This window comes from Sphingobacterium bambusae (assembly GCF_033955345.1).
Classification (GTDB): Bacteria; Bacteroidota; Bacteroidia; order Sphingobacteriales; family Sphingobacteriaceae; genus Sphingobacterium; species Sphingobacterium bambusae.
Window position 1 is genome coordinate 5362400 of the sequence record NZ_CP138332.1, and the last position, 115343, is coordinate 5477742.

Here is a 115343-nt window from a genome sequence, read left to right on the forward strand (position 1 = left end):
GTTTTCCCGAATTTTACCTAAGCTACATGGGCGATAGCGACGGTCTTGATGCCAAACCCTATAAACAGATTGTTTACTACAACGATGTTGTCGACAAAACAGTAGCTTGGAAGAAGGCAAAGGCGACGGCATATTATCCATCCGGTAATGAAGAAGATGTATATCACGTTGATTATGATGATGTTTGGAAAGCTATGCCGCCGAAGATACGTGAACGTAGCACGGATGTTCTAAAGCAACATGCAAAAGTGTGGGAGGAATAATCGTAAGATAGCTTCATTTTACCTATAGAAAATTCACTTATTTATAAGAACTTTGTATAGATAAGCGTATTGACTATGGATGTTTTAATGGAGCCTTGGCCGTGGTATATTGCTGGACCGTTAGTGGGTTTGATCATGCTTGCACTACTGATCTTAGGAAGGAGCTTTGGCTTTTCTTCAAACTTTAGAACGATGTGTGCCGCACTCGGGGCGGGAAAACGTGTCGCATTTTTTAGATTCGACTGGCGTTCGCAAAGCTGGAATTTACTGTTTTTAGTGGGGGCCGTTGCTGGTGGTTTTCTAGCAGCTCATTTTTTGGATAATAGCGAAGCTCCTCGAATTTCGACCGCCACCTTAAATAAGTTAGCTTCTTTGGGAATAGAAACGCCTGTTGTAAGCTACTATCCTGAAGAAATTTTTGATTCCCTGACTGTACAAAATGTGCTAATATGGGCGTTTGGTGGTCTATTGATCGGATTTGGTAGCCGTTATGCTGGTGGTTGTACTTCCGGCCATGCCATCTCAGGACTTAGCAACCTCGAAATCCCTTCGCTGATTGCCGTTGTTGGTTTTTTCATTGGCGGTCTTCTCATGGTACATCTTGTTTTTCCAATAATTTTTTAATCATGAAAAGAGCAATTTATGTGCTGTTGGGCCTACTCTTTGGTATGGCAATGTATAAAGGAGAAGCTGCTTCTTGGTTTCGAATATTCGAGATGTTCAATTTCCATTCGTTTCATATGTATGGCTTTATAGCGAGCGCTTTGTTCGTTGGTGTGGTAGGTGTTTATATGTTAAAACGTATAGGCAGGCAGGCCGATGGCAAACCGATCGTGATTGTGCCGAAAGAGAAAACCGTATACCGATATCTGTTAGGAGGCATTATATTTGGTTTAGGCTGGGCACTCGTGGGGGCCTGTCCCGGGCCAATTTTTGTGCTTATCGGTGCGGGTGTATGGTCTATGGTCGTTGTCGCTGCTTTCGCTTTATTGGGCACCTATCTATATGCCTTGCTCAGAGATAAACTCCCACACTAATGGAGCGCTGTTCATTGATTTCACAAACCCGTCCTTCGTGATATGCAGATAGGCTTTGCATTTGCCATTTTGGTAGGTATGACCTTAGGTTTGGTTGGTAGCGGTGGGACAATATTAACGGTGCCTATTTTGGTATATATCATGGGGGTAGATCCAGTATTGGCAACAACGTATTCGCTATTTGCGGTAGGTACCACAGCTTTTATCGGCGGGCTGCGTGGATTGCGAAAAGGAGAGGTTGATCTCGCGCACGTTTGTCATTTTGGTATACCTTCCTTGCTATCGGTCTTTTTGACGAGAACATTTTTGCTTCCGCTGGTACCCGAAGTCATTTATATAGGCTCATTTAGTATTCATCAAGCGGTAGTTTTGATGTTACTTTTCGCTGTGGTGATGTTGGCGTCCGCCATATCCATGATTCGTTCAGCTACAAGCCTTTCAATATTGCCCAGTGTACCCTCGGGTAACAATAGAATGACTGTCGGCATTGCCGGTATGTTGGTGGGTTTTGTTACAGGAGTTGTGGGGGCCGGAGGAGGTTTTCTAATTATTCCCGTATTGGTTAATTTCTTTCATCTATCGATTCGGCGAGCCGTAGCAACCTCGTTGCTGATCATTGCGATCAACTCTTTCTTTGGGTTGATGGGCGACTTGGAAAAATTTAGGGACTTTGATTGGTATTTACTTTTGGGGTATACGTTGTTTACAATTGGAGGCATATTTGCTGGGTTTTCCTTATCAAAGAAGATCAGCAGTAGTTTACTGAAGAAAATTTTTGGCTATTTTATACTTGCTGTGGCCTTAGCCATCTTGATAACAGAGGTATCGGGTAATCATAATATATAGTTCGGCAATAGGTATTGCCTATTAATTCATAACATAATAGAAGCGTAATGTTTTTCCAACAAATCTATGATAAGAGTTTGTCTCAGGCCAGTTATTTTATTGGCTGTCAGGCAACGAAAGAAGCGATTGTTATTGATGCAAAGCGTGACGTAGATACTTATATAGCAATTGCTAAGCAGCAACAGATGCGTATAACGCACGTTACGGAGACGCATATTCATGCGGATTTCTTATCCGGTACACGAGAGTTGGCTGCTTTAACAGGAGCAGCAATTTATCTATCCGACGAAGGAGGAATGGACTGGCAATATAACTTCCCACATACTGGTCTTCTGGAAGGGGATTTTATCAAAGTAGGTAATCTTTCTCTGGAAGTTATGGCTACGCCAGGACACACACCGGAAAGCATCAGTTTGCTCTTACGTGATCATCCTGCTACAGATGAGCCGGTCATGATTTTTACGGGCGATTTTGTGTTTGTTGGGGATATTGGGCGCCCTGATCTGTTGGAAGAGGCCGTAGGGTTGCTGGGGGCAAAGGAAGCAGGAGCGGCGCAAATGTTTTCATCCCTCAAAAAATTCACAGCATTGCCCGATTTTGTGCAGGTATGGCCGGGGCATGGTGCAGGTTCTGCATGTGGAAAGGCATTGGGGGCGGTACCTAGCACTACGGTGGGCTATGAGCGTATTCGAAATTGGGCCTTTCAGTTTGGCGACGATTTCGATGCATTTCAACGAGAGTTGCTCAGCAACCAACCGGAAGCACCTTATTACTTTGCCAAGATGAAACAGCTTAACCGTAATGAACGTCCGCTGTTGACGACTATACCGACACATCCTATCGTCGAGATAAGTTCCATCAACTTGGAAGATGAGGGTATGGCATTAATCGACGCACGCCCTCGGGCGGCCTTTGTTGCAGGCCACCTGAAAGGAGCACTGCATATGCAACACAATAATGCTATGGCGACATGGGCAGGATGGTTTTTGTCTTATTCAGATAAGCTATTTATTATAGCGGAAGAATCCGAGCAAGAAGAAATTACAAGAAAACTTATGCGTATCGGTCTAGATAACATTGCTGGATTTATCACAGACTTGCCCTCGTCGGATCTGCTGCCGACTGCTTTAATCGATTTTAAAGAGGTAGCCTCGTCCAAAGATCAAAACGATGTGATACTGATCGACGTGCGCAGTAAAAGTGAGTTTAATCTGTCACATATTCCTGGCGCCAAACATCTGTTTGTCGGTCAATTGCCCAAAATTGATTTGTCACTTTTGGGCAACAAGAAGCTGATCATACAATGTCAATCCGGCGACCGCGCCAGCCTTGCTTATTCCTTTTTAGAAAAGGAAGGTTTCACAAATCTATCGCTATACCAAGGCAGCTTCAATCAGTGGTTGGCAAACGGTGGAAACAGTATTTCCGGGAACGAGGCGACGGTGTGAAGTTATGCTAGCTATTTAGTAAAAGGTGTTTGACATCCACCCGTAGCACTTATTCCACCGGATCGAAAGCTTCATACTGGTTTTTGGGCTCAAAGTAGTTCCAAAGTAAAGCTGCAATCTTCCGTGTGAGTACTTCTGCCTCATTGGCTGATGTCCACTGCGTATCTTCATTGTTTTTGGTCAAAACAGAAAAGGCAAAATCGCCAGATGGCGCATGTACGAAAACAACTTCGCCGCGGGCTTTGTCGATGGATCCTGTTTTCGAGGCTGTAGCAATATCTGCTGGAAACTGGGCTAAGGAGCGTCCATTGTAGTATTGATTTTTGAGGTATCTATACATTTTTTCGGATAGACGCTCATCGAAAACCTTACCCTGTCGTATAAGGCTGATCAAGTTAACCATATCGCGTGGCGTCGTCTCGCCCCATCCGTATTGTTGCCAAGCGGCTTCCCTTCCAACCGTTCGAGAGTTAACCTTCGTATTCATCAAACCTAGTTTTTCCATCAAGGGATTGATGGCTAGGCCGCCGCCGGCTAATTCTTGGCACCAAATTGATGCCACGTTGTCGCTGTAGCTTAACATGAGGGAAATCATGGTTGATAGATCCACATCAACACTATCTTTGAAAAATTGCATCAACCCGGATCCACTGTAAGTTCGCTCGGTGCGATAAACATAATTTGTTTTCAACATCAATTGGCCTTGGTCGATCTTTTGAAAAACACCTACCAAAAGGGGCAACTTAACGAGGCTAGCCGTGGGAAAGATACTGTCTGCTTGTATAGATGCTGTTTTATTCTTCTTAAAATGCTGTACATGTATCCCGATATCGCCTCGAAAGTCTTTCACGGCATCTTTAAGTATATTTTCTAGTTTCTGATCACGTTTTTGTGCACTTAGGTCAAACAAAGTTGTACAACATAGTATCATTATCAAAAGACGTTTTGTCATATTCAGGGTTTTAGATCGACCTAAAGCTACTAAAAACTTGGTATTTATTGGTTTTTGTCCCATGATCGTTACTCGAAAGCTTGGGAGTAGGATTTTTCTATTGCTCGTCATAGCACATACGAGACTCGAGTGTGCTTCGCTTGCGTCAAGTCTTGTTTTGAGCAGTTCAAAATATAAAGAAAAAAATGTTTAATATTTTTTCTTTAATGCAGGAATAAAATTTTTTTTGAATCGATAGGTTTTTTAGTTTTACAGCATCACACACACAATTCTACATGCTACGTTGTTTAGCGACAACAAAGCGCCCTACTCGCCAGAGTAGGGCGCTATTTTTTGTCCCAAAGTTTGCTCAGGCATTGATCAAAGCCTTGTTCCTGCTTTGTAATACAGCTCGGCTAATGCTTTTTGGTAGTTCACGATAAGTCCTTCGCGTTTGATCTGCATATCAATGAGTTTGCTTTCTCGGCTATTAATGATAAAAAGGGTAGTCTCACCGAGATCAAATTTTTGCAGCTCGCCACGTAGTAAAGTTTCCTGACTAATAATGTTTTCTATCTGCAAGGTGATCTGCCTGCTGTAAGCGGTCAGGTCATTGTATTTTAACGTCACATCGTTTCGAATGTTTCGCCCGAGGATAGTTTGGTCGTAGATCAGTTCTTGCTGCTTTAAACGGACTTCTTTTAATTTACCCCGTTCATTTCGTAAAAACAATGGAAAAGCAAACTCCACACCTAGTTTATAATTTCCCCAATTGAAATCGTAATCGGGGGGAAGCTGCTCGTTAAAGTTACGCCGACTAGACAGCAACGTTCCGGAAAGATTTAGCTTTGGCTTCAAGAGCTCTCTTCGGTAGCGTTCTTCGATCGATAGTTGTAGCTCTTTACTTCCTAATTGTAAAATTTCAGGGTGATTGGTTTCCGCTTGTTCTAATAACTCTGCCAAAAGGTTTCCATTGGGAGAGAGCGCATTTCTATCAATACTGTCAGGCACGGCATCTTCAGGCAATTCCAGTGGTTGTTGCTGCTCGTTCCACAGATGGTTTGACAGGACTAGCCTGGCATTTTTCAGTTCGATATCATATTTAGCAAGTTCCATTTTTCGCTCCTGCACGGTGATTGCGGCTTCAACCGAGTCGATTGTGGGCTTATCGCCTAAAAGCGTTTGTTCACTTATCGCGCGAAAGCGCGTCTCTGCAAGCTTCACACCCTCCACGAGCAATATATATTGCTTGTAGGCATAGTACCAGTTCCAGTAGTCCGATACCGCCTGAAACCAAATGCCGTTTATCTCCTTAACTTGTTGTGCTTCTGCATAGCCCAACATGGCTTCTGCCTGCCAAAGGGTATTGCGGCGTCCATCGATAAACAGACCCTGCCCCAGCGGAACACTGATGCCCAATGCAGATAGTCCTGCCCGGTCGGTGCGGCTCTGCGGATTAGTATATGCACCAACGTTACGATCGTAGCCGACCTTTAAATCTGCACCTGCCAACCACAGGGGAACTTTTAGCTCGCTTGACCATTGGTTGTAATATGCGGTATTTCCGAAATGCTTGTTGTTGAACGATGTGTACAACGCAGGATCGAACTTTCCGAGAGCTTGTAGTACTTGCGCTTTGGCAGTTTCACTAAGCAGAAGTGTTTGTTTCACGACGGGATGATTGGTCATAAGAAAATCTTCCAAATCAGACACCGTGAACGTACGATGGAAACTTACGTCTTCTATTTGTTGCGCGTGGCCTTGTGGAGCTAAAAAGCACAAACACAGCAAAAATCCTATACAAAATCTGATCATGTGTATCTTTATTTTGCTGTTTCGTCCTTCGGCTCTCTTTCCAAGCTTGGTGGAAATCCGTTTAATTGCCGCCATATTTCATACCATAGTGGCACCGCATTTAAGATGACGCGACCGTATACGCCGGATCCTAGGCGCAATTGTTCAGGCCATGGTTCATCGCCTTGCGGCAGGGGATCGGCCGGACGTATAAGCAACCTGTATTGCCCATTTGTACTGCTCACCTTATCGATAACCGTAACTGTCCCTGCAAACGTACCCACCGCAACCGAAGGCCAACCCGAGAACTGTACCGAAGGCCAGCCTTCGAACTGTAAGCGGGTGTCACTTTCCTTCAAGATCAGCGGAACATCCATCGCATGTACATAAATCTCTGCTGCTAAAAGAGGGGTTTTGGGTTGAAGCGTTGCCACGGATTCGCCTTCTTTAATATTTTCACCAATACCAGCCTTAAATGTTTTTACGATGAAGCCGTCTTGCGGGGCTCGCAAAACGTACAAACCACGACGTATATCGATATTGGTAATCTCATTCCGTAATTTAGCGATGTCTCCCTGCGCGGTAGCTTTTGTAGATAGTGCCGAACCAAAATCAGACTGTGCTTTGGCTAAGGACTCGTTGTACTTCGCCCGAATGTTGTCGAGCTCAATAACCGCGTTGGTTAACGATTGTCGCGAATTGGTCAGTTTATTCTCTGCACTTACCACCTTGGCACGGTCATTTTGTAGATTCAGCCGACGGGTTTCAATGTCGGTCAAAGAAAAAAGTCCGTCTTTATAACCTTGTTCGTATCGTTCCAAACGTGATACACTCGTGCTGTACATCGTTTCAGTAGCTATTAAATCGGCGCTGTCGATCTTGACTAAGTTCTCTGCCTGCGAAACTTTATTCTGTGCAGCTTCTAGTTGGTAACGTAAACCGGCCCCCAGAGCGTCAATTTGGGCTTCTGTGGCACGCATTTTCTGTATGGCAGCGTCCTCGCTACTGCGTTTTGCAGTGAGCTGCTCTTCCAAGCGTAGTGGTAACTCGGGATCAAAGTACGACTGTGAGGTCTCCGAGATAACAAGGATCGTATCGCCTTTACGTACTTCCTGTCCCTCTTTCACTGCCCAGCGTTCAATACGTCCACCAATTTGGTTTTGGATAGTCTGCGGTCTATCTTGCGGTCTTAGCGCTGTAACCGTCCCTCTGCCCGGAATGGTTTGTCGCCAGGGTAAAAATAGAACGAAGACAAAGATAATCGCTGCGACCAGCAGCAAACGTCCGAGGTAGATAGAGCCTTTTTCTTTCAAAAGATTTTCGCGGCCATATTGAGAAAGTTCTTCCCAACGGATGATTTCATCGATACCAAATTTTTTACTCGCCATAGGGTGTTGCGCCCTCCTCCAACGCTAAATCTGTGACAGCACCAAGCTTCACACTTCCAGTCAACATGTCAAAAATGGTGTTTAAATTGGTAAATAGTTTTTCAATAGCATATCCTATTTGAACGATAACAACTTCCGCCGCAACAAATTGACCGAAGGTCATCTGCCGTTCCACAACAAAATAAGAACCCAGCAATAGCATAGCACCAAATAGCAGCGTACGTATAATTACGGAACTCGCGAAGAAACGTTTCAATACCCTGAAATGTTCATTTCTTGAACTCAAGTATTTGCTACTGATATAATCCGTATTAGAAATCACCTCTTGCATTTTCGCAGGATTGCCACGATAATTGTCGATTTCGGATGCGACACTCTCCAAATAAGCTACAGTCTCATACTTATGTTCAGATTCTTGGATACTCGTATTTAACCCTCGCTTGTAGTATATTACAAGAATCAATGCGATGGCGATGATAACGACGAGTCCAAAAGTTAAGAAGACGGGATGATAGAAGGACAGCAGAACGACACTGAAGAAGATGGTCACGATAGCCGCAACAATGTCTATTAAAAGCTTAATAATTCCCTTTTGGATGATCATGACATCAAAAAAACGATTGACGAGTTCCACCAAATTTTCTCCTTCCAACTCTGAACGTTTAATGCGTGGCAGCCGGTAGGCAAATTCGACGGCAGATTTCAAAAAAATCTTTTGTTCTAAATATTCGACCAAACTCATCTGTCCGATTAACAGCAGACCTGCAATAACCACCCCGACGATAACAAAGGCGATGAGGATGTAAGTCGAGCTGTACATAGCGCCATTGTTCAATAAGTTGAAAATTGCCGTTATCCCTACAGGGATTGTTAAACTGAAAGCTCCAATAACTATAGCATAGAGGAAGATGTAGTTTATCGTTCTTCGCTCAGGATGCAGTAATCTAAGTAGGCGTTGCAAAGGTGTAAGACTACCTTGTTTATGCGTCATAAATAAAATTTAATATTTTTAGGTAATACAGCCGCCTACTCTGCGAGGAGGCGGCAGCTTGAATGCAATAACTAAACTGTAGCGGCGTCCGGAGGCGGGGAGGGGATCACATTAAAATGTTCGGCAATAAATAATATTCGCCGACTGCCTTTAGGAGCTTCTACCTTACGTTCAATGGCTAAAAGGGATAACTGTTGATCAGTCAACAAACATACGAGCTTGCCGGAAGCGTTTTTAATCTCTTGGCTTTCGTCGCATTCTGAGCTGTCCATGTCGATAGGAACACTGGAATACATGCTACTTCGGTCTGGAAATACGCTAAACAGCAAACCGGCAGTCTTTAGTGCTAGCAAGGCTAACAAAAAGGAACTGATAAGCTGAATAAGAAATGTATTTCTTAATGAAGTGAGCATCTTTTTACAATTAACGCTACAATGATACAAAATAATCGAAATATAATTAAATGAATTTCAGTCATAATAACTTAAAAATTCATTTGTAACGAACTATTTTCAAAGGAAAAATGCTAATAAACAAAATATCTCTGGAGGTTAGAACTTCACTGTGTACCTTTTCTTCTGTTAACGCTATTTTAATTTGCTCCAACTTGATTTGTTGATTCCTCATGGATAACAATTAAAGCTATTATGATCGTAATTCACGATATACTTCGTTAAATTGGTTGAGTTTTTGCTTAACTCAAAGATGCGTTGTAAATAGAGATAAATCCTTCTCTTTAATTTAGATAAACAATCCTATGTTACCTTTAAAATTAAGTACTGTATTAATGTTGTTGGGAATGTTGCTTTGTGGCATCGTCTGCTCCGCGCAGGATTCCTGCCATTGCCCTGAAAACAAGTTCGCTTCGACGGAAGCGGATACCGTGTTTCGCTTCTCGTCACATGAAGGTATCGCACTTTGCGGATACCGCCTGCAGGATGAAGGACAAATGCTGTTTTCGGAGTTCGTTCTAACAGTCTGTGGCACTGATACCATCATAGATTTTTGGGATGCACTTGAACTGTGTGATGTATCTTTAGAAGATGACACGCTGTATGTCAACCATATCACCTCGTTGCCGACAGGCGACAACTTTGCCTTAGTGCCCCAAATATTTCTTATTGAACGTATGTATTTCCTTAATGGTAAGCTTTTACGGACGAAAGATGTAAATCGCACAGTCAGTACCTATGAGCCTGCACAAATTGAACAGGTATTGACGGCCTATCGGCAGATTGATTCAAGACTTGATGACAAAACGATGTTGTTAGCAAACATGTTGTATGTGGCCACCATTTCAGGAAGTGAAGAGGCACGACGCTATTTTTCGGAATTCGACAATCGTTTTGAAGAATTGGACGGGGCCTATGCCGAAGAATACCATTTCTTGCAACGGCTCCTGCAAGCTTGGGACAGTGATTCCCAAGCTTCGGATTGACGAATAATCGACTCTTATGATCCGTCAATGAATTTGAAATAGGGGCGATATCGTAAAGGACTACTTAATTTTTCGGGAGCACCATTTGTTTTCCTGCTTCCAATATAGGGATATTCGCTTCCGTAGGTACATAGATAATCTGGCTGATTGTTCCCGCTTTTAATGCTTCTCCAAAAGCGCCGATAAATTCTTGTTTACGATATTTTGGATACTTTTGAGCTGCTTCCCCCATAATCTTAATGGCTTCTGCCTGCAATATAGCCGCTTCTTTTTCGGCTCTCGCCTGTTCTATTAAGATTTGACGGGATTGGGTTGCTTCTGCCAATCGAGCTTTTCCGGCCATTTTCTGTTGCCATACTGAATATTGTGGCAAGCCAAACATTAGACCAAAGATAAGGGCGATTGCTACTACAGCGACGATTAATATGGATGATGGTTTCATATGTTAGTTATTGAACCGTGAAAATAAACGATCGTGGGCAAGAAAGCAAGAAACCAACAGTCTTTACTAACGGCATTGGCTCCTGTTTTTATGTCTTACCACTTAAGGCTACGCAAACAGGAGCCAATTATTGTATTTCGTTTTATACTAGCGCTCGATATCTTTTAAGCTATTCATCTTTTTGTATTCCAAGAACCCTTTAATATCTTCGAAGTGTTCGCGCACCCGCTTATTGCCAAATTCGAATACTTTCTTCGCTAAACCATCCAAGAAATCCCTATCGTGAGAAACGAGGATTAAAGTGCCATCAAAATCTTGGAGTGCATCTTTAATAATATCTTTGGTTTTCATATCCAGATGGTTGGTAGGCTCATCCAATATCAGAACATTCACGGGCTCCAAAAGTAGCTTTATCATGGCAAGTCTAGTTTTCTCGCCTCCAGAAAGAACCTTCACCTTCTTCGTGGTATCATCACCGCTGAACATAAATGCGCCCAAGAGATCTTTAATTTTTACGCGCACATCACCAATGGCAATTTGATCAATAGTTTCAAATACTGTTAGCTCTTCATCAAGGAGAGCCGCTTGGTTTTGTGCAAAGTAGCCAATCTTGGCATTGTGTCCGATTTTTAAAGAACCTTCGAAATCAATTTCACCCATGATCGCTTTGATCATGGTCGATTTTCCCTCGCCATTTTTTCCAACAAAGGCCACCTTTTCGCCGCGCTCAATCACCATGGAAGCCTTGGCAAATACGATGTGCTCGCCATAAACCTTCGTCAGCTCTTCAACGATTACCGGATACTGTCCGGAACGCGGTGAAGGCGGGAATTTTAGCCGTAGGGCAGAAGTATCTACCTCATCGATTTCGATAATTTCCAGCTTCTCCAGCATCTTCACCCGAGACTGCACTTGCAAAGTCTTGGAGTAAGTACCACGAAAACGATCGATAAATTCCTGGTTGTCAGCAATAAATCGTTGTTGTTCTTCATAGGCCTTCAGTTGATGTTGGCGACGATCTTTGCGGAGTTCCAGATAGTGACTGTATGTCGCTTTGTAGTCGTAAATTCGACCCATCGTTACTTCGATTGTTCGGTTGGTGATGTTATCAACAAATGCCCGGTCATGAGAGATGACGATAACAGCTTTAGCAGAATTCAGTAAAAAATCTTCTAACCATTGTATACTTTCGATATCCATATGGTTAGTAGGCTCATCCAGCAAGATCAGATCAGGTTTTTTTAACAGAATCTTGGCCAGTTCAATACGCATACGCCAGCCGCCGGAAAACTCTGATGTCTGACGATTGAAGTCCGATCGCTCAAAGCCTAGGCCTTTCAGTACTTTTTCAACTTCCGCATCATAGTTGGTTTCCTCGATGGAATAGAATTTCTCGCTTAATTCTGACACACGTTCGATAAGCTTCATGTAGTCGTCGCTCTCATAATCGGTGCGCACATTGAGTTGTTCATTGAGCGCTTCCAATTCGTCGCGCATCTTATACACTTCTTCGAAAGCACGAGAAGTTTCTTCAAACACGGAAACGTTGTCTTGGGTTAATAGGTGCTGTGGCAGGTAGGCGATAACAGCTTCTTTGGGACCACTTACGCTGCCGGAAGTAGGCTTGCCAACTCCCGCAATAATCTTCAGCAGTGTAGATTTACCTGCGCCATTTTTCCCCATAAGCGCAATTTTATCGTTCTCGTTGATGGAGAATGATACGTCGCTGAATAAGGTTGTTCCACCAAAGGAAACGGAAATATTATTTACATTAATCACGTTTTGGCTCTTTTAAAATTCGATGCAAAGATAGTGTATTATCCCTACTTTGAAGATTATAATAAGCACTCGCTTGGGCTAAATTAAAGATCGTCTGTTAATAATATTGGTGCAGGTAATATTGGTATGGAGAACCAAAAGGTGGTACCTCGTCCTTCTTCACTTTGCAGGTTTATAGTGCCTTCATGCAAATGGATAATTTCTTTGGAAATAAATAATCCAATCCCAAAACCGTTGACATGCTCATTTCTTGGGCTATCGACACGATAAAAACGATCGAATATTCGGGCTTGATCGGCAGGGGATATGCCCGGCCCTTCGTCGATCACCCGCACCTCAAGCTGATCATTATCGCTTGTGGCAACGACCTGTATGACGGTTTTTGACGGTGTATATTTAATGGCATTGTTGATAAAATTGATCACCACCTGTTCGAGCTTATCACGATCGGCATAAAGCATCAATCCGCTGGTTTCGTCACTGAATACGAATTTATGTGAAGTTGTCGTTTCGGCAAGCGTCTTCTCCATGTCCGAAAGAAAGTTGTCGACTGGAAAAATCTGCCGTTGCAGCTGAAGCTTTCCTTCGTTAACGCGCGCTATATCCAAAAAGCTGTCAATGAGCACACGCATACGTTCTGACTGCCTACTGGCATTGCGGATCATGGTCTCCATACGTTGCTCATCCATCTGTGTACGCTTCAAGGTTAATATCTGTAGATATCCTGAAAGGGAGGTTAAGGGAGAGCGTAACTCATGACTGGCAATACTCAGGAAGTCTATCTTCCGCTGCTCTTCCTCTTTCTGTGCCGTGATATCGATGATCACGCCATAAAACATAGTGATCGATCCGTCGGAGTTTTCCGCCCCGTTGCCCACCGATCGCAACCACCTCACTTTGCCTGTTTTCTTGTGCGTAATTTGGTAACTGTAATCGTAAGGCTGACCAAGCATGACCGCCTCAGCCATGGCCTGTTCAGCAACCTCCATGTAGGCCTGTAGGGTTTCGTCGGTGCCCGAAGGATGCAATGCGTCATCCTCTTCGGCTAGGCCAAACATAGATCGCGCGTGCGCATTAAGTTCCATGTCCTTCGTCATCAGGTCGAAGGTGAATGTTCCGATCTGTGCCGAATCAACGATGAGTTGTAAAATTTTCTCCTTCTCCGAGATTAGGTTGTGGTACCGGCTTATTTTTTCGTTCGATATCACTGCTTCCGTGATATCCCGTGCTGTACCAGAGAAAAGTATGGGCTGGTTCAGTTCGTCGAAATAGGCGCGACCCTTACAGTGTAACCACCGCAATCTACCATCAGTGGCACCGATAGTCCTAAATTGTATATCATAAAGTCCGCCTGATTTCGGGTTGATAGCACGCTGTACCGCTTGATGCACCAGCTCTCGGTCATCTTTGTGCATATACCGCAAAACTTCCTCGTAGTCGATGAGATCGCCAGGAGGGTAGCCATAGAGCTCCTTCGCGCGGGCATCCATAAATACCTTGTTCTCTGTGACGTCCAAGGTCCAAGTGCCCAATTCTGCAGATTGGATGGCTAGGTTCATCCTATCCTCATTAAGCTTAAGCTTATCGAAAGCTGACTGCAGCTCGTCGTTTAATGACTGTGTAATTTGTTCTGCCTGTACAAGATTTTCGTTCGACGATTCGAGCTCTTGATTGAGGCTCATTAACTCTGTATTCAGCGTTGCTAAGGCTCGATTAACTTCCTGCAGTTCGAGATCGCGCTTGCGCAGCGCATCCATCGTATTGCTTGTTTCCGTAACATCTCTAACTGTTCCGAGAAGACGGTTCGGCTTCTTCTCATCATCGAAATGTACCAAGCCGAGTATGTGTACCTGTCTTATTTCCGGCTTACTGCTTACCGCAGATCGTACAATAATGTCGAGATTTCCTTTTGTTATTCCTGCATCATATGCATCAGCCAATGCTTTTATAAGGCGTAATTTATCGGTATGATGAACCGCGTTGACCAAATCTAAAGGCGTGTAATGTACTTTCTCGGGTACAGTACCAAATAAGTTGCGGGAATATTTATCCCATATGAGTTTGTTGGTTTGTATATTGATGTCGAACACCCCAAGTTGGGCTACATCCTTGATTAATTGAGCGCGAAGGATGGCTGTCTCCACCTGCTCCATGTTGTATAAGGCTCCGGGATGAACTTCAGGTAATTTTTCTGCAGCGTCATTTTTTGACGAGACGTTTTCTAAACGGTTACCTTCAATGCGTTTATCTATATCAACGAGGTGGTTTTGAAAAAGAAAACTGGAGGCTGTTGAGGGGGCTCCTGACACCTCTTTGCCGGTATGCAAAATAGCAAACACCTCGCTATTGGAATTAAGCAATACTTTTAACTCCATATCAAAATAACGGGGCTCCCAATGATCATCGACAAACGTGCCTACTTCCACGTGGTAGAGCGTGCGGCTTTCGCCTGTTTCCCAAACCTGTCGTAACACTGTGGAAATGTGCTTTTGCTGTGGATTGCTAAAAAGTTCGTCGTAGAGCTTGCCCTTATAATCATCTGATAGTGCCCATAGCGAGCACATGCGCTTATTGGCGTAGGCTATTCTAAGGTCTGCGCTATCATATACAGCGGTAGCATCTGGAGAAAAACGGAGTACCTCAAAGAGTACTTGATCCGAATTAAGCATAGTGGCGAATTTTATCTAAATATAGTGAAATTATATCAACTATACGAAAACAACTGTAATTAAACGTCGGTTACAGCAACGGTTAGTTTTCTGCATGCACAATCGCTTGTTGAACCACATCTAATAAGTCATCCATATCAAATGGTTTTCCCAAAAAGACGTCGGCACCAGCTTCCATGGCTACTTCTTCACCATTGCGACTTGCGGAAATACATAGGATAAACATATGCTTTAAGCCGTCATGTTGACGTATAAATTTAATGATTTCATCACCGGTAACGACAGGCATCCAAAGGTCAACTATCAACAGGTCCGGTTGCTCTTGGATTAGCCTTTCGCCCACTTTTGTACTGTTGGTTTCTGAAATGACTTGCGCATCCAAGTCTTCTAGCATGAGCTCAAGCATATTGACGATACCATAATCGTCGTCACAAATCAAAATTTTTTTCTGCTCCATTTATTAGGCGGTGTAGATGCGTGGTACAGTCGGAATACCGCTTTACCACTAGCTTTGCAATCTATGTTTTTCAACGGGTTTCATCACAAAAGTAGCATCCCGATATGATTTTTGGAAATTTAAAGATAAAAAAAGAGATAGGGAACACTTGTTTTTGTTACACAAGTAAGATTCATGGGTAAAAACACAATGGTCGCGATGTATAGATTAAAGCCGCCCATTCTTGCGATACACCTTTAACGAAGACATAACTGTATATTGTATGGGAAAAATATGTTTCAGTTTGATTTTTTATTTCTCTATATTTAAGGTGTGATTACTTTTTGTAATAAGTATAGATTTTTTAACATTTAAAACAACGTTGTACGACATGACTTACATCCCAAAGAAAGAAGAGGTTAAACAAGAAGTTTTTGATCTCTACGATGATTACGCACACCAACGCCTTTCCAGAAAAGAATTTATGCAGCGATTGTCTCTTTTTGCGGTGGGGTCGCTTACGGTGCCGGCCTTGATGAGTTTCTTGATGCCGAATTACAGGGATAATGTACAAGTGGAAGAAGGCGACCCGCGTATCGCGGAGTCTTTCGTAACTTACCCTTCGCCGAAAGGAGCTGGTGAAATGAAAGGATTACTCTGTTATCCACATAATAACACTGAAGCTTTAGGCGCTGTGGTCGTCGTACATGAAAATAGAGGGCTGAATCCGCATATTGCAGATGTGGCACGAAGAGCGGCTCTCGCCGGATTTCTTGTGTTGGCGCCCGACGCGCTCAGTCCACTGGGAGGATATCCAGGGAATGATGATGAAGGTCGTGAAATGCAAAGTAAACGTGGCCGCGAAGAGATGTTAGAAGATTTCATCGCTGCTGCAACATTCTTAGGCGAGCACCCGATGTCAAATGGCAAAGTAGGGGTGGTCGGTTTTTGTTTTGGCGGTTGGATTGCCAACATGATAGCTGCTAGACTTCCACAACTTGTCGCTGCAGTCCTTTTTTACGGAGGTCAAGCGCCCGTTGCCGATGTACCGAACATCAAAGCTAAGCTGCAGCTACATTTCGCCGAATTGGACACGCGTGTTAACGAGGGATGGCCAGCCTATGAAGAAGCGTTGCAGCAAAACGGAAAACAGTTTAGCGTATTCTTTTACCCGAAAGCAAACCATGGTTTTCATAATGACAGCACACCGCGTTATGATAAGGAAGCCGCAACATTGGCTTGGACGAGAACCATTAATTTCTTTAAAGAAACTTTGCTTTAGCGTAGGATAATGACAGTATGCACTATTTAAGATACATGGCTTCCTTATGCTCAAGCACGGTTTTGATGCTGGGCGTTCCATCTCTTAGGATCGATTCGTGGTGGGGCGCAGCAACAATAACTTTGTAGCTTTTACCTTCTAGCGATAAAAAAAACAAGACGCCATTCGTTACCTGATTCTCATCGATGAGCAAGGTATATTTTTCTGCGGGTTTAGCAAGCATCTGATGCTTGCTAAACAACTTTATTAATTGTTCCATGAATAGTTAAAAAGTACCCGGATCATCACCTTCTTGTAGCACCAGAGTTGCTGTTATTGCGTGCGTTCGCAACCTGTTGCTGATACTTGAGCTGAAAATACGTTCTAGAAAATTTCGGTTTCTTTTCAACACACAAAGCAAATCGACGCGATGTTGACCAATATAGGTATTGACGGTGTGCTCAATAGACTCATTGAAGTCAAGGAATACAAAATCAAGATTATCCTTTTCAAATTTCTGCTTCCATCGCTGAGAAAGCCCGATGATAGCTGGATTATACTCCTTGTGCACGTATACGCATTTGACATTAACGGCGAATGGCCGTACCAACTGGAGAATCTCTGCAAGAGCAATCTCGTCGCTTTCGCGAAACAGTGTCGTAAATATAATCTCTTTAATTTGCTGGTAATTTGATTCCTTGGGCACCGACAGCACCGGAATTCGTACACCGCGGATCATCCCAAGCGTATTTGATCCGAATATCTTGTCGATAAAGCCTTGCGCGCGGTTCGTGCCCATCACAACCAAGTTGATGTGCTCGCGTTGGATGATCTCCTGCGCATTAGATACTACCGTGCCCTCCTCAAACAAAAAAGTAAGTGGAACAGTATCTAGCTGTTTCTCTTTGGCCAAGTTGTGCAAGAAAGCGCTATGCTTTTTATAGCTCTCGAATTGCTGTAATTCGTAGCTTTCGTACACCTCCGGGACAATCTCGGGCTGCCCCACATGGGAAGCCGATAGCACTGGCTGCATATAGGTGTGTAAGATGTAAACGGTAGCACCTAAGTCATGCGCTAGGTGTAGGGCATAGACAAAGGCATTATTCGCCGCGTCCGAAAAATCTGTTGGAAATAAAATGCGCATGGTTTCAATTCTTTTTTTCCTACAAGCAATTTACGTTATTTATCAATTTCATACAATCAAATAAGATTAATTTTTTTTGTCACTACCTGTAGCGAAATGATTCGAAAGCGCGTTTCCACCGTAGTTTTATGAATGAAGTGCATGAGAGAATTTTAATCCGCTGTTCGGGTATTGAAATATTAATTCGCTAAATTGGCTTATCGGAACAGACGATTAAATGAAGAGTATTCGGCAATACTGGAGAAAAGATAACCCTTTTTCGCTCAGAGAAGCGCTAGAGGACTGTGTTTTGGGGAAAACCGAACGAGGAAAATCGTTTGTATATAAAAAATATTACGGTTATGTCATGGCAGTTGTACTCCGATATATGACGGTAGAAATGGAAGCTGAAGAGGCGACGAACGAAACCTTCGTCAAGGTGTTTCGCAAGATGGATCGTTTTGAAATGCACGAGGACGATGAAGTGTTGGAAAAAACCTTTCGTTCTTGGTTGGCGCGTATTGCCGTAAATACGTCTATCGACATGTTACGCAGTAAGAAGCCCTTGGATTTTTTTGAGGACACAGCGATGGAAGATGTTAAGCAGCATGCGGTAGTTATTGATGATCGACTTGCTGTAGATGACATCTTAAAATTGCTGGATAAACTTCCGGATGTACAACGCTCTATATTCAATTTATTTGAGATCGAAGGATATTCGCATGAAGAAATCGGTGCTATGTTGGGTATTCCAGAGAGCACCTCACGGACTTACTTGACGCGTGCCAAACAACGGTTGCGTAAGTTGTACGTAGAACAATTTACTGTTTCGCAAAACATACCGCTATAATGTTGGGGAAAGATGGAAGATAGCAAGAAAAAGGAACTGATAGAAGTAATTAAGGAGCGCCTAAAAAACGCGGATCCTATCCCTTACAAAGAAGGGGCTTGGGAAGCGTATAGGGCAAAATATGAACCGGTCAAAACAGCTCGGTTGCCGGCTGCATTTTGGTCGGCAGCGGCGGCATTGGCCGTGGCCGCATTTGCTTCATTGTTTTTTCTTAAAGAAAATACATCGGAATCACTTGTTTCCGAAAAAAACAATCCTGTTATTGTACAAACGAATCCGAATACGGCACTTCAATCCCCACAAAGGGATGATGCTACTGTACAAGGACCCGTATCAGCGCTTACAACACAAAATTCGACAAATATTAGCGGATTTGTGGCGCCAAAATCCCCTGCTGATGCGATGCTGCGTCAGCATAGTTTTCTGCAAGTCAGCTTAGCAAAAAGTAACGCATCTGCCATTTATTCGGGAAAAGGGATAAATGTAGGAAAACTGGATGCAGATAGGACTTTCGCGACTGGAACAGCACACATGGATCTGGGCGATGTGCCACTGGAGGAATCTATGTTGGGGCATGAGTTCACCTTGGCTCAACAATCAGGTGCACATATAGCACGACGGCAAGAGTCTGATATGCAGCTTTCTCCGAAGAAATTTAAGGTAAGTCAAAAGTTTGAATTTGGAGCATTCTTAAGCCCATCAACGACCAATCAAAGTTTCGACGTAGGAGGAGGGCTGATGTTGGCCTATCAATTATCAGATAAGGTTGCTGTGCGGACAGGAGCATCATTCAATCAATATGAAGTTGGGATTTTAGGTTCGGATCTAGCGCGGAGCAGCATGCAGCATGATCTCCAACAGAGCGCGCCTGAGGTAGGGCCTAGCGGAGCAGCTCTTGTTTCTAAAGAAGTGCCCTATCGAGCCAACAATTTACTACTGCCTGATCTAAATTCTGTTTCTGGAAAAGTGCAAACCTTGGATATCCCGTTAGAATTTAAGTACAATGTAGGGAAGCAATTCTATGCGACCGGTGGTGTTTCCTATGCAGTGGTACTTTCGCAAGAACGGTTTAACCACATTACGGAATATACGGGGGTGCCCACATATTCCAGCGCTTCGGACTCCGATCAACCTACGAACCAGCCTGCTGCATCTTCCGTGGAGCGCACGTTGCAGTCTAGCGACAATAACGTTAGTACAAATGGATTTGGAGGTTTTATCAATTTCTCTATTGGGAGGAAAACGAAGTTGACGAAATCGGTTAAGTTGTCTATTGAGCCTTACGTGAAAATGCCTGTTGGGCAATTTAAACGTGCAGATATGGATTATACCAATGGCGGTTTACGCGTCATTACAAATTTTTAGTCTTCCATCTGCATCGTTTTACTTAAGCAGATGAAAGACTAAAAATGACAACGACCTGCTATAGCTGGTCTACTCTTATCCAACCCATTCCGGTAGCTATTGCACCCTGCACGCCTGGATCACCGTCCTCGAAGACAAGGCAAGCAGATGGAGCAACCTGTAGATGTGCGGCAGCAAGTAAAAATGGTTGAGGCGAGGGTTTTCCTTCGGCCGTATCTCCGGCACACACTAATGTTTCAAATTTTCCGGTCAGTCCAATGACGTCTAAAGTGATTTCTAGTGTCGATCGCGATCCGCCTGATACCAGTCCGATTTTCTTTTTACCAATATTCGCCAGCAAATGTTCCATGACATAATCGATTGCTACCGTTTGACGAATAAAGCGCTCAATAAAGATTGCTGATTTTCGTTGCGCAAACGCATGCTCGTCGATGGAAACGTTGTAACGTAATCCAATCTCTTTTGCTACTGCCACTGTCGGCCATCCGGCAAGTTCATCCACAATACGGTCGTCGAGCACAATGCCAAATTCTTCAGACGTAGCTACATATGCAGCTTTATGAGCATGCATATTGTCGGCTAGTGTGCCGTCTACGTCGTAAAGCAAGGCTTCAAAAGGCTCGGATTTCTGTTGTAACTGTTCAAATTTTTTTTGAGATAGGGAATTCATGCGGTAAAAATAAAAAATCCCAAGCATTGCTTGGGATCAATTTCTATTTTTGTCTTTTTCGGCGTTGTTTCTCCTTGATGATCAAGTTTAGTTCCCGTCCCGTTTGTCCGCCAACCGAGGTGTTTTCCTGCGCACGTCGAAACAAGTAGGGCATTACAGCTTTTACCGGACCGTAGGGCATATACTTGGCTACGTTAAAGCCTGCAGCAGACAGGTTGAAAGAAAGGTTGTCTGACATCCCTAGTAATTGCGCAAAATAGACATGCTCATTTTTTGGCGAAATACCTCGGTTTAGCATTTCTTCGGCTACGATGCGCGAACTCTCTTCGTTATGGGTGCCCGCCATTAATCCGATTCTATTGATGTTGTCCAAACAAAAGTGTATAGCCGCATTATAATCAGCGTCTGACGCCTCTTTGTTCGGCTGAATAGGAGAGCTATAGCCTTTTTCGTTTGCGCGGGCACGCTCTATTTCCATGTAGGCTCCGCGCACGATCTTAGCGCCTAGGTAAAAATTTTGGGTTTGCGCGTAGGCATAATCCGCTTTTAGCGACGCCAATTTGTCACTTCGGTACAATTGATAGGTGTTGTAGACGATCGCACTATCCTTGTTGTATTTTTCCATCATTTGTCGTGCGAAATCATCTATAGTATCCTGAATCCACGAATGTTCGGCATCAACTAACACTTTGACATTTGCTTCATAACAAGCTTTGCATATGCGGTCTATACGATCATATACTTTATCAAACTCCAACCGCTCGTCGGCAGTTAATGGCTGTTTGGCATCCAGTTTCTCAAAAAGATCAAATCGCCCTAAGCCCGTTGGCTTAAATACACAGAATGATATGTTTGAATTCTGTTTAGCAAAAGCTACGGTGCGTAAAATTTCGGCGCAGGTATCGTCAAAGCTTTTTTCGGACTCTTCGCCTTCGACGGAATAATCCAATATCGTGGTGACGTTACCATTTCCCAATTCTGAAATAGCTTTGCTACATCCTTCGATAGATTCACCTCCACAAAATTGTTTGTATATGGTGTTGCGAATAATACCTTGGATAGGCAAACCAACGCGTAATGCAAATGTAGTGACGGGGGTGCCTACCTTTATTAATGCATTGCTTGCCACCATTTTGAAAAGCCAATACGCTTTATCCAAGTCCTTATCACTCTTATTGCGAAATGCGATTTCCGTGTTGTTGAAATCCAATTTTACCTCGCTGTGGGCAGATATCATACATATAAAAATTAGTGCCCAAAATTAAATATTTATTTTGAATAGCCTTATATTTACAAGCCGCTAAAAGCGGATTTATTTAAAATTATGCAAACGTTTTCATTGAAAGGAGAGTACATCCAGCTCATTCAGCTTTTGAAGGTGATGAATTGGGTAGAACATGGTGCTATGGCGCAATTTGTCGTTGAAGAAGGACTTGTAAAATACAATGGTGAAGTAGATTACAGAAAGAGGTTGAAAGTTCGGAAAGATGATGTGGTAGAGTTTGACGGCCAGCAAGTAAAAATTATTTAATACCTTTATTATATGACAAAACAGATAGCTAGCTTAGGCTATAATGTATATTTTGAGCGAGACCTTGATTCATTAGCCTCTTTTATAGACGAACAGCAGTATTCGCAGATTCTTGTGCTTGTTGATCGTAACACCAACGACCATTGCCTTCCGATTCTGCAGCATGCCATCCCAAACATGAACGATTACGATATTATCGAGGTAGATCCCGGTGAAGAAAATAAAAATATCGATTTTTGTATTGGGGTTTGGAAGACTATGCTCGATTTTGGGGCCGATCGCAAGGCATTGATGATTAACCTTGGTGGCGGTGTAGTGACTGATATGGGAGGCTTCGCAGCTTCTACCTATAAAAGAGGTATTGATTTTATCCAAATCCCGACAACCTTGCTCTCGCAAGTTGACGCATCTGTCGGCGGTAAAACTGGTATAGACTTGGATAACTTGAAAAATATCATCGGAACGTTTACACAGCCTCGAGCGGTATTCATCAGCGCTCAGTTTCTAAAGACCTTAGATGAAAGACAGATGCGATCCGGATTTGCAGAGGTAATCAAGCATGGCCTTATCTTCGACGAAGCATTATTCGAACAAACAAAGGCTACTGATTTAGCAAACGATCCGTTGGATGATATCGTATTTCGATCCGTCAGCATAAAAAATGAAGTGATCACGCAGGATCCAACCGAAATGGGCTTACGGAAGATCCTTAATTTCGGACATACGATTGGCCACGCTGTTGAAGGCTACTCTATGCTGCATGATGAGAACCCATTACTTCACGGCGAAGCTATTGCCATCGGAATGATCTGCGAAGCTTATTTATCAACTAAGTTAAATGGCCTTAGTCAAGATGCGCTGATGGATATCGTTAAAAGTTTCGATGCAATCTTCACGCGATATACTATGCAGTCCGATTGGTATGCCGAACTGATCTCGCTCATGCGAAATGACAAGAAGAACGAAGGAAAACAAATAGGCTTTGCGCTATTGGCATCCATAGGAAAATGTGACTACAATATTTATGTAGACGAAGATGCCATTATAGAAAGTCTTGATTTTTACAAAAATTTAGCCTGATGAAGATAGCTAGCCTGTTTATGCTTTTTTGTTTTTTCAGTGTTTGTACGGTTGTACACGCTCAAAAAAAAGTGTTGATTTTTTCTAAGACTGCGGGATTTCGACATAAGAGCATCCCGAAAGGCGTAGCTACGGTTACCGATTTGTTGAAGCAAGCTGGGATAGGCAGTTTGCACAGTGAGGACCCTGCATACTTCTGTGCAGACAGTTTGGCTAAATTTGACGCCGTTATCTTTCTCAGTACAACAGGGGATATTTTCGATGATCAACAAAAGGAAGCTTTTCAGGCATTTATTCGCGCTGGCAAAGGCTTTGTGGGTATACATGCCGCAACAGACACCGAACATGATTGGCCTTGGTATGGGCAGCTTGTGGGTGCGTATTTTGCTAGTCATCCCGCTGTTCAAGATGCGAAAATAACCGTCCTAGACCGAGAGCATGCGTCCACTAAACATTTGCAACAGGTGTGGTGGCACAAAGACGAATGGTATGACTTTAAAAACCTGCAGCCCGGGCTTCATATTTTAATGAGCCTGGATGAAGAGTCCTACAACGATGGGAAGATGGGTAAGTTTCATCCTATCGCTTGGTTTCAAGAATTTGAAGGGGCGCGCATATTCTATACCGGCCTTGGGCATACAGATGAAGCTTTCGATAGTCTGCAATTTCGGATTCATTTGCTTGGCGGGATACAATATGTGTTACAAGTACACTAAGCGGTAATTTTTCCTGCTGTGTTAAAAGCTAAACCCAAACGGTTTAGCTTTTTTATTTTAAAAAAAAGTGTACAAATATTTGTTTTTCGTAAACGTTTGCGTAGATTAGATGTAACAACACAGTTGCTAACTTTATAAACATTATAAACTAAATACACTCGAAATCGATAATATAAATGTGGCTTTGAACATATTTATGTATATTAATCTAGATTTCGGAAATTAAACAAAATCATTTTTCATGCTAAACAATGGACCAACTAAATAATAAATCTATGATGTAAAACAATTACACAACATCCAGCACGTCGTGCATTAATTCTAATCAATAAACTTTAATTGTAAACCTTTTTTTAAATAACCATGAAAAAAACGACCAATTTTTCTGGAAGGGTATCCTTTTATCCTAAAAATCCGCTAAAACATGCGCTATGGATCTCCGGTGCGTTGCTTTTAATCGGGAATTATGCGTTGGCAGCTAGTCATCCAACTACCATAGCTGCTAACCATAGTAAAAATACCAATGTTTTTCAGCAAAAAACCATTCGCGGTAGCGTGATAGATGCCGGATCTAAGACCCCGCTTGCCGGTGTAACGTTGAAGGTAGTTGGGAAAGCTACTGCTACTTCTACGGATGAAAATGGCGTCTTTGAACTGAATGTAGCGGTAAATGACGTTATTGAAGTAAACTATATCGGTTACCAAACAAATCGGGTGACTGTGTTGGCCAATACGACAAGCCTGAATATAGAATTGACTGCCGATAACAGCAATTTAGAAGAGGTATTGGTAACGGGATATGGCACGCAGCGTAAGAAAGATTTGACCGGTGCCGTGGCGGTGGTTAACGTAGAGCAACTAAAAACACAACCTGCTGCAACAGCCGTAGAAGCCTTGCAAGGACGTGCTACCGGTGTGCAGATCGTGAATGATGGTGCTCCAGGATCTACTCCTCAAATTAAAATTCGCGGTTATAGTACGATCAATAACAATGAGCCATTGTATATTATCGATGGTGTGCCTTTTGAAGGTAAGCTAAGCTGGCTCAACCAGAATGATATTGAGACCATGCAGGTATTGAAAGATGCTTCTGCGGCTTCCATCTATGGTTCTCGGGCGAACAACGGCGTTGTGATCATCACCACGAAAACAGGAAAAGAAGGTAAACCGCAAATTGCCTTTGATTCTTACGTCGGACTACAAACACCGCGCTTCAATACTTTTCCAAAAATGATGACACCACAACAGGTGTACGATCTGAACAACCGCTTGTCGGGCACCAACCTGAGCTTGCCGGATTACTTGCTTGCGGGCGAGCTAGGTAGGGAGGATGTCGCCACGATGACGCCTGCAGATTACGATATGTCGCGATACAACTACTCGCGAAATCCAAGCACTTTCTACCAAATCACGAAAGCAAATAAAGAAGGAACCAATTGGTTTCGTGAACTCTCCCAAAACGCGCCCACACAAAGTTATCAGCTAAGCGCTAACGGAGGTGGAGAAAATGCGACTTATGCCGTATCCGTGGGGCATTTAAAACAGAAGGGAGCGATCATCCATAGCGGATTCGAACGCTTCAACGTACGCTCCAACACCGTGTTTAAGGCATTTAATGGTAAGTTGCGTATTGGTGAAAACATGCAATATAGCTTTACCCGCGGCTTTGGTGTAGGGGTTAATCCTAATACGGCCGGGGGATACATGGAAGAAGGAAGTATCCTTGGTTTCGCTTTCCGGATTCAGAACATTATTCCGGTTTATGATGAAGGTGGAAATTTTGCTGGATCGAAGGGCGGATGGGGTAATGGACAAAACCCTGTTGCTATGGCCTATCGTGGAAAAGATGATGTCAATAAAACGAATATGTTTTTCGGAAATGCCTACACCGAATATGATATTTTGGATGGACTGACCTTCCGTAGCAGTTTTGGTATGAAGTATGAAAACTATACCGGTATTGATCTTACTTATCCTAACCCAGAGTTTTCCGAAGGCTCATTCAATAACGGGATGCGCGAGTATGCTGGATTCAACACGGAGTGGACGTGGACAAATACCCTAAACTATCGCAAGATCATCGATAAGCACAACATCAATATCTTGGCCGGTACGGAAGCTATCGACAACCGTACACGTGATCTGTCTGCTAACAGAAATGGTTTCTTCTTACTGAGCAGTTTAGATTACTTCTATCTTGATGCAGGAACGACCAATTTTGGAAATACGGGATCGGGAACGTTAGGAGCACTTTTCTCTATTTTTGGAAAGGTAGACTATAGCTTTGACGATCGATATATCTTAAGTGCTACGGTGCGTCGAGATGGATCGTCTAACTTCGGACAGGCTAACCAATATGGTGTGTTTCCGGGCGTAAGTGGTGCATGGAGGCTATCGAGTGAAGAGTTTTTGAAACCCGTCACTTGGATAACCGATCTTAAACTCCGCGCAGGTTACGGTATTACGGGTAACCAACGTATCCCGCCCTTACAGTTTATGAATCGCTACACGTCCATTATAAATGAATCTTCTTATCCGATCAATGGTACCGTAGCTACTGGTATCTGGCAGAGTGATTATGCAAATCCAGATGTTAAATGGGAACAAGTGAATGCCTTAAACCTTGGTATCGACTTCACCCTATTTAATGGAGATTTCGATGGAGCATTTGACTATTACGACAAGCGCACGAAAGATATGTTGTTTCGTGTTCCTTTGCCAGCCGCGGCAGTTGGACGAGCAAGAGCTCCTTACGTAAATGTCGGTAACATGAGTAATAAAGGGGTGGAATTGGCGCTAGGCTACCACTACGGCTATCGCCAAGAAAGTGATTTCAAGCTTGATCTTGCCGGTACCATTTCACGCAACGTCAATCGCGTGGAATCCTTAGCTCCGTCAATTTCCTCACAGATCTATGGTAATTTCCGTAGTATGGAAACAACCATTCTTCGTGCAGGTGAACAATTCGGTGCTTTTTACGGCTATCAAGTGGCTGGAATCTACCAAAGTGACAATGATGTCTCTACCTCGCCATCTTACGCTGGTGCACGCCCTGGAGGACTCAAGTTTGCTGACGTAAACGGAGATGGTGTTATCAATGATGCCGATCGGACCATCATCGGATCACCGCACCCTGATTTCATCTATTCTTTGGCGATTAACACGGCGTACAAGAACTTTGATTTCTCTATGTTTTTCTACGGATCTCAAGGCAATGATGTGTATGATGCAACACGTTACTATACCGACTTTAGCGTATTTTCCGGACAGAAAAGTGCGCGATTGATCGATTCTTGGAGCCCAGAGAACCCAGGCAGTTCAGTGCCTTCGCCGACCTTGAATGCTTCAACCTTTGAGTATGCATCCTCTTCGTATTATGTGCAAGATGCTAGTTTCTTAAAGCTTAGAACGATGCAGTTGGGTTACAACCTACCTGTAAAGAACCTTTTTGGTCAAGACACTTCGGTGAGTAGATTGCGGGTGTACTTGGGCGTGAACAACGTGTTCACCATTACCAAATATGATGGATTGGATCCAGAAGTTACAGCGACACCTAGTGACTATCCAGCACTCGGTGTGGATTTCGGAAGTTATCCGCAAGCTCGTCAGTATACGTTTGGTGTCAGTTTAGGTTTTTAACATTAAATAAGAGTTTGATCATGAAAAAGAATATATTATATACGACGTTACTTTGTTCAGCACTGTTGGCAACAGGTTGCGGAAAAGATTTCTTAAATAAAAATCCGCAAGGTGCACTAAGTGAGGAACAGGTAACCAACAGTGATGGGGTAGAAGCTAATCTCTTGGGCGCTTACGGTATACTTAATGGAAACGTTAGCGGTACTTGGGGTAATTATGCGTCAGCACCCAGCCAGTGGCTTTTTGGTGAGGTTGCAGCAGATAACGCACACAAAGGTTCGGAAGAAACCGATCAGCCAAATATGAACCTCATCGAGTTGTTACGCCCCAACCCGGCCAATGACAACCTATCTCAAATGTGGCAAGTCTATTATGAGGGCGTGCTCCGTTGTAACAGGACGATGCAGCTATTAGAGGCAGACCAAGCAGGACCTAAGACTGTTTCAGCCGCGCGCGCCGTGGAAATCCAGGCGGAATCGCGCATGCTCCGCGGACATTATTACTTCTTCTTATGGCGGGTTTTCAAGAACATACCTTGGGTAGATGAAGCAACAACATTGGATGAAGCGAAGTTAAAACCTAATAATGAGGACGTATTTCCTAATATCATTGCCGATGTACAATTTGCAATCGATAATCTCCCTGCCGCAAAGATCAATGGCGAGCGTGGGCGTATGGATAAGGTAATCGCACAAGCCTATTTGGGTAAGCTATATCTTTACCAAGGGAGACATGAGTTGGCGTTGCCGTTGTTTAAAGAAGTTATCGGCGCTAAGGATATTACCAGCATGCCCTTCGAAAACAATTTCAATGTAGAGACCGAGGACGGTCCAGAAGCATTGATGGTGTCTAAACACGCTATTAATCCAAACGGTACCGGCGACAATGCCAATATCGGCGACATGTTGTCCGGCTTGTATGGTACTTCGCCGGTTGGATGTTGTGGATTCTTTCAACCATCAATCGACCTCGTGAATGCCTATCGCGTAGATGCCAATGGTTTACCTTACTTGAATGGCCAGTATAGGGATAACGCGTATGTGTCCGATATGGGGCTTTCAGGAGCAGCTAAAGCGAATTATCAAGTTAGCAGAACGTTGCGTGTAGATCCGCGTTTGGATTATACTGTAGGGCGCCGTGGGATTCCTTACCTTGACTATGGCGTGATGCCTGGCGATGCATGGATCCGGATGGCTACTTACGCTGGTCCTTTTGTTGGTATTAAAACGATGATCAATCGCAGTCAATTTGCTTCACATGCTGTGCCCGGCGAGCCTTATATCACGGGTCTCGACGTTAACATCATGCGCCTAGCCGATGTGATCTTGATGGCGGCAGAGTGCGAAGTAGAATTGGGTAACTTGCCGGGGGCGTTAGCTTATGTCAATTCCATCCGTCTACGCGCGGCCACCGTGCCTCACAAGCAAATTGGAGGCGACGATATGGCAAATTACATGGTGATGCCATATCCTTCCTTTCCCAATGCCGAGTATGCTAGAAATGCGGTGCGTATGGAGCGTCGTCTAGAATTGGCTTTGGAAGGCCATCGCTTCTTCGATTTGGTAAGATGGGGTGTCGCTAAACAGACGTTGGAAAGTTACTCTACTTTTGAGGGCGGACACTTACCAGCATTTAGTGGTGTTATCTATAACACGCATAATGCATATTTCCCTATTCCACAAATTGAAATAGACCGTAGTGGCGGGGCGTTGACCCAAAACACAGGCTACAACTAGATATTGTCAGATATCCATCCCCCTTATCGACTACTTTGTTTAATAGGCAGTCGGTGAGGGGGTGTTTTTTTCTTCAGGGCATTTCCGTAAAATCCTTTTACGCAACAACGATATTCTCCTGCTGTTTTTTGTATGTTTACGCTATGAAAAGCATCTTCCTGATTTATGCGATACTCTTTGTCAGTTTCTCACTTAAAGGCCAATCGCTGGATGTCACCTCCATACGAAAGGAATTAGATTATTCCAATGTGTTAAAGGCGCATTTTTTTGGTTTTTGTCTGTATGATTTGGATAGCAACCGCTTTGTAATGGGGGTCAATGAAAATAAATTGTTTACACCAGCGTCAAACGCGAAAACCTTTACATTGTTTGCATCGCTTAAAAACCTTGGTGATTCCATACCTGGTTTGCATTATGTTGAGCGCGGGGATTCACTTATTTTTTGGGGAACAGGAGATCCGACTTTTTTGCATAATCGATTGGACTCACGGAAGGTTTTCGATTTCTTGAAGACGAGCAAAAAACGTCTATACTATGCCGCAGAACAACAAGCCGAAGAAACATTTTTTAGAAAGGGCTGGGCCATGGAAGATTATGAAGAATACTATCAACCCGAAATTAGCAGTTTTCCAATTTTTGGTAACGTGGTCACCTTTCGGGAGAAAAAAGGAGTACTCACCTGTAGTCCGGCACGCTTCCAGTCGGCCATTGAGTACCGAGCTGATGCTAACGCGAATTACGCGCTCAGCCGTAGATTCACGGAGAATGTGTATGAGCAGAACCGGACAAGCCCTCCGCATAAATACGTCAATGAAAAGCCTTTTCGATATTCACCGCAACTGTTTGTACAGCTGTTGACGGATACGTTGAAACGTGATGTTAAGCTCATAGCATATAATCGACCCACAGACTTCAAGACCATCTATTCGCAGGCAACCGCCTATTTACTGCGCGAAATGATGTTGCCGAGCGACAATTTCATTGCCGAGCAATTGAACATGTTGATTGCACAAGAAAAATATGCTTCCTTTCAAACTGCTCGGCTGCGCAACGATATGCAAAAAGAGTATTACGATTATTTTACGGATAAAATTGAACTGTATGATGGAAGTGGATTGTCCAGCTACAATAAAGTCACGCCTCGGAGTATGGTCGAGTTGCTTTCGTTGATTCATAATAGTATTAAGGACTCCACAGCGCTTCATCGTTTGTTTCCGACTGGAGGGGTCGATGGCACATTGAAGCGTGCTTATGCGTTGGACAAAGGGGAGCCATTCGTGTGGGCAAAGACAGGAACGGTGCATGCCGTACATAACCAAAGCGGATTTATCCGCACCCGTAAAGGTAGGAATTTTGCGTTTTCCTTTCTTAATACGAATTTCTGGGGTGAAGCAACAGCTGTACGTCGCGAGATGGTACGGATCATGACTTTCATCCGCGAAAATTATTAATGAAATTAACGGCTATTGTGGCCTATTTTCATATTTCAGTTGCTTATATTTAGCTAACATTATTATATTCGCTTTAATTTATGCGCGTCATCACAAAAAACGACAAACGCTTAATTCGATCTTGGTCGATGTACGATTGGGCGAATTCAGCTTATAACTTGGTCATCACCTCTACTATATTCCCGGCTTATTACACGGCGATCACGCAAACGGAAGAACACGGTGATGTCGTTTCTTTTTTCGGATTCAAGATTATCAATACCGCCCTCTCAAACTTTAGTTTAGCGATCGCCTATTTGTTAATGGCCGTCACCTTGCCTTTTATATCTTCTTATGCCGATGTGCAGGGCAAGAAAAAACAGATCATGATGTTTTTTACCTATTTTGGTGCTATATCGTGTATGGGGCTGTTCTTTTTTAAGATAGAAACACTAGAATTGAGCATTATTTTATTTGCGATGGCTGCCATGGGGTATATTGGCGGGGTGCTGTTTAACAATTCTTACCTACCCGAGATTGCCACCGCAGATCAGCAAGATAGAGTAAGTGCGCAAGGTTTCGCCTACGGTTATGTCGGCTGTGTCGTTCTGCAATTAATATGTTTGGTTTTCATCCTTTCTCCAGATACCTTTGGTATCACCGATTCTACATTTGGACCACGTTTATCCTTCTTATTGGTCGGGGTTTGGTGGGCTGCTTTTGCGACGATTCCGTTCAAGGCGCTTCCAAATAATCAACGCTCTGCTGTGCGCGCTTCGAAGCGTATTTTCCGTACAGTGGTCATCGAGTTTAGGATTGTGTTGCGTAAAATTGGAAAAATGGAACGCATAAAACGTTTTTTACCAGCCTATTTCTTTTATGCAGCAGGGGTGCAGACCGTTATGATTGTCGCAGCAGCCTTTGGGGCCAAGGAATTGCATATGGAAAACAGCAAGCTGATCATTACCATTCTGCTCATTCAGTTGGTCGCTATTTTAGGTGCCTTAATGATGTCGAAGCTGTCAGAAAAATATGGTAATATCAAAATCTTGATAGTTGTGGTTGTGCTGTGGATAGGTATTTGCGTATCTGCATTTTTTGTCAACTCGGAAACCGCTTTCTATGTCCTTGCCTGTGTGGTTGGTTTAGTTATGGGAGGCATCCAGTCGCTCTCTCGCTCGACCTATTCCAAGTTTTTACCGCAAAACACTAAGGATACGACTTCTTTTTTTAGTTTTTACGACGTTACCGAGAAATTGGCTATCGTGATGGGCCTTTTTGCCTTTGCGGTGATTGAGCAGTTGACACATAATATCCGATATTCAGCCCTGGCTTTGTCCATATTCTTTGTTATCGGGGTCATTCTTCTACTACGGGTTTTACGATTTAATAAAGTGATGACGGCATGAAGGTAGAGATTTTTATTCCTTGCTATATTGATCAGGTTTATCCTGAAACGGCTTTTAATAGCATTAAGTTGCTGCAGAAAGCAGGATGCGAAGTGGTTTACAATCCCGCACAAACCTGTTGTGGCGAACCCGCCTATTCCGCTGGATTTTGGGATGAAGCCAAGCAAATGGGACTAAAATTTTTAGAAGATTTTTCTGAAGATTGTTATATCGTGACACCGTCCGCTTCCTGTAGTGGTATGATAAAAAATGGCTATAACGATCTATTTACCAACTCTACAGCGCATAACCGTTGCCGGAATATCCAAGGGAACATCTTTGAATTAAGTGATTTTTTGGTCAATGTGCTGAAGAAGGATTATTTTGGAGCCGAGCTCGTTGGTACGGCGGTCTATCATGAAGCCTGTAGCACGGTTGGTGAAGCTCGCTTAAAAGAAGAACCTCGGCAGCTCCTTTCGCAAGTTGGTGGTCTAGAATTGGTTACTGTGGACGACGAAGACAGTTCTTGCGGATTTGGAAGTTCGTTTGCCTTCAAATTTGCGGGAATGTCGGCGGCTTTGTCGGAACAAAGGGTGCAATCAGCTTTGACAGCCAAGGCTGACTATATTATATCGACCGATAGTGGTTGCCTCATGCAACTGCAATCCTATATTGATAAACATCAACTTCCTATAAAAACAAAACACCTAGCGGATGTGCTTACATCTGGCTGGGCAAATATTTAACATACAAAAGCTAACAATATGAACTCAAGAAGAACCTTTTTAAAAAATGTCGGATTAGCAACGGCTGGTCTTGCATTAGCACCATCACTCGATGTATTTGCCGCAAAGAAATCCTGGTTTGAGATTTCTTTAGCAGAATGGTCTTTGCATAAGACTTTGTTCAAAGGAGATCTGAAAAATATTGATTTTCCAGAACTTGCTGCCAAGAAGTTTGGTATCTACGGTGTAGAATATGTAAATCAGTTCTTTAAGGATAAAGCGCAAGACATGAGCTACTTAAAGGATTTAAATAACCGTGCAAAAGATAATGGCGTAACTAATGTACTCATTATGATTGATGGAGAAGGAAACCTTGGCGATGAAGACGACAACAAGAGAAAAACAGCCGTGGACAACCACCACAAATGGATCGATGCAGCGGCTTTCTTAGGTTGCAAGGCTATTCGCGTCAACGCAGCTGGAAAGGGAACGCCTGAAGAAGTAAAAGGGCGTGTCATCGAAAGTTTATCATCACTTGCTGATTACGGCAAGAAGGCAAAGATCAACGTTATTGTGGAAAATCATGGCGGTATATCTTCCCATGGCGATTGGTTGTCTGACGTGTTAAAATCTGTGGGAAAGAAAAATTGTGGTAGTTTGCCTGATTTTGGAAATTTCTACGAGTATGACCGATATCAAGGTGTACAAGATTTAATGCCTTTTGCGAAAGGTGTTAGTGCCAAGACGCATGATTTCGACAGCAACGGCAACGAGACACAGATCGATTACGAAAAAATGATGAATATTGTGAAAGGAGCAGGATTCAAAGGATTCGTCGGCATTGAGTACGAAGGTTCCAAATTATCCGAGGTTGATGGAATATTGGCCACAAAAAAACTATTGGAACGTTTCAAGACGGCATAGGTTATTACAATGAAGTTTTTCTTTATTCGAGAGGTCGTAATTTTCTTTTTCTTAGTGCTTTCTGGTTTTCCATGTGTTGCGCAAGTTAACGTGTACAACATGGGGAAATGGCAAGATAGCCTCGTGCGTCTTGGCCGCGATATGTTTGAGAAAAAGGCGGAGCCTGAACGTCTAGAGAAAAACTTCACTTTCGTGAAAACGTTAGTTTCTGCTCTTAAAGAGCGCCATTCTTTTTTATATCCTTTTCAGGCGTTAAAGATGATTTCGATCACCATGGCGCCCGACAATCGCTTTCGTATATTTTCGTGGAATATTCCGTTGGATGACGGTTCATTCCTGTATTATGGCGCTATACAAACGAAATCAAAAAATGGGGAGCTCCAATTGGTACCTCTTTTAGATAAAACCTTTGAGATTAAAAATCCTGAAAATGCAATCCTGCAACCCAATAATTGGTATGGGGCCCAGTATTATGATATCGCCAAACTAGACGATGCTTATGTACTAGCTGGCTGGAAGGGGCAGAATCCAACAGAAACACAGAAGGTAATTGAAATTTTACAATTTGACGGGACAAAATATAATCTCGGCAAGTCGGTCTTTTCTGATGATCGAAACGCGACTCGAAAAGTATTTCGTTTCGCACCGGATGCCCGTATGTATCTTCGCTTCAATACAGCGAGAAATCGTCTGATTTTTGATCATATTGTGCTCGCAGATAGTAGTGCACAAGGTAATTATGAAGTTTATGGACCTGATTTAACCTATGACGCTTATCAGTTTAAGCAGAATATGTTGCATTATCAGGGTAATGTGCCTTTTATTAACGAGAAAGGACAGTCTGATGAAGGGAATAGGGCTCCAGGACAGGCATTGCCAGGAAAAAAAAGCGGATTATAGCAAACCGATACGGTGTTAACAAGGATTTTTGTTTTCTTTGTACCGTTACTTGTAATAGATTTAAAAATTTGACCTAATAAGTATCCAAGAAAACAACATAACTTAAAAATATGAATCAACAACAAGATGAATTCCTGATTGGACATCTAGCAAAGAAAGGGCTAGATGACAAGATGGTAATGGGGCATCCGGCAGCATTGTTCGTGCTGTTCTTCACGGAAATGTGGGAACGATTTAGCTACTACGGTATGCGCGCACTATTGGTAACCTTCTTAATTACCGAAGTTGCCGATAAAGGCTGGGGAATGACAAACGCCGAAGCCATGGAGCTTTACGGCTGGTACACCGGTTTGGTCTATGCAACACCACTTATTGGCGGTATGATTGCCGACCGCCTGACGGGGTATAAAAAAGCGATATTGTTGGGCGCGCTAGTCATGACCCTTGGCCATGCTTCTATGGCCTTAGAGGGCTACACCAAATTGTTTTTCTACGCAGGTTTGGGATTGATGATTTTAGGAAATGGTCTTTTTAAACCAAATATCTCTTCCATGGTGGGTCAACTATACCCGGATAACAGTGCAAAAAAAGATTCCGGTTATACAATTTTCTACATGGGCATTAATGCTGGCGCTTTCTTGGGCTCGTTGTTATGCGGCTATATAGGCGAGAAAATTGGTTGGCACCTTGGTTTCGGATTAGCTGGTGTATTTATGTTTTTCGGTATGCTGCAGTTCTATTTTGGTCAACGTATTTTCGGCGTAATCGGTGACAGCCCTAAAAAAGCAATCGAGTTGACGCCAGACGTAGATGACGTTGCATTGCCTAAAAATGTTGTAAAAGACCGTTTAATTGTTGTTACCGTACTTATTATTGCGAGTGTGTTTTTCTTCTTGGCCTTCGAACAAGCCGGCGGATCAATGACCATCTTCGCTAAAAATTATACCCAAAGGGTTTTGGAAGGAACGGCAGGAAACACCTTTAAGTGGGTAGATGCTATACTTACCTTGTTGCCTATCTTGATTGTTACGTATGTATTGAGCAAGCTGGCTGCTAAAATTATCAAGCAGTATCCACTAACCATCATTTTTACGTTGATCTCCTTCTTTTCCATCATGTTGCTCGGGATATGGAAGATCCACCGCGAATTTACGTCCGATGTCACCGAAGTTACTGTTGCCTGGTTTCAGATCTTAAATGCATTCTTTATCGTAACCTTGGCCTCTTCGTTTAGTAAATTTTGGGAGAAGGTATGGAATCCTTCTGGACCGGTAAAATTTGCTTTAGGCTTAACCTTGGTGGGCGTAGGCTTTTTGGCGCTATCTTACGGTAGTATGAGTATTCCATCTGGGGCTGCCACAGCCTCTATTAGTATGGTATGGTTGATTTTGGCCTATTTCTTCCATACTACTGGTGAGTTGTGCGTTTCACCGGTTGGACTTTCGTATATGAGTAAACTGTCGCCTAAGAAGTTTATCGGTTTGATTTTTGGCTTCTGGTTCTTGGCATCTGCCATAGCAAATAAAATGGCAGGTCTTAGTGGCGGTTTGATTGATAAGATTACCGAAATGTATTCGATGTCTACTTTTTTCTTAATTATCGCTGGTTTGCCGATAGGAGCTGGATTGCTACTGTTGCTGTTTAATCCATTACTAAAGAAAATGATGCATGGCATCAACTAAAGTTTTTCCTAAAATAGGATAGAAAAATGCTCGTAAACTTGTTACGAGCATTTTTTGTTTGCATGAACAATTATTCTCATGGATTTACTTATTTTTGGCAATCAAATAAAAGCGTATGACAGAGAATTCTTCGGTTTCACTCGATAACCACGCGAGTGGAGGGCGAGTATTGGGGCACCCAGCCGGCCTATTCGTTCTTTTTTTTACCGAAATGTGGGAGCGTTTTTCGTTTTACGGAATGCGGGTGTTGTTGATTCAATTTTTGACCGCTTCGGTGTTGGGATCCAACCCCGGATGGGGGTGGACTGCTGAACAGGCTGGAGCACTCTATGGCACCTATGCCATGTTGCTTTATATCACGCCGATTTTCGGTGGTGTCATTGCCGACAAGTTTATAGGTTCTCGCGCTGCCGTTATTATCGGCGCGGCCATCATGACGTTGGGGCATGCTTCTATGGCCTTCGATTCGCCACTCATGTTTTTCATCGGTCTAGGTTGTTTGGTTATTGGAACGGGATTCTTCAAGCCCAATATGCCCGCGATACTCGGCGAGATGTACAAACTGTTGCCCGAAAAGAAAGACGGTGCATATACCATATTTTACATGGGGGTTAATGCAGGTGCCTTTTTTGGGATGATGCTTTGTGGATATCTGGCGGAAACCGTCGGTTGGCATTGGGGCTTTGGACTTGCCGGTATATTTATGTTGCTGGGTACATTTCAGTTTTGGTTGGCTGGCCCGCTGTTGGGTCGCTTAGGTGTGCTTGATAAAGCTTCAGTAAAAGATACCACAACACAAAAAAATAATTTGGAAGCTGGAGAAACCAAACATAACAAATTTACAGCGGTAGATATCTTTTTGATGATCGTGGTCGGTATTGTGGGCTTGGTTTATGCGTTCAACGATCCGTTGTCCAAGAATAACGTGCTAGATGTGTTTGCCTTTATGGATACCGAGAGCTTCAGAGGCCAAAATATCATGGTCATCGGTGCACTTGTTTTGTTTTTGCTGCTTATTGTGCTGCGTATCCAACGGTATGCTAAGGTCGTTCGTGATCGGATGTATGGCGTGATTTTACTGGGTTTCTTCTTGATATTCTTCTTCATGAGCTTTGAACAAGGTGCAACATCCTTAGTTCTTGTAGCACGTGACTACGTGGATAGGGAACTATCTGGAAACGGGCTATTGGCTTTCAATATTATGAATACCTTGCTTACTATTGTACCGCTTATCATTATTTCTTGGGTACTTATCAAGTTGGCTATGGTTACTTGGCATAAAATCGCTTGGTCCAATATCATTCTATTTATCTGTTTCATCATGATTTGGGCTGCGGGTATCTGGATGTTGTATAACGAATTTACGGCTGAAAAATCAGCCATCAAGGTCTCGTGGTTCTCTATTCTAAATTCCTTCTTTATTATCGCATTGGCTTCTTCGGTTTCCAAGATATGGGAATCTAAATTTAATCCAACTGCCGCCATGAAATACGGCTATGGGTTAATTTTGGTAGCAATAGGTTTCCTTATTTTAGGCTACGGCGCTCTAGGGGCAGGAACGGGAACCAAAATATCCATGATCTTCCTCGTGTTGACCTACCTTTTCCACACACTAGGAGAGCTCTTTATTTCACCGGTAGGCCTGTCCTACGTCTCTAAGCTAGTTCCCGCGCGCATGCTCGCTTTTATGTTTGGTATGTGGTATCTAGCTATAGCCATTGCGCAGAAACTTGCTGCAATATTGGGCGGACAAGTGGAGACAATACAGCAGAACTACTCCTTAAGTCACTTCTTTTTCCTTTTTACAATTATCCCTGCCGCAGCGGGTCTCTTGGTGATGATCCTGAATCCACTCATCAAAAAGCTAATGCACGGTATTAAATAAAAACACGCACAAGGCCCAAATGCAGCGATGCAAATGGGCCTTGTTGTTTCTTTAATCAATACACACATCATGTCAAAACAAGTTACATTGGATGATATCCAAAATTTCGAAGGTAAATATCCGAAACAACTTTGGTATTTGTTTCTCGTTGAAATGTGGGAACGCTTTTGTTTCTATGGTATGCGAGGCGTTTTGGCCATTTTTATGGTTGATCAACTTTTACTGTCCGAGAAAGACGCCAATTTAAAATATGGAGCTATACAGGCCTTTGTCTATGCATTTACTTTTGTCGGCGGGATTTTTGCCGATAAGATATTGGGATTCAAGCGTTCACTAACGTTTGGCGCAATCTTGATGATCTTGGGGAATGGTCTAATTGCCGTTGATCCACATGAATTTTTTTATTTCGGTATTGCACTGACCATTATCGGCACGGGATTTTTTAAGCCCAACATCTCTTCCATGGTAGGCGACCTTTACAAAGAGGGCGATTCTCGGCGTGATGCGGGATTTGGGGTGTTTTATTCTGGAATAAATGTAGGAGCCCTTTTAGGAGGTGCATTGTGCGTATGGCTAGGAAAGGAACATTCTTGGAATCTTGCTTTTCTTGCTGCTGCAATCGTTATGTTGGTTGGTATCATCATCTTTATGGCAACCAAAAAGCACTTAGGTCCTATTGGTAATAGCCCCATCGCACATTTGCCAAAGTCTGCGAAAGTGACGCGCGAAATGTTGGTTTATCTTGGTGCATTGTTGTCTATTCCATTGATCTTCATCATGGTTAACAACACCCGCTACACAGATATGTTCATGTACACTATCGGCCCCTTGGCGCTTGGCTACTTTTTCTATCAACTTGTTCGTGAGAAGGATGCTAAAGTAAAACAACAGTTGATAGCTGCGTTGTTATTAATCCTTTTCTCTATTTTGTTCTTCGCTATTTTTGAGCAGGCCGGTGGTTCGTTGGCACTTTTTGCAAATAACAATTTAAGCAACAGCTTATTGTTCTTTAATATCGATCCCAACGTTGTCAACAACGGCGCTAATTCGCTGTTCGTTATCATTTTTAGTCCCTTGTTAGGTTTACTTTGGTTGGCCTTGGCCAAAAAGAAATTGGAACCTAATACCGTTGTTAAATTTGGTCTCGGATTTTTATTTTTAGGTCTCGGGTATTACATCTTTTTCGGTACACGCTTCTTTGCAGATGCATCCGGAAAAACTTCGCTAGGCGTATTTACCTTAGCCTATTTAGCGGTCACCGTAGGTGAACTCTGTCTTTCGCCAATCGGTCTATCCATGATTACAAAGCTATCGCCACGACATTTGGGTGGCATGATGATGGGGCTATGGTTTCTGGCTAGTGCTTATGGTCAGTACGTTGCGGGATTGTTGGGCGCGGGTATGTCTTCACCTGATGATAAAGCGTCATTACTGGATAAGTTGATTGCCTACACAGCCGGTTATCAGCAACTAGCTTGGTATTCTTTAGCAGCAGGCCTATTGATCATTGTGTTGGCGCCTGTCGTTAAACGACTGATGCACGGCGTTAATTAATCGAATTTAGGGTTCTATAGCGGGCGCTTTCTATTTAAGTTGTAGAAAGCGCCTTAGTTTTTTAGTATCTTTAGCGGATTTAAATCTTGATAAAGCGTGTCTGACAGTCTAGTCATTATTCCAACATACAACGAAAAAGAGAACATCGAAAAAATTATTCGGAAAGTGTTTTCTTTAGCTGTGCCCTTCGATATCCTGGTGGTTGATGATGGGTCGCCCGATGGTACGGGAGCTATTGTGAAAAATTTGCAAAAGGAGTTTCCGGGCCAACTCTATATTGAAGAGCGACGCGGGAAGCTCGGTCTTGGAACAGCCTATATCCACGGATTCAAATGGGCCCTGGATCGGCATTATGATTATGTATTTGAGATGGATGCCGATTTTAGCCACAATCCGGACGATCTTATTCGTTTGCGGGATGCCTGCCTTCAAGGTGCTGATATGGCGATCGGATCCCGCTATATAAAAGGTGTCAATGTAGTAAACTGGCCCATGAGTCGCGTGCTCATGTCCTATTTTGCGTCGGTTTATGTTCGCTTTATTACGCGCATTGGCGTGCAGGATGCAACCGCAGGGTTCGTTTGCTTTTCGCGCAAGGTACTTGAGAAAATCCCGCTCGATACGATCAAGTTTGTCGGCTACGCCTTCCAGATTGAAATGAAGTTTAAGGCGATCTTGTACGGTTTTAACGTAGTGGAAGTTCCTATCATTTTTACCGATCGTACAGAGGGAGTTTCTAAGATGAGTACCCGTATTTTTAGGGAGGCTTTTTTTGGGGTCATCCAATTGAAAGTAGGGAGTTGGTTTAAGAAATACAATTAAGTACCTTTAATAACGTAAAACAGACATGATGAATGAACATCTTGATCCGAATGCAGAAAGACTGAACCCGGTTGATAAAGATATCGAGCGTGCTTTAAGACCGCAGGCGTTTGAGGACTTCACCGGTCAGGAAAAGATTCTTGAAAACCTCTCCATATTCGTTAAAGCGGCGAAATTACGTGGAGAAGCGCTGGATCATGTGTTGCTGCATGGCCCTCCAGGGTTGGGTAAAACCACCTTGTCCAATATCATTGCCAATGAGATGGGCGTGAATATAAAGATTACTTCTGGTCCCGTTTTGGACAAGCCCGGCGATTTGGCCGGACTGCTTACCAATTTGGAAGAAGGGGATGTGTTGTTTATAGATGAGATTCATCGCTTAAGCCCGTTGGTAGAGGAATACCTGTATTCTGCTATGGAGGATTTCAAGATAGATATCATGCTGGAAACAGGGCCCAACGCACGTTCTGTACAGATATCCCTGAATCCATTTACCCTGATTGGTGCTACTACGCGTTCAGGATTGTTGACCGCCCCGTTACGCGCGCGTTTCGGTATTAATGCACGCTTGCAATACTATGATGCGAAGCTATTGACCACCATCGTGCTTCGATCGGCGACTATACTAAATACGCCTATCAGTGATGAAGGCGCCTATGAGATTGCGCGCAGGAGTAGGGGTACGCCCCGTATTGCCAATGCGTTGTTGCGTAGGACTCGCGATTTTGCACAGATCAAGGGAGATGGATCTATAGAACGCGGCATCGCACAGTATGCCTTGAATGCCTTGAACGTGGATGAGCACGGACTCGACGAAATGGATAACCGTATTCTTTCCACGATTATCGATAAATTCAAAGGTGGGCCGGTCGGGTTGAAAACTATTGCGACTGCCGTGGGCGAAGACGAAGGTACGATTGAGGAAGTGTACGAGCCCTTCTTGATACAAGAGGGGTATCTTATGCGAACCTCAAGAGGACGAGAGTGTACCGAAACGGCTTACCGACATTTAGGAAGGACAAACTTAAATCGAGGAAATACGTTATTTTAGTAGACGTTTCTCGATAGAAACATAAACTTAACGCATCGACCATGAATCTACGTTTACTTTTTTCTTGTTGTATAAGCTCTATTTTACTGCCTATTTGTGCTCAAGCGCAATTGCATTGTCCGCCGGTAGGTAAAATCGATTACGACAGGAAGATAAATGTCACGCTGGGCGTTGGTCCAACGCTCTTGTATGGCGATATTGTTAATGGTAGGAACCTTGGTGTTGCTGGTGTTCTGAAAGGAGATTATAAGCTATACAAAGGGATTTTTGCTGGCGTAGAGGCGCAATTGGGAATATTGAATTCTTACGGTCGCAATTACGATAACAACAATATAGCGATCGATTATGAACAGCGAGACCCTCGTTTTGTCAAGAATTATTACTACAGTGGTTCGCTCAACATCAGCATATTCCCAGGCCTATTTTTTGTAGATGAAAAGATGGAATTTCGGAAGCCGTCCATTGGGACGTTAATTGGCCGAGGCCTCTATGTAGGCTTAGGTTTTGGCGCGGTCGTGAACAACTATGACAAGCTCTACCGAGATGAAAACAGTAGTGCTAGCCAAGCGGAATTTGAATATGACGATGCAGGGAATATCGTAAAATATAAAACGCCAACGCGCGATATCCTATGGCCAATTGGCAATGTAGGATTGTCCATGCCGCTAAATAAATACAGTTCTTATGACGGTCGTTACCTTAGCTTGGTCATCAATACGCAGTTCAATTTTGCCAAAGATGATCAGTTGGACGCCTATCGCCCTTTTATTGGCGAGGGACAGCGTTCTAAAGGCGATGTATACAACTTTACATACCTCGGGTTAAAGTATACGTTTTAGGATACGTTTGGCTCTACTTGCTAAAGCTGCTGTTGGCGTCTTTAGCAGATGGTGAATTTGTGCGGTTAATTCCTCGCGTGCCCATTGATGTTGATCGCTTAAATAATAGAGAATATCCAAGCAATTTACGGTAACTGCTACAGGGCAGTCTGCACGAATTATCCAGCTAAAGCATTGCTCAATCCAAACCTCATCATACGGCTCATAAATTGCCAAGTGTAGTCGTGGAGGTTTCGTTGCCAGCATGCCCATTTTGCTAAAACTTCTAATGCAGCTCCAGTTGCTACAGCTTACCACCTGCTGCATAAGAGCTACATAAACTTGCGGTAAAAGGGATGGATCTTTCAGGAAAGTATGCTCCAATAACCATGCTGCCCGAAACGCCACTTGTTCGTCTCGATGTGCCGTATAAGCCAATAGTGTTTCTAATGTAAAACCATGATTGCTGATAAATTCCTTATCAAAAGATGCGGCTTTGTGGGCTCGAATACCTGTTTTCAAAAATTGCAGATCGTCCGCAGCCTTATTCGCCATAAAATTTAGGATTGAAGTTCACTAAAAATAATTGCTGCGTCGCCCGTGTTATGGCGGTGTATAACCAGCGTAGAAATTCCGTATTCAGCATCTCATCGTTTAGGAACCCTTGGTCAACGAAAACACATGGCCATTGTCCACCTTGCGCTTTGTGACAGGTGATCGCATAGGCAAACTTGATCTGTAAAGCATTGTAATAGGGATCCTTTTTTATAGCTTCCAAGCGATCTTTTTTAGTGGGAATGTCCATATAATCTTCCGCTATCGCCTTGTAGAGCGCTTGTTGTTGCTCATAGGGCAGGTTAGGTGCATCTACATGCAAACTGTCGAGCAATACTCTACACAGCACAGGATCAAGCTCGTCGTCGTCAATGAACTCTAGCGCTATATCGGCGAAACGAAAACCATGTTGGTCATGCACATTGGTCACCTTGCGTACTTTGGCCATATCGCCGTTGGCGATAAAGCCGCTGTTCTTTTCGTCATGTTGCTGTAGCCAGTAATAGTTGTTACGCACGACCATGATCATGTCGCCGCCTGTAATTTCCTCGTCCCGAAATAAAATCTGGTTTCGAATGTGTTGATTATATAGGTTTGCCGATCGGTTTGATCTGCAGATCACAATAGCGTTCTGTATGTCAAAGGTGTCATAGCTATAGTGTAAGCCCTCGATCAGCCGGTCTCCGTTCATTCTAAAAATATCAGGAAACCCCTTGGTGTGGAACTGCGGAAAAGGGAGGCTGTCTTGCTGCTGCTCAAGATCGATATCATCACGCACCTTGGTCGCATTATACAAAATACCAGACTCCTGGCGCTGCCTTACCACCTCGCGCAATTCGTAATGGAAAGTTTGTAAATGATAATTTGCTTGGATATGTTCGGCATCGAGTGCCGGGCTTTCCAACATGCCCACTGGTGGCAGCTGCGCGGTATCTCCCACAAACATCAGGCAGCAGTTGCTGCCCGATTGTACATAGCGAATAAGATCATCTAACAGACTCCTCGAGAAAAATTGCAGCCCGTCATCGGCGATCATCGAGGCTTCATCCACAATGAACAGGGTATTTTCATGCTGGTTTTCTGCCAAAACAAAATCCAGCTCAATCGTCGATGCCGATTTTTTGCGGTAAATCTTTTTATGAATAGTATAGGCTTTACGTCCCGAATAATGCGACATCACTTTGGCTGCACGGCCTGTCGGCGCCAATAAAAATACGCGTTTGTTCAACGAAGGTAGCACCTTCACTAAAGCGCTTATCGTGCTCGTCTTTCCCGTTCCAGCATATCCTTTCAATAAAAAACAAGAAGCTGGATTGAAGGTTAGTAAAAATTCTTCCAACAAAGCAAATAGCTCCTTCTGTTGCCCCGTGGGAGACCAAGCAAACTGTTGAATCAGCAGGTTTTGAATGCGCATCATCAAAGTTATTTAAAAGGTTGGTCAAATCAATTGTAAAAGCTAATTTTGTTTATTACTCGAGGCTTAACGGCATAATTTACATGAAGTACACGGCAGAAAACTTTCACTTACATTATATCCCTCACTATCAGCTACTGATCAAATCCGATTTCACGACAGATACCCTGATTGTGTTGGATGAATCGCTAGAGGTTCAAGCGCTTTACTCGTATCCGTCACAAACACCGGACACAGAGGCAACCAAACTTTTAGGCTTACCATTTCAGGATATCACTATCAGTTTGCCCTTGCAGAGCTTTACGTTAGTGCCATCAGAGGTTTACGACAGCCGACGCATGGAACACTATCAGGCATTTGTACAGGATGAACAGCTGAAACGCACGCAGGCCGAATCCATTGATCGGCTTCATATCACTGGGGTTTTTCAATTTGACCTCTTTTTGCACAAGCGTTGGTCAGCTATTTTTCCGCAGGCAAAGTTCATAGCTGATTTTCAGGTGGTTTTGGCGACAGCACAACGCTATCTGCCGGAAACAGGTCAGGTATTGGGTATACATGCAAAAGATAAACAAGTAGATTTGTTTGTGTTTCAAGGAAAAGAGCTACAATTCTACAATATATTTGATGTAGAACAGGTGGCAGACCTACAATATTTCGTGTTAAACGTTTGCAACAACCTCGGTATGACAGATCAATTCAGCCAAGTTTTATTGTCAGGCGTGACCGCAGAACACCCTTTTATGGCCGTGGCACAGCGACATGGAAAAACGGTTCAGTTGATGCAGGCGCGTGTCAAGTTGCACAGCAGCGAGCCAGAGGTGCAGGCACATATTCGTTCCTTAAATTTAATGGCTGATTTTCGGTTATGCGTATCATAGGCGGACAATATGGAGGTCTCCGGCTTCATCCACCAACCAATCTTCCGGTTCGGCCCACTACAGATATTGCTAAAGAGGCGCTGTTTAATATCTTGGAAAACAAGCTCTCCCTAGAGGAATGCACTTGTTTGGATCTTTTCGCGGGTACAGGCAACATTAGTTTCGAACTAGCTTCGCGTGGCGTGATGTCCGTAGACGCCGTTGATATCCACTTCAAGTGTTTGCAATACATCAAAGAGACGACGTTAAAGTTGAAAACAGATGTCATCAGCACACGGAAAGCCGATGTGCTCAAATATTTGTCGACCTGTAAAAAGCAATATGATTTTATTTTTGCAGATCCTCCCTACGACCTACCGCAATTACCACAGTTGGCCAGCATTATTTTAAAAAATGGGCTCTTAAATCCTCAGGGCATCTTGGTGGTAGAACACCCATCTACACGGAAGATGGACGAGCAGGAGGGTTATCTCGATACCAGAAAATATGGGTATTCGTCGTTCAGCTTTTATACGCATCCTGAAAATGTTGTAAACTTATGAAAATAGCTGTTTTTGCGGGATCATTTGATCCCTTCACCGTAGCACATTTGGATTTGGTTCAACGGGGCTTGCACTTGTTCGACAAGATCGTTATTGCCATAGGTATCAATAGCGCCAAGCAAGGGATGATGGACTATGCGGATCGCGAGGCCGCCATTTCTGCTCTATTCTCGGAAAACCCAAGGGTAGAGGTGCAGCAATTTACCGGGCTAACCGTACATTTCTGTCAGCAAGTAGGAGCGAGTTATATCTTGCGCGGCCTGCGTAATACGCAAGATTTTGAGTTCGAAAATGCCATAGCACAAAACAACTTGTCGTTGGCGCCGAGTATAGAAACTTATTTTTTGATGGCCAAATCGGGGCTAGCACACGTTTCTTCGACCATTGTACGCGATATCTATCGCAATGATGGTGATATTGTGGCATTGGTACCCCAAGAAATAGTACGCTACTTAAAGTAGGAGGCCGCTAGGTGCGGCCAACGCGTACTTTTGTTCCTTTTATTTTTTGGTTTGTCGCCGCTTTACTGATCGCTACTGCTAGTTCGCGCTTTACTGCTACAAAAGATTCCTTCTCTTTTACTTCAATAAGACCGATGTCGTCTTTTTGTATATCCGGCAAACTTAACAGAAAGCCGACGATATCGATTTTATTTATTTTATCTCTTTTTCCACCGGTTATGTATAAGGTCGCAAAGGGTGCGTTAGCCGGAACAGGATATGTTTCGTCCAAATCCACGATCTCACTATCCGCATCCATGTAGGGATAAAGTTCTTCAGGCTTTAGAATCACAAACACTTCGCCTTTTGCTTGCATACGTGCAGTGCGTCCATTGCGATGGATGAACGCATCTTCCTTATACGGCAATTGATAATGTATGATCGTGTCAACCTCCGGTATATCTAGGCCCCTGGCGGCAAGATCTGTCGTGATTAATATTCGGTTAGAATTGTTCCTAAACTTTAGCAAAGCCAATTCCCGGTCGGACTGTTCTAGTCCGCCGTGAAAAAGATCGTGTATAACCTCGCGTTCCTCCAATAGCAGGCTTATATGATCTACAGCATCGCGATGATTACAGAAGATGATGGTCTTCTTGCCGGCATTCATACACAGCAAGCTGAACAACGCCTTCAGTTTATGTTGGGCTGCTGCAATTACTTTTTTGATAACGAGCTGTGGTACCGATTGCCCATCACTGGAAAAATCAACGGTAACATAATCGCGGATCCCTGTAAAGGCTGGAATTTCTTCCATTTTTGTGGCCGAAGTCAGCACCCGATGACGTAGATTTCTCAGCTGCTCAATAATGGATACCATTTGTCCATGAAAGCCGAATTCCAAAGATTTATCGAATTCATCCAACACAAGGGTGTGTACGCCAGCTGTATCTAGGTGGCCACGTTCTAAGTGATAGCTTACCCGACCGGGTGTACCAATCAGGATTGCAGGCGCCTCGCGCAATTTATTGCGCTCTGTTTTCGTATCATTCCCGCCATACACGCAGGTAACCTTGATGCCTTGGTGCACTTTTTTTACGACTTGTTCTATTTGCAGCGCCAACTCGCGCGTAGGAACAAGCAACATGACCTGTGTGGTATGTGTTTCCGTTGATAGGTGCTTCCCTAGCAGTAAGGTGAAAGCAAGTGTTTTCCCCGTTCCGGTAGGTGAGTGCAAAATGAAATCTTTTGATGCATCGTAATGCTCAAGTACAGCTTGCTGCATTTCGTTAAGTTCCGAAATCTGCAAACGTTGAAGAATGTGCTGAAGCTCCATCCTGCAAAAGTAGGAAAATAAAGAAGGTAAAGATTTAAAAGTAAAAATTAAAAATAGATTCTTGTAGGGCGAGACACTGCCGATACGGTCGGCGAGGAGAGAGCCATCCGCGGCTATGATGAGCTTTGATCAAAAAAAGACGTCCTCCAATTTTGGAGGACGTGTTGTTGTATCGTGTACGAATAATTAAAAGTAAAACTGTACGCCTAATGTAGGGGCTAAAGAGTTTGCGTCTAAGCCAAATTTATTTGTAGTGACGTCAGTAGTCTTATTTTTTTCTGAATCAAAGTATAAACCACGCACTTTCAATTCGATACCTACTTTGCTGCTAGGGAAGAAAGCGAAACCTGGCGCCAATTCCACACCATATTTTGCAAATTTTTCCTCGGTTTCAGCACCAACTGCTTCTTGGGTGTTCTTACCCCATTGCATAGGAACAGATAGTTGGGAGAAGAACTTAAATTGCCCTTCACCAATATAATTTCTTACAAAAGGCGCTACTTGAAAAGCGTTTTCTTTTGTCGTAGCTGTAGGATTCTCATTTTTTGACCAACTGTAACCTACACCTGTACCCACTGCCCAATTGTCGCTCACAAAGTAACCAGCTGTTGGATTAATGGAAAATGCGTTTTGCTTTAAATCTGTATCTTTAATCTTCGATGTTTCAAAACCTACTTGACCGCCTACGAGGAATTTTCCTTTTTCAGTTTGTGCTTGAGATGCTAGTGTTAATGCGGTAACCGCTGTTAGTGTTAAGAATAATTTTTTCATGTTACTTGAAATTAAATTTGTTTTTAATATTTGACTATTCGTCATATGTGTTCAGATTGTTCAATCTTTATGCCAAGGGAATTTGTTGTTTGTCATTAAATTGTTTGTTTATGCAACTGTTTGTTTTTCAAATAAATTTAACGCTCATCGAAGTGTTAAAGTTATGGTGTAAACAAATGTTTGTCGGGTTTTATTTGTTATAAATAGCTTTTTAACAGGTTTTTACAATTGTTTTTTCGTCTGTAACCTCAATTTTGACAGCTTATCGGATGAATTGACAGCTTTTGGCAGTTCGGTGACGTGTAGATGACGATAGTTGCATGTCTCGCGTCATAAATGGCAGTTTCAGCTGTTCGAAAGATTATGCTTTTGACGGCATAGTGGGCTAGGTTTTCGCTACTGAGTAGGGACAAGATTGGTAGTAGCTGCATAAAAAAAGCCCAATTTTCATTGGGCTTTCGAAGATTAAATATATTCGTTTTTATTCGAAGTATTCTTTGATACGTTCAAAGAACGATTTTTCACTTTTTCCGGGCTGTGGTTTAAAGTTTGCAGATCCTTTTAGTTTCTCCAATAGCGAACGCTCTTCTGGAGATACTACTTTCGGCGTCCACACATTAACGTAAACCAGCTGGTCTCCTTTGTGGTAAGAGTTCACTTCAGGCACACCTTTACCTTTCAAGCGCAATATTTTTCCACCTTGTGTACCTGGATCGATCTTAATCTTTGCCTTTCCATCAATTGTTGGAATTTCCACGCTCGTACCCAGCGCGGCATCGGCAAAATTGATATAGAGGTCATAAATGATGTTGATGCCGTCACGTTTTAGATGCTCGTGAGGCACCTCCTCAATCAGGATAATCAAATCACCGGGAACACCACCACGCGGCGCTGCGTTACCTTTGCCACTCATCGAAAGCTGCATACCTTCACTTACACCTGCAGGAATATTGATCGCTATGGTTTCTTCGCCTCGCTCCAGTCCTTCACCTTTACATGTAGTACATTTCGACGTAATTTCAACACCTTCACCGTTACAGGTAGGGCAGGTGCTTGTGGTTTGCATCTGTCCCAATATAGTATTGGTTACACGGCGTACAGAACCAGAACCGCCACAGGTATTACATGTATGATAGGAAGACTTATCTTTTGCTCCCGTTCCGCTACAGGTGTGGCAGTGTACCTGCTTGTTAACTTTTACTTTCTTTTCTACACCTTTAGCGATCTCCTCTAGGGTAAGCTTCACTTTGATACGTAGGTTGGATCCACGCTGCACGCGTCTTCCGCCACCGCCACGGCTACCGCCGCCAAAGAAGCTTTCAAAAGGACTGCCGCCACCAAAGATATCGCCAAACTGACTGAAGATATCATCCATATTCATGCCGCCACCGCCAAATCCGGATGCCGAGTTACCATTATGACCAAACTGGTCGTAACGCTGACGCTTTTCGGGGTTGCTCAGGATTTCGTAAGCTTCGGCTGCCTCCTTGAATTTTTCCTCCGCATCCTTATCATCCGGATTCTTATCGGGGTGAAATTTGATGGCTAACTTGCGATAAGCCGATTTAATCTCGGCGGCATCTGCTGATCGTGCGACGCCTAATACATCATAATAATCTCTCTTCGCCATCTTCTACTGACCTATAACTACTTTTGCGAAACGAACTACTTTGTCATTCAAAAAGTATCCTTTTTCAACAACGTCAATTACTTTATTTTTCCAATCCGGAGAAGGAGATGGGATTGCCGTAATAGCTTCCTGAAATTCAGGATCAAAAGGTTTTCCGATAAGATCTTCCATTTCTTTCAATCCTTCTTGTGATAGGGTCTTACGGAACTTTTGGTTCACCAGGTCAATCCCTTGTTTCACCGATTCAATCTCCTGCGCTGTTTGCATTGCCGTTAGCGCGCGATCCAAATCATCTAATACTGGTAAAAGTTTATTTAACACATCCTTGCTCGCCGACTGAATAAGCTCCACACGTTCTTTGGATGTCCTCTTTTTATAATTGTCAAACTCGGCAAATAGGCGCGCATATTTATCCGTTGCAACGGATAGCTCGCTACGCAACTTTTCTTCCTCGCTTACCTCGGCTGTAGCCTCAAGGTCCGCATCTACGGCGCCATTTTGTGCCAAATTTTCTACGTTTTCGTCTTGAATATTGTTTTCCTGTTCGTTCATCATATCTAAATGTTGTAGCTCTTGCTAATACCCAATTCCACCGCGCAATAATATTGCCATGACATAGAAAACCGACACGCTGTCAGTTTACGTTGGAATAAACTAGCAATATGTCGGTTTCCGGATGTTATGTCAGTTAATCGCTTAAATGGCCACATTGTCGTACAGCGCGGTGTCAGCTGTTTTTACAATGCGTGCAGGCATATTTTTAATGATCTGGTAATCGTGAGTGGCCATGAGCACCGCCGTTCCCGATGCGGCGATATCGCGTAGTAGCAATACAATTTCCTCGGAAGTCGCAGGATCCAAGTTTCCCGTAGGCTCATCGGCCAAGATAATCTCGGGATTGTTCAGCAGTGCTCGTGCAATAACTACACGTTGCTGCTCACCACCAGAAAGCTCATGCGGCATCTTGCGCAGCTTTGAACGTAAGCCTACCTTTTCCAATACATCCAACATACGGTTTTCAATCAGACCACGCTCTGTCCATCCCGTTGCGCGCAAGGCAAATTCAAGGTTTTTCTCGACAGTTCTATCATTCAAAAGGTGGAAATCCTGAAACACGATCCCCAATTTTCTACGCAAGAAGGGAACATCGTTCTCATGAAGCTTTTTTAGGTCAAAGCCTGCCACCATGCCTTCACCACTACCAATGTAAAGATCTCCGTATATAATCTTCAAAAGGCTACTCTTGCCCGTTCCAGATTGTCCAATCAAGTAGATAAATTCCCCTTGATTAATGTCGAGGTTTACATGAGAAAGCACCAAATGCTTTTGTTGATAAATATCTACGTTCTTTAATTTTATAACTGTATTCTCTATCATATTCGCCGTTTAAACGTCAATTTTTTTTATTTGCCCGAAGGGCATTTCTTGCACAATCTGCATAATGTATGCCGCTTTGTCACCTAGACCTATCTTTTCTAAAGATTTATCAGGTCTATCGACACGAAAATAAGCGAGCAACGTGAATCCTTCATCCCGCAGTTGCACATAGTCTGGAATCTTGGCGACGCCCTTTACTTTAATAACATACATAAAAACAAAGTTAGCATATTTTATGAAACCTGTTTGTTTCAGCTGCCACAAATTATGTGTCTAGCTCGGCAAAAAGAAAGGCTAGTACATCGACACCGTCAGCATAGTCGGTTAAACCCGGACACTGGCTTCCGCCCAATGGAAACACGGGGATCTTAATGTTGATAGGCGCCTGACAAACCAAGCATTGAATTTTATCGGCTTCTGTATGTAGCTTGTTCAGCAACTCTTCTCCCGTATTGTACTCCTCGTAAAACAGCACAGACAGGGGAGAGGCCAAGCGCTCATCTTTCTTTAGCAGCAGAAAACCGTTGTCGAAATGCTGCTCGCCATTAATCAGGTAAATAGATTTATTGTAGTCGTAATTGTTGCCATACTTAAAATGATCGCGTATGGTCTGAAACGGTTCAATAGCCTCAAAAAAGCGAGCAACAGGGAAATCTTTAGGTAAATATATTTTAGACACCGAGCGGCATCCTAATCCGAAATAATCAAAGATGTCATTGCCCAATGCGCGCAACTCTTCTTCATTTTCCGTACCGGTAAGAATAGCAACCGAATTTCTGTTTTTACGAATGATATGGGGTTTCTTCCCAAAATAATGTTCAAAATAACGTGCGCTATTATCGCTTCCTGTTGCGATGATCATATCATAGTGTTTCAGTCTGTCAACGATGGATAGCTTTTCGGCAAATGCTGGTTCAATAGTCAATAGCTCATCGCGTATAAACGTTGTCAATCCGGCATCATCTGAAGACACTTTAACGGCTGCATGAAAGCCGGCCAACAAGACGGACAAAATATCTTGAAACCCAACCAACGGTATATTACCGGCCAAAATTAGCCCCACGATTTTAGAGCTGTTGGCATCTGGATAAGGAGCGAGCCATGCTTCCAACGAATCCGTCTGTAAGTTGGCGGCAATGGCCGATAGCTGCTTCCGTGTATTAGCAGCTGTATACCAAGGGTTTTTAACGGCCGCCTGTGCTATCACACGCTCTATACGTTCATGCCCGGATTGTAGAAATTCGCCCAATGCGACAAAGGCGTCAATTCGTTGTTTCTTTGTCAAAATAGAATAATTTAGAATCGTTCTCTTAATTTTTTCAAGTATCTTTGTGTCTCTTAACAAATAACTACTAACTTTGTATAGTATTATCGTTGAGAGACGCGACAAAATTAGTTTATTTATTATAATTGTGAGGTTATAAATGGCAATTAAAATTACTGACGAATGTATAAATTGTGGGGCATGCGAACCAGAATGCCCAAACAACGCAATATATGATGCTGGTGTGAGCTGGAAATTCGCTGAGGGTACAGCTTTAGAGGGTGTTATCGATTTTGGTGATGGCGTAACATTAGATGCTAACGCCGCACAGGACGCGATTTCGGACGAAGTCTATTATATTGTTTCAGACAAGTGTACGGAGTGTGTAGGTTTTCATGATGAGCCACAATGTGCCGCTGTATGCCCCGTAGATTGTTGTGTGGAAGATGAAGAGATTGTAGAAACAGAAGAAGAGCTTCTAGCGAAAAAAGCTTGGTTGCATGCCGAGTAATGAAGCGCTCGATATAGAAAAAAGCACCGCAATACCGCGGTGCTTTTTTCTTTTATATCGTTTTTAATACGGTGTATAATTTGGTATCAAGGTCAATTTTTCTATTTTTGTTGCTTTAGAAACATATAAACAAGACTAAATGCTAAAAAAACAAGTTGGTTTTATAACCCTTTTTACTGTTTCGATCGCCATTATCTTAACCCTAATTTATGAATTCAATTGGTTTGCTATAAATCCTAGCTTTATGATGGGTGTTCGGTGGGTTGTAGCTGCTGTTTTGACCTTGAATGCCATCTTTAGGAAAAATTTAACGACTTGGATCTTAACCTGCCTTATTTTGGGCGTCTTCCTTGGACTTGACTTTCCAGATTTAGCTCGGTCCATGCAGCCACTTTCACAAGGTTTCATCAAATTGGTTAAAACCATCGTCGGCCCGATTTTGTTTGCGACGTTGGTCTTCGGTATTGCAGGACATTCCGACCTCAAATCGGTCGGTCGAATGGCTTGGAAGTCTATGCTATATTTTGTTTCCGCGACTACCTGTGCTATATTCATTGGATTGATCGTTATCAACTTGACCAAAGCTGGTGTCGGTGTTGATGTGTCTAATATGCCGCATGAAACGCTGCCCGCCAGCAGCGCGGTGGCCGACGCTGATCAGAAAGCGCTGGATCATATCGCGCCCGAAGTGCATGGCGTATATAAATTTAATGCTTTTATCCGTGATACTTTTCCGGAGAATATTGTAAAAGCAGTTTATGAGAACAAGGTCTTGCAGATCGTTATTTTCGGCGTGTTATTCGGTATTGGCCTCGCCTTAGTGGAAGAGAAAAAGCGAAAGCCATTGGTAGATTTTACGGAAAGTCTGTCCGAAGCAATGTTTAAGTTCACGAATATCGTCATGCTTTTTGCGCCAATAGGCGTGGGGGCTGCCATGGCCTACACCGTGGGTCACTTGGGTGTCGATATTCTGAAAAATCTGTTTATGCTATTGGCAAGTCTGTATTTGGCATTAATCCTGTTTTTATCCTGTGTATTGCTGCCTATCGCTTTGTTCTTGAAAATTCCAGTAAAGAAGTTTATCAGCGCTATAAAAGAACCCGTTTCCATCGCCTTCGCTACAACAAGCTCTGACGCGGCGCTGCCGAAAGCGATGAGTGCCATGGAGAAGTTCGGCGTGCCGCGCAAGATCGTTTCCTTCGTTATTCCCACAGGCTATAGCTTTAATTTAGATGGAACTTCACTTTATCTGTCGCTGGCTTCGATTTTTGTGGCGCAGGCTGCAGGTATTCCATTGACCATCGGACAACAGCTCCTGATTGCCTTCACCCTAATGATTACCTCCAAAGGTGTGGCTGCCGTACCCCGTGCATCACTGATTGTACTTATCGCTACTGCCGACCAATTTGGATTGCCTACATTTGTTATAGCAGCGATATTAGGCATTGACGAGTTGATGGATATGGCTCGAACATCCGTGAACGTTATTGGTAACTGTTTGGCTACTGTTGTTGTTGCCAAATGGGAGGGTGAATTTGATGAGGAAGCCCCATTCCGAGAGGATGCTCCAGAAGCATAGAAACAGAAAAAAAAACTATAAAAAGAGCCTCAAAGGCTCTTTTTTTGTGCCTAGTGGGGCATGTGTTATTGGCTGCCGCTCGTCGTAAGCATATTCAAAACATTACGAAAACGTTTAAGCTGATTGTGCAAACGTTTGCTGAACATGTCCTAAACATATATTGTATATCTTGCCGAGGCTTTTGACAGCCAATGATAGATATGATTCTAAAACTTTTTATTCCATTTATCGCAAGCGGTCTATTTTTAACTTGCGGTGTTGCCTCTGGGCAATCACGAAGGCAGACCACATTTAATGACGGTTGGCAATATTTCAAGGCCAACAACAGCACCTTCTTTACCGATTTTGAAAACGGAGAGAAATTCAAGCTATCCCAAGGCCAATGGACAAGCCCCGAAATTTGGGAGGATGTAAACCTGCCCCACACGTATAACCGCGATGACATGCAACGAGATCGAAATTTCTTCGAAGGGAAAGCCATTTACCGAAAGAAATTTACCATCGCCGCCGATCAAAAAGAACGACGCACCTTTTTAAAATTTGAAGGCGTAGGCGCCGTAGCACAAGTCTACATCAACGACAACTATATTGGGGAACATAAAGGTGGTTACGCGATGTTCGTGTTTGAAATAAGCAACTCTGTCCTATACGGCGAGGAAAATACAGTTACCCTAATTACGGATAATAAGGCCAGGAAAGACGTCATTCCCACAAATCAATTTCTGTTTCCTGTCTATGGCGGCATTTACCGACCAGTGCATCTGATTAGCACCAGTAAAACAGGATTTGTAGTGACGGATCAGGCCGCGCCTGGACTCTTCATACGTCAGCGGGAAGTATCGAACCGACAAGCTCGTATTACCGTCCTTGCGAAATTGGAAACCACAGAGAAAGTTACGCAAAAAGGAGAGTTACTGATCGAAATTCGCGATGACAAGAATAAGCTCGTTACCACGCAGAAGGAGGCTATACAGATTTCGCCGCAAGGCGTAACATACATCGACAAAGAAATTCGGGTCAAGAACCCAAGGCTGTGGGATGGTGTGCACGATCCTTACCTGTATTCGCTGCATGCAAAAGTATGGATTGATGGAAAGGAAATGGATTATATAAAACAACCTTTAGGTATAAGGTCTATCAACATCGTGGGCGGGGATGCTGTATACCTGAATGGAAAGAAGTATCCTATGCATGGCGTATGTAGGCATCAAGATCGCCAAGGCTATGGTTCTGCCTTAACCTTTGAACAACATAAACAAGATTTTATGTTGATGAAAGAAATGGGAGTCACCACGATACGGCTTGCGCATTATCAACAGTCGCCAGAAGTATATGCCCTAGCTGATACGTTGGGCTTTTTGACTTGGGCAGAGATTCCTTTTGTAAATCGGGTATCCTATTATGAAAGTGAGAACGCCAAGCAACAGATGTCAGAATTGGTGAAGCAAAACTTCAACCATCCTTCCATCTATATTTGGGGCGTACACAATGAGGTTTATGCGAAGACCGCCGATGAGCAGGTACCCGTACTATCTCGGCAGCTCAACGATATAGCAAAAACGCTCGATCCTGATCGTTACACCGCATCCGTCACGGGATACAATGTTATTGATCGTCAAGAAAATTTAAACACAGACGTTCAAGGCATCAACCACTACTTCGGTTGGTATGGCGGAAAGATCGCCGATCTTGAACCATGGGCGCAAAATGTGCAGCAACAGTTTCCCGGCTACAAGATTATCCTTTCGGAATATGGTGCAGATGGCAATATCGCTATTGGACAGGAAGATGTTAGTCCACCTCGCGACGTCGTCAATGGCAAATCTTTTCCCGAGAATTACCAAACCGAAACACATATACAACAGTGGGCTGCCATAGAGCGGAACCCCATAATTGTTGCTTCTTATCTATGGAATATGTTTGAATTTGCCGTTCCGGCGTGGAATCGCGGCGGCGTGAACGCAAGAAACCTAAAAGGGTTGGTGACTTTTGACCGCTTACAGAAAAAAGATGCGTTTTATTGGTACAAAGCAAATTGGAACCCAGAGCCTATGCTTTACCTCGCAAATCGACGCGATAACGAAAGGAGCAAAGAAACAACTAAAATACAGCTATTTTCCAACCTGACGGATATTCGTATCAGCGTCAATGGCAAAGCCTACGAAGCGCAGCAAGGTGTCAATGGCAAGCATTGGGTGGTCAACAACGCTGAGTTACAACCCGGTAAGAACACTATTGTCGCTACAGGCAGTCGCGGAAATATACAGCTGCGTGATGAAATGCAATGGACGTTAAAAGAACACAAGCTAACAAAATAAACCCTACAAGCCATGAATAAACGCTTATTATGTGCAATTTTCCTATTGATATTTGCTATGCAATTTCCTGTATCCGCACAGTGGACCGGACGCAAGGAAAAGCCTACAGGACAGAAAGAGCTTCGGTATGGACCGATAACAGAAGCCCATCGAACCGATGAGGCCATGGAACGCTTTCGCAACTATGGATTGGGGCAATTTATACACTGGGGGCTCTATGCCATCCCGGGAAATGAATGGGAAGGCGTCAGTGCGCGTGGCGGGGCGGCAGCCTCCGAGTGGATACGTTCTTGGCGAGGACCAACGGCTCCAAAAAATTGGGCGACAACCTATAACAACCTGTATAAGCAATTCAACCCAACTGATTTTGATGCGAAACGTTGGGCGAAGCAGGCGAAAGCGATGGGCGCCAAGTATGTGATATTTACCACCAAGCACCACGATGGCTTTGCCATGTGGCCATCGAAATATACCGATTACAACATCAGCCAAACACCTTATAAGAAAGATATTGTTAAAGAAATTGTAGACGCCTATGATGCTGAGGGCATCGATGTGTTCCTCTACTTCTCCATCTTAGAATGGAACAATCCCAATTACATGAGCGCTGAGCCAAAAACAGCTGAGGAAAAAGAACGTTTCGCTAAGTTCTTGGCGTATACGCGTAATCAATTGCTGGAACAATTGGAAAACTATCCATCCATTAAAGGCTTTTGGTTTGATGGCACTTGGGATCGCTCTTGGGTGCAAGCTGCCGAGTTTACGTACAATCTCGAAAAGGAGCTGCGCACTAAACATCCCGGATTAATCATTGGCTCGCGCTTTCGTAACGATGAGTACGGCAAAAGACATTTTGATAGTAATGGACGGCTTTTGGGTGACTACGAGCAAGGCTGGGAACGAAAGCTGCCGGCAGACTACAGCTGGCTGGACGGCAACGACTGGGATGCAGTGATGACGATTCCACCAAACGGATGGGGCTACATGAAAGACTGGTCTGGTTTGTACTGTAAAGATACGGACGATATACTGGATATGTTGATGCAATGCGTTTCGATGAACGGGAATTTTGTGTTGAATTTTGGGCCAGATGGCTTAGGAAATATGCATCCCCAAGAAGATAAAATAGCCGCAGAGATAGGTCAATGGCTCGCTGTTAACAGAGAAGCCATCTACGGCGCCAAACATGCTGATCTTCCTGTAAGCAAATTTGGATACTACACCCAAAAGCAGGGTAACCTGTACCTCACTGTGTTTAATAGACCGGTGAATAACAGGATACGCATAGCTATACAGAAGAACGCTGCCGCAGTGCCCGTTAGGGCGCAGCTCTTGATGAATGGCTCAACGCTGCCTGTACATCATGCGGACATCGGACTGGATCTTGACAAAAATACGTACTACGATATACAACTTCCAGCCGCACTCGAAACGGATAGGCCTTTTGTAATCAAAATGATCATGGGCGTTCCGAACAAAAAAGCAGACAAATTGATGGACGCGAAAACCTAAATGGAACAGCCATAAAAAAAGCGTTTCCGAGGAAACGCTTTTTTTATGGCTGTTAGGCTGTCGCTATTGGTATCCCAATAATTTCATCACCTGCTTGGAATTCTGCTCTTCACCAAACACTTCGTAATTAAATGTTTCATCGCGATTGCGACGCACTAAAACGTGTTTCGGCGATGGTAACAAACAATGGTGGATACCGCCATATCCGCTAAGCACATCTTGGTAAGCACCAGTATGGAAAAAACCTAAATACTGTACCTTGCGGGTTTTTGGCATAAATACCGAGTTCATATGGGCTTCCTGATTGTAGTAATCTTGCCCATCACAGGTGATACCACCCAAGTTAACGCGCTCGTACTCCGAATCCCAATTGTTGATCGGTAGCAAAATATATTTTTGATTTAAGGCCCAAACGTCCGGAAGATTCGTAATAAAAGAACCGTCAATCATAAACCACTTTTCACGATCGTTTTGTTGTTTACGCCCTAGCACCTTGTACAAGATACCGGAAGCTTCAGCTACCGTATACTTACCGAATTCAGTAATAATATCTGGTTCCATAACTTCATGGTGCGCACAAATCTGTTTGATACGGTTCACAATTTCATTGACCATATACTCGTAATCAAAATCGTGCACCAAAGAATCCTTGAACGGCATACCACCGCCAATATCCAAGGTATCCAAATCCGGATTTATCTTCTTGAATTTACAGTATAGGGTAACGTACTTCTCCAACTCATTCCAATAATAGGGCGTATCCGAAATACCGGAGTTGATGAAGAAATGCAATAACTTAACCTTGAAGTTTGGATTGTCAACGATTTTATTGTTATAAAAGTCGATGACATCCTCTTGGCGGATACCAAGACGCGAGGTATAAAACTGCGAATCCGGTTGCTCTTCCGAGGCTATACGGATACCTAAGGCACAAGGTGCCTCCAGCTCAATCTCGTCATCGTAAAGATTAAACTCTTCCTTGTTGTCCAAAACGGGAATAATATTGGTATAACCATCATGGATCATATCAATGATATACTGTTTGTATTGGTAGGTTTTAAAGCCATTACAAATCACCGTAATATCTTTGGTTACTGTTCCTTGACGCTCCAATGAATCGATCATCGGCATGTCAAATGCCGAAGACGTTTCCAAGTGGATCTCGTTTTTCAAGGCCTCTTCAACAATATGTTTGAAGTGTGAAGATTTCGTACAATAGCAGTATTTGTAAGATCCGCGGTAGTTATGTTTCAAAATTGCTGTTTGAAACAAGATCTTTGCCTGCTGAATTTTTTTACTAACAATGGGTAAATAGGTAAAACGCAAGGGCGTGCCGTACGTCTCTATCATTTCCATCAAATTCAAATCGTGGAAGTACAATTCGTCATCGATAATCTCGAATCCGTCTTGTGGAAAACCAACACTTAAGTCAAGAAATTCCTGATAGCTCTGCATTTTTTATTATTTTTGGCAAAGATATACTTTCGATATGAATACCTCGCTATGAGGCTTGATATTTTTAAGTTTCATTATCAGAAAGTTATAAAAATTACGAAATAATTACATGGCTTATTCTATCCAAAACAGGTTAATAACACAAACAATTGAAGCGGTAAAAGCGCTATACGATGCGTCGCTGCCCGAAACACAGGTGACTCTGCAAGAGACCCGCAAAGAGTTCGAGGGACATATCACGATCGTCGTGTTCCCGGTCACGCGTTTTTCAAAAAAATCGCCAGAGCAAACGGCTGAAGAAATTGGTACTTGGCTTCGGGAGAACGTTCAGGAAATAGCGGCATTCAACGTCATAAAAGGGTTTTTGAATATCAGCCTTTCGGATAGCTATTGGATCGATTTGGTCAATACCCAATTGATCGATCCTGCATTTGGAACCTTTCCTGCTAACGGCAAACGCCTCATGGTGGAATACAGCTCGCCGAATACCAACAAACCGCTGCATTTGGGCCACATTCGCAATAATCTCCTCGGCTACTCTGTCGCGGAGATTCTCAAAGCCTACGGTTACGATGTAGTGAAAGCCAATTTGGTAAACGACCGCGGTATACATATATGTAAATCCATGCTCGCGTGGCTTAAATTTGGCCATGGCGAAACGCCGTCTTCTTCCGGCCTCAAGGGCGATCATTTGGTGGGTAAGTACTACGTCATTTTTGACAAGGCCTACAAACAGGAGATTGATGCTTTAAAAGTAGAAGGACAAACGGAAGAGGAGGCGAAGAAAAATGCACCGCTGATCAAAGAGGCGCAACTTATGCTGCAGAAATGGGAGGCCGCAGACGAAGATGTTATCAATCTATGGAAAACCATGAACGGTTGGGTGTATGATGGCTTCGAAAAAACATACAAGCAACTGGGTGTAGACTTTGATAAGTTTTATTACGAGTCGAACACCTACCTGTTGGGTAAGGACATTATTATCGAAGGACTGGAGAGCGGTGTGTTCTTCCGAAAAGAAGACAATTCGGTATGGATTGATCTTACGGACGAAGGACTGGACCAAAAGCTTGTGTTGCGTGCCGACGGAACTTCGGTCTACATCACCCAAGATTTAGGTACTGCGCAGTTAAAGTACGACGAGTTCCAAATGGACGAGTCTATTTATGTGGTAGGCAATGAGCAAGACTATCATTTCAAGGTGTTGTTTCTTATCCTTAAAAAACTAGGCAAGTCTTGGGCTGAAGGCATGTTCCATTTATCCTACGGCATGGTAGATCTTCCCTCAGGAAAGATGAAGTCGAGGGAAGGAACGGTGGTGGATGCAGACGACCTGATGAACGAGATGATCGAGACGGCGAAAGCGCGCACCGAAGAACTAGGGAAAACAGAAGGCTTGTCGGAAGAAGAGAAAGCCCTGCTTTACGACACGATAGGGATGGGTGCTTTAAAATATTTCTTGTTGAAAGTCGATCCTAAAAAACGCCTGTTGTTTGATCCTGCAGAATCGGTGGATTTTCAAGGACATACCGGTCCGTTTATACAATATACGCATGCACGTATCAAATCGGTATTGCGCAAGGCTGACTTCGAGATCAGCCACGCTTCGGCAATCCCGGCATCCCTTTCGTCCTATGAGCAGGACCTCGTACAGGGATTGAGCAGCTACCCGCAGGTATTGGAGGCTTCGGCCAAAGAGTTTTCGCCCGCGCAACTGGCAAATTATGCCTACGAAATTGCCAAGCTCTACAATAAATTCTATCACGAAGAAACGATCTTGAAGGCCGAAGATGCAGATGTCAAGACCTTTCGCTTACATCTCTCAGCCGTGGCTGCAAAGATCATTGCGGAAAGTATGCGTTTGTTAGGTATTCAGGTTCCAGAAAGAATGTAATATGAAAAAATATAAAGTTGGGCTTATCGGTTTTTCGATTGGCGGGCAAGTATTCCATGCGCCGTTCATCATAGGAACCCCCGGTTTGGAGCTCTATAAGGTTACCGCGAGAAAAGCTGAACAAAAACAGCTCTTACAGGAACGGTATCCACAAGCAATAGCGGTGGAAAGTGCAGATGACATCATCAACGATGAGCTTGTAGATCTTGTGGTCGTGGCCACTTCAAACGATGTGCATTATAAATTGACGAAACAAGCTTTAGAAGCTGGCAAGCATGTGGTGGTCGAGAAGCCTTTTACCAATACCACCGCTGAAGCCGATGAATTGATTGCTTTAGCGCAGGAAAAAGGTCTTTTGTTAACCGTGCATCACAATGCTCGTTTCCATTCGGATTTTAAAACCGTTAAAAAGATCATCAACTCGGAAGTATTGGGCCCTTTAGTTAATTATGAAGCGCGGTATGATCGGTTTCGCAATTTTCTACGTGTAGGTGCTTGGCGAGAAGAAGATTTGCCCGGCTCGGGCATACATTACGATCTCGGCGCCCACCTATTGGATCAGGCACTCCAACTTTTCGGTGCTCCCAATTGGATCTTTGCCGACCTTCGTCGACAACGTGAAGGTGCGAAAGCGGTTGACGATTTCGAGTTTATCCTCAGTTACGCGAAGCTTAAAGTCTCGCTGAAAGGGCAGATGTTGGCCAAAGAAGCTACAGCTCGCTATGCATTATACGGCTGGAACGGCTCCTTTGTAAAACCTGGTACCGACCCGCAGGAAGAACTTCTGCGCGCAGGTGTCTTCCCACACGAACAGAACAACTGGGGGGCTGAATCCCCAGAAACGTATGGTCGATTGGCTTTATCGAAAGATGGCCATGATAGCAACGAGACGGTAGCGAGCGAGCGGGGTAGCGGACCAGATTTCTATCAGAATGTGCTGGATGCCCTGCAGGGGCAAGATAGCTTGCACGTAACCGCAGCGCAGGCGCGTGACGTCATCCGACTGCTGGAGGCTGCAGAGCAATCGTGGCAAGAAAAACGTGCCATTGCCCTTGATGGCGAATTAAAAGCTTACTAGATGGAGTATGATGCGCTGGTTATAGGAGGTGGTGCCTGCGGGTTGATGTGCGCTGCGCAAGCCGGCCTTCTTGGAAAGCGGACATTGGTATTGGAGAAAAATGATAAGGTCGGAGCGAAGATCTTAATTTCCGGTGGTGGACGTTGCAACTACACCAATCTGCATACAGATATTGAAAATTTTGTATCCGAAAACCCCGCCTTCCTTCGTGCAGCGTTTGCCCAATGGACCGTGGATGATACTATTGACTTTTTTAAACAGCATGGGCAGATTACGGGCGAGGAAAAGACGTTAGGACAGCTCTTTCCGAAATCCAACAAGGCGAAAGATATTGTTGCTGTTTTCACCAAACTGATGTATGAAACGGGTCAGGATGTTTGGTTGAATACAGAAGTGAAATCCGTTTCGCTCGTCGATGATGGATATGCTGTAGTGGTTGTAAAGGCAGGAAAGGAAAAGACGTTGCGTGCCAAAAAAGTCGTTTTCGCATCTGGCGGCCTACCTGTTGCCAAGCTAGGCGCTTCCGATTTCGCTATCCGAACGGCTAAAAAACTGGGATTGAAAGTCGTCGATACCGCAGCAGCGCTGGTGCCCCTAACCATCACCGGAAAGGGTGCACCTTGGTATGCCTCCTTGGCTGGGAATGCTGTTTTTTCGCGCGTCTACAACGACAAGATCGCTTTCGAAGAAAACATCCTCTTCACACACTGGGGGCTTAGCGGCCCAGCCATTTTGCAGATTTCTTCGTATTGGCGGGCAGGAGAGTCTTTCACAATTAATCTACTGCCCACGGCGGATATGGATACGCTTATCAAAGGCGAGCGCAATGAAGGAGGGAAGCGCACGGTGAGCCAATTGCTGCAACCCTATTTTACGCGTAAGCTCGTCGATGCTCTTGGTAAATTTCTACCGCTGGAACTGAAGATTGCCTCCCTAAGCAAGGCCGATGCCAAGCTCGTTGCCGACACGATACACCGCTTTCAGGTAAAACCTGCCGGTGACAAAGGTTATGACAAGGCGGAAGTCATGCGCGGCGGTGTTTCTACCGATGAGTTGCATTCCAAGAACTTGGAAAGTAAGAAATTCAAGGGACTTTATTTTGCTGGCGAAGCGGTGGATGTCACCGGATGGCTCGGAGGTTTTAATTTTCAATGGGCTTGGGCTTCGGGCTATCTCATTGCGCAAGACCTATAGCCGCACATTCCGCTCGCGCCATTTTTTTAACTGTCCTAGATAAACAACTACAAATCTTAGGCTGCTTGCAGGCATTAAGCTGAAAAATATTACCTTTGCAGCAGAAGCAAACTGGTTCTATCGCTGTCCTATTGATAGGAAAGAGGAAAGTCCGGGCAACATAGAGCGACACGCTTCCTAACGGGAAGGCTTCCGGACTCCGGGAGACAGAAAGTGCCACAGAAAATATACCGCTCCGCGCAAGTGGAGTAAGGGTGAAAATGTGAGGTAAGAGCTCACGGTCTTGTATGGCAACATGCATTACGGTAAACCTCGTGTGTTGAAAAACCAAATAGGTTGCGAAAATCGAAGGCTGCTCGTCTTCTGCCGCCTCGGTGGCGTTCGCAATGGGTAGGTTGATGGAGCCTGCGTGCGAATGCAGGCCTAGATAAATGATAGAAATCCTGCAAAGGATACAGAACCCGGCTTACAAGGTTTGCTTCTTTTTTGTAAATTGTTCCGTTATTTACTATTTTGTTTGACTATTACCAAGAAGAAATTATATGACAACAATCCTGATTATCGACGATGAGCGCCCAATACGGAGTTCGCTGCGTGATATATTAGAGTATGAAGACTACAAAGTCCTGGACGTGGATAACGGACTAGAAGGATTGGAAGTGCTGAAGAAGGAAAAGATCGATTTGGTACTCTGCGATATCAAAATGAACAAGATGGATGGCATGGAAGTGCTTACCGCCTCGCAGGAGATCACGGATACGCCTTTCATCATGATATCCGGTCATGGTACCATTGAGACAGCTGTGGAAGCAGCACGTCGCGGTGCTTACGATTTCTTGGAAAAGCCGCTAGACCTCAACCGACTGCTTATTACCGTTCGTAATGCGCTCGAAAAAGGTACTTTGGTAAAAGAAACGAAGGTGCTGAAGAAAAAAGTGTCTAAGACAAAAGAAATTCTTGGCGCTTCATCTGGTATTAGTTTGATTAAGGAAACCATCGAACGCGTAGCGCCAACAGAAGCCCGCGTGTTGGTGACAGGTGAAAACGGATCCGGAAAGGAGCTTGTTGCACGTTGGTTGCATGAAAAATCCAACAGATCGAGCTCACCGCTCGTCGAGGTGAACTGTGCCGCTATCCCTTCAGAACTTATCGAATCCGAACTTTTTGGACACGAGAAAGGATCCTTCACATCGGCTGTAAAACAGCGTATAGGGAAGTTCGAGCAAGCAAATAATGGTACCTTGTTTTTGGACGAGATTGGCGACATGAGCTTATCCGCTCAGGCGAAGGTGTTGCGTGCACTACAAGAAAGCAAGATCACACGTGTTGGTGGCGAAAAAGAACTTGACGTTAATGTGCGTGTTATCGCGGCAACCAATAAAGATTTGTTGAAGGAAATAGAAGCAGGCAACTTCCGTATGGACCTTTACCATCGCCTCAGCGTTATATTAATCCATGTGCCTTCCTTGAACGAGCGTTCAGATGATATTCCGATTATTGCAACGAGTTTCTGTGAAGAGATTTGTGGCGACTACAATATTCCAACGAAGGAAATCACCCCAACGGCTATGCAGGCCTTGCAGGCGCTTCCTTGGACAGGTAATATCCGAGAATTACGTAATATGATTGAACGTCTGGTTATCTTGAGTGATAAAAAGATTACCGATAGAGATGTGAGCCTTTATGCGAACCCGTCGAGCAGTCAGCCAAATGTTGTAACCACTCCAACGGAGACTAAAAATGGAAATGGATTTAACTTCGATCGTTTTGAATCCTTTCAAGACTTTAAGGATCATGCAGAGAAAGAGTATATCAACTTCAAACTTGATAAGAATGCTTGGAACGTATCTAAGACAGCCGATGAAATTGGTATCCAACGTAGTCATTTATACCATAAGATTGAGAAATTTGGACTCAAGCGAGCAGATTAAAAGAAAAGGCCAGAAAAAATTTCCGGCCTTTTCTTTTAATCATTAAATTTTCGTTTTTGCCTACGATAAAGCACAATGATAATAATGATCAAAAGTATGACTCCAAGTATAATAGCTGCAGTGGGCGAGGTTTCATGAGACGCCGCTGCAATATGTCTTGATTGAGCTTGCACAGCAACTGATAAGTAACTGAATAAAATTAAAAACCCCACTTTTCTCATAACTTATTTGTTTAAAAAATTTATAATTTAGTTAATATAACCATTTTTGTTAACCAATCCAAATATTGCTTTACAAATTTCGCGCCCATTTCGTGAAATCGTGTTAAAACTTTGTGAAATATCGTTTAAGCTTTCTAAAAGTAGCTTTTTAAAGGATCAATCTACCCGAACCGGGCTTCGCACCAGCTCTTCGGCCTCTTGAATGATCTGCTTTTGTTTGGCCACATCGATGCTTAGATGTTGGAGAAACTTGGGTATGTCCAATAAATCACGCACCAGTATACATTCATTTTTTAATAGCGTAGCTTTTTCTTCATCTTTTAAGGTCGTTAGGCAGGTTACCGGGTAAAGACCGTTGTCATCTACACGAACTTTGATGCTTGCCGCACTGGGGTAATCCCAAGACAGTAAATTTAAGTTGTAATAGCTGCCAAAGGATTTTGCATCAGCCGTCAAATAGGCATTGGTTACAAGCCAGCCTGTGGTGAATTCTTGCGAGCGGCCGAAAAAAGTAAAGGGTAAGCGGCGTATGTCCGTTACGCGCGACATGAAGTACATGGGCGTCGTTACGGAGATTTTGGCGTCCACGTCGTTTCTAAACTTGCACTCTATAGCCAACAGCTCTTTCCCTTTACTCGCGACTACATCGATCTCATGTGTCACCGCATGCCCTTTCACCAGTTGACTGGTCGTCGTTTCGTATCCATCGTCGGCAAAGAGCTTGGCGATCCAGCGTTCGAAATAGAAGCCTTCTGGCCCGAGCTCCCGCAGCGCCTTTTTTAAGCTGTACCGCGCCGCGTATGCGCCTCGATGTATCTTGAGGCAATCGAAGGCCAATTCGTAGAGCTCGCGCGTGCTGATACCATCGTACAGGTGGCTCTGGATATCGCGATACACGCGGTCAACCTGCTCATTTGTTGCGCCAGAACGGGATAAGGAATGACGTAAACTATCGGGGTTGAAGGGAACCAATTCACCGGAATATTTCTTTACTCGCATAATCAGAATTTAGATCATCGATTTACGAAAAAAAACCATGTATTGCAAGTCCCTTAAAACATTTTGAAAGCGCCGACTGTTATATGAACAAAACTAATGTTATGGGAATTGTAGATCTAGCTTTCAACAAAGTGAAAGAAAAAATTGATGAAGCCTGTGCACACGGCGAGATATCCGATTCAGAACGTGTTCTGTCCGTTGTGGCTGGCGGCTTTATCTTGGCCTTCAGCATTAAGCGTGTCTTTAAAAGTCCATTGACCGCCATATCAGGGCTAACGCTGGGCAGCGCGTTGCTTACCCGTGGTATTACCGGCAATTGCCCGATCAAGGGAGCATTAGATAGCAACGAAGTGCTGGATATCGATAAAAACATTACCGTGATCGAACATCGACATGTGGTCAAGTAAAAATAGCTAGCAGGTCAAATATGAAATTAGCCGGTCCAAAAAATTTTGGCCGGCTTTTATTTTGCATGCTGTTTTGACGACTTGCAGCTTTAAAGTACAGTAGAATTTACTAGTTTTACTAAGATCATAATGTAAAACATGAAGAAATTAGTGGCATTTACTGGCTCCGGAATATCCGCAGAAAGCGGACTGAAGACATTTCGCGGATCGGACGGTCTTTGGGAAGGTTATAGCATCGAAGAGGTTGCAACACCCGAAGGTTGGAAGAAAAATCCGGCACAGGTGCTTGAGTTTTATAACCTGCGCCGCAAGCAGTGTATCGCGGCGCAACCCAATGCCGCCCATGTCGCATTGCGCGAGTTGGAAGCAGATTTTGAGGTGCATATTATCACCCAGAATATCGACGACCTACATGAACGCGCTGGAAGTACAAATGTGCTTCATTTGCATGGCGAGATCCGAAAAGTGCAATCGTCATTGAATCCACGGTTTGTGTATGGCATGAAAGAAGATACGTTAGTTCTTGGTGATACTTGCGAATTAGGTTCGCAGCTGCGACCGTATGTAGTCTGGTTTGGAGAAGCGGTGCCGAATTTAGATCGGGCGGCTCGGTTGACCGCCGAAGCAGATATTTTTGTGGTCATCGGAACCTCCTTGCAGGTTTATCCTGCGGCAAATCTGCTTTACGAAACCAAGCCCAATTGTCGGGTGTATCTCGTTGACCCTGCCGCTGATATGCTACGTTTGGAAAGTCATGTAACCCGCATAGCGCAGCCAGCCACGGTAGGGGTTGACATCCTGCGTAAAATGTTAACCGAATAAAATTCTGTAATAATATATAATGTGTTGAAAAACAGGTGTTTGAATTAATTTATATGTATATATCATTTAGAATATGAGTTGGCTAAAGTATGTTGTATGAAAAAGAGACAGAATATTATTCTGTCTCTTTTTGTTTGATAATATAAACCAATTAACTTCAGTGTTTTATGCGATTTAATTTCTGAATTTCTTTACTACGATTCGTATCGCGTATAGGCTTCGAAAAAAGATTTTCGCATCTCGGTGAAATGTGCTACTACCGATTGGATAAAGGTTTCATCCAACAGTTCAAATACACCATTTACGCCACCTACTACATCTGTTTCGGCCAGTTTATAGGATTGCTCCAAGCTGCCCTGTTCAAATTTGACGATGAATTTTTGGTTCATCGCAAATATGGAAATCTTACAATCTGGATGGGGGAGTTCTGCTATAATACGCATGTGTTTTTTATATTTAATTAGCTGATTTATATTTTTTTATTAAAATCAACATGAAGTGTTTATAGATATCATTAATAAGCAAAAGTCTCGCTAAACTACGCCCTGCGATTTCATCGCAGCGGCGACTTTAACAAAACCACCAATATTCGCTCCGCGAAGGTAATTAATATAACCATCGTTGTCTTTTCCATAACGCACACAGGTTTGATGTATATTTTCCATAATCTGCTTTAGCTTATCATCAACTCGATCAGATTCCCATTGTTCGCCCATTCTATTTTGCGACATCTCCAATCCCGACACGGCAACACCGCCGGCGTTAGCTGCCTTTCCTGGTGCAAAGAAAATCTTATGCGTATGAAACTGCTGTACAGCCTCTGCCGTTGAAGGCATATTGGCACCCTCGGCCACGCCGATGCAACCATTTTCTATGAGACGCTTTGCATCCTCTTCGTTCAACTCATTCTGCGTAGCGCAGGGCAATGCGATATCACAAGGGAAATGCCAAGGATTTTTATCGGCATGGAAGCTGGCTGCACTATAGGTTTCGCAATATTTGGATAGATCTCGTCCAAGACCCTTAATGCTGGATAGTTTTTGCGCATCAAATCCTTCAGGGTCGTTTAGCGTACCCGTGCTGTTGGATAGCGTGATCACGGTAGCGCCTAGTTCTATGGCTTTTTCCGCTGCGTAGAAGGCCACATTACCTGCTCCTGATATGGCAATTCGTTTTCCTTTCAGTGATTCCCCCTGCAGGTTTAAGATGTTACTAACGAAATAGAGTAGGCCATAGCCCGTTGCTTCGGGACGTATATTGGATCCTCCCCAAAATTTTCCTTTCCCCGTTAGTACGCCTGTGAAGTTATTTTGTAGACGCTTGTATTGCCCGAATAAAAAGCCTATTTCGCGCTCGCCCACGCCAATGTCGCCCGCGGGCACATCGGTTTCTGAGCCAATATGACGATATAGTGCTGTCATAAAGCTTTGGCAAAAGCGCATAATCTCGCTATCCGATTTTCCTTTCGGATCGAAATCAGATCCGCCTTTACCGCCGCCAAGCGGGATGCCGGTAAGGCTATTTTTAAATACCTGTTCGAAGGCCAAAAATTTTAATATACTTAGATTGACCGTTGGCGAAAAACGAAGTCCGCCTTTATAAGGGCCAATCGCGCTATTCATTTGCACCCTGTATCCACGATTGATCTGCACTTCATTATTGTCATCTAACCAATTAACGCTAAACGAAATAATGCGTTCTGGCTCAATGATACGTTCCAGTATCTTGAGCTTGTTCCATTCGGGGTGATGTTCGTTGATGTAGGGGATTAAATCTTCCGTGACTTCGGCTACGGCTTGAATAAATTCGGGCTCGTTCGGATTTCGCTCACCCGCAAGTTTGATAAAGCTTTTAAAGTTAAGGGACATGTTACTTCTATTTGGTTTAGACATAGACTTATGTCGCTAATGTATTAATTTTCGATGAAAATTCGGGATTGTTTATATAAACATTGTATCAAAAGCCATCAAGACAATCTGCCCTTAAACGAATATCCCCCGTCTTCATGCTTGTGCATGAGGAAACGGGGGATAATTGAAGCCCTAAAATCAAGCCTAAGCTAGATCATAAACTTAATCTTCGCTGCTTAGCGAGGCCATATCGATCACGAAACGGTATTTTACGTCACCTTGAAGCAAGCGATCATAAGCCTTGTTTATATCCTGCATCTTGATCAGTTCGATATCCGACGTGATATTATGCTTCCCACAGAAATCGAGCATTTCCTGCGTCTCCTGAATGCCACCAATCATCGAGCCCGAGAAACTCTTCCTGCCTGGAATCAAGCTGAAGGCAGCTACAGGCAGTGGATGCTCCGGCGCACCAACCAAGGTAAGCGATCCATCGCGCTTCAAGAGCCCAAGGTATGCATTGATATCGTGCGATGCGGATACACAATCCAAAATAAAATCTAATGAGCCTGCACTTTCGCGCATCTGCTCGCCATCGGTAGACAAGATGATCTCATCGGCTCCAAGTCGTTTTGCATCGGCAACCTTCGCAGATGAAGTGGTGATAACCACCACATGTGCACCCATTGCCTTTGCCAATTTAACGCCCATATGCCCGAGGCCGCCAATACCGACGATCCCTACCTTCTTGCCCGGGCCGACATTCCAATGCCGCAGGGGCGAGTAGGTGGTGATTCCTGCACAGAGCAGTGGCGCTGCAGCTGCAGCATCAAGGTTCTCGGGAACATGTAGCACAAAGTCCTCGTCAACCACAATCCGCTGTGCATATCCACCGAAAGTCTGCTGTCCCAAATGTACGTCGTTGGAATTGTAGGTGCCAATATTACCCTCCGCACAGTATTGCTCGAGGCCTTCCTTGCAGCTATCGCACACGCGGCAGCTGTCTACCATACAGCCCACGGCTGCCAAATCACCAACCTTAAATTTTGTAGTTTCGCTACCTATGTTGACCACGCGTCCAACGATTTCATGGCCGGGAACATTGGGGTATATGGTGTTGTGCCATTCGTTACGTGCGGTGTGTAAATCAGAATGGCAAACCCCACAATATAAAATTCCTATTTCGACATCTTTTGCCGAAACAGCTCTGCGTTCAATCTGCATCAATGCCAAATCGGCGTCTGCGGATGTTGCTCCAAACGCTTTAACTGAAAATGTACTCATATATGTTTTGTTTGTGTTTTACTACTGTTTTTATACGGATACTTCTACATCGGCGTGACGTGCTACGTATCTGCTCCCAAAATTAACCGTTTCACCCCAGTATTAGTTTGCTGTGGCGCTCAAATTTCGTTACGCAGCGGCTCAAGTTGCTGCCAACCGGCATGCACTTCCGTTGGCGCCATGCCATATTGCTTTTTGAATACCGTGGAAAAATGAGATTGATTTTTAAAACCTACTTCCATGTACACATCCTTAATTTTTCGCCCTTCTTCCTGCAGGTGCCTATAGGCCGTTTCCAATCTTTTTTTGATCAGCCATTTCTGCGGGCTTAGGCTGCTTATTTTTTTGAAATCGCGTTTAAAAGTCGCCAAGCTCCGTCCCGTGTAGGCTGCAATTTGTTCCAAGCTGAGATCGTCCCGATAATTTTCGTTCAGGAATTCCAAAATATCGATCTTCCAGGGCTCTGCAAAGTCGAATAAAACGGGGAAGAAATGTGCCGAGCTATTCAACAGGGCATATATGCCTTCTTGTAGCTTTAGTTGTGCCACGCCTGTCGTCGGCCGAATATTCTCATCGAAATACGGTGTCAACGATTGGAAAAGACTGGTAATAGCTGGGCTGGGGGAAATACGAATTACGTTTTCTTCCAATGGGCCAACCTGTTGGGGAAGATCGGCCGCATGCAACTTGCTGTAAAAGTCGCGCAGCGTCTGCCGATTAAAGGTCAGTGATATTCCCTTGTAGGGCTCCGCGCCCTTATTATTTTTATACATCAGCAAGCGGTGATTCCTTCTTACGAAAGCGCATTGACCGGCTTGGATAGTGATGGTGCGATCTCGATCTTCAATGACCTGTTCGCCAGAATATAAATAAACCAAAACATGTTCAGGTGCCGCATGTATACATTTAGTAGCGCGATCAGTGAAGCACGACAGGAATATTCCAGCATAGTTTATTGTTTGCAAATTTGTTGTTTCTCCACCGATCATGGTCATTTTTTGTCTAAACTTTAGCAAAGATAGCTAATCGATAAGCAAATAACGTTGCTGAGCGGCTCATTTGATGTTGCTCTGCGGCTCAGATCTAGACCATAACCGTAAAGCAATAAAGGGTCTATATCTCTTTTTCAGCCAAGTACTGCAAAGCAGCTTCGAGCTGGGTATCCGATATGTTTGGATGCAGCACGTCCTCGAGTTGCTGTGGCGCATGTTTGTGTGGCTTTATGCCATAGCCTACAAATTCCTCGCCGCTGGGCAAGGTTACTTTTTTGGTGCATATCCAGGCACTGCCGTTGCCCGGCAAACTTAACTGCAGGGGCTGTCCCGTGCTGCCGTTGGTAAAGTCGCCCACGCGCACCACATGAGCTTGTGCATAGAGGTAGATCAAAAAATCTTCAGCGGCCGACGCTGTATGCACGTTGGTAAGCACCGCCGTGGGTTGACGCAGCTTAACACGCGTTTGGATAGCCATTGGGGAATAGGGTAAGGTATGAAATTTCGCGCCCGAATAAGCCTTAACCAAGGTCGTGGCTTCCTGCTTGGAAAGCCCCCATTGCGCTTTGCCGTCAACGGTATCTTGGGCGCTCAGAAAGGAGCCGATGGCGCGCTCCGTCGGGATAATTTCACGGCTATAGTTTCGCGCACCATAGATGCTGTCGCCCTGCACGAAATACTTGGCGATGTTTGCGGCATGTTTGCTGCTGCCACCGCCATTGTTGCGGATATCGACGACCACTCGCTTTGCGGTGCTTAATTTGGGCAGCGCCGCTTCAAACTCCTCAACCACGGTAGCGTCGTTGAAGCTACGTAGCGCCACGTAGGCGGTGCTATCAGGGAGCCATTTAAATTCAAATACGCCCGCATGCGGTGTTCCCATGCTGCTCAGTTCCAACTCTTTGGTATTGCTATGGCTAAGGTGGAACTGCTTCGACTGCCCGGAAGGCGTTTTTATCTCCAAATCGTATTGCGCTCCGGCCAATCCGGAAAGTAGGTTGTAACTCGCCCTAACGACAAGATCCTGTGCTGTCGACGACGAGATATAGGATGCCACATACCTGTCGCGATAGTCCGCCGTAGCTAAACCGTTCACTTTGACGATTTCGCTGCCTAAGGGAATCTCATTTTCCTTACTTTTATTTACATTGGTCACGTATACCTTTCCGTTGATATGACTTAAAAACAGGCGGTATGGCCCGAAATGTGTAGTCATGACCAAATTTTGCAAGCTGTCGGGCATGTACACTTGCGTGTGTCCGTCCTTAAGCAGGGCGCATAGTTTCTGCAGCTCTCGGTAGTAGGCATAATCATCGGGCGCCGTCTGTATGTTTGCAATGGCCTGCTTGTAGGCGGCATGCCAAGCTACTTGATCTACCTTGTACATGTAGACAAAATTGTAATTCGCTTCGCTCCAAAAACTGGATAAGCCATAGAATTTTTCGCTTAAGGTTAGGCTATTCGATGGCTGGGCTTTCAACGTCGAAGCTAAACAGCAAATCAGTGCGAGCAGTAAGGAGATTTTTTTCACGCTTTTAAGGTTGTTTTTTGTTGGGTGAGAACATCGGTTTATGCTGCTTGCCTATACATCATTGTAGAGCAGCGATAAAGCGCTGCATTTCGGTTTGTGTTCCGACGGTGATCCTGGTCCAAGCGCCCTGTTCTTCATAAATTCGCGTTCCTTGGATATTGTTTTCTTGAAGTGTACGGAAATAATCTTTTTTAAAGTTCGCTAACGAGAAATAGATGAAGTTCGTCTGCGAGGGGATACATCTACAGCCCAATTTCTTCAACTCTAACATGCTGTATTGGCGCACCCGCTCATTCAATTGGTAGCATTCCGCCACAAAGCCATCATCTTTTAAGGAGGCCATGGCCGCCAACTTGGACAAGATGCTGACATTGTTGTTGGGAAGCGACTGTAGCTTGCTCAGCTGCTCAATCATTCCTTTTTCGGCAAGCGCATAACCCACTCGGGCTCCGGCTAACCCGTAGATCTTGGAGAATGTTTTGGCGACGATTATATTTGCTGTTTTTCCGACAAGTTCGACCAGTGATTTCTCCTTCGTGAATTCCAAATAGGCTTCATCGATCAATACGAGCGTTTCTTTAGATACCTCCTCAACGAAATGCAGAAGTTCCTCATGATCACAACAGGTGCTCGTTGGGTTATTGGGGTTGCAGATATAAACCAGCTTGGTGTCAGGCCGGATAGCTTTACGCATGGCGGCGAGATCTATTTTCCTATCGTTGTTGAGGGGCACTTTAATCTTGGTGCTTCCCAAATGGTCTAGCGTTGTCGTCCAGTAGTCGTAACTCGGATCTGCAATCACATAGCTTCCTTGCTGCAAGGCCACATGCTTAGCCACCAAATCCAGTATTTCTGTGCAACCGGCACCCAATAATATATTGTCGGGCTGCACCTGGTGCTTTTCCGCCAAATCGGCAAGTAGCTGTGCCGTGACGTCCCAATGATAGCGATTGCTTGCCGCTAGATTATCGGCGATAGCCTTTCGTGCGGCAGGGGAAGGGCCATAGGGATTTTCGTTGGATCGCAGCACGACTGGCAGTCTTTGGTCTTGCGGGCTGATCAGCGTTTCCGAAAAGGAGGGAAGTGCCTTTAATTTTAGTGCCGGAAGACTAAGGCCGATTACGCCGAGGCCCAGCTTTTTAAGTAAATCTCTTCTATTGGTATGCATATTAGTTATTTAGGTGCGCGCTCTGCTTTGAAATCGTTACGCTGTTAGTTGTTTATTCGATAATTGCACAAAATCGGCCGTTAAGATAAGCATTTCCGCTTTTTAAAAAACTTGCAGGTGCAAAAGTATGCTCTAATATACGTAATCCCAATAAAACTCACATCGACAATGCGTAATTTTGATTATTTTGATTTACAAATCGATTTAATAATTGATGATTTGTGATACGAGGAATAATTCTGTGTAATGGATTAAGGATTTACTTGGTGTAAACCTTTAATGGTAAGATTGCAATAAACATTATTACGAAGCTTTAGTATCAAATGAACGTTGTCCAGCCGACATAAAAATCGAATAGCATATCTGTGTAAAAGAGAGTAGAGTCGTCCTGTTCTAATATTCTATTTAACATAATATAAATTATATTACATCTTGTTGGTTGCGAAATTGTGGTGATTTGAGCTATACAATTCCCTGAATCTGCCATTTTGCATTTAAGCGACGCCTTATTGTATACCAACGAAAATGCGTTGTGCGCAGCAACAAAATTACGTTGTCAACATGCAGTGTGATGTTGCTGTATAACACTAAGGCATTGTTTAATGATTACGATGCTTTGCTGACTAACAATATCGCTATGCTAGAGTGCAAGATCACAATGTCTTTCAACAATGATTCATTGCTGATAAACTATAGATCAATGTACACGTTCAACAAGGCATTGTATGTATGCAATGCGTCATTGTTTTTCAAAGACAAGTTGTGTATATATGGAAAAGATTGTTGTTTTGTTGGTACGTAGCGTTGTTGCTAGAACTGACTTCGCAGTTTAGATTAGCTGTTGTTTCGACGTGGTTATTTTCTCGATCGCTTACAATCAACATTGTCTGGACAAATGCTGATGATTAATTTATTAGCTTCCATAGAGACTTGTTGTGTATATATGGAAAAGATTGTTGTTTTGTTGGTACGTAGCGTTGTTGCTAGAACTGACTTCGCAGTTTAGATTAGCTGTTGTTTCGACGTGGTTATTTTCTCGATCGCTTACAATCAACATTGTCTGGACAAATGCTGATGATTAATTTATTAGCTTCCATAGAGACTTGTATACGCTGGCCCGCTTGGAATCCGCATTCTTGTAGCCATTTGCCTTGCAGCCGAATTTCAGGACACCACACATAATAACGATATATATAGCTGTTGCCTCCCCGCTCTACTGCCCTTTTATACACCTTAATGTAACGCTTTGTTAATCTTTTTTCCATGATTTTCTTCTTGGTATTTCCGCATCAGCAAAGTTTATGCTATCCGCTTTTGTATCCTACCTAGGTTTACCGTTTTTTACCAAATTCAATGCTTTGACCTTCTGTTTTTTACATCGCTCACCAATGATCATTAGTTTAAAATTATGCTTATATTTAAACATAAAATTTTCACGCAACCTGCATGTAATTTCTTACGTTTGCAGTTATGCGAGTGAAATGACCTTCTATTATGCTAACAAAAAACACTATTTTTGAGTTATGACACATACCACCAAAAATCCAAAGATTCACCAAGGTCGTAACGTAAAACGTTTTCGCGATATGCTTGGTATCAAACAAGACTCCTTGGCTTTTGATCTTGATATGAGCCAACAGACCATATCCTTGTTAGAGCAAAAAGAAATAATTGATTCTCCCCTTTTGCAACAGATTGCCGCTGTCTTAAAAATACCTGTGGAGGCTATCCAAAATTTTGATGAGGAACAGGCCGTGAATATTATCTCTAATACGTTTGATAACGGTTCAATATTGAATGCTATTAACCATAATCCGACCTTCCACCCTATTGAAAAATTAATACAGTTGCATGAGGAAAAGATTGCATTGTATGAACGTATGTTAAAAGAAAAGGATGAAATGATGGCGAGGCTGGAACAGTTGATTGAGAGAAAGTGATATTTAGATAGGCGATGGTTTTAAAAGACGTTAATCTTTATAGAATGACACATATAGACAATATACCACATATATTGCAGTATGGTATTACCCATAGAAAATCGCCAAATGCCAATCCTAATTTTGTCGCTATTGGTGATATAAGCTTGATAAATAGCCGAGATCAAAAGCAAGTCACTGTAGACAATGGTGATTTTCTCAACTTAGAGGCGCCCTCAATTACTCTCGGCCACTTTATTCCGTTTTATTTTGGTGTTAAAATGCCCATGCTTTACGTTATACAAAATGGAGGAAATTTTGTTCCTGAGCCCACTCCACCAGAAAAAATAGTTTATATGGCTTGTTCAGCTATCCAAATCATAAGACAACAAAATATGTGTTACTTTTGTGACGGTCATGCTACCGACAACCTCACCACATTTTATGACACGACTAAAGTCAACGATCTAGCAAAAATTGTAGACTGGGATGCTGTGAAAGCTTCTTACTGGGGTGGACAGGAAAATCTAAACATAAAGCGAAAGAAACAAGCTGAGTTTTTAGCTGCTGATGACATAGCTCCTAATCTTATCTTTGGATTCGTCTGTTATAATGATGCTGGTAAAAATACGCTGGTAGAATATGGCATCAAAGAGGAACAAATTAAAATAATACCTACTGCATTTTATTAAAAGAAATATGATACGATACGTTACCGGGAATATATTGGATAGTAAAGCGCAGGCATTAGTTAACACCGTAAATACAATGGGCGTAATGGGCAAGGGTGTTGCTTTACAATTTAAAAAGGCGTATCCCAATAACTACAAAGCTTACGAAAAAGCTTGCAAGTTGGGTAAAGTCGAGGTTGGGAAAATGTTCATAACAAAAGACTCCAATACTGTTTCAGGAGATAAATTAATTATAAATTTCCCAACAAAAACAAGTTGGAAAAAACCTTCTGAGTATAGATATATAGAAGACGGTTTGGATAGTCTTATTGGTGAAATAGAAGCAAGGGAAATAAAAAGCATTGCAATACCACCTTTAGGAGCAGGAAATGGAGGTCTAAACTGGGAAAAGGTGAAAAATCTTATAGAAGAAAAACTACAACGCTCAGGAGCAGATATCTATGTTTATGAACCTACGTTGCACATACAAGAGCAATTAAAAAAGGAAAGGGTAAAACTTACCGATGCCCGTGCATTACTACTTTATGTCTTATATGATTTAGTAAAGAATGGTGAATATGTGTCCGAATTTTCCGCCGAAAAAATATGCTATTTTCTACAAAAATTTGGTGCAAGGAAATATTTTAAATTAACATTTGAACCTAATTTTTATGGACCATACTCGGGCAAAGTACGGTTCGTTTTAAATGCTATTAATGGAAGCTACTTGATGGGATATAGTGATATGGATAAAAAACCATTTGAACCACTAACCTTAGTTTCAGATGCTTATGAAGATGTTAAAAACCACGTGGAAAGCAATACTGAGCTTGTTGCTATCGCCAATAAAACAATCATCTTTTTAAGAGGCTTTTATTCAGATTTTGCTTTAGAGCTGTTGTCATCCATGGATTATATAGCCACCAAAGAAAAGACCTTAGATAGGCAAGTCATTTCGAATGGATTGGAAAAATGGAACAATAGAAAACGAAGTCTATTCTCCAATCCGAAATATTTTGAAGTATCTTTAAGACATCTCGAAAAGAATCTAAGTCAAACCATGTCTTAACGATTAGCTGCTAAAATATTTTCAATGCTCTTAGGTAACTCAAAAGCATTGAAAATATTATATGGACGCCATTAGTTCGTTCACTGAACTCTCGATGAGACGTTGATTTCAGCCGCTATTTGAAGCGTCTTGATTGCTATCAATTTTAAGCAATATCCTCAATCATCAGCGCAGCCACCGTTAGATTGCTACGTGGGTCAATCAAAATCGCACGCGAATTTTCAGGGAAATCATCGTGTTTATCAAAGACCACATCAGCGGCTGCTTTCAGGCTTACTTTGCCGATATCGTTTAGCTTGATTTCTTCGCCAAATAGTTTTTCTTGGCTATTGACATCAAATTTGTAGAACACATCGGTGATTTTGACCTTGGTAACCGTGCTGTGGTTTTGCAACAAATACACTTGGCTGTCGTCCAGCGCTTTACTGTCAAACCAGCAAATATTGGCGTCGAAAGCACGTTCGGCAAGCACCGGTTGGTTGCTCGGCACGATAAAATCGCCTCTGGAAATATCCACATCATCGTTCAGGTGCACGATAACCGATTGGCCATCATGGGCTTCATCTAAGCTGTTTTCAGCCAATTCAATGGCTTTCACGCTGCTGCGGGCGCCACTCGGTAAAACGATGACCTCCTCGCCCACTTTGAGCCCCTCTCCCAGCACGCGGCCGGCATAGCCCCGGTAGTCATGCAGTTCGTCGGTTTGCGGACGCACCACCCACTGTACCGGAAAGCGCCACGGCTGCTCCTTGTTGTCTTCCAGCTCTACCGTTTCTAGGTAATCCAATAAGGATGCTCCCGCATACCAAGACATCCTTTCCGAAGCGTGGACAATATTATCGCCTTTTAGGGCTGAAACCGGTAGGAAGTCTACATTTTCCAAGCCCAGTCTGCTAGCCAATGCTAGGTAGTCGATCTTGATATTTTCATAAACCGACTGATCAAAGTCGACCATATCCATCTTGTTTACGCATACCAATACCTTCTTCAGCGCAAGCAGTTTCGCTAAAAAGGAATGGCGCTTGGTTTGTTCAATCACACCTTTACGGGCGTCGATCAGGATAATGATCAATTCCGAGTTTGATGCGCCCGTCACCATATTGCGGGTATATTGAATATGCCCCGGCGCATCAGCAATAATAAACTTGCGACGCTCCGTTTGAAAATATTTGTAAGCCACATCAATGGTGATGCCCTGCTCCCGTTCGGCCTTCAGTCCATCCGTTAAGATCGCTAAATCCACGGTACCATCGTTGTTCTTTCTATTCGCCTTTTTTATAGCCTCCAGCTGGTCGTCGAGAATGGAATTGGTATCATATAGCAAACGACCGATCAACGTGCTTTTGCCATCGTCCACCGAACCTGCTGTTATAAACTTTAGTATATTCATTTTGTTACTGGTAGTGGGTATGGCGTAATGCGTATTGCGTATACAATCTCTATACACTATACGCACTACGCATTACTAATTAAAAATATCCCTGTTTTTTGCGTTCCTCCATGGCTGCTTCCGAGACCTTATCATCCATTCTAGCGCCACGTTCGCTCACGGTAGACGCTTTGATCTCCGCAATGATATCATCCAATTCGACGGCTATAGAATCTACGGCAGCCGTACAGGTCATATCACCTACCGTTCTGAATCTAACAGATTTATGTTCAACGATATCTTCCTCATCTATCTGCAGGAAAGGTGCGGCTGCCATCCATTGTCCGTTACGGAATACCACATCACGCTCGTGGCTAAAGTAGATCGACGGAAGGGCAATCTTTTCGCGTTTGATATAGTTCCATACATCCAGTTCCGTCCAGTTGGAGATTGGAAATACGCGCACGTTCTCTCCCTTATGGATCTTGCCGTTGAAGATGTTCCATAACTCTGGGCGTTGACGCTTGGGATCCCACTGTCCGAACTCATCGCGCACGGAAAAGATACGTTCTTTGGCACGCGCCTTTTCTTCATCGCGTCTTGCACCACCGATACAGGCATCAAAACCATTTTTTTCGATAGTCTCCAATAAAGTCACCGTTTGCAGTGCGTTCCGGCTGGCATTTTTACCTTTCTGCTCCACTACCTTTCCTTGGTCTATGCTATCTTGTACCAAGCCCACGATAAGCTTTTCACCCGTTTGCTCAATCAGCCAGTCCCTGTAGGCGATGGTTTCGGGGAAGTTGTGCCCCGTATCGATATGCACCAAAGGAAAAGGAAATTTGCCTGGGCGGAAAGCCTTCTTGGCCAAGTGCACCAAGGTAATGGAGTCCTTTCCTCCCGAGAACAACAATGCCGGATGTTCAAACTGTGCGGCAACCTCGCGAAGGATATATATGGCTTCAGCTTCTAAATGATCTAAATAATCCATTCTCTCTCTTTATTTCGTTGTAACATGTAAACCACATTCTTTTTTACTCTTGTCTTCCCACCACCAGCGACCGGCGCGGAAATCTTCACCAGGCTGTATCGCACGTGTACACGGCTGGCAGCCTATACTCGGAAAGCCCTTGTCGTGCAGCGGGTTGTAGGGAACACCATTTACCTTTAGAAACTGCTCCACATCAGCGAGCGTCCAATGGAACAAGGGATGTATCTTGATGATCTGATTAGCTTCATCCCATTCTACGGCCGACATATCCTCTCGGTTGGCCGACTGATCGGCGCGAATCCCCGTGATCCAAATCTTAAAGCCTTTGATCGCCCGTTGCAGGGGTTCAATCTTTCGAATAAAGCAGCATTCCTTACGGTTTTCTACCGACTCATAAAAGCTGGAAGGCCCCTTTGTGGAAAGCAGCTCTTCTACCGCTTGGGTATTCGGATAGTAGGCCTTGATAGGCAATTTGTAACGCTCCAAGGTCCGGTTCCATACGTAGTAGGTTTCCGGAAAAAGACGTCCTGTTTCCAATGTAAAAATGCTGGCTTTGCTTTTTGCTTCCGCCAATAGGTGCGTAATCACCTGGTCTTCTATACCGAAAGAAGTAGAGAAGACAGCGTCGCTACCATATTTTTGCGCAACATAGCGGATGATATCAATGGCCTCTAGCCCTTCAATATCGTGCTTAATTTGTGCTATCATGCGGCTCCTTTCTTAATATGTCCTTGGTATGGGCATTCAGCAAACGAACTTTCTCCTGAAAGTCGCCTTTCAAGCTGTTGCGCAGCTCGCCCATCAAATTTAGGGTTTCATCAATCTCTTCCGGTAGCAAGTCGTCTAGAAATTCCTTCAAGCGTTTTGCGATCGTCGGCGACTTACCATTGGTCGATATGCCGATCTTGAGGTTGCCTTTTCTTACAACGGACCCCAAATAGAAATCGCACAGGCTTGGTTTATCGGCTACATTCAGTAGGATATTCCGCTCGCTGGTTTTCTTGCGAATGGAGTCATTTAGCATGGGATTGTTAGTTGCGAGCACCACCAAATCCATGTTATCGAGATCGCTATCCAAAAAGGCACGTTGCGATACCAACACATCCGGATACTTTGCAACCAGCTCTAATACCTCGCTATCCACCTGTTCAGCGACAAGATGAATTTTGGCTGCCGGCGAGTTGCCCAGCAGCGCTTGCAGCTTTTCTAAGCCTACAGGGCCGCCACCAACCAGTAGCGTCTGCAGTTGGTCGAGCTTCACATATATGGGGAATAGCTCGTTCATACCTACTGCGCGATGGTTTTAAGTTCTTCTTTCAGGCGCTCAAAAGCTTGGTGTTTGGCAACCACCTCGCCCAAAACGATGATGGCTGGTACGCCCACTTCCTTTCGCTTGGCCTCGTCCAATATCGTATTGATACGACCCAAGGCGATGCGCTCGGTTGGCAGCGATCCGTTTTGGATCAAGGCAATGGGTAGATCGCCCTTCCCTTGCTGCTCGTATAGGGCAACGATTTGCGCTAACTTCGCGTAGCCCATCAACACCACCACCGTGGCGCTGGTCTGCGCGGCTGTTTGCAGATCGGCAGACAGCTGTCCGTCAGACGTAGCGCCCGTGATCACCCAAAAGCTCTCACTGATGCCGCGATAGGTTAGCGGAATCTGCTGCAAGCCGGTTAAGCCCACGGACGAGGATATGCCCGGAACCACCGCCGTAGGGATATCAAACTGACGGGCGTAATCGAGCTCTTCGCCACCGCGACCAAAAACAAAGGGATCTCCCCCTTTTAAGCGTACCACATGGCCGTGTGTCAAGGCATAATCCACCAATAGTTTGTTGATGTAATCCTGCGACGTGGAAATACGCTCGGCGCGTTTGCCCACATATATTTTGGTACAGCTGGGTTTTGCGTAATCTAATAGTTCTTCGTTGACCAAGGCATCGTAAAGGATGACGTCGGCCATTTGTATAGCTTTTACCGCCTTCAGGGTAATCAAATCCGGATCACCCGGCCCTGCTCCCACAAGCGTTATAAATGGTTTAACTTGCATTAATCTCTCCTCTCTCTTTTAAGTAGTTACCCGTAGGTCTTCTCGTCTGCTCGCACCTTCATAGTGGAAAACTGCCGCCTGTTTGATAAACAGCTCAGCAAACTGCCGCGAAGGTTCGATTTTATTGATCTGCAGCACGCGCTCGCCGAATGAAGTCGGGAACTCGAATATACCACTTTCCACGTAATGTTTATCAAATTCCTGAATCACCGCCGCTTGGCTGCTGGCATTGATCCCTTTGTCCAACAGCAATGCTTTTGCTGTCCACACAAAGGAGCTATAAGCATGATAAATGGCATCGGCATACTGCTCTTCCTCAAAAGCTTTATTGGCCAAGTCCACCTTCTCTTCGGCTTCCAACAATAGTGTGGCCACCAAATCAATGACTACACCGGCACATTCACCTACACCAATTGCCGTAGCAAAGCTTTCCTCATGTCCCCAGTCGATAAATTCATCATCAGAAAGTGTCGTCAGGTCCGATAAAGGCTTCAGCATACGGTAGAAATAATCCTTGGTCTGCCGATCATAGTATGCATGGAAATTCTCGTCCTGCTGGCGGTTTGCTTTGTAGTCGGTCAGCACCAGGTCGACCACGTTGAGCACGCGCTTAGTGGGCACTTTGATAACGCGCTCAGCCACACGGCCTACGCCATTGCCAACGGTTCCGCCGCCGAGCATCACCTGCGCTGCTGGCACCACTTTGCCCGCTGCTTTAACCGAGCTGCCGTGAAAACCAATATGGGCTAATCCATGCTGGCCGCAGGAATTCATACAGCCGGAGATCTTGATCTTTAAGTGTTGCTCGTAGATGAAATCCTGATGAAATTCATGGATGTATTTCTCTAGCACGCGCGCCATCTCTGTCGAGTTGGAAATGCCGAGGTTACAGGTATCTGTTCCGGGACAGGTCGTCACGTCGGAAGTACTGTTGTACCCCGGTTTTGCATAGCCTAGTTCCGTTAATACATTAAAGATATGAGGCAAGGATTCTGGACGTACATATTTGAATAGCAGATTTTGATCTTGGGTAATACGGATGTCGTCGGCAATATGTCCTTGAACACCACTTACCAGCATGCGCGCTTTATCGGTAGGGATATCGCCAGTTAGTATCTTTACATAAACCCCGTAATATCCTTTTTGCTTTTGCTCGAAGGTATTGGTAGCCTTCCACAGCTCGAAAGCGAGCTGATCCACCGGTTCTACAGGTATTACCACCGCTGTTGGCGCTTCCGGTTGCGGAATGAGGCCGCGGTCTACACGGTAGGTTTTTATCTTGTTTGCGGTACGCTCCTCGTCAATCAGGCGCAACACCTCCTCTAGGCCAAGCTTTTGCACCAAGTACTTGAAGCGTGCTTTGTTCCTGTTATTGCGTTCACCATAACGGTCAAATACCCGCAAGGTCGATTCTATGTAAGGCAGGACATCATCCTCAGGCAAAAAGTCAAATATGGGGCTAGCAAGAAAAGGCTGCGATCCGAGTCCGCCGGCCATCATAACTTTAAAGCCACGGATCTCTTCGCCATCAACCATCCTGACCTTTGGAATAAAACCAAAATCGTGTATGTACGAAAAGGCCGTGTCTTTGTCGCTTGACGAGAACGACATCTTAATTTTACGACCCATCTCCGCACAAAAGGGGTTGCGCAGGAAATACGCAAAGGTGCTTTGTGCGTATGGTGACACATCGAAAGGCTCGTCTGGATCAATACCCGAAGCGGGGGAAGCCGTGACATTACGTACCGTATTTCCACAGGCTTCGCGAAGCGTCATATCGTCCTCCGCCAACTTGGCCCATACTTCCGGCGTTTTATCGAGGCTCACATAGTGAATCTGAATATCTTGTCGCGTCGTCAAATGCAGGTTCTTGCTCGCATACTCGTCGGATATGTCGGCAATTTTCAGCATCTGCTTGAAAGTGATACGGCCAAAGGGCAATTTAATGCGCACCATTTGCACACCACTTTGCCGCTGACCATATACACCACGGGCAAGCCGTAACGAACGGAATTTCTCTTCAGGGATCTCTCCGCCCTGAAAGGCTCTTATTTTTTTCTCCAGCTCTATTATCTCGTGTTCTACAACTGGGTTTTCTAATTCTGTGCGGAAACTCTGCATACTGTCTTCTCTTCTCTTTTAAGATTTTGTCAATCATCAGTAGAAATTACTGAGTTCTTTTCAATAACTTGAAGACAAAGTTATAAAATAATTATCTACTTACCATAGAATATCTATCAATTTAGTATATATTTGTAAAAATAATCGATTGCTCAAACAAAAGAAGATATAAGTGCGCATACGTAAATATTTAACTTACAGTCTACTATTTTTGCTTGCCGCCGTATCCTGTGCACCGAAGGTGAAAGAAGGCTACGATGAAAAAACAGGTTTTATCGGAACTATTTCCGTTTCAGGCGCGTTTGCGCTGTATCCCATCGTCGTTTTATGGAGCGAGGATTTCAAGAAGATACATCCCAACGTGCGTTTTAATATTTCCGCCGGTGGAGCCGGAAAAGGGATTTCCGATGTGTTGTCCAATATGGTGGATATCGGCTTGGTGTCACGCGATCTGCATGAGCAGGAGCTTGCCCGTGGCGCATTTCCGGTGCATGTTGCCAAGGATGCTGTGGTCGGCACCTTCAACAAGGCGCATCCCAACCATGACCTGCTGCTACAGCGTGGGCTTACACAGCAGGAGCTGATCGGTATTTTCGTCGAAAAAAAGTACCGCTTATGGAGTGATATCGACGCGCGCTTCGTGAAAGAACCTATTGAGGTATACGTGCGGTCCGATGCTGCTGGGGCTGCCGAAACCTGGGCCAAATTTCTGGGTGAGCGCCAAGAGGGATTAAAAGGTGTCGGAATTTTTGGAGATCCCGGTTTGGCGCAGGCCATAAAAGATAAACCGCTGGCCATAGGATTTAACAATATCAACTATGTGTTTGATCTGAAGAGCAAAGCTACGGCACAAGGTATCGCGGTGCTACCGATTGATATTGACGGGAACGGCAGTATCGCTGCGGACGAAAATTTCTATGACAACCTGGATTCATTGACGTCTGCCGTGGCCACGAATCGATATCCATCTCCGCCTGCGCGGGATTTGACATTTGTGATTCGTAGCGATAAAAAGACAAAGTTACTGAGCGAGTTCATTCGCTTCGTATTGGATAAACAGCAACAGGGCTACCTTTTGGAAAATGGATATGTCCCGTTAAATGAGGAGTTGAAGGAAAAGGAACTAAAAAAACTGTAAAAACGTGAATTGGAGATTGATTAAGGATAAGTTAGCTGAGCGAAGTTTTGTCCTTTTGTTGCTTTCGTCTGTCGTCGTGATCTTATTGATCTTGATTGGGCTGGCCATGAAATCGGTGCCGCTGCTTCGTGCGGAAAGCCTTTTAACCGTATTGACAGACAGTGTATGGTCGCCATTGAAAGGGAATTTCGGGTTTCTGCCCTTTATTATGGGTACCATTTGGGTAACCTTGATCTCTTTGGTTATCGCTGTACCCTTGTGTGTGCTGGCCTCCGTTTACTTAGTAGAATATGCGAGCGAGGCCCTACGTAAGATGGTTCTACCCTTGATGAATGTGTTGGCGGCCATTCCGCCCGTGCTTTATGGGGTGTGGGGCGTTTTGTTCGTCGTGCCCATATTGAGCGACTACATTGCGCCGCTATTTGGCGTTAACACCACGGGATATACGGTTTTAGCGGGCGGTATTGTTTTAGCGGTGATGATCTTCCCCATCATGATCAGTATTATGGTGGAGGTGTTGCAAACCATTCCGCAGGAATTGAAAGCTGCTTCGCTCTCTTTGGGAGCCACCAAGTGGGAAACCATTACCAAAGTTATTTTGGTCAAGGCAAAGCCGGGTATTCTGGCAGCGGTGGTTCTTGGTGTGTCTCGTGCCTTTGGCGAAACGGTGGCCGTACTGATGGTTTGTGGAAACATCCCGCAGCTACCAAAATCGCTGTTCGATGCAGGATATCCACTACCAGCATTGATTGCCAATAACTTTGGCGAGATGATGTCCATTCCTTTATACGACTCGGCACTGATGTTTGCGGCGTTGCTTCTGTTCGTACTTATTTTCGGATTTAACTTGTTATCGCGCTTGATATTAAACAGATTGGAGGAAAAAGCACAATGAGTAATGTGAAAAGTAGGCTGCGGAAGGAGAAAATCGCTAAAATCGCGATGCAGCTATCGGGCATGGCCATCACCGGTTCTTTGTTTTTTATCGTGGGCACCATTCTCTACAAGGGGCTACCCTATCTTTCTTGGGAAATGGTGTCGCAAAGTCCACAAGGTGGCTTCTACATTGGCAAGGATGGTGGTATCTTCAACGCTATATTAGGCTCCTTGTACCTTGCCACAGTTTCTACCGCCTTAGCAACCCTCATTGGTATCCCTATTTCGATCTACCTCAATATGTATGTGAAGAGCGGTTCTTTCCTTGAGCGGGCCTGCAAACTCCTGTTTGATGTGCTCTTCGGCATTCCATCGATTGTCTACGGAGCGATTGCATTCAGCATCATGGTTTGGATCGGGATACGGGCTTCCCTGCTGGGCGGTATCATTACCATCACCTTGCTGACCATTCCCATCGTCGTGCGCACGATCGATGAGCTATTGAAAACTATTCCTATTGATTTAAAACATGTGACTTTTTCCTTGGGTAGCACCCGTTGGGAAACCGCGAAGATGTTTTTGCGCTATATCCGTCCGGGCATTTTCACCGCTATATTGCTCGCATTTGGTCGGGCGATCGGTGATGTCGCTGGGGTGCTACTGACCACCGGATTCAGTGATAACCTACCCAAGTATATCGACGAGCCCTCGGCAACGCTGCCTTTGGCCATTTTCTTTCAGCTAAGCAGCCCCATTCCTGAAGTACAGGGACGCGCCTATGCATCGGCTTTAGTTTTAACATGTATCATTTTAATCATCGTTATATGCACGCATCTACTAGCATCCAAACAGCAGAAACACAAGATTTAGTCGCTTTGGCCACGCCACATATACAGATTAAAGATCTGAATGTTACCATTGAAGGAAAGCGAATACTAAAAAATATCAATCTTTCGATTCCGAATAATTCGGTCACATCGATTATCGGACCCTCCGGTTGCGGGAAGACTACCTTATTGAAAACATTGAATCGCTTGGTAGATGATACCAAGGGTGTCGAGATCACTGGATCCGTCTTGGTGAATGGCGAGGATATCTATGCAAAGGGTGCCGAGGTAACCCATATTCGCAAAAAAATGGGTCTGCTATCACAAAAGCCTTTTCCATTGCCGATGTCGATCTTCGACAATGTGGCCTATGGACCACGTATCCACGGCGAGCGCGACAAGAAATTGTTGAAACAGATTGTGGAAACGCAGCTGCGCAATGTGGGGCTGTGGGAAGAGGTGAAAGATCGCCTCGATGCTTCCGCCACTCGCCTATCCATCGGTCAGCAGCAACGCCTATGCTTGGCGCGCGGCTTGGCCGTGCAGCCCGAAATAATCTTGGGCGACGAGTCGACGTCGGCGCTCGATCCGATATCTACGCAAACCATCGAAAATTTACTGATCGAGCTCAAGAAAGATTACACCATTGTGCTCGTCACGCATATTCTACGACAAGCGCGTCGTGTGTCGGACTACATCATCTTTGTATACAATGGCGAGGTCGTGGAGTTTGGCAAAACAGAAGATGTTTTGCTCCATCCACAAAATGAAATCACCCAGCAATATGTAAAGGGTTTTATTAGTTAATCTATATAAATAGCTGTTTAATCAGTGTTTAGGCTCAATGGGTAAATCGTTTCTTGACCATTCGCTCCACGAACCTACATACAAGTTCGGGATGTCGTATCCGGCATGCGCTAGCGCTAAGATGCTGTGGCAAGCGGTGACGCCCGAACCACAGTGTATCGCGATATCCTTGGCATCCCTCCTTCCAAGAATTGGCTCATACAACAGATGAAGCATTTCCGGATCTTTGAAGGACCCATCGCTATTTAGGTTGCCCATAAAGGGAACATTGATGGCCGTAGGGATATGACCGGCAATAAGGTCAATCGGTTCGGTTAGGCCTTCGTAGCGTGCCGCTTCACGCACATCGATAATCAGCTTGCTCTCTTGGCTTGTCCATGCATCTATCTCCTCTAATGCTTTCATCGGTAATTGCCACTGTTCAAACCTATATGTAGTTGGTTCTGGCGCAAGTTCTTCGCCCTCACTTAGCGGAAAACCAGCTTCCCTAGCGGCTCGAAAGCTACCATCCAACACCTGTACCTTGTTAACGCCTGCCGCCCGCGCCATCCACCAAAAACGTGCCGCCGCATTAGCGGCATTTAGCCTATCATATACCACGATATGGCTCTCCGCGTCTATCCCTAATGTTGAAAGTGTTTCCGAAAATGCGACGACGGAAGGTAAGGGATGCCTGCCCCCGAGCCGCGGATCGTTCACAGCGGATAAATCCCGATCGAGATCCACAAACAGTGCGTTCAGTAAATGGCTAGACTCGTATGTCTTTCTTGCTTCCGCACCGGAAGTGGCATCAATAATCACGAAGTTTTCCTGTCCATATAGCGCTTGAAGTTCTGCAGCTTTAATAATCGGTTTCATAAGCGATGTTCTTGGTATACATTAATGAAAAGATGATGTTTTTTTGGTGTCCTTCATAAAGGAATACACCAACAGGGAGATAAATATACAACCTGTAACGTAATAGAAGAAATACTGCTCCTGCCCTATATGCTTAAACCATAAGGCTACATATTCGCACGTACCTCCAAATATAGCCACGATAAGGGAGTAGGGTAATCCAACGCCCAGCGCACGTATATTGGTGGGAAAAAGCTCTGCCTTCACGACCGCATTAATAGCAGTGTAGCCGCTCACAATGATCAATGCCAGCATAATAATCAAAAAGGCGGTCCATGCATCTGTCGCGCTGTCAAGCTGACCAAGTTTTTGGAGCATAGGCACGGTGAACAATGTCCCTAGTATGCCAAACCCAATAAGCAAAGGTTTCCTGCCGATCCTGTCGGACAGCAACCCGAATAGCGGCTGCAAGAGTGCGAAAAGGAGCAACGAAGTAAAGGTGATTACCGTTGAATCCTCTTTTGAAAAGCCTACACTGTTTATCAGGTACTTCTGCATATAGGTGGAATAGGTGTAAAAGGCGACGGTTCCGCCCAAGGTAAGTCCGAAAACCGTGATCAAAGCTTTAGGGTGCTTGAGGAGTTCTGCCAGCGAGCCACTACGTTTTTTTGCCGGTTTACTGGATTGATCAGCGCTACGCTTAAAGGCCTCAGTTTCCGCCATATGGCTACGTAGATACAGCGCTACCAAAGATAGCCCCGCTCCAATAAAAAAAGGAATACGCCATCCCCATTCGTGCATTTGTGCTTCATTCAGTAGCATTTTTTGCATAATAAGCTGAATACCTAGTGCAATCAGTTGACCTCCGATAAGCGTAACATATTGAAAGCTGGAATAAAACCCTCTTCTATTCGAAGTCGCCATCTCACTGAGGTAGGTTGCGGAGGTGCCGTACTCGCCGCCAACACTCAGGCCTTGCAACAAGCGAGCGATCAACAACAAGGCTGGGGCAATTAAACCAATGGACGCATACGAAGGTGTAAGCGCAATCAGCAGCGATCCGAAGGACATGAGTAGCACGGAAATGGTCATCGAGAATTTCCGGCCAGCTCTATCTGCCAAGCTGCCAAACAACCAACCGCCAATAGGCCGCATCAAAAAACCAACAGCAAATATTCCGGCAGTGTTTAAGAGCTGTGCCGTTGGGCTGCTTTCTGGAAAGAAGATAGGTGCAAAATAAATCGAAAATGCAGAGTAGGCATACCAGTCGTACCATTCTACTAGATTGCCAATAGAGCCGCTAACAATGGCTCGAAGCCTAGATGTCGTCGATTCGTCGTGTGAATGTTCCATATATTTAACGGCGTTAAATATACAGCAAAAATTGGTTTCCAACGATAAAAAGCAACTTGATCTGTTTGAAGGTGTTGCCCAATGCATAAAAAAAGAGGACTATTGCTAGTCCTCTCCTTAATATCGTATAAACCGAAATTAACCGTTGTCTTGGTTTAATGACTGTTTGTAGATTGCTTTCTTAACTTGGGTACGACGAGTAACTGATCTTTTCTCGTATGCTTGACGTGAACGTAGCTCGCGTAATACACCAGTTTTTTCAAATTTCTTTTTGAAACGTTTCAACGCTCTGTCTAGAGATTCTCCTTCTTTTACATTTACGATAATCATGTGCTTAATATACCTCCTTTCGTGCCCTTTTAGTTTTTTTGTGACTGCAAAGGTAGCATAAAAATGGATCTTTACAAAGAATATTTAAAATCATCGGTAAAAAATGGATAAACATCTCACCAGGAGGAGCCTATCCACTTACCACCATTCTGCATCGGGCAGCGCGTAGTGTGCGGTATCTACGGTTTCCTGCCAAGGTGCCTGTTGAAACTTCCAGCAATTTTCCACTTTGCCGAGCGACTTTGCCAAATCCAAGGTGCCCCAACGATAGCTCACCGGATAGTGCTTTTTATCGTAGCTTATGGTGCCAAGCACCGTGGGGCTCGAGAATCCCGATACGCCGTTGGTATACTGCACCGCCTCACGCAGGGTGAACTCCGTACCCGCTGGTATTTTCAAAATAAGTTTTACATCAGACTGATCCAGCGCCATACGGTCTTGAAAGTATGTCCATTGCTCGTGTTCGCGATCCATCAGCGTAAAGGGATGTTTCTTGCTCAGTACATAGCTGTCATCCTCCTGAAACAAATAGGTCTCACACTGCAGCACCCATGTTTTTCCGACGTAAGCGCGAAACGGCTCGTAGCGACTGATATTGGTCGACTTTGTCTTTATACTGCTGTAGAGCATAAGCACAAAAAGCGCAATGCCAGCAATAAGGCAGAAAATAAGGATCTTGATTATTTTACTTATTCTAACTTGCTTCGGACTCATTATTTTTTATCACTTATGTAAACTTCCGTCTTTTTATCCGGGGATTTAAAGCGAATCGTATAGCTTGTCTGTTCGACAAGATGAAGTTCCATGCGTTCTTTTCCAAAATCCGTGCGGTTCATGCCTTCTTTTGGTTGGGAAGTCTTACTCATTTCAGCACTTTGCACGAGATAGTAGGTATCGCCTTCAACAGCTTCCACCTTAAACCAGCCGAATCCGACCTTTGCCCCCGCGACCGTCCCCACTTCTTTGTAGGTTTCGAAATGGCCAAAGTAGATATCCCCTACGGCGGGCTTCGCCTCCATGGCAACAGATAGGGCAGATTTCGGGAGCGGTGGCTTCATCGCATTGTAGCCAATCATACCAAAGGTAGCGACCACCAACAGCACGAAGATCCATCCCACCACCGTCAAACGAAATGTAAACGGTGGCTTGGGCGCTTCTTTAACTTTCTGATCATGGAATATACGCATTTCCTTGGTCCACGACCGACGCCCGATTCTTTTTTGTGTTTGCTGATCCCAAAATTCGCCGTAAGCTTTCTTTGCATGCACCGTAAAAAGCGCGCTCCGCATACAGGTACGAAAAACATGGAGCGACATCACGGCGTCATGCCCAGCCGGGTGATGTAAACCGTCCGTGTAATAGGTGGCTTGTTCAATCTTATCAACTAAAAAAAACATAGGTTCCTCTTTTAATTATGTATGTTAACTCTTGGCATCCGTCGCGACGCACTGTTCAGACATGGCTTGCATCGTAGCAATCAATCGCCGAACTCCTTCTGTAGAGCTTCCACAATCGTATCCATCTCCTGATTAACTGCCTGCCCTATAGCCTCCGGTATTTGCTGGAAGGCTACATAGTCTGTCAGCTCGGCACGCCCCTGACGATACTGCATAAAGGCCATGATCGAAGCACTCCCCCAATAGTAGTCGTAGATCAAGGCCAGCCCCGTTGACTCGGGCGTAACGTAGTGCTCCAAGCGCTTAAAAAAATTGAGCATAGGCAGTATTTCCGTATAGTTTTCGCTAAAAAACAACGACACGAGGGTCCATTGTTCTTCTTGGGCATCGTAGCGCTCTACCCAGGCCATTGAGCGTTCTTGCAGGAATTGCTGCAGTATCGCATCATGATTTGGAGCACGATAGCCCGGGATTTCGTTTAACGGCTCCTTGTGATACATCGATCGGCTGTCCCACCAATGCTGCCACATGCTATCGGCCGCCATCGCCTTTGGCGCTTCTTGAAGAAAGGCTTCGCGTTGTTGCGGCTTGATGTGGACTTTCAGGTAAAGTGAATTCGGTTCTGACATATGCTATCTATTTCTACTGTTCAATAAAGGAAAATTTGTCTTCAAACAGTTTTCCTAAAAGTGGCAAAGGCCGCTTTACTTCGTTTACGGCATTAATAATACCGAAAACCATCAGAATTAAAAATAATAAGCCGATTACGCTGATAATAATGCTCAAAGCTGGTACCAAAGAAATCAGTACATAAGAAACGATATTAACGATTAAAGCGGTCAATAGTAGTCCAAATCCTTGCTTTAGATGGTAGTTACTTAATGCACTTCGCTGTGCTTTTCCGCCAAAAAATGCGACCAACCATAAAATACCTAAGTAACTGAGAATAGATTGTGTTTTGGCATTCATATTTTTTTGTTTTAAATGATGAAGTGAAATTCTGCATTAAAACCCGAATAAAGATATTTGGAAGCTATACAATACGTCTACAGCATGTTAAGCGGTGTATACAAGGTGTATACAGTTTTTATAAAGCACTGTTATACAGCTTTTTGAAAAGATCTTCCTTCCCCGGTATTTTCTACGTTTCCTTTTAAAAACGAGGTTATTTTTTTACTTTCTTTGTAGTATGTGTATATGCCGCATTTCTTTTAAAATAGCTTTTTTCTGCCTGCTGCTTTGTGGTTCCATAGGCTTTTCCACTGCGCAAGACATCGATGTGTCTACACAGCAAGTGCTGGAAAAGGTGGAGGAATTGCAGTTGCAGAATAAGCGCAAAGAAGTTATCCATGTATTGGATACAGCGATAAAGAGCATCCCGCGGCATGCAGATTTGGCCTATCTCTACGCGTACAAGAGCAGTTGGTATAGCGCAACGGATAGCCTCGTGCTGGGCAAACGATTTGCCGATCAAAGTATGGAGTATGCCTCACTATCGGGCAACAAGGCGGCCAAAGCTGCAGCTTACCGCGCGAAGGCCTACCTCAACAATATGTTGGGGCTTACCGACGCAGTGGTCAGCGACGCGCTGAAGGGGCTACAATTCATTGATGGCGACAGCCAAGATTTAACCACGAAATATGCGCTGAATTATTTGCTTTATGGCGCATATAGTAAATGGGGCGATAGCCAGAAAATGCAAAAATACATACAGGCCTTTCAGCGCTATGCGCTGGAAGCAAAGAACATCAATTTGCAGGCAAACGTGCAAAACGGACTGTCGAGTATGTATCAAGCTCGATACCACAAAACAAAAGATAAAAATTTAATTGATAGCTCTTTGCTGTGTTTAAATAAAGCATTTGAGCTGCACTGGCAACATCCTGAAAAGGTCAGTGGCAATACCTTTGTTATTTCCTGTATCAATCTCGCTAATTATTATTTAGAATTTGCTGCTGTGCCAGAGGCTGTGCGGCAGGAAAAAGCTTTTCAATACCTCCGTTTTGCGGAAGATAAATTGCGGAACGGCCACGCTTCCGCAGAAAAATGGATCAGTGTGTTTGGGATCAAAAGCGGATTTGCAAAACGCGAAGGCAAGCTTGATCTTGCCGAGCAATATCTCCAACAGGGCTTATCCCTCTTGATGAGCAATGAAGGTAGCCACTACAAGGTGGCTTACGCCGTCAATAAAGAACTAGCGGCAATTACCTTACAACGAAATGAACCTGCCCTCGCGATCACCTATCAACAACGCGCGGAGGAACTGCTGAAAAAGTCGTTCGATGAGCAACAGCTCTTGAATGCCCAGAAATTGGAAATTCAATTCGAAACTGAAAAGAAGGATCAGCAGTTGCGCTTGCTTAAAGAACGTGAAGAATTCCGCAAAAAGCAAAATTACCTCTACGGGGGAATTGCTGTTGCCCTGACCTTTGGTTTGGTTTTCATGTTTGTGTCCTACCACTTCCGCTTGCGATATGCTATCGAGCGCGAGCGAAAGATGCAGAAGCAAAAGGAGGATGCGGAGCAGCAGGCACTACTCCAGCTCAAATTGGAGCAGGAAGAACAAGCGCGGCTCAAGGCCGAACAAGAGCTGCTCGAAATCCGACAACAGCAACTCGAAAAAGAAGCGCTGGCCAATAATTTGCTTATCGAGCGTAAAAACGATACGCTGAAGCAAATCCAAGAAAAGATACAACACGGTGAATCCGCTTACGCACAAAAATTGATTAAGGAAGAGATGTTGATGCAGGCCGATTTCGAAGTAATCAAGATGCAGATTCAAGAGCTGCATCCCGAGTTTTTTAAACGATTGGCAGCACTGGCCAAACAGAAGCTGACACCACTAGACCTGCGCTACTGCACCTACCTATCGCTAAACATGACAACCAAGCAGATGGCACAGGCCTTGCACGTTGAACCTCAAAGCGTGCGCATGTTCAAATATCGACTCAAACAGAAATTTGGCTTGGGCAAGGACAGCGATTTGGAAGACCTGCTAACCAAGCTCTAGCGATTCACCTGCGCTACTTGCTGTATACGTGGGCTGATCCGTCAAACGGCAGGCTCCTATTCCATTTGTTTAGACCATCCTGCGTAATATCTCCTTTTTACCACCACGTTGCTGTACAAGATATCGTCGCACGTTCCTTTTTTCCTACGAACGCAGAGCAACATGATGCGATTAAACAAAGTGAAAAGTTTTTAATGCATAATGACGTGTATTTGACGTATAACTACATCATTATTGACGTATATAAGCAGTAGGCTTAAATGTTTGTTTTGGTATTTCTTTGTTAATCTTTGTGAAACAATTATTTCACACAAGTTATAGAAAGTCATGCGTAAAAACAAGAAGAAAAAGCAGCCCTATGTAGCACCGAAAATAGAAGTCACCTATGTCAAGTTAGAGCAAGGTTTGGCGGCGTCATCTGCACGGATCGTTCCTGGCGGGGATAACAACGTCCCAACCGTAACCGATTGGGATGACCGAGAAGTGGAAGAAAACTGGAACTTTTAACAATTAACCATGATTAGGAAGATTATTTACCTATGTACAACCTACCTCATCTTAATTCAGGTAGGGTGCTCCGACCATGTGGTAGACCATGTTTTATCTGAAGGGAAACTTTCCATTACAGTGGATGGCGTAGTCGGGACCGACCTTCAGCGGCAAACCAAGGCGAGCCTAGGACAGCACGGAGATCACGTTAACGGCTTTCCTCGCGTTTCAACCAACGGAAGTGTAAGTGGATTCACGACAGATGTTGTTGCCGAACATCAGCCTATGGGTGCTACTCCTATCGGTCGAACTTCGACCTCAAATAGACGAGCAATTCCTAGTAATATGGGATTAAACAGGGCGTCAACGCAACCCATGCAAATCGGATATACGTATAGAATACTTCTCTATAATAAGGCTACCGGACAATTGTGGAAGACCATGCAAGCCACAGCGGGCACAGCAAGTTCCTTGGATGTTGTGAAAGGCGATACCTACCTTTGGTATGCCTACTCCTACAATAATGACCAAAGTATTCCCGAGCCTGCTAACCTCATCAACCCGTCTATTGAAACCGCTATCGACAAGGATTTTCTATATGCAAAAGGCGAGATCGCTATTCCTATTACACCGGTAAATCAACAAGACAATCACCATGTTGCTATTACGTTTAGCCACAAGGTAGCACAAGTACAGGTCAAAGTAGATGCCACGGTATTAGCGAAATTTGCCCAGATAAACAGTATTAGCGTATCTTTTGATCAGGACAACTACCTGAAGAGCGGCGTATTTAATATCAGAGCGGAAGCCGTTGAACAAATGCAGACCGTACCTACCAGCACGATCTTTAATACGCTATCTCCTACCCACATTTGGGAGGCCAACTACTATACCCTGGATCCTGAAGCTGTAAGCACCTATAAAATAGTGTTGGATGATCTTAGCGTTCAGTTTGTGGATGCAGATCCTACGGTCGCCAATAGGAATTTAGCAACCTACAACGGATCAGCCAACAAGCCGACCTTCACCTACAATTTTGCTTCTCCTGCCGTCGGTCAGCGCTTAACGGGCATTGCAAATCTTTGGTATACCCTATCTTCAAGACGAATTCTACATATTTCAAATAACGCAAGTTATGGCTACGCAATGGAACAGGGACCCTCTTGGAATTTCTTAAATGCACGAGAAAATTTCGGAATCCTACCGACAAGCGTTGTGAAAATGGCACCATGGACTGCCGGTCAAGGGGTATGGATCGGAGGAAATCTAAACGATGATAAGACGGAAAATTGGATCAATTACTCATCCAACAGTTCAGGCGACAATGAGATCATCAACAAGCTCAACCCGAGTGACCCGGCCGACAAACCGGATATCGTTATTATGGGGTACGACGTTCGTTATATTCGCCCAAACGTGGCTACTGCACTCATTGATTACCTGGACGGAAATGGTATTGTCATCTTGATGATGCAAGGCCATACCGGTAGCAACAACCAAGCATTTTTCAACAACCTTTTTGGCGTCAATAACATCACCTTTAGTTCGACGGGGTCTGGTGGTGCTATGTATCCCATAGAAGGCACCGACGCCAACGATCCGATTTTAAACGGACATTTCGGGGATGTTCGCGGAAAACATTGGGGAGAGGATGCCGGAACGACCTTGGGCGCGATTGACGTCCCACCCTCGCAGGTCACTATTTATTCTTTCGGACAAGCCATCAACAGGTCAAGTACGCCACAGCGGGTCACCATATTCAAGCACAATACAAAAAACTTCTTTTTCATTGGTGATGGAGGATTTGTTTCTTACAATGGGGGCAATAGTTCGGTTATCTGCCCATTTTGGTACGATCCAATTGCGAAAGTTCCATTGCCAAAACCGTATGGAAATAGCGGTCAAGGATATATATCAAATAGCCTACGGGCCTACAATAGTGTCGTTATGGGGAATATTATGGTATGGGCAGCGAAAACAGCTGAATTCAATGGCATAAAACCTTGGCGCTACTCTGCGCCGCCTACACCCTAGTAGATTTCAAACAATGGATGTACGAAGAGCGTTGCTTGCGCTACATTGCGAACCAATGAGCCCACCTATTCGGGGAATGCATTTAGCCATCTATAGATATTCGTATGGGGACTAAGTCCAAAATTCTTTCGTATCCTATTCTTTCGTGTCTCCACCGTCCTAACGGAGATAAACTCGATACTCGAAATATCTTTCGTAGCAAAGCCTAGTTTAATTAAAATTAATGTTTTGTATTCCGTCGTAGTCATTCTGGGGTTAACGGCCAGTAATTGGTCAAATAGTAAAGGGTAGTGCTGATTGAATTGGATCACCAATGTTTCGGGATTGGACAGGGCAAGTTTTACTAGGGCTTGCAATTGGTGCTTATCATCGCTCTCTTCACTTTGTAATTCCCGGTTCGCACAGTCTTTGTAGTTCTTTTGGGGCAAAGCATGTCGCTTCGACTGTATTTGCGTAGCGGATGACAGGAGCATTTTACTAACATAGACCCCATTTATTCCAGAGATGATAAGTGCCTGAATAAACGGGCTGATAAACGCACCTTGCTCCAAGGCAGCTGGGGAGCAGGATCCGTTAAAGAATATTTTGAAGTCTGTATAGTAGTTTACGAGAAAGAGAATTAGAATAAAGATGTAAAGAATGACGATGCGCGAGACATGTTTAGCGCCAAATAAAAAAGGCGAAGCGGTCAACAAAATCAGGTTATACATATATATACCCCCGTTTAAGCCGGTGTAGGAGGAAAAATAGAAGATCACGATGGATAGGCAGACAAAAAAAATAAAATCTACGTTACTTTTTGTTTTGTAACATGCCAAATTCAGCAGCAAAACAAAGGATAAGCCACCAAGGATATAGAAACTTTCAAATAATCCATGATATAAATTTTGTAGCGCATAGAAGAAAGAAATGATGGCCAGAACTATACAATACTGCTTTGCTAGTTGAACAGGAAACCGATGCAGAATGCCCCACTTATCCTCATAAAATATAGCGCGTAAATCTAACCAAATCTTTACCGAATTTTTATACATACCTTCTTGTTTTGCTTATTGGAAATGCTCCTAATCACCGCGCTATCTACGTTATATTGGACAAGCCCTTCTTTCGCGTAGTGTCATGGCCGCGCTGTTATTTTTGTAAATCAAGTCCTTCGAGCGACTATCAATTTGCTAGCACATTGAAAAAACTAAACTACTTTTCGCTCCTTTCCCAACATCGACGGTGAGCAGGTTCATCCACGAAAGCTGCATATGTCGGCATATTTCTTGCGCAGGGGGCCGGTCTCGGGCTGACGTGACGCTAAGGCTATAGGCGCCTCGGTAAGCGGTGATCTTTTTGTCGCTTTTCCTTCTATTTAAAATTAGTAATTCATGCCCGAATACGCTACTTTTTGAACATCTTGTTTGTTGAAAGAAGGTCATAGTTATGCTTCACCTTTTATAAATTAATGTGCAATTATAAAAAATATCGCTTGATTTACTAGTTGTTTAACCTACTACTTATGTACGTCAGGCATTCTGTAAGACTACCTCAAATATACTTCACCATAAAAACATGGTGTCGTTGTCCACGAGAGATCGCAGCACAACAATGATTTGTTACACGCACTTCTTCGCGGGAAGCTATTGCTGCATAGCTTTATCGCTCTTCCCTGCGTTACACTGTAGTTATAGATCTATTCATTAGCGTTAAACGGCGCTAACAATTAAGCAATGCGGCCTATAGGCATAGGCCACGAGATGCTAAGCACGACTTATCATCCATGCGTTTGCAAAAACCTTATGGTGAGCCCACGTTGCCGTAATAGGGACAAAATCATATTTTCTACGTTTGCTGCCGATCGTACAGCAAGGATGGAAACATCATCGTTCATTTCTATTGCGATGTAATTTACTCCCGGGATAACGGCGAAGAGATATTCCTTGATTTCTTTCCACTTTAGGAGAAGTCCGTTGTTGATCGCGAAGGTATGCAGGTATAGGCTCATATTCCTTTTAATTGTTTATCTCCATAACATGTTACACTCACCGCATATCTCACCAACTGGGTGTTCATAACAAATAGCCGTTCTAAACTTTCTAACCTATCCACAATCTGCACCGTCTTACAAGCTGTTTCTAGTAGGAAGGCTAAACTGTCAGCAAAATCTAGATCGGAATCGATCAGGATATAATGATCGAAATATTCGGCAGACAGCTCCGAAAACAGCGGGCTACCTGCAATGCTAGGATTTATCAGAATGTTCGTGTTTATGATTTTCATATATAGTGGGATAACGACGAGGTAAAGAATTTTACTGTGGTAAATAAGATAAAAGGGGGCACCTGTACAGGTTTGATCAGATGCCCACCTTTCACAGCAAATACACAGCGGTTAAAGCCAGCCGCCACCTAAAGATCGGTACAGCGTAGCTATAGCATTTAGCTTTTGTGCTTTTACAGCTGCTAGGTCAAGTTCCGCTTGCAGCTTTGCTGTATGCGCTACGATCACTTCCAAGTAGGTTGCCTCGCTATAGGTATAAAGTTTGAGCGAGTTGTCGACAAGATCAGCTGCCCGCTGCACCATTCGTTCGGAAACGACCTCTTGCTCTTCGATCTTCTTTATTTGAATCAGCGCATCCGACACTTCCGCCGCCGCACTTAGCACAGACTGCCTAAAATGTAGTGCCGCTTGTTCGCCGGATATCTCCGCCTGTTTAAAGCGCGTCTTGAGCTGCCTTCCGTTCAACAGCGGTTGCGCGATCGCCCCTGCCGCCGTGCCAAACAGGGATCCCGGTATGTTGAACCAATTTTCCGCCATCAGCGCATTTAGTCCACCCTGCGCCGTGATGTTCAGCACAGGGTACATGCTTACCCTAGCAATGTGTATGGAGGCAAGGCTGCGCCGCAGGTCCAGCTCACGCGATCTAACATCTGGACGGTAGGACAAGAGGTTTGCGGGGACGCCGGTCTCCAACCCCTCTGGGACGATCACCTGATCCAACCCCTGTTGCCGCTCCACTTTACCAGGATAATTGCCGGCCAACACGCTCAGCGCATTCTCCTGCACATGGATAGCACGTTCGATCTCCGGAATGCTTTTTTGCAGCTGATCTGTTGACATTTCCTGCTGTTGCACAGCGACTAAACTTGCTAGACCGAGTGCATGTTGCTTTTTCAAGATCAACAGTGTGCTATCTGCAAACAACAGGTTTTCCCTGCTCACCGATAGCTGCTTATCGAGCATCAGCAGGTTATAGTACCCCGTCACCACCTCACTGACCAAGCGGGTTTTTACCGCATGAACAGCCTCCTCTGTTTTCAGCAGGTCGATCAGGCTTTCCTGCTGCTGCCCTTTAATCTTGCCCCAAATATCAACCTCCCACGAAAGGTTCAGGGAAGAGGTATAATCCATCATGTAGGTTTGGCCAGTAAACTGGCTGGCCATGATACCGTTTAAGCTGTTGTAAAACAGGTTATATGGACAAATTAAAAGAGATCGTCTGATTTGTAATCGAGAGGCGTTTTACCGGAGAGCTTTTTGAAAAATTTACTGAATACCGCCTGGTTGGAAAAGTGGAGTATACCAGCTACCTGATTGACGTTGTTGGCCGTATTTCGGAGTAGAATCTTCGCTTCGATCAAAAGCACTTGATTGATGATATCCTTTGGACTGTGATCCATGCTGCTCTTAATCACACGGCTGAGGTATTTCCTGCTGATGAATAGCTTGTCCGCATAGAACTGCACATCGTGGTGTTGGATGTAGAACTGCCTAACCAGTGCAAAAAATGCTGTCGTTATAGCTTCCTCGCGTGACGTGGTTTTAGTATTGACCTTATTCTGCTTTGTGTAATTCTCAAACTCATACATCAGCAGGGAGAAATGATGCCAGATCATTTCATGATGGAAATACACGGCATTTCTAAAATCGTTCAGATAGGAAAGCTCTTGAATATGGAATTTCAATCGGTCAAAAAGCGCCTTCTGATCCATAATGACATACGAAGGATTGCTGGAAAAACTCTTCAGGATGTCATTTGATCGATAGTTAAAGCCGGCATCAGACAACATATCCGCCGAAAAGAAAATTTGCGAAGCCTTGTAATCTGCAGACAGCAAATGTACTTTGAAAATTTCCTGTGGAACGCAAAATAGGATATCGCCGGCTTTAACTTCATATTCGTAGTCACCTACGCTGTAATAGCTGCTCCCCTGTTCAATCAGAATAAGACCGAAATATTCGGCTCGGTAAAATCTGGCTAGCGAAATCTGCATATCATGGTAGCTCGCCGCCGCAACAACATAATCTCTATTCCGTTGTGGGACAAGCATGAGATCGACGATCTGATGCAATTTTAGCGTGCTAACTGGAATATCTGACATGAGCCTATTTTGATATAGGCAGCAAAGCTAAGGATAAAAAATAGATTTACTCACCTTCGTAAATTTTAGCTTGACTACATTGTCGATACAAACTTAGCAAGCGGGCGAAGGGGTATGCTCATCCAGTTTTAAGATTAGCGCATCGAAACTGGGCTACATCTTCCGTTCTTTTAGTCCAGAAGCGGCCTTTGATTGGTCAAATGCAGCAAAGCCTTTCATCTGTCGCAAATCCATGAGCATTGCGCTGCAATGCTGATCGCGGTGAAGCGTATCCATGACGGCATGGTCATCCGTCAATAGATCTTCTTCAGATAGGATGCCATGTGCAAGCGCGTATTTAAGTATAGCCGCAAAGCCATGGTTCACGTAGAGATACTCGGCCTTCCTAAAATACTGTTCATTCAATAGCTGAAACTTCGCTTTAAACCAGCTTTCAGCGGACGCCGTGCTATAGCCAATACGTCCTTCCTTTACCGTTAGTTGTTTCAGGTAGGCCAGTGCTTCTTCACGCGTCAGCCAACCTGCCGTAAAGAGATCGCGCAAGCAATAATCTAAGCGATCGGCGCAAAGGTATGGATAGGGTTGTTCCAATAGGCTGTGCTCGGCGTCAACAATCGCCTCTAGCTTGTATCCTTGGCTACGCAAAATAGCTGGTATAGCGGAACGAGCGATTACGCTGTCCCAAATTTCTTCATGGTAGTCTTCTCCCGCTTTTTCAAAAACCTGATCCACGACATGCGAAAATGCGGTATGCGAAACATCATGTAGTAAAGCCGCAAGCTGCTCGCTTAGGCTACCGCCAAAAAGGCGAACCAAGTACATCACGCCAACGGAGTGTTCCAAACGCGTATGCTTAATGCGTGGATCGATAAGATATATTGCGCCTGCCTGATGCACACGCCCTAGGCGTTGTAGGGCGTCACTGTAGAAAACCTCCTCCAAAGGACGAGGTATCTCGATCGTTCCATAAAGTGGGTCTTCATAGATCATCCACAAATATATTAAAACAACAGGAATCCGTGCTGCTTTCAGCAGACTGAGCTATGCTCCGTGAAAGGCATGCTAACAAAATATTCCCTTATAGGCAGCTATAAGGGAATACGAATTTAGACGGCAAACAACTTTTGGTAAAGGCTAACTTTATAGCGGTACACCGGGCGTTCCTGTTGGCCATAGTATCGGCTTTTTTTGAACGCAGCCGATCGTGCCAGCGCTATATTTGCAGCACCAGATGGCGAAGGAAGCAAATCCACACGTACTGGACGACCAAAGATCGATTCGGGCAAAACCACCTGTTTGGCTTGTCGAATTTGGGCAGTTAACTTTAGCCCCAAAATCCCCTCATAAAACAGACGGAAAGCACTGTTCTTGCCGAAACCCGAGGTGCAGAATATTTGCTGAATATCCGACTGTCTAATCTGTTCAATAAGTGCCATGTTCAACGCCAGCGGCACCAATTTGTCGTCACTAGCCCCGTCATCCAAGCGCACACAACTCAAAATCGTATCACTAACAGCTATATTACGGCTATGAAGGAAAAGCAACACATCATCCAAGGTGTAGGAAGCGGACAATTCCTGCGGAAAAGCATCACGCATCAGGTTCCAAATACTGTTCTTGTTCCCATAAAAGAAAGGCATCATAAAAAAGTCGTCCTCGTGCGGATGAATGGTGCCCAATATAAGTGTTTCATCGGTATGGTGAATAGGGTATTGATCCACGTATAAATGTTCCGTGATGGTGATTCCCGCGTTGGATAAATAACTTTGCGCGTTGTGTGTGTCTTTGCTGCTCATAACAATAAGGATTTAGTACATCGTTGATTCATCGAGCAAATGCCGTTTCTTATCACGGCCTTTAGCCCTACTACAAAGGTCTGCATCAGGCCTGTTGTATCCTAAAACCTCTGGTTGTATTTTGCGAAAATCGAGCAGTCCTATCAACTTTTCAGTGCACACATGTATTAATCGTAATTTCCATTTGTAAATCTCTCCTATTCCTACATCTTAGGTATAGCTCTATATCCGCTGGTCGCTATGCCTATTCGGGTGTAGGCTGTGGTTGGCCGATCGTATCTTTTTTCTCATCACGGTTAATGTTGTTCATCGGTACTCCCGTACTACCCTTATCTTCTGATTTCAAGGTATCCGCATCGGTTTTTCGTTCTATATTATCCAAGGGAATACCGGCATTGTTATTAGCGGATGCACTTGTCGTGTCGGCAGTGGACTGCGCAGCACTGTCGCGATCTTTTTGTGGGCCGCAGGCCTGCAGCATGAGTAGCACAAACATGCTGGCAGCAATTGGGCATAGACTATTCGTTTTCATAGGCTTATCATATTAAGCATGACTATCACGTTGCATGCTTATCATCCGGTAATAGAACCATGAGGAAGGTTAATAGTTCATCTAACGAAGCAGATACGATACAAAGTAAATTTCCTTTTTATCGCCTTATCATAACATATCCCCGGCATGTCAAGCACACCGAGGATATATTTTGAAAGCCAGTAGCTGCTCAAGAGGCCCTAAGCAAGGTATGGTTGATCGTTGTCGCCTACGACTCTTGGTATACGGCGCCTTCGAAGCACAAGCGATAGATGGTCTTCAACTCTTCTACTGTAGGCTTTCTTGGGTTAAAACCGGTGCAGGGGTCGATCAAGGCATTGTTAGCCATATAGTCGAGCTTCTCTTCAAATAATTCTTCACTGATACCATAGGCACGGATAGATCCAATATTGTTGACGTCCGATCTGAGCTTTTCGATAGCCTGTGCAAGGTCTTCTGCGGTATTTCCACCAACCAATCTTGCTAGGTCAGGAAATTTAGTGCTGGCTGATTGGTTAAATCGGATTACGTTGGGCAAGAAGATGGCGTTACAACAGCCATGTGGGATGCCGAACATCGCTCCTACCTGATGGGATAGAGAATGTACAATCCCCAACCACGCATTGTTAAAGGCCAATCCGCCCATAAAAGAGGCGTCGTGCATACGCTGACGGGCCACGAGGTTCGCAGGATTATTCACCCCTTCCGGCAAGTTTTCAAACACAATTTCCAAACCACCCTTTGCAAGCACGTCGGCAAAAATATCATCGATATTGGAAACGTAAGCCTCTACGCAGTGCGTCAACGCATCTAAACCCGTGTTGGCAGTTACATGCGCAGGCATCGTCTGGCAGATCTCTCCATCCACGATAGCAATATCTGGCGTCAATTCGTAAGAAACGATGGGGTATTTAACACCTTTTTCCCGATCCGTGATAACGGCCAAGCCCGTTGTTTCGGTACCTGTGCCGCTTGTGGAAGGAATGGCGATAAATTTGGCCTTATTGCGTAATACTGGAACCTGAAAAGGTGTAATAAGTGCATCGAAATCGGTCGTCGGGTGTTCATAGAAAATCCACATTGTTTTCGCGGCATCAATGGCCGAGCATCCGCCCAAACCTACAATCCAGTCGGGTTGAAACTCCGCAAAGGCTGCGGCGCCTTTCATACAGGTGTCCGATGAGGGGTCTTCCTCCACACCGTCAAACACGCGTGTCTCTAATCCGGCTTCTTCCAAGTAAGCAATGGTTCTTTCCAATGTACCGCTTTTCTTCATTGAGCTGCCGCCGGTCACAATGTAGGCTCTTTTCCCTTTTACGTCCTTCAATGCGGCCAATGTGCCAACGCCATGGTGTAGCTCACCGGCAATAAATAGTTTACTCATATTAATCTGTCCGTTTTTATTACCGACAAAATTAGCGCGCGTAAACCTTTCCCTGTTATACTTTTGAGCCTAGTTGATATACATTTGCTCCAAGCTGCTTTGTAGCTCCGACGGGCTTTCATCCATTTTAGCTTTGACAAACTTGTGCAAGGCCGATGGCGAGCTGAAGCCAAGGTCTAAGGCTATTTCCTTATGGCTTTTATCGGCATACAGCATCTCTCGCTTGACCTCTTTTAGCAGCCGCTCGTGTATCGCCTCCATAACGGTCTTGCCGCAGTGTTTTTTCGTCAAGGCATTCAGTCTTTTGGGCGTCATGGAAAGCGCATCAGCATAGTAACTTACGCGACGCTCTTCTCGAAACAAGCGATTTAGCATCTTTTTGAAGGTGACATAGCTCCGCTTATCTCCGTCATGGGACATTAGCGGATGCGTGCCGTGCACCGCTTCGATTAATCCCAACAGGAAAATCTTGATATGAAATCGTGCTTGCTCCTTTCGTATTAGGCTAGGGTTTTGATAAATAGCCGCCACAGCATTAAGCTGCTGCAAGGCCGATTGCCATTCATCCGGTGAAAGTAAGGTGCAATTTAATCGGGTGGAAAGATCAACGTTATACGCGGTTAATTCATGCTGCAGGATATCGGAGCAGAAGAGTACTTCATCGAAAAGAAGTACTTTGACAAGGGCGTCGTCATCTACATCCAAGATCTGATGAATCTGATCAGGGAATATCACCGAAATTTTTCCTCTTTTTAGTTGCAGTACTCGATCCTCAATTTGAAGCCTCAGTAATCCACTTTCCACGAAAAATACACAGAAATGATCTCTTTTTACGGCCTTTTTCAAATGTTGTGCATCAACTCCGCGTAGATCCAAAACCCTAAAAGACAAGTTTTGGGCTTCTAAAGAGGTGGCATTATCCTTTAGTTTTAAGTTTTCTATTTCCAACATACCTACTCATTCACCTAGCAAATATACGCTAAAGAATTACCAATAGCGCTTGGCTTCATGCAATAGCCAGGGAAGTAGACGAATCAATTGGTCCTCAGTGATGTCCAAGGTGTCCACATCTATCCAAAGTATACCGGGCTTTGTGCGGAAGAATTTCCCAATATGGTGAAACCAGGTCAAATAAGTATTACGCGGCAGTTTCTCGTATTTCTCGGGATCCTCTACGTTGATAAATATTTGATTGTTCGCCCGGTAAAAGGCATATCCAAAATCAGTGATTTCCTTCCATGGAATAAATACTTCAGTATCCGCCGTGTTGTTGAACAGCCCTTCTTTCGTAATCGTCAGCCCTCGCCTCCCTTTTTTATACTGCAAAAGGTGCCGTATCTTTTCGAATATAAAGATGTGCAAGCTGATGTAGCATAAGAAAACGAATATCAACTTCTGTGGATAATAGAGGTAAAAAATACCAGCTAAAAGGAGTGCATTGAACAAGGCGCAAAGTACTGCCCCCCAAATAATCTTGGAAAGTTTGAAGGCTATTCTTAACTTTTTTTGTCCAGACAAGATGTCGTTACAGATATCTAAATAATGTACAGGCATGTTAAGTTTATTTAAAATGGTTATCTAGCCTCTAAGTTAATAATTTTTAAGTTTATTTATTAAATAATTTAATCATAAAATACGTTTAATTAGTTTAGTTCAAAGATATATTTCTTTAATACATTAATGTGTTATTGCTCCATACGCTTACGAAAGACAAACAAATGGCTGGTATCGCTAAAGCCAAATTCGGCAGCTATTTCCTTCATGCGCAGCTCTCCGGAATCGATCCGTCGCTTGATCAAGGGATAGCGAACTCGATCAATATATTCCTTGAAACCGATATGGAAATGCTTCTTAAAAAATGTCCCAAAGTAGTTTTCAGAAACATGGAAATGTGCAGCCAGCTTTTTTGCTTTTAATTTGTCGGGCAGGTAAATATTTCGATGTATATAGTGCAGCACTTCATTGACCGTCACCTTTTGCGGTATTTCCTGCTCCATAAAATCGCCTTGCTGTTCCATGATTAAGGATAAAATCGATTGAAACTGATGGAATATAAATAAGGAGGAAGACAAGGCCGATCGGGGTTCGTATGCCCTAATATTCGCAATGACACCGGCCAGTGCGCGACCTGCGATGTCCGAGAACTGAAGTTGACGCTCCTTCAGGAATTTGTTGGCCATCATCCTATCCGTATATTTTGCCACATTAGGCATACCCCGTCGTTCCCAAAACAGCGCGTAGCCCTCGGTATATTTTATAGCAAAAAAATGTGTTCTGCTTGCTATCAGAAAGGTATGTCGATCACCGGGCGAAATCAGGAAAACACTGCCTGCGGCGTAATCCATTTTATGGCCATTAAGGCTATGGGTACCGCTGCCGTTCAGGATGTACATAATTTCGAAATAGTTCTGCCCATGTTCAGGTAGATCGAAAACCTCTTTCTCAAATTCGGATACGTCAAGCGTATCAAACTGCTTAAAACTGTCCACATACAAATATCCATAAAAAATACATGAAAACAGTGGAAAAATACATGGAATCGTCGGCAGCCGTCGGCTAATTTTGCCCCTGCTCTTACAGCTCGTAATTCATGACAAACATCGCCCTCATCCTGTTCTGTACCCTTGCGGGGATATTATTTAAACGGTATAAATTGATTCCCACCGATGCGCACAAGGGCATTAATGTGTTTATTCTGTACATCGCGCTCCCAGCGGTATCGTTTAAGTATATCCCACAGATCCCTTGGAATCAAGACCTCCTCTTTCCCGTGTGCTCCTCCGTATTGGTTTGGCTGGGCAGTTACCTCTTTATCCGCGCCTACTGCCGTTTCAAAGGCTACAACCGGCGGACACGCAGCAGCCTAGAGCTCTCCAGTGGCTATAGCAATACCTCCTTTATCGGTTTTCCGTTAATCATGGCCTATTTTGGCGAGCAGCAGCTCGGCGTGGCAATCATCTGCGACCAAAGCATGTTCTTGATACTGTCCAGTATCGGGATAGTCAGCGCCATCAAAGGCGATAAGCAGGTCAGGGAAGTACCCTCGGCGAAGATGGTGATGGCGCGCTTCATACGCTTTCCACCGGTAATTGCCTGCCTCTCCGCGCTCCTGCTTTCCCGCTTTCTAGATTTCCAGCCCGTAGAGCCATTTTTTGATAAGCTTACAGCCACCGTAGGTCCCTTGGCGCTCTTTTCCTTAGGACTGCAATTGAATATCAAGGGCTGGCGTCCTAAAATAGCGCAAATATCCGTCGCCTTGCTCTATAAATTGATCCTCGCTCCTGCGCTGGTGCTATGTGCCGCCTTCGTGTTGGGCGTACAAGGCGATACAGCGCGCATAAGTGTTTTTGAGGCAGGAATGCCCACTTTGATCACGGCTTCCATTATTGCCGAACAGTTTAACTTAAATAGCAAGTTGGTGAACCTTATTATTGGCGTGGGCATCTTGGCAGGATTTATCTCCACCGGCATCTGGAGCATCATTATTAATAGCCTCTTTCCGCTGTAGCCTTTATTCGTGCAGACGCCAAGGGCTGCAGCCTTGACCATGTCTATCGTAAGCTATTCATCTTTTGCAAGAATTGCATATATTTTCTTACGATCTAGCTTACCGCCTGTACTATAGTAAAGTATCTTTCCATTTCGATCGAGGAGTATTACCCGAGGAATGCTGTTAATACCTAGTGAGCTACTTTTTATGCCTCCATAATCAAAGCTATGCGTCCAGTTCATTTGATATTCATCCACATGCCGTAAAAAGCTTGTCGAGTCGCGGTCTATGGAAACGCCTACAATTTTCAGCTTCTCGGCCGAAAAGTCTGCACGCAAAAGCTGCAAGTCTGGTATCTGTGCTAAACATGGACCACACCAGCTTGCCCAAAAATCCAATAAGACAAATGGCTCTGCTTGATTCTTCAAAGGAATGCTTTGCCCATAGATATCTTTTAATTCCAGGTTTGGCATAGGTTCATGCAACTTGATGATTGCGGGCGTTATTTTTTGAGCCAAATCTTGCGCTATCTTTTTCCCTTCCACTGTTGTTCGGTAAGCTTCGGGAAAGGTGCGGTTGTAGTAGTCGAGTAGATCAGTAAAATGGGCAGCATCCTCTTCAATAAAGAGTGTTGGGGAGACGACTTGTTCAAAAAAATACAAAAAAGAGGAGAAATCGTCTGGGTAAAGTGCAAATAAGGCCATGGACTTTGCGTTCATCGCTTTCGTTAACTGTTGTAACGCAAATTTGGCGGAGTCGTTTGTTTGAATTTTAGCCCCATATTTGTTCCATAATTCGGCACGTTGCAACATCTCCGTTTTTTGATCTTCTCTTAGTTTCCTAAAAATTTTACAGGAAACCGTATCATATACGGCAGTAAGATGCTCCGGTTGATCCGCGTAGAAAGGAGAACCTCCGCGCTTTTCATCAAAATATATAGTTGTTGTAGAGTTTTTTTGGTTAATAAGGTATGTATGCGACTTGGTCTCGTAAAAGAAGAAAATCCTCGGATAAGGGCTGTACGTTCTTCGCTCTAGGATCACCGTGGTATCTTCGGGCTTTACTTCAATAAGATCGTTCAGAAGGCCATCGTCAAAATGTATCGACAACTTATCTTTATCGATGCCTGCTAAGTGTATTTTAAGGCGGATTTGTTCTTGTGCCTTTAAAGCTGTAGCACAGGTCAATAGCATCAAGATCAGCAAAGTTACAGGTGTGTACATGGATCTGTTGCTCATTGCTTTGCAGCGGTTAAGGATAGAATAAATCCTACGGTCGGTAAAGTGGATCATCATAAAAGCGTTTACTTTTCCAATTTACGTAATTCAATGAATATAAAAATACGAGAACGATTGAAAACGAATATCCCCCTCCTATTTGACCGATTCCCCCTTCTCTTGTCCAGTTTGTCAGCTATTGGTATACTTTTTTTACGGTTATTTATGTCGATGCACGCTTAGCACAGAACGGAGCAAAGGCGAAATACAGATTGTCGCCTTTGCTGTTCCGCAGGGAATTTAGCACCCAAAGATAGCCGGAAGCCTTCGACAGCACGCTTACTAAACTGTTGGCCCGGCACCGCCATCAACGGCATAATTGCAGCCGGTGATATATCTTGCATCGTCGGACGCCAGAAAAACCACCAATGCTGCAATTTCTTCGGGTTCGGCCATCCTTGCCAGCGGTACGCCTACCTGATCGACTACGGAATCAAAGGTAGCTTCGTAACTCCGGTTAGCCGATTGCGCTAAATGCGCAATAAAATCCATCATTAAGGGCGTTTTTACCACACCCGGCGAGACTGTATTTACACGAATACCTTTGGATCCCAATTCATTGGCCAAGGCCTTACTGTACGCGTTCAACGCTGCCTTGGCCGATGAATAAGACATGGTCATATCCCAAATAGGCTGTTTGGCAGCTCCAGTGGAAATATGGATGATAGTGCCCTGCCCCTGCTCCAGCATCGTGGGCAATAAGGCTTTATTGATACGAACGGCCGACATAAAATTAAGTTGCCAATCCCGCTTCCAATGTTCATCGTTCAGCGTGCTGTAACCGCCGCCGGGACTCAGGTTCGCACCGGCATTGTTTACGATAACATCGATTTTACCGTAGCGCTCCAATATCTCATTGGCGATCAACTCGGCAGCCTCTGCATTGAAATGATCCGCGGCGATAACGTGTTGTCCCGCTGCTAATTGATCTGGTTTCGATCTTGCGGTTACAACGACGGTAGCACCCAATATCGTTAGTTTATCGGCAATAGCTTTTCCTATTCCTTTTGTTCCTCCGGTCACCAGAGCGACTTTTCCATTCCATGAATTTTCCATGATTATTTTCATTGATATTTGCAAAGGAAAACACAATACTTTACTTTTGAAAGTAGTTACACGTATGTATAGTAATAACACGAAGTAAAGAAATGCAAGTAGTCAGCAGCTTATCAACGAAAAAAAAATAATAAAAAATACGGAGCGTTGTGCCCTTCAGGAGATATTGGGCGTTATCGGCGGAAAATGGTCTATGTCCATTATCTACGCACTGAGCCATCGCACGATGCGCTTCAGTGAAATCGAGCGCATGGTGCCCGGGATAAATACACGTATGCTTGTCAAAGAACTCAAGAACATGGAGATCAATGGAATTGTGACCCGAGAGGTATTCGCTACTGTTCCCCCTACCGTGGAGTATACGCTAACGGCAAAGGGACAAAAGTTGAAACCCATTATTGATGAACTCCATAAATGGGGCGTGGAACATCAGCATGTAGGCGATCTAGCGGAGATCGCATAAACTTAATACCATCGTTACCTGTTTACCTAACAAAAGTTATATAGTCGGTATTTTCGGGCGTGAAACCATTTTGCCTTATTTCGGTAGCGATTTGTGCCCTATGGTATGTTCCGTGATTAAAAATATGGATGATAATATCCTGCAAGGAATTATGGAAAGCATCCTTCTTGCTATTGGTGTAGTTGACCGTGCTAGAAAGTGCGAGATCCTGCGCTACAATTGTTTCCTGAAATCTGTCCGAGAATGATTGCTGCATATGGGCACATGTCGCTAAATCGTGCAGCTGCCAAACATCTACCCCTGCTGCCGTTCCGTGAATCCGGGAGAGCCATATGACTTGCGCATTGACGATATGACTAAAGAGTTGAACGCAGCGCGGTGGTACATCGCTACCCAATTTCATCAGTGCGGTCAATACCTTTGTATTGGCCCAATCATTATAGCGCGATAACTGCGTAATAGAACTTTCCATATACCACGAATATAAACAAATATTATGCAGGATATCACGAATGTCTAACAGGTAGGAAAGCTAGGTTATTTTAGTCATACCTGCCTGTTTTCTACGCAGCGAAAAGTGTATCCACGTAGATCAATGGGCATGTTTATTCCAGCATGATAAAGGGGCAGTCTAAGATTGCTTCACCGTCGTTCTCCTTCTCGCAGTGAACGGGAGTTGCTTTTTAGACCGCCGCTTTATTTAACTAATTATTGGCAATCGTACTACGCCATTCAGCGCCGCTTATATCAATAAGTTTCAAAGTATACCTATCGGTCTTAGCAAGACGATCTGCAGGAATATCAAGCGTCAAATCTGCCTTTGCCCCTAACGGTATAATCATACTATGTTTCCCCGTTTTGACTTTCGCTACATAGTAGTTATGTATTTTTCGCTCGTCAAACGTCGACAAGGCATCGGCATTCATTTCAAAAACCAGCCTATTTTCCGCGTTAAGCACCTGAATACCTATCAAAAAAGAACCATATACATCGGCACCTTCTGTTCGATACACCTGAAATTTGAGCTGGCTATTGACAAAGCTCGCATCACTAATTTCAATCTTTGGTTTAACGGACTTATTGTGCAGTGTACCAAAAACGCCACCATGAAAATACTGGTTGGTGTAAAGCGTCAGACCAAAAATAAGTAGGGAACAGCACAGCACAAATTTCTCCAAATGACGGATAGGCAGCACGCCAGAGCCCAACCACTGGAACCATTTTTTTCTGGTCAAAGGAGCCTCTTTCCGTATAAGCATATCATCCACCGAAAACATGCCGCTTCCGGTTAAAAATAAGGTGAAGCCCCCTGCAATGCCGAGCACGCCGATTTGCCACTCGTCTAAACAGGTTGTCCCCAACCAGCCCGAGCCAAGCAAAATGCCCATGGCCAGGCTGAAAACGCCGATTCCCATCAGTCGGGAAAACAGTCCCAGCATGACCAATCCCCCCACAATGGCTTCGATAACCGTAAAGGCAATCATCGAAGCCTGTAAGGCGTCTGGGTGCGAGACCAAGAATTCGATAAGCGGTTTTATACCTAAAGCATTAGGCAAAAAATGATTGAATTTTTCACCGATATATCCGGCTTCCTCTGGAATGAGTTTATTATCAAGGACCAGTCTCCGCCAAAATGCGGAAAAATAGGTCCAGCCTAGTACGAGCCGTATAGACAGCGTAAAAAGACCAGCCGTACTGAACAGCTGATCGGAAAACTTGTTTTTCATCTGATATTTTTATTAAAACGTGGTAAAGAAATTCGTGAATCGCTTTATAAAAAACTACGCGACGCCTAATTTTAGCCGTTTAAATAAAATATACTTGGGAGGAAGATAGCTTTCTTGTTCGGTCTGAACAAAGACATGCTGCTGCTGTATCAGCGACCACGACAGATGTGGAGTAAGAAAGTCAACATAGTTGACAAAAGGCGGAACATGGCAAGGCACTTTTATGTCCGCATTCTTCGCGACGGCCAGCATCTCATGGCTTGCCGTACAGCGGTCAACGTTGCTGCCAATCGTCTTCACCTTATTCAGCGTTCTTGTATAACTTACATCATCCTGCAGCAACAAAAACGCCTTGGCCGAGCAGGGCAATAAGGCAAACAAGACAACGAACAGCAA

Annotated in this window: 112 protein-coding genes and 1 other RNA gene (2 of these 113 running past the window's edge); 51 read left to right on the top strand and 62 right to left on the bottom strand. The window is 44.1% G+C overall.

The window, feature by feature from the left end; translation table 11 throughout:
* The 5 genes from SCB77_RS22240 to SCB77_RS22260 form a co-directional block, all read left to right on the top strand.
* Positions 1-263, top strand: the end of a protein-coding gene (locus tag SCB77_RS22240; protein WP_320184207.1) for a hypothetical protein. 433 nt of this gene lie to the left of the window's left edge; only the last 263 of its 696 coding nucleotides appear in the window; its start codon lies beyond the left edge, outside the window; the stop codon is at positions 261-263.
* Positions 264-338: 75 nt separating this feature from the next.
* Complete coding sequence (locus tag SCB77_RS22245) at positions 339-887, top strand: YeeE/YedE family protein (RefSeq protein ID WP_320184208.1); 549 nt, start codon at positions 339-341, stop codon at positions 885-887.
* A 2-nt stretch (positions 888-889) separates the two neighbouring features.
* Positions 890-1300 (top strand): DUF6691 family protein, encoded by a 411-nt coding sequence (locus SCB77_RS22250; RefSeq protein ID WP_320184209.1) that lies wholly within the window; start codon positions 890-892, stop codon positions 1298-1300.
* A gap of 42 nt (positions 1301-1342) precedes the next feature.
* Positions 1343-2146, top strand: a complete 804-nt coding sequence (locus SCB77_RS22255; protein ID WP_320184210.1) for a sulfite exporter TauE/SafE family protein — start codon at positions 1343-1345, stop codon at positions 2144-2146.
* A gap of 47 nt (positions 2147-2193) precedes the next feature.
* Entirely contained in the window at positions 2194-3594 is a 1401-nt protein-coding gene (locus SCB77_RS22260) for an MBL fold metallo-hydrolase (protein ID WP_320184211.1), read from the top strand.
* Between the two features lie 49 nt (positions 3595-3643).
* Here the strand turns inward: SCB77_RS22260 and SCB77_RS22265 are convergent, their stop codons facing one another.
* From SCB77_RS22265 to SCB77_RS22285, 5 genes are all read right to left on the bottom strand, one after another.
* Positions 3644-4546, bottom strand: a complete 903-nt coding sequence (locus SCB77_RS22265; RefSeq protein ID WP_320184212.1) for a serine hydrolase — start codon at positions 4544-4546, stop codon at positions 3644-3646.
* A 360-nt stretch (positions 4547-4906) separates the two neighbouring features.
* On the bottom strand, positions 4907-6340 hold the full coding sequence (locus tag SCB77_RS22270) for a TolC family protein (protein WP_320184213.1): 1434 nt from the start codon (positions 6338-6340) through the stop codon (positions 4907-4909).
* A gap of 8 nt (positions 6341-6348) precedes the next feature.
* Positions 6349-7707 carry an HlyD family secretion protein gene (locus SCB77_RS22275; protein ID WP_320184214.1) on the bottom strand — a complete coding sequence of 453 codons (1359 nt, stop codon included), beginning with the start codon at positions 7705-7707 and terminating at the stop codon, positions 6349-6351.
* Complete coding sequence (locus SCB77_RS22280) at positions 7697-8698, bottom strand: ABC transporter transmembrane domain-containing protein (RefSeq protein WP_320184215.1); 1002 nt, start codon at positions 8696-8698, stop codon at positions 7697-7699. The genes SCB77_RS22275 and SCB77_RS22280 overlap by 11 nt, the downstream gene beginning before the upstream one ends.
* A gap of 71 nt (positions 8699-8769) precedes the next feature.
* The gene (locus SCB77_RS22285; RefSeq protein ID WP_320184216.1) at positions 8770-9111 is read right to left on the bottom strand and encodes a hypothetical protein; all 342 of its coding nucleotides are present in this window, start codon (positions 9109-9111) and stop codon (positions 8770-8772) included.
* 344 nt (positions 9112-9455) lie between these two features.
* On the opposite strand from SCB77_RS22285, the gene SCB77_RS22290 reads away from it, so the two are divergent.
* Positions 9456-10136: a hypothetical protein gene (locus SCB77_RS22290; protein ID WP_320184217.1), complete on the top strand. Its 681-nt coding sequence runs from the start codon at positions 9456-9458 to the stop codon at positions 10134-10136.
* Between the two features lie 64 nt (positions 10137-10200).
* On the opposite strand, the gene SCB77_RS22295 is transcribed toward SCB77_RS22290, so the two are convergent.
* From SCB77_RS22295 to SCB77_RS22310, 4 genes are all read right to left on the bottom strand, one after another.
* A complete protein-coding gene (locus SCB77_RS22295) occupies positions 10201-10578 on the bottom strand; it encodes a hypothetical protein (RefSeq protein WP_320184218.1) in 378 nt (125 codons plus the stop codon).
* A gap of 147 nt (positions 10579-10725) precedes the next feature.
* Entirely contained in the window at positions 10726-12357 is a 1632-nt protein-coding gene (locus SCB77_RS22300) for an ABC-F family ATP-binding cassette domain-containing protein (protein ID WP_320184219.1), read from the bottom strand.
* 83 nt (positions 12358-12440) lie between these two features.
* Positions 12441-15026, bottom strand: a complete 2586-nt coding sequence (locus SCB77_RS22305) for an ATP-binding protein (protein ID WP_320184220.1) — start codon at positions 15024-15026, stop codon at positions 12441-12443.
* 82 nt (positions 15027-15108) lie between these two features.
* On the bottom strand, positions 15109-15483 hold the full coding sequence (locus tag SCB77_RS22310; protein WP_320184221.1) for a response regulator: 375 nt from the start codon (positions 15481-15483) through the stop codon (positions 15109-15111).
* Positions 15484-15853: 370 nt separating this feature from the next.
* Here SCB77_RS22310 and SCB77_RS22315 point away from each other — a divergent pair, with 370 nt between their 5' ends.
* On the top strand, positions 15854-16744 hold the full coding sequence (locus tag SCB77_RS22315; protein WP_320184222.1) for a dienelactone hydrolase family protein: 891 nt from the start codon (positions 15854-15856) through the stop codon (positions 16742-16744).
* A gap of 22 nt (positions 16745-16766) precedes the next feature.
* Here the strand turns inward: SCB77_RS22315 and SCB77_RS22320 are convergent, their stop codons facing one another.
* On the bottom strand, positions 16767-17003 hold the full coding sequence (locus SCB77_RS22320; protein ID WP_320184223.1) for a hypothetical protein: 237 nt from the start codon (positions 17001-17003) through the stop codon (positions 16767-16769).
* Positions 17004-17009: 6 nt separating this feature from the next.
* Positions 17010-17867: a universal stress protein gene (locus tag SCB77_RS22325; RefSeq protein WP_320184224.1), complete on the bottom strand. Its 858-nt coding sequence runs from the start codon at positions 17865-17867 to the stop codon at positions 17010-17012.
* Positions 17868-18084: 217 nt separating this feature from the next.
* Between SCB77_RS22325 and SCB77_RS22330 the strand changes: the two genes are divergently transcribed.
* Both SCB77_RS22330 and SCB77_RS22335 read left to right on the top strand, forming a co-directional pair.
* Positions 18085-18696 carry an RNA polymerase sigma factor gene (locus SCB77_RS22330; protein ID WP_320184225.1) on the top strand — a complete coding sequence of 204 codons (612 nt, stop codon included), beginning with the start codon at positions 18085-18087 and terminating at the stop codon, positions 18694-18696.
* A 12-nt stretch (positions 18697-18708) separates the two neighbouring features.
* Positions 18709-20061, top strand: coding sequence for an outer membrane beta-barrel protein (locus tag SCB77_RS22335; protein ID WP_320184226.1), 1353 nt, complete (start codon positions 18709-18711; stop codon positions 20059-20061).
* A gap of 58 nt (positions 20062-20119) precedes the next feature.
* Here SCB77_RS22335 and SCB77_RS22340 read toward each other — a convergent pair whose 3' ends face one another.
* Together SCB77_RS22340 and SCB77_RS22345 are read right to left on the bottom strand one after the other, a co-directional pair.
* Entirely contained in the window at positions 20120-20731 is a 612-nt protein-coding gene (locus SCB77_RS22340; RefSeq protein ID WP_320184227.1) for an HAD family hydrolase, read from the bottom strand.
* A gap of 43 nt (positions 20732-20774) precedes the next feature.
* Positions 20775-21968 carry a proline dehydrogenase family protein gene (locus tag SCB77_RS22345; RefSeq protein WP_320184228.1) on the bottom strand — a complete coding sequence of 398 codons (1194 nt, stop codon included), beginning with the start codon at positions 21966-21968 and terminating at the stop codon, positions 20775-20777.
* Between the two features lie 87 nt (positions 21969-22055).
* Here SCB77_RS22345 and SCB77_RS22350 point away from each other — a divergent pair, with 87 nt between their 5' ends.
* The 16 genes from SCB77_RS22350 (at position 22056) to SCB77_RS22425 (ending at position 42633) form a co-directional block, all read left to right on the top strand.
* Positions 22056-22262 carry an RNA-binding S4 domain-containing protein gene (locus SCB77_RS22350; RefSeq protein ID WP_320184229.1) on the top strand — a complete coding sequence of 69 codons (207 nt, stop codon included), beginning with the start codon at positions 22056-22058 and terminating at the stop codon, positions 22260-22262.
* A 12-nt stretch (positions 22263-22274) separates the two neighbouring features.
* Positions 22275-23342, top strand: a complete 1068-nt coding sequence (aroB, locus tag SCB77_RS22355; RefSeq protein WP_320184230.1) for a 3-dehydroquinate synthase — start codon at positions 22275-22277, stop codon at positions 23340-23342.
* A 71-nt stretch (positions 23343-23413) separates the two neighbouring features.
* On the top strand, positions 23414-24058 hold the full coding sequence (locus tag SCB77_RS22360) for a ThuA domain-containing protein (RefSeq protein WP_320184231.1): 645 nt from the start codon (positions 23414-23416) through the stop codon (positions 24056-24058).
* A 363-nt stretch (positions 24059-24421) separates the two neighbouring features.
* Positions 24422-27697 (top strand): SusC/RagA family TonB-linked outer membrane protein, encoded by a 3276-nt coding sequence (locus tag SCB77_RS22365; protein WP_320184232.1) that lies wholly within the window; start codon positions 24422-24424, stop codon positions 27695-27697.
* 20 nt (positions 27698-27717) lie between these two features.
* A complete protein-coding gene (locus SCB77_RS22370; protein ID WP_320184233.1) occupies positions 27718-29433 on the top strand; it encodes a RagB/SusD family nutrient uptake outer membrane protein in 1716 nt (571 codons plus the stop codon).
* A 143-nt stretch (positions 29434-29576) separates the two neighbouring features.
* Positions 29577-30884, top strand: coding sequence for a D-alanyl-D-alanine carboxypeptidase (locus tag SCB77_RS22375; protein ID WP_320184234.1), 1308 nt, complete (start codon positions 29577-29579; stop codon positions 30882-30884).
* A gap of 80 nt (positions 30885-30964) precedes the next feature.
* Positions 30965-32272, top strand: coding sequence for an MFS transporter (locus SCB77_RS22380; protein WP_320184235.1), 1308 nt, complete (start codon positions 30965-30967; stop codon positions 32270-32272).
* A complete protein-coding gene (locus tag SCB77_RS22385; protein ID WP_320184236.1) occupies positions 32269-32997 on the top strand; it encodes a (Fe-S)-binding protein in 729 nt (242 codons plus the stop codon). The genes SCB77_RS22380 and SCB77_RS22385 overlap by 4 nt, the downstream gene beginning before the upstream one ends.
* An 18-nt stretch (positions 32998-33015) precedes the next feature.
* Positions 33016-33900, top strand: coding sequence for a sugar phosphate isomerase/epimerase family protein (locus SCB77_RS22390; protein ID WP_320184237.1), 885 nt, complete (start codon positions 33016-33018; stop codon positions 33898-33900).
* 99 nt (positions 33901-33999) lie between these two features.
* The gene (locus tag SCB77_RS22395) at positions 34000-34800 is read left to right on the top strand and encodes a hypothetical protein (protein WP_320184238.1); all 801 of its coding nucleotides are present in this window, start codon (positions 34000-34002) and stop codon (positions 34798-34800) included.
* Between the two features lie 110 nt (positions 34801-34910).
* Positions 34911-36482, top strand: coding sequence for a peptide MFS transporter (locus SCB77_RS22400; RefSeq protein ID WP_320184239.1), 1572 nt, complete (start codon positions 34911-34913; stop codon positions 36480-36482).
* A 115-nt stretch (positions 36483-36597) separates the two neighbouring features.
* Entirely contained in the window at positions 36598-38367 is a 1770-nt protein-coding gene (locus SCB77_RS22405; RefSeq protein WP_320184240.1) for a peptide MFS transporter, read from the top strand.
* A 69-nt stretch (positions 38368-38436) separates the two neighbouring features.
* Entirely contained in the window at positions 38437-39921 is a 1485-nt protein-coding gene (locus tag SCB77_RS22410; protein WP_320184241.1) for a peptide MFS transporter, read from the top strand.
* Between the two features lie 96 nt (positions 39922-40017).
* Entirely contained in the window at positions 40018-40743 is a 726-nt protein-coding gene (locus tag SCB77_RS22415) for a polyprenol monophosphomannose synthase (RefSeq protein ID WP_320184242.1), read from the top strand.
* A 28-nt stretch (positions 40744-40771) separates the two neighbouring features.
* Positions 40772-41794 carry a Holliday junction branch migration DNA helicase RuvB gene (gene ruvB, locus SCB77_RS22420; protein WP_320186644.1) on the top strand — a complete coding sequence of 341 codons (1023 nt, stop codon included), beginning with the start codon at positions 40772-40774 and terminating at the stop codon, positions 41792-41794.
* Between the two features lie 41 nt (positions 41795-41835).
* The gene (locus SCB77_RS22425; protein WP_320184243.1) at positions 41836-42633 is read left to right on the top strand and encodes a hypothetical protein; all 798 of its coding nucleotides are present in this window, start codon (positions 41836-41838) and stop codon (positions 42631-42633) included.
* Here the strand turns inward: SCB77_RS22425 and SCB77_RS22430 are convergent.
* On the bottom strand, positions 42616-43167 hold the full coding sequence (locus SCB77_RS22430; protein ID WP_320184244.1) for a hypothetical protein: 552 nt from the start codon (positions 43165-43167) through the stop codon (positions 42616-42618). The genes SCB77_RS22425 and SCB77_RS22430 overlap by 18 nt on opposite strands.
* The gene (locus tag SCB77_RS22435; protein ID WP_380935552.1) at positions 43157-44581 is read right to left on the bottom strand and encodes an ATP-dependent DNA helicase; all 1425 of its coding nucleotides are present in this window, start codon (positions 44579-44581) and stop codon (positions 43157-43159) included. The genes SCB77_RS22430 and SCB77_RS22435 overlap by 11 nt, the downstream gene beginning before the upstream one ends.
* 83 nt (positions 44582-44664) lie before the next feature.
* Between SCB77_RS22435 and SCB77_RS22440 the strand changes: the two genes are divergently transcribed.
* The 3 genes from SCB77_RS22440 to coaD are packed head-to-tail and all read left to right on the top strand — an operon-like array spanning position 44665 to position 46465.
* On the top strand, positions 44665-45462 hold the full coding sequence (locus SCB77_RS22440; protein ID WP_320184246.1) for a DUF3822 family protein: 798 nt from the start codon (positions 44665-44667) through the stop codon (positions 45460-45462).
* Positions 45450-46004, top strand: coding sequence for a 16S rRNA (guanine(966)-N(2))-methyltransferase RsmD (gene rsmD / locus SCB77_RS22445; RefSeq protein WP_320184247.1), 555 nt, complete (start codon positions 45450-45452; stop codon positions 46002-46004). Before SCB77_RS22440 ends, rsmD begins: the two co-directional genes overlap by 13 nt.
* A complete protein-coding gene (coaD, locus tag SCB77_RS22450; protein WP_320184248.1) occupies positions 46001-46465 on the top strand; it encodes a pantetheine-phosphate adenylyltransferase in 465 nt (154 codons plus the stop codon). The genes rsmD and coaD overlap by 4 nt, the downstream gene beginning before the upstream one ends.
* A 7-nt stretch (positions 46466-46472) precedes the next feature.
* On the opposite strand, the gene SCB77_RS22455 is transcribed toward coaD, so the two are convergent.
* The 7 genes from SCB77_RS22455 to SCB77_RS22485 form a co-directional block, all read right to left on the bottom strand.
* The gene (locus SCB77_RS22455; RefSeq protein WP_320184249.1) at positions 46473-47777 is read right to left on the bottom strand and encodes a DEAD/DEAH box helicase; all 1305 of its coding nucleotides are present in this window, start codon (positions 47775-47777) and stop codon (positions 46473-46475) included.
* 186 nt (positions 47778-47963) lie between these two features.
* Positions 47964-48593, bottom strand: coding sequence for an outer membrane beta-barrel protein (locus SCB77_RS22460; RefSeq protein ID WP_320184250.1), 630 nt, complete (start codon positions 48591-48593; stop codon positions 47964-47966).
* Positions 48594-49029: 436 nt separating this feature from the next.
* Positions 49030-50178, bottom strand: coding sequence for a molecular chaperone DnaJ (dnaJ, locus tag SCB77_RS22465; protein WP_320184251.1), 1149 nt, complete (start codon positions 50176-50178; stop codon positions 49030-49032).
* Positions 50179-50181: 3 nt separating this feature from the next.
* On the bottom strand, positions 50182-50733 hold the full coding sequence (locus SCB77_RS22470) for a nucleotide exchange factor GrpE (RefSeq protein ID WP_320184252.1): 552 nt from the start codon (positions 50731-50733) through the stop codon (positions 50182-50184).
* A gap of 141 nt (positions 50734-50874) precedes the next feature.
* Entirely contained in the window at positions 50875-51555 is a 681-nt protein-coding gene (locus SCB77_RS22475) for a cell division ATP-binding protein FtsE (RefSeq protein WP_320184253.1), read from the bottom strand.
* A gap of 9 nt (positions 51556-51564) precedes the next feature.
* A complete protein-coding gene (locus tag SCB77_RS22480; protein ID WP_189626468.1) occupies positions 51565-51768 on the bottom strand; it encodes a fructose-6-phosphate aldolase in 204 nt (67 codons plus the stop codon).
* 52 nt (positions 51769-51820) lie between these two features.
* On the bottom strand, positions 51821-52840 hold the full coding sequence (locus SCB77_RS22485; protein WP_320184254.1) for an acyl-CoA reductase: 1020 nt from the start codon (positions 52838-52840) through the stop codon (positions 51821-51823).
* A 139-nt stretch (positions 52841-52979) separates the two neighbouring features.
* Between SCB77_RS22485 and SCB77_RS22490 the strand changes: the two genes are divergently transcribed.
* From SCB77_RS22490 to SCB77_RS22505, 4 genes are all read left to right on the top strand, one after another.
* Complete coding sequence (locus SCB77_RS22490; RefSeq protein ID WP_320184255.1) at positions 52980-53330, top strand: 4Fe-4S dicluster domain-containing protein; 351 nt, start codon at positions 52980-52982, stop codon at positions 53328-53330.
* Between the two features lie 139 nt (positions 53331-53469).
* Positions 53470-54909, top strand: a complete 1440-nt coding sequence (locus SCB77_RS22495) for a dicarboxylate/amino acid:cation symporter (RefSeq protein WP_320184256.1) — start codon at positions 53470-53472, stop codon at positions 54907-54909.
* Between the two features lie 200 nt (positions 54910-55109).
* The gene (locus tag SCB77_RS22500) at positions 55110-57227 is read left to right on the top strand and encodes a glycoside hydrolase family 2 protein (protein ID WP_320184257.1); all 2118 of its coding nucleotides are present in this window, start codon (positions 55110-55112) and stop codon (positions 57225-57227) included.
* A gap of 12 nt (positions 57228-57239) precedes the next feature.
* Positions 57240-58739 (top strand): alpha-L-fucosidase, encoded by a 1500-nt coding sequence (locus SCB77_RS22505; RefSeq protein ID WP_320184258.1) that lies wholly within the window; start codon positions 57240-57242, stop codon positions 58737-58739.
* 63 nt (positions 58740-58802) lie between these two features.
* On the opposite strand, the gene SCB77_RS22510 is transcribed toward SCB77_RS22505, so the two are convergent.
* On the bottom strand, positions 58803-60194 hold the full coding sequence (locus SCB77_RS22510) for a type III PLP-dependent enzyme domain-containing protein (RefSeq protein WP_320184259.1): 1392 nt from the start codon (positions 60192-60194) through the stop codon (positions 58803-58805).
* Positions 60195-60303: 109 nt separating this feature from the next.
* Between SCB77_RS22510 and argS the strand changes: the two genes are divergently transcribed.
* From argS to SCB77_RS22535, 5 genes are all read left to right on the top strand, one after another.
* On the top strand, positions 60304-62088 hold the full coding sequence (argS, locus tag SCB77_RS22515; RefSeq protein ID WP_320184260.1) for an arginine--tRNA ligase: 1785 nt from the start codon (positions 60304-60306) through the stop codon (positions 62086-62088).
* 1 nt (position 62089) lies between these two features.
* On the top strand, positions 62090-63166 hold the full coding sequence (locus SCB77_RS22520; RefSeq protein ID WP_320184261.1) for a Gfo/Idh/MocA family oxidoreductase: 1077 nt from the start codon (positions 62090-62092) through the stop codon (positions 63164-63166).
* Complete coding sequence (locus tag SCB77_RS22525) at positions 63167-64360, top strand: BaiN/RdsA family NAD(P)/FAD-dependent oxidoreductase (RefSeq protein WP_320184262.1); 1194 nt, start codon at positions 63167-63169, stop codon at positions 64358-64360. It abuts the gene before it with no gap.
* A gap of 104 nt (positions 64361-64464) precedes the next feature.
* An RNA gene (gene rnpB, locus SCB77_RS22530) (RNase P RNA component class A) lies at positions 64465-64845 on the top strand.
* Positions 64846-64902: 57 nt separating this feature from the next.
* The gene (locus SCB77_RS22535; RefSeq protein WP_320184263.1) at positions 64903-66291 is read left to right on the top strand and encodes a sigma-54-dependent transcriptional regulator; all 1389 of its coding nucleotides are present in this window, start codon (positions 64903-64905) and stop codon (positions 66289-66291) included.
* 377 nt (positions 66292-66668) lie between these two features.
* On the opposite strand, the gene SCB77_RS22540 is transcribed toward SCB77_RS22535, so the two are convergent.
* The gene (locus tag SCB77_RS22540) at positions 66669-67511 is read right to left on the bottom strand and encodes an ATP cone domain-containing protein (protein WP_320184264.1); all 843 of its coding nucleotides are present in this window, start codon (positions 67509-67511) and stop codon (positions 66669-66671) included.
* Positions 67512-67594: 83 nt separating this feature from the next.
* Here SCB77_RS22540 and SCB77_RS22545 point away from each other — a divergent pair, with 83 nt between their 5' ends.
* Positions 67595-67918, top strand: a complete 324-nt coding sequence (locus SCB77_RS22545) for a YgaP family membrane protein (protein ID WP_320184265.1) — start codon at positions 67595-67597, stop codon at positions 67916-67918.
* Between the two features lie 138 nt (positions 67919-68056).
* Complete coding sequence (locus SCB77_RS22550) at positions 68057-68740, top strand: SIR2 family NAD-dependent protein deacylase (protein WP_320184266.1); 684 nt, start codon at positions 68057-68059, stop codon at positions 68738-68740.
* 194 nt (positions 68741-68934) lie between these two features.
* On the opposite strand, the gene SCB77_RS22555 is transcribed toward SCB77_RS22550, so the two are convergent.
* From SCB77_RS22555 to SCB77_RS23190, 8 genes are all read right to left on the bottom strand, one after another.
* Entirely contained in the window at positions 68935-69183 is a 249-nt protein-coding gene (locus tag SCB77_RS22555; protein ID WP_320184267.1) for a hypothetical protein, read from the bottom strand.
* Between the two features lie 90 nt (positions 69184-69273).
* Positions 69274-70608 carry an NADP-specific glutamate dehydrogenase gene (gene gdhA / locus SCB77_RS22560; RefSeq protein WP_320184268.1) on the bottom strand — a complete coding sequence of 445 codons (1335 nt, stop codon included), beginning with the start codon at positions 70606-70608 and terminating at the stop codon, positions 69274-69276.
* A gap of 204 nt (positions 70609-70812) precedes the next feature.
* The gene (locus tag SCB77_RS22565) at positions 70813-71874 is read right to left on the bottom strand and encodes an NAD(P)-dependent alcohol dehydrogenase (protein WP_320184269.1); all 1062 of its coding nucleotides are present in this window, start codon (positions 71872-71874) and stop codon (positions 70813-70815) included.
* 119 nt (positions 71875-71993) lie between these two features.
* Positions 71994-72722: a helix-turn-helix domain-containing protein gene (locus SCB77_RS22570; protein WP_380935554.1), complete on the bottom strand. Its 729-nt coding sequence runs from the start codon at positions 72720-72722 to the stop codon at positions 71994-71996.
* The gene (locus SCB77_RS22575) at positions 72668-72823 is read right to left on the bottom strand and encodes a hypothetical protein (RefSeq protein ID WP_320184271.1); all 156 of its coding nucleotides are present in this window, start codon (positions 72821-72823) and stop codon (positions 72668-72670) included. Before SCB77_RS22575 ends, SCB77_RS22570 begins: the two co-directional genes overlap by 55 nt.
* Before the next feature lie 164 nt (positions 72824-72987).
* Positions 72988-74397: a S41 family peptidase gene (locus tag SCB77_RS22580; RefSeq protein ID WP_320184272.1), complete on the bottom strand. Its 1410-nt coding sequence runs from the start codon at positions 74395-74397 to the stop codon at positions 72988-72990.
* Between the two features lie 58 nt (positions 74398-74455).
* Positions 74456-75565, bottom strand: a complete 1110-nt coding sequence (locus tag SCB77_RS22585; RefSeq protein ID WP_320184273.1) for a pyridoxal phosphate-dependent aminotransferase — start codon at positions 75563-75565, stop codon at positions 74456-74458.
* Between the two features lie 1028 nt (positions 75566-76593).
* Positions 76594-76830, bottom strand: a complete 237-nt coding sequence (locus tag SCB77_RS23190) for a SymE family type I addiction module toxin (protein ID WP_380935500.1) — start codon at positions 76828-76830, stop codon at positions 76594-76596.
* 258 nt (positions 76831-77088) lie between these two features.
* Here SCB77_RS23190 and SCB77_RS22590 point away from each other — a divergent pair, with 258 nt between their 5' ends.
* Genes SCB77_RS22590 through darG form a run of 3 tightly spaced genes read left to right on the top strand, consistent with a single transcriptional unit; the run spans position 77089 to position 79224 of the window.
* Positions 77089-77505 (top strand): helix-turn-helix domain-containing protein, encoded by a 417-nt coding sequence (locus tag SCB77_RS22590; protein ID WP_320184274.1) that lies wholly within the window; start codon positions 77089-77091, stop codon positions 77503-77505.
* A gap of 14 nt (positions 77506-77519) precedes the next feature.
* Positions 77520-78176 carry a DUF4433 domain-containing protein gene (locus tag SCB77_RS22595; RefSeq protein ID WP_320184275.1) on the top strand — a complete coding sequence of 219 codons (657 nt, stop codon included), beginning with the start codon at positions 77520-77522 and terminating at the stop codon, positions 78174-78176.
* A gap of 7 nt (positions 78177-78183) precedes the next feature.
* Entirely contained in the window at positions 78184-79224 is a 1041-nt protein-coding gene (gene darG / locus SCB77_RS22600) for a type II toxin-antitoxin system antitoxin DNA ADP-ribosyl glycohydrolase DarG (RefSeq protein ID WP_320184276.1), read from the top strand.
* A gap of 145 nt (positions 79225-79369) precedes the next feature.
* Here the strand turns inward: darG and SCB77_RS22605 are convergent, their stop codons facing one another.
* The 6 genes from SCB77_RS22605 to SCB77_RS22630 all read right to left on the bottom strand — a co-directional run bounded on the left by SCB77_RS22605 (position 79370) and on the right by SCB77_RS22630 (position 85757).
* Positions 79370-80614, bottom strand: coding sequence for a sulfate adenylyltransferase subunit 1 (locus tag SCB77_RS22605; protein ID WP_320184277.1), 1245 nt, complete (start codon positions 80612-80614; stop codon positions 79370-79372).
* A gap of 79 nt (positions 80615-80693) precedes the next feature.
* Positions 80694-81584, bottom strand: coding sequence for a sulfate adenylyltransferase subunit CysD (gene cysD / locus SCB77_RS22610; RefSeq protein WP_229826498.1), 891 nt, complete (start codon positions 81582-81584; stop codon positions 80694-80696).
* Positions 81585-81593: 9 nt separating this feature from the next.
* A complete protein-coding gene (locus SCB77_RS22615; protein ID WP_320184278.1) occupies positions 81594-82292 on the bottom strand; it encodes a phosphoadenylyl-sulfate reductase in 699 nt (232 codons plus the stop codon).
* The gene (locus SCB77_RS22620) at positions 82276-82869 is read right to left on the bottom strand and encodes a precorrin-2 dehydrogenase/sirohydrochlorin ferrochelatase family protein (protein ID WP_320184279.1); all 594 of its coding nucleotides are present in this window, start codon (positions 82867-82869) and stop codon (positions 82276-82278) included. The genes SCB77_RS22615 and SCB77_RS22620 overlap by 17 nt, the downstream gene beginning before the upstream one ends.
* A 2-nt stretch (positions 82870-82871) precedes the next feature.
* Positions 82872-83636 carry a uroporphyrinogen-III C-methyltransferase gene (cobA, locus tag SCB77_RS22625; protein WP_320184280.1) on the bottom strand — a complete coding sequence of 255 codons (765 nt, stop codon included), beginning with the start codon at positions 83634-83636 and terminating at the stop codon, positions 82872-82874.
* An 18-nt stretch (positions 83637-83654) separates the two neighbouring features.
* Entirely contained in the window at positions 83655-85757 is a 2103-nt protein-coding gene (locus SCB77_RS22630) for a HEPN domain-containing protein (RefSeq protein ID WP_320184281.1), read from the bottom strand.
* A 172-nt stretch (positions 85758-85929) separates the two neighbouring features.
* Between SCB77_RS22630 and SCB77_RS22635 the strand changes: the two genes are divergently transcribed.
* From SCB77_RS22635 to SCB77_RS22650, 4 genes are read left to right on the top strand one after another with little or no spacing between them, the layout of a single operon-like run.
* Positions 85930-86895: a PstS family phosphate ABC transporter substrate-binding protein gene (locus SCB77_RS22635; protein WP_320184282.1), complete on the top strand. Its 966-nt coding sequence runs from the start codon at positions 85930-85932 to the stop codon at positions 86893-86895.
* A gap of 4 nt (positions 86896-86899) precedes the next feature.
* Positions 86900-87790 carry a phosphate ABC transporter permease subunit PstC gene (pstC, locus tag SCB77_RS22640; RefSeq protein ID WP_320184283.1) on the top strand — a complete coding sequence of 297 codons (891 nt, stop codon included), beginning with the start codon at positions 86900-86902 and terminating at the stop codon, positions 87788-87790.
* On the top strand, positions 87787-88641 hold the full coding sequence (locus SCB77_RS22645) for a PstA family ABC transporter permease (protein ID WP_320184284.1): 855 nt from the start codon (positions 87787-87789) through the stop codon (positions 88639-88641). The genes pstC and SCB77_RS22645 overlap by 4 nt, the downstream gene beginning before the upstream one ends.
* Positions 88596-89405, top strand: coding sequence for a phosphate ABC transporter ATP-binding protein (locus tag SCB77_RS22650; RefSeq protein WP_320184285.1), 810 nt, complete (start codon positions 88596-88598; stop codon positions 89403-89405). The genes SCB77_RS22645 and SCB77_RS22650 overlap by 46 nt, the downstream gene beginning before the upstream one ends.
* A gap of 21 nt (positions 89406-89426) precedes the next feature.
* Here SCB77_RS22650 and SCB77_RS22655 read toward each other — a convergent pair whose 3' ends face one another.
* The 7 genes from SCB77_RS22655 to SCB77_RS22685 form a co-directional block, all read right to left on the bottom strand.
* Positions 89427-90263: a sulfurtransferase gene (locus SCB77_RS22655; protein WP_320184286.1), complete on the bottom strand. Its 837-nt coding sequence runs from the start codon at positions 90261-90263 to the stop codon at positions 89427-89429.
* A gap of 21 nt (positions 90264-90284) precedes the next feature.
* Positions 90285-91595 (bottom strand): MFS transporter, encoded by a 1311-nt coding sequence (locus SCB77_RS22660; RefSeq protein ID WP_320184287.1) that lies wholly within the window; start codon positions 91593-91595, stop codon positions 90285-90287.
* A 138-nt stretch (positions 91596-91733) separates the two neighbouring features.
* Complete coding sequence (gene rpsU, locus SCB77_RS22665; protein ID WP_037502579.1) at positions 91734-91925, bottom strand: 30S ribosomal protein S21; 192 nt, start codon at positions 91923-91925, stop codon at positions 91734-91736.
* 138 nt (positions 91926-92063) lie between these two features.
* The gene (locus tag SCB77_RS22670) at positions 92064-92639 is read right to left on the bottom strand and encodes a hypothetical protein (RefSeq protein ID WP_320184288.1); all 576 of its coding nucleotides are present in this window, start codon (positions 92637-92639) and stop codon (positions 92064-92066) included.
* Entirely contained in the window at positions 92639-93322 is a 684-nt protein-coding gene (locus SCB77_RS22675) for a hypothetical protein (protein WP_320184289.1), read from the bottom strand. Before SCB77_RS22675 ends, SCB77_RS22670 begins: the two co-directional genes overlap by 1 nt.
* 80 nt (positions 93323-93402) lie before the next feature.
* Positions 93403-93951: a hypothetical protein gene (locus SCB77_RS22680; RefSeq protein WP_320184290.1), complete on the bottom strand. Its 549-nt coding sequence runs from the start codon at positions 93949-93951 to the stop codon at positions 93403-93405.
* Between the two features lie 13 nt (positions 93952-93964).
* A complete protein-coding gene (locus tag SCB77_RS22685; protein WP_320184291.1) occupies positions 93965-94291 on the bottom strand; it encodes a DUF4870 domain-containing protein in 327 nt (108 codons plus the stop codon).
* A 220-nt stretch (positions 94292-94511) separates the two neighbouring features.
* On the opposite strand from SCB77_RS22685, the gene SCB77_RS22690 reads away from it, so the two are divergent.
* The 3 genes from SCB77_RS22690 to SCB77_RS22700 all read left to right on the top strand — a co-directional run bounded on the left by SCB77_RS22690 (position 94512) and on the right by SCB77_RS22700 (position 98855).
* Complete coding sequence (locus SCB77_RS22690; RefSeq protein WP_320184292.1) at positions 94512-96332, top strand: helix-turn-helix transcriptional regulator; 1821 nt, start codon at positions 94512-94514, stop codon at positions 96330-96332.
* A 327-nt stretch (positions 96333-96659) separates the two neighbouring features.
* On the top strand, positions 96660-96839 hold the full coding sequence (locus SCB77_RS22695; RefSeq protein ID WP_320184293.1) for a hypothetical protein: 180 nt from the start codon (positions 96660-96662) through the stop codon (positions 96837-96839).
* A gap of 9 nt (positions 96840-96848) precedes the next feature.
* Positions 96849-98855 carry a hypothetical protein gene (locus SCB77_RS22700; protein ID WP_320184294.1) on the top strand — a complete coding sequence of 669 codons (2007 nt, stop codon included), beginning with the start codon at positions 96849-96851 and terminating at the stop codon, positions 98853-98855.
* Between the two features lie 65 nt (positions 98856-98920).
* Here the strand turns inward: SCB77_RS22700 and SCB77_RS22705 are convergent, their stop codons facing one another.
* The 12 genes from SCB77_RS22705 to SCB77_RS22760 form a co-directional block, all read right to left on the bottom strand.
* Complete coding sequence (locus SCB77_RS22705) at positions 98921-99565, bottom strand: helix-turn-helix transcriptional regulator (protein WP_320184295.1); 645 nt, start codon at positions 99563-99565, stop codon at positions 98921-98923.
* A gap of 1049 nt (positions 99566-100614) precedes the next feature.
* Positions 100615-100845 carry a hypothetical protein gene (locus SCB77_RS22710; RefSeq protein WP_320184296.1) on the bottom strand — a complete coding sequence of 77 codons (231 nt, stop codon included), beginning with the start codon at positions 100843-100845 and terminating at the stop codon, positions 100615-100617.
* The gene (locus tag SCB77_RS22715) at positions 100842-101120 is read right to left on the bottom strand and encodes a hypothetical protein (RefSeq protein WP_320184297.1); all 279 of its coding nucleotides are present in this window, start codon (positions 101118-101120) and stop codon (positions 100842-100844) included. Before SCB77_RS22715 ends, SCB77_RS22710 begins: the two co-directional genes overlap by 4 nt.
* A 111-nt stretch (positions 101121-101231) precedes the next feature.
* A complete protein-coding gene (locus SCB77_RS22720) occupies positions 101232-102284 on the bottom strand; it encodes a TolC family protein (protein WP_320184298.1) in 1053 nt (350 codons plus the stop codon).
* Positions 102285-102325: 41 nt separating this feature from the next.
* Positions 102326-103222: a helix-turn-helix domain-containing protein gene (locus tag SCB77_RS22725; RefSeq protein WP_320184299.1), complete on the bottom strand. Its 897-nt coding sequence runs from the start codon at positions 103220-103222 to the stop codon at positions 102326-102328.
* Positions 103223-103375: 153 nt separating this feature from the next.
* The gene (locus SCB77_RS22730; protein WP_320184300.1) at positions 103376-104212 is read right to left on the bottom strand and encodes an HD domain-containing protein; all 837 of its coding nucleotides are present in this window, start codon (positions 104210-104212) and stop codon (positions 103376-103378) included.
* A gap of 116 nt (positions 104213-104328) precedes the next feature.
* Positions 104329-105018, bottom strand: coding sequence for a hypothetical protein (locus SCB77_RS22735; RefSeq protein ID WP_320184301.1), 690 nt, complete (start codon positions 105016-105018; stop codon positions 104329-104331).
* A 244-nt stretch (positions 105019-105262) separates the two neighbouring features.
* On the bottom strand, positions 105263-105550 hold the full coding sequence (locus SCB77_RS22740) for a hypothetical protein (RefSeq protein WP_320184302.1): 288 nt from the start codon (positions 105548-105550) through the stop codon (positions 105263-105265).
* 229 nt (positions 105551-105779) lie between these two features.
* Complete coding sequence (locus SCB77_RS22745; protein WP_320184303.1) at positions 105780-106934, bottom strand: iron-containing alcohol dehydrogenase; 1155 nt, start codon at positions 106932-106934, stop codon at positions 105780-105782.
* Positions 106935-107003: 69 nt separating this feature from the next.
* The gene (locus SCB77_RS22750) at positions 107004-107885 is read right to left on the bottom strand and encodes a helix-turn-helix domain-containing protein (protein ID WP_320184304.1); all 882 of its coding nucleotides are present in this window, start codon (positions 107883-107885) and stop codon (positions 107004-107006) included.
* A 36-nt stretch (positions 107886-107921) separates the two neighbouring features.
* Positions 107922-108488 carry an STM3941 family protein gene (locus tag SCB77_RS22755; RefSeq protein ID WP_320184305.1) on the bottom strand — a complete coding sequence of 189 codons (567 nt, stop codon included), beginning with the start codon at positions 108486-108488 and terminating at the stop codon, positions 107922-107924.
* A gap of 131 nt (positions 108489-108619) precedes the next feature.
* A complete protein-coding gene (locus tag SCB77_RS22760) occupies positions 108620-109423 on the bottom strand; it encodes a helix-turn-helix transcriptional regulator (RefSeq protein ID WP_320184306.1) in 804 nt (267 codons plus the stop codon).
* Positions 109424-109524: 101 nt separating this feature from the next.
* Between SCB77_RS22760 and SCB77_RS22765 the strand changes: the two genes are divergently transcribed.
* Positions 109525-110442, top strand: coding sequence for an AEC family transporter (locus tag SCB77_RS22765; protein ID WP_320184307.1), 918 nt, complete (start codon positions 109525-109527; stop codon positions 110440-110442).
* Positions 110443-110495: 53 nt separating this feature from the next.
* Here the strand turns inward: SCB77_RS22765 and SCB77_RS22770 are convergent, their stop codons facing one another.
* Both SCB77_RS22770 and SCB77_RS22775 read right to left on the bottom strand, forming a co-directional pair.
* Positions 110496-111662, bottom strand: coding sequence for a TlpA family protein disulfide reductase (locus SCB77_RS22770; RefSeq protein WP_320184308.1), 1167 nt, complete (start codon positions 111660-111662; stop codon positions 110496-110498).
* A gap of 321 nt (positions 111663-111983) precedes the next feature.
* Complete coding sequence (locus tag SCB77_RS22775; protein ID WP_320184309.1) at positions 111984-112757, bottom strand: SDR family oxidoreductase; 774 nt, start codon at positions 112755-112757, stop codon at positions 111984-111986.
* Between the two features lie 166 nt (positions 112758-112923).
* Between SCB77_RS22775 and SCB77_RS22780 the strand changes: the two genes are divergently transcribed.
* The gene (locus tag SCB77_RS22780; RefSeq protein ID WP_320184310.1) at positions 112924-113220 is read left to right on the top strand and encodes a winged helix-turn-helix transcriptional regulator; all 297 of its coding nucleotides are present in this window, start codon (positions 112924-112926) and stop codon (positions 113218-113220) included.
* A gap of 22 nt (positions 113221-113242) precedes the next feature.
* On the opposite strand, the gene SCB77_RS22785 is transcribed toward SCB77_RS22780, so the two are convergent.
* The 3 genes from SCB77_RS22785 to SCB77_RS22795 all read right to left on the bottom strand — a co-directional run.
* Entirely contained in the window at positions 113243-113692 is a 450-nt protein-coding gene (locus tag SCB77_RS22785; protein ID WP_320184311.1) for a DinB family protein, read from the bottom strand.
* Between the two features lie 232 nt (positions 113693-113924).
* A complete protein-coding gene (locus SCB77_RS22790) occupies positions 113925-114947 on the bottom strand; it encodes a TQO small subunit DoxD (RefSeq protein ID WP_320184312.1) in 1023 nt (340 codons plus the stop codon).
* A 54-nt stretch (positions 114948-115001) separates the two neighbouring features.
* Positions 115002-115343: the 3' portion of a hypothetical protein gene (locus tag SCB77_RS22795; RefSeq protein WP_320184313.1), read on the bottom strand. The gene runs 45 nt beyond the window's last position; the window shows 342 of its 387 coding nt (coding positions 46-387); its start codon lies off the right edge, out of view; it ends in the stop codon at positions 115002-115004.

Bases quoted from the DNA above. Each gene is read 5' to 3' on its own strand.
- SCB77_RS22755 (WP_320184305.1), bottom strand. From the start codon at position 108,488: ATGCCTGTACATTATTTAGATATCTGTAACGACATCTTGTCTGGACAA.
- SCB77_RS22460 (WP_320184250.1), bottom strand. From the start codon at position 48,593: ATGACGAATAGTCAAATATTAAAAACAAATTTAATTTCAAGTAACATG.
- SCB77_RS22500 (WP_320184257.1), top strand. From the start codon at position 55,110: ATGATTCTAAAACTTTTTATTCCATTTATCGCAAGCGGTCTATTTTTA.
- SCB77_RS22690 (WP_320184292.1), top strand. From the start codon at position 94,512: ATGTGTATATGCCGCATTTCTTTTAAAATAGCTTTTTTCTGCCTGCTG.
- SCB77_RS22410 (WP_320184241.1), top strand. From the start codon at position 38,437: ATGTCAAAACAAGTTACATTGGATGATATCCAAAATTTCGAAGGTAAA.
- SCB77_RS22775 (WP_320184309.1), bottom strand. From the start codon at position 112,757: ATGGAAAATTCATGGAATGGAAAAGTCGCTCTGGTGACCGGAGGAACA.
- SCB77_RS22725 (WP_320184299.1), bottom strand. From the start codon at position 103,222: ATGTCAGATATTCCAGTTAGCACGCTAAAATTGCATCAGATCGTCGAT.
- SCB77_RS22260 (WP_320184211.1), top strand. From the start codon at position 2,194: ATGTTTTTCCAACAAATCTATGATAAGAGTTTGTCTCAGGCCAGTTAT.
- SCB77_RS22680 (WP_320184290.1), bottom strand. From the start codon at position 93,951: ATGTCAGAACCGAATTCACTTTACCTGAAAGTCCACATCAAGCCGCAA.
- SCB77_RS22395 (WP_320184238.1), top strand. From the start codon at position 34,000: ATGGGGAAATGGCAAGATAGCCTCGTGCGTCTTGGCCGCGATATGTTT.
- SCB77_RS22265 (WP_320184212.1), bottom strand. From the start codon at position 4,546: ATGACAAAACGTCTTTTGATAATGATACTATGTTGTACAACTTTGTTT.
- SCB77_RS22350 (WP_320184229.1), top strand. From the start codon at position 22,056: ATGCAAACGTTTTCATTGAAAGGAGAGTACATCCAGCTCATTCAGCTT.
- dnaJ (WP_320184251.1), bottom strand. From the start codon at position 50,178: ATGGCGAAGAGAGATTATTATGATGTATTAGGCGTCGCACGATCAGCA.
- SCB77_RS22650 (WP_320184285.1), top strand. From the start codon at position 88,596: ATGCACGCATCTACTAGCATCCAAACAGCAGAAACACAAGATTTAGTC.
- SCB77_RS22660 (WP_320184287.1), bottom strand. From the start codon at position 91,595: ATGGAACATTCACACGACGAATCGACGACATCTAGGCTTCGAGCCATT.
- SCB77_RS22255 (WP_320184210.1), top strand. From the start codon at position 1,343: ATGCAGATAGGCTTTGCATTTGCCATTTTGGTAGGTATGACCTTAGGT.
- SCB77_RS22370 (WP_320184233.1), top strand. From the start codon at position 27,718: ATGAAAAAGAATATATTATATACGACGTTACTTTGTTCAGCACTGTTG.
- SCB77_RS22325 (WP_320184224.1), bottom strand. From the start codon at position 17,867: ATGCGCATTTTATTTCCAACAGATTTTTCGGACGCGGCGAATAATGCC.
- SCB77_RS22320 (WP_320184223.1), bottom strand. From the start codon at position 17,003: ATGGAACAATTAATAAAGTTGTTTAGCAAGCATCAGATGCTTGCTAAA.
- SCB77_RS22275 (WP_320184214.1), bottom strand. From the start codon at position 7,707: ATGGCGAGTAAAAAATTTGGTATCGATGAAATCATCCGTTGGGAAGAA.
- SCB77_RS22380 (WP_320184235.1), top strand. From the start codon at position 30,965: ATGCGCGTCATCACAAAAAACGACAAACGCTTAATTCGATCTTGGTCG.
- SCB77_RS22250 (WP_320184209.1), top strand. From the start codon at position 890: ATGAAAAGAGCAATTTATGTGCTGTTGGGCCTACTCTTTGGTATGGCA.
- SCB77_RS22520 (WP_320184261.1), top strand. From the start codon at position 62,090: ATGAAAAAATATAAAGTTGGGCTTATCGGTTTTTCGATTGGCGGGCAA.
- SCB77_RS22490 (WP_320184255.1), top strand. From the start codon at position 52,980: ATGGCAATTAAAATTACTGACGAATGTATAAATTGTGGGGCATGCGAA.
- SCB77_RS22695 (WP_320184293.1), top strand. From the start codon at position 96,660: ATGCGTAAAAACAAGAAGAAAAAGCAGCCCTATGTAGCACCGAAAATA.
- SCB77_RS22425 (WP_320184243.1), top strand. From the start codon at position 41,836: ATGAATCTACGTTTACTTTTTTCTTGTTGTATAAGCTCTATTTTACTG.
- SCB77_RS22670 (WP_320184288.1), bottom strand. From the start codon at position 92,639: ATGAGTCCGAAGCAAGTTAGAATAAGTAAAATAATCAAGATCCTTATT.
- cobA (WP_320184280.1), bottom strand. From the start codon at position 83,636: ATGCAAGTTAAACCATTTATAACGCTTGTGGGAGCAGGGCCGGGTGAT.
- SCB77_RS22290 (WP_320184217.1), top strand. From the start codon at position 9,456: ATGTTACCTTTAAAATTAAGTACTGTATTAATGTTGTTGGGAATGTTG.
- SCB77_RS22550 (WP_320184266.1), top strand. From the start codon at position 68,057: ATGAAGAAATTAGTGGCATTTACTGGCTCCGGAATATCCGCAGAAAGC.
- SCB77_RS22540 (WP_320184264.1), bottom strand. From the start codon at position 67,511: ATGCGAGTAAAGAAATATTCCGGTGAATTGGTTCCCTTCAACCCCGAT.
- SCB77_RS22335 (WP_320184226.1), top strand. From the start codon at position 18,709: ATGGAAGATAGCAAGAAAAAGGAACTGATAGAAGTAATTAAGGAGCGC.
- SCB77_RS22770 (WP_320184308.1), bottom strand. From the start codon at position 111,662: ATGAGCAACAGATCCATGTACACACCTGTAACTTTGCTGATCTTGATG.
- SCB77_RS22365 (WP_320184232.1), top strand. From the start codon at position 24,422: ATGAAAAAAACGACCAATTTTTCTGGAAGGGTATCCTTTTATCCTAAA.
- SCB77_RS22545 (WP_320184265.1), top strand. From the start codon at position 67,595: ATGAACAAAACTAATGTTATGGGAATTGTAGATCTAGCTTTCAACAAA.
- SCB77_RS22785 (WP_320184311.1), bottom strand. From the start codon at position 113,692: ATGGAAAGTTCTATTACGCAGTTATCGCGCTATAATGATTGGGCCAAT.
- SCB77_RS22455 (WP_320184249.1), bottom strand. From the start codon at position 47,777: ATGGAGCTTCAGCACATTCTTCAACGTTTGCAGATTTCGGAACTTAAC.
- rpsU (WP_037502579.1), bottom strand. From the start codon at position 91,925: ATGATTATCGTAAATGTAAAAGAAGGAGAATCTCTAGACAGAGCGTTG.
- SCB77_RS22280 (WP_320184215.1), bottom strand. From the start codon at position 8,698: ATGACGCATAAACAAGGTAGTCTTACACCTTTGCAACGCCTACTTAGA.
- SCB77_RS22745 (WP_320184303.1), bottom strand. From the start codon at position 106,934: ATGAGTAAACTATTTATTGCCGGTGAGCTACACCATGGCGTTGGCACA.
- SCB77_RS22475 (WP_320184253.1), bottom strand. From the start codon at position 51,555: ATGATAGAGAATACAGTTATAAAATTAAAGAACGTAGATATTTATCAA.
- SCB77_RS22245 (WP_320184208.1), top strand. From the start codon at position 339: ATGGATGTTTTAATGGAGCCTTGGCCGTGGTATATTGCTGGACCGTTA.
- SCB77_RS22715 (WP_320184297.1), bottom strand. From the start codon at position 101,120: ATGAAAATCATAAACACGAACATTCTGATAAATCCTAGCATTGCAGGT.
- SCB77_RS22595 (WP_320184275.1), top strand. From the start codon at position 77,520: ATGGTTTTAAAAGACGTTAATCTTTATAGAATGACACATATAGACAAT.
- gdhA (WP_320184268.1), bottom strand. From the start codon at position 70,608: ATGTCCCTTAACTTTAAAAGCTTTATCAAACTTGCGGGTGAGCGAAAT.
- SCB77_RS22705 (WP_320184295.1), bottom strand. From the start codon at position 99,565: ATGTATAACCTGATTTTGTTGACCGCTTCGCCTTTTTTATTTGGCGCT.
- SCB77_RS22565 (WP_320184269.1), bottom strand. From the start codon at position 71,874: ATGAGTACATTTTCAGTTAAAGCGTTTGGAGCAACATCCGCAGACGCC.
- SCB77_RS22435 (WP_380935552.1), bottom strand. From the start codon at position 44,581: ATGCGCATTCAAAACCTGCTGATTCAACAGTTTGCTTGGTCTCCCACG.
- SCB77_RS22735 (WP_320184301.1), bottom strand. From the start codon at position 105,018: ATGAGCAGCAAAGACACACACAACGCGCAAAGTTATTTATCCAACGCG.
- SCB77_RS22495 (WP_320184256.1), top strand. From the start codon at position 53,470: ATGCTAAAAAAACAAGTTGGTTTTATAACCCTTTTTACTGTTTCGATC.
- SCB77_RS22535 (WP_320184263.1), top strand. From the start codon at position 64,903: ATGACAACAATCCTGATTATCGACGATGAGCGCCCAATACGGAGTTCG.
- SCB77_RS22505 (WP_320184258.1), top strand. From the start codon at position 57,240: ATGAATAAACGCTTATTATGTGCAATTTTCCTATTGATATTTGCTATG.
- SCB77_RS22440 (WP_320184246.1), top strand. From the start codon at position 44,665: ATGAAGTACACGGCAGAAAACTTTCACTTACATTATATCCCTCACTAT.
- SCB77_RS22685 (WP_320184291.1), bottom strand. From the start codon at position 94,291: ATGAATGCCAAAACACAATCTATTCTCAGTTACTTAGGTATTTTATGG.
- SCB77_RS22430 (WP_320184244.1), bottom strand. From the start codon at position 43,167: ATGGCGAATAAGGCTGCGGACGATCTGCAATTTTTGAAAACAGGTATT.
- SCB77_RS22305 (WP_320184220.1), bottom strand. From the start codon at position 15,026: ATGCTTAATTCGGATCAAGTACTCTTTGAGGTACTCCGTTTTTCTCCA.
- aroB (WP_320184230.1), top strand. From the start codon at position 22,275: ATGACAAAACAGATAGCTAGCTTAGGCTATAATGTATATTTTGAGCGA.
- SCB77_RS22655 (WP_320184286.1), bottom strand. From the start codon at position 90,263: ATGAAACCGATTATTAAAGCTGCAGAACTTCAAGCGCTATATGGACAG.
- SCB77_RS22645 (WP_320184284.1), top strand. From the start codon at position 87,787: ATGAGTAATGTGAAAAGTAGGCTGCGGAAGGAGAAAATCGCTAAAATC.
- SCB77_RS22710 (WP_320184296.1), bottom strand. From the start codon at position 100,845: ATGAGCCTATACCTGCATACCTTCGCGATCAACAACGGACTTCTCCTA.
- SCB77_RS22730 (WP_320184300.1), bottom strand. From the start codon at position 104,212: ATGATCTATGAAGACCCACTTTATGGAACGATCGAGATACCTCGTCCT.
- SCB77_RS22480 (WP_189626468.1), bottom strand. From the start codon at position 51,768: ATGTATGTTATTAAAGTAAAGGGCGTCGCCAAGATTCCAGACTATGTG.
- SCB77_RS22270 (WP_320184213.1), bottom strand. From the start codon at position 6,340: ATGATCAGATTTTGTATAGGATTTTTGCTGTGTTTGTGCTTTTTAGCT.
- SCB77_RS22555 (WP_320184267.1), bottom strand. From the start codon at position 69,183: ATGCGTATTATAGCAGAACTCCCCCATCCAGATTGTAAGATTTCCATA.
- argS (WP_320184260.1), top strand. From the start codon at position 60,304: ATGGCTTATTCTATCCAAAACAGGTTAATAACACAAACAATTGAAGCG.
- SCB77_RS22470 (WP_320184252.1), bottom strand. From the start codon at position 50,733: ATGATGAACGAACAGGAAAACAATATTCAAGACGAAAACGTAGAAAAT.
- SCB77_RS22790 (WP_320184312.1), bottom strand. From the start codon at position 114,947: ATGAAAAACAAGTTTTCCGATCAGCTGTTCAGTACGGCTGGTCTTTTT.
- SCB77_RS22340 (WP_320184227.1), bottom strand. From the start codon at position 20,731: ATGAATTCCCTATCTCAAAAAAAATTTGAACAGTTACAACAGAAATCC.
- SCB77_RS22315 (WP_320184222.1), top strand. From the start codon at position 15,854: ATGACTTACATCCCAAAGAAAGAAGAGGTTAAACAAGAAGTTTTTGAT.
- SCB77_RS22390 (WP_320184237.1), top strand. From the start codon at position 33,016: ATGAACTCAAGAAGAACCTTTTTAAAAAATGTCGGATTAGCAACGGCT.
- SCB77_RS22285 (WP_320184216.1), bottom strand. From the start codon at position 9,111: ATGCTCACTTCATTAAGAAATACATTTCTTATTCAGCTTATCAGTTCC.
- SCB77_RS22295 (WP_320184218.1), bottom strand. From the start codon at position 10,578: ATGAAACCATCATCCATATTAATCGTCGCTGTAGTAGCAATCGCCCTT.
- SCB77_RS22385 (WP_320184236.1), top strand. From the start codon at position 32,269: ATGAAGGTAGAGATTTTTATTCCTTGCTATATTGATCAGGTTTATCCT.
- SCB77_RS22405 (WP_320184240.1), top strand. From the start codon at position 36,598: ATGACAGAGAATTCTTCGGTTTCACTCGATAACCACGCGAGTGGAGGG.
- SCB77_RS22750 (WP_320184304.1), bottom strand. From the start codon at position 107,885: ATGTTGGAAATAGAAAACTTAAAACTAAAGGATAATGCCACCTCTTTA.
- SCB77_RS22330 (WP_320184225.1), top strand. From the start codon at position 18,085: ATGAAGAGTATTCGGCAATACTGGAGAAAAGATAACCCTTTTTCGCTC.
- SCB77_RS22585 (WP_320184273.1), bottom strand. From the start codon at position 75,565: ATGCATACCAATAGAAGAGATTTACTTAAAAAGCTGGGCCTCGGCGTA.
- SCB77_RS22375 (WP_320184234.1), top strand. From the start codon at position 29,577: ATGAAAAGCATCTTCCTGATTTATGCGATACTCTTTGTCAGTTTCTCA.
- SCB77_RS22400 (WP_320184239.1), top strand. From the start codon at position 34,911: ATGAATCAACAACAAGATGAATTCCTGATTGGACATCTAGCAAAGAAA.
- SCB77_RS22740 (WP_320184302.1), bottom strand. From the start codon at position 105,550: ATGAAAACGAATAGTCTATGCCCAATTGCTGCCAGCATGTTTGTGCTA.
- ruvB (WP_320186644.1), top strand. From the start codon at position 40,772: ATGAATGAACATCTTGATCCGAATGCAGAAAGACTGAACCCGGTTGAT.
- SCB77_RS22345 (WP_320184228.1), bottom strand. From the start codon at position 21,968: ATGATATCTGCCCACAGCGAGGTAAAATTGGATTTCAACAACACGGAA.
- SCB77_RS22605 (WP_320184277.1), bottom strand. From the start codon at position 80,614: ATGAATATACTAAAGTTTATAACAGCAGGTTCGGTGGACGATGGCAAA.
- SCB77_RS22615 (WP_320184278.1), bottom strand. From the start codon at position 82,292: ATGATAGCACAAATTAAGCACGATATTGAAGGGCTAGAGGCCATTGAT.
- SCB77_RS22590 (WP_320184274.1), top strand. From the start codon at position 77,089: ATGACACATACCACCAAAAATCCAAAGATTCACCAAGGTCGTAACGTA.
- SCB77_RS22675 (WP_320184289.1), bottom strand. From the start codon at position 93,322: ATGTTTTTTTTAGTTGATAAGATTGAACAAGCCACCTATTACACGGAC.
- SCB77_RS22575 (WP_320184271.1), bottom strand. From the start codon at position 72,823: ATGCTGGAATATTCCTGTCGTGCTTCACTGATCGCGCTACTAAATGTA.
- SCB77_RS22765 (WP_320184307.1), top strand. From the start codon at position 109,525: ATGACAAACATCGCCCTCATCCTGTTCTGTACCCTTGCGGGGATATTA.
- SCB77_RS22630 (WP_320184281.1), bottom strand. From the start codon at position 85,757: ATGCAGAGTTTCCGCACAGAATTAGAAAACCCAGTTGTAGAACACGAG.
- SCB77_RS23190 (WP_380935500.1), bottom strand. From the start codon at position 76,830: ATGGAAAAAAGATTAACAAAGCGTTACATTAAGGTGTATAAAAGGGCA.
- SCB77_RS22510 (WP_320184259.1), bottom strand. From the start codon at position 60,194: ATGCAGAGCTATCAGGAATTTCTTGACTTAAGTGTTGGTTTTCCACAA.
- SCB77_RS22620 (WP_320184279.1), bottom strand. From the start codon at position 82,869: ATGAACGAGCTATTCCCCATATATGTGAAGCTCGACCAACTGCAGACG.
- SCB77_RS22310 (WP_320184221.1), bottom strand. From the start codon at position 15,483: ATGGAGCAGAAAAAAATTTTGATTTGTGACGACGATTATGGTATCGTC.
- SCB77_RS22720 (WP_320184298.1), bottom strand. From the start codon at position 102,284: ATGGCCAGCCAGTTTACTGGCCAAACCTACATGATGGATTATACCTCT.
- SCB77_RS22525 (WP_320184262.1), top strand. From the start codon at position 63,167: ATGGAGTATGATGCGCTGGTTATAGGAGGTGGTGCCTGCGGGTTGATG.
- SCB77_RS22700 (WP_320184294.1), top strand. From the start codon at position 96,849: ATGATTAGGAAGATTATTTACCTATGTACAACCTACCTCATCTTAATT.
- rsmD (WP_320184247.1), top strand. From the start codon at position 45,450: ATGCGTATCATAGGCGGACAATATGGAGGTCTCCGGCTTCATCCACCA.
- cysD (WP_229826498.1), bottom strand. From the start codon at position 81,584: ATGGATTATTTAGATCATTTAGAAGCTGAAGCCATATATATCCTTCGC.
- darG (WP_320184276.1), top strand. From the start codon at position 78,184: ATGATACGATACGTTACCGGGAATATATTGGATAGTAAAGCGCAGGCA.
- coaD (WP_320184248.1), top strand. From the start codon at position 46,001: ATGAAAATAGCTGTTTTTGCGGGATCATTTGATCCCTTCACCGTAGCA.